Source organism: Kribbella sp. NPDC050820 (assembly GCF_040653975.1).
Taxonomy (GTDB): Bacteria; Actinomycetota; Actinomycetes; order Propionibacteriales; family Kribbellaceae; genus Kribbella.
Map to the genome: position 1 here is coordinate 57,011 of NZ_JBFAHB010000011.1, position 115,343 is coordinate 172,353.

A 115,343-nucleotide genomic window follows, 5' to 3' on the forward strand; every position below is an offset into this window, starting at 1 on the left:
AGACCCAGGAGTACATCCACAGCCTCGGCTTCACCGAGGTGAACAACGAGTCGCAGGACTTCGAGATCAACACCTACAACGGCGACAACTCGTTCTACGACCCGTCGAAGGACGTCATCACGATGGGCGAGGGGGGCGTCGACGACGGCGAGGACGCCGAGGTGATCTGGCACGAGTACGGTCACGCGATCCAGGACGACGTCGTTCCCGGGTACGGCGAGTCGCTGCAGGCCGGCGCGATCGGTGAGGGCTTCGGCGACTACTGGGCCGTCACGATGTCGGTGCCGGTGAGCCGGAACTTCGACCTGCCGTGCGTGATGGACTGGGACGCCACGTCGTACACGACCACCGAGCCGCACTGCCTGCGCCGTACCGACACCGGCAAGACCACCGACGACATCGTCGGCCAGGTGCACGACGACGGTGAGATCTGGTCGAACGCGCTGTGGGACATCCACAAGGCGCTCGGCCGGACCAAGGCCAACAAGGTGATCCTCGAGGGCACGTTCTTCTACGCGCCGGACACGTCGTTCGCCGACGCCGCCCGGGTCACCGTCCAGGCCGCTCGGCTGCTCTACGGCAAGGCCACGGCCGCCAAGGTGACCGAAGCCTTCCAGGCCCGCAAGATCCTCTGACCGACACCAGGTTGTGCGCCCACCGCTACTGTGGGCGCATGACCTGGAGTACGGCGGACATCCCTGACCTGACCGGACGGCGCGCACTCGTCACCGGCGCCACCAGCGGACTCGGCTACGAGACGGCGCTCGAGTTGCTCAGGCACGGCGCCGAGGTGCTGATCGCGGCGCGCAACCCGGAGAAGGCGGCCCGGAGCGCCGCCGACCTCAAGCAGGCGTCAGGCCGGGAGCCGATCGTCGTCGAGCTCGATCTCGCCGATCTGACGAGTGTGGAGAAGGCGGCCGACCAGGTCGCGAAGACCTACGACAAGCTCGACCTGCTGGTGAACAACGCCGGCGTGATGGCGACGCCGTACCGGCAGACAGCCGATGGGTTCGAGCTTCAGATCGGCACCAACCACCTGGGCCACTTCGCCCTGACCGGGCGGCTGCTCCCGTTGTTGCTCAAGGCCCCTTCCAGCCGGGTGGTGACCGTCAGCTCGTTCATGCACAAGACGGTGCGCGCCATCCACGAGGCCGACTTCCGGCGACCCGAGCAGGGCTACTCGAAGTGGGTCGCCTACGGGAAGTCCAAGCTCGCCAACGTGCTGTTCATGCTAGAGCTCGACCGCCGGGTGCGGGCGGCCGGGACCAACCTGCTCAGCGCCGGAGCGCACCCCGGCTACGCGTCCACGCATCTCCAGACGCATGGCCCGAAGCTGGCCGGGCGGTCCTTCGAGGCGAGGATCTGGACGGGCATCAACAAGCTCGTCGCGCAGCCCGCGGCCGCCGGCGCCTGGCCGAGCCTGTACGCCGCGACCAACCCGGATCTCCGGCCCGGGTCGTACGTCGGGCCCGGCTTCCTGGAGTACCGCGGGAAGCCGGCGATCGTGCTGCCGACCCGGACCGCACAGGATCCGGCGCTGGCCGAGCGGCTGTGGACCTGGTCTGTCGAGGCGACCGGAGTGGATCCGGTACTCACCGTGCTGAGGTAGTGACACAGCGGCAGATTTGTGGCTACTCTCCGGTAATCCCGAGCCGGAGGTCGTCCCGTGCGCAGAATCGCAGCCGCCCTTGCGGTCGTCCTGGCCTTTATCACGATCGGCCCGGCGGTCGGCGCCGAGGCGGATCAGGCCGGCTTCAGCACGTCGTACCAGCGCATCCCCGGCGCGGGTGGGATCGAGATCGGCGCGGTTGTGCTCACGCCGACCGGTCAGGGGGACGGCCCGTTCCCGCTGGTCGTGATGCCGTCCAGTTGGGGTGTCCCGAACGTCGAGTACGTCGGCCAGGGCGCCAAGCTGGCCAAGTCCGGCTTCCAGGTCATCTCGTACTCGAGCCGCGGATTCTGGGACACCGGCGGCGGCATCGACATCGCCGGTCCGCCGACCGTCGCCGACGTCAGCGAGGTGATCGACTGGGCGGACGAGCACACGCCGTCCGACACCAGCCGGGTCGCGGCCGTCGGGATCTCGTACGGCGCCGGCACCTCACTGCTCGCCAGCGCGCAGGACCCGCGGATCAAGGCGGTCGGCGCGATGAGCGGCTGGGCGGACCTGATCGCCTCACTCGACCCCAACGAGACCGTCGCGCTCCAGTCCGTCGCCGGCCTGCTTGCCTTGGGCAACGTGACCGGCCGGCCGGGACCGGAGATGGCGTCGCTGCAGGCGAAGTTCATCAGCGGGAACTTCGACGGCGCGATCGCCGAGGCCAAGCAACTCGCGCCGGTCCGGTCCGCGGCGACCATGGTCGACCGGATCAACGCCAACCGGCCGGCCGTGTTCCTGGCCAACGCGTTCGAGGACTCGATCTTCCCGCCGACGCAGTACACCGACTTCTTCACCCGGCTGACCGGGCCGAAGCGGCTGCTCCTGGCGCACGGGGACCATGCCACGCCCGAGGCGTCGGGTGCGAGCGGCCTGCCGAACGAGACCTGGGACAAGCTGGCCGCCTGGCTGCACCACTACCTGACCGGCGTCGACAACTGGGCCGACGACGAGGCTCCGGTTCAGCTGAAGTCGCAGCGCGGAGTCTGGCGCGGCTACTCGAGCTGGGCGGCCGTCGGGCAGGCGCGTACGTCGTACCTCACCAAGCCGATCGGGTTGTCGCGGACCGGCGCGCTGCAGACGCAGGCGTCGACAGGCTGGAGCAACGGAATCGGCGCGGGCGTGCCGACGATTGCCGACAGTGGCGTGGCGCTCGTTTCCGGCGCTCTGCAAGGGCTGCTGTCGATTCCGACTGGTGTGGTGACGCCGTTGGTGGATCGGTCGTTTGCGGGCGCGTGGTCCGGCCCGGTCTACACCAGTGACGCCGTCATCAACGGTGCGCCGAAGCTGCATCTGACGGTGCAGCCGTCTGGTGCTGACACGTCGCTGTTCGCCTATCTGTACGACGTTGACGCGCTCGGCATCGGCTCTTTGATCGCGCACAAACCGTTCACCTTGCGTGGAGCGACGCCCGGCAAGGCGGTGCCGATCGATCTTCGGCTGGAGGCGACGAGTTGGGAGGTGCCCGCCGGTCATCACCTCGTCCTGGTGGTCGACACGGTCGATCCGCGGTACCTCGGCCGGAGCGTGATCGGCAAGACCGTCACGTTCAGCTCTCCGGCCGGCGACCCGTCCTCGCTCACCATCCCGGTGGCATGACGACCCTCACCCGCCGGGGGTTCCTCGCCGGGCACACCCGGGCCGGACGGCATCCACTTCTACGCGCTCGACGGAACCACGGAAGATGCCGTCGGCAACAACGACGCCACCCTCTTAGGTGGAGCGATCTTTGCCCCAGGCAAGAACGGTCAAGGCGTGGCGCTGAACGGATCCGGTCAGTACGTCGACACCGGCGCCTCCCTGCTCGACACCAACGGCAACTACTCGGCCGCCGCCTGGGTGAAGCTGAACAAGGCCGACGGTTCGTTCCAGACCGTGGTCAGCCAGGACGGCGACCACGACAGCGCCTTCTTCCTGCAGTACTCCGGCCAGGATCAGCGGTTCGCGATGAGCTTCCCGGGCGTGCGCGCACTCTCCCCGACGAAGCCGAACCCGGATCAGTGGTACCACCTGACCGGCGTACGGGACGTCGTGAAGGGTGAGCTCAAGCTCTACGTGGACGGTCAGTTGGTGGCCACGAAGGCCGCGTGCAGCCTGGATGCGACGTCGACCGGGAACACTGTGATCGGGCGGGCCAAGTTCGGCGGGAACCAGGTCGACCACCTGGACGGCACGGTCGACCAGGTGCACGTCTACGACCGGGCGCTCACCGATGCGGAGGTGCGAACACTCTACGAGTCCGGCCGCTGACCAACTCCCCACGTTCGGGATGCGAACATCGCTCGCAACCCCGATGCTGGTAGTGGTCGTGGAGGGAGGTGACGGTGCGATGGCTGCTCCCAGTCACGCTCTCACGCCCCTTGCGATGAGCAAGTTCCGGCCACCCCGGTTCGGGCTCGGTGGTTCGCGACTCGGCGAGCCGCTGGGCCCGGACGGGGACGCGAAGGCGGTCGCCACCATCGACGCGGCGTACCAGGCCGGCATCCGGTTCTTCGACACCTCACCGGCGTACGGCGTCGCCGAGCAGCGACTCGGTACGGCGTTGCAGCGACGTCCCCGTGGTCAGTTCCTGGTCTCGACGAAGGTGGTCGGCGACGCCCGGGAGTCGGTGAAGGCGAGCATGGAGCGACTCGGGCTCGCGGTCGACCTGGCGTTCATCCAGGATCTGGCCACGGTCGGGACGACGTACCCGGAGCTGGACGAGTTGCGCCGCGACGGCGTGATCAAGGCGATCGGTGTCGCGTCGGGCGACTGGCGACAGCTCGACGAGATCGTTCGCGACGTCGAGCTGGACGCGGTCCTGCTGGCCGGGCAGTACTCCCTGCTCGACCAGTCCGCGCGGCCGCTGATCGATCGTTGCCTCGCGCGCCGGGTGTCGGTGATCGTGTCCGGCATCCTCACGCCGCAGATCCTGCAGACCGAGCAGTCGAGCGACCCGGCAACGATCCGCGCGCGCCGCATCTCCGCGGTCTGCGAACGGTACGGCGTCTCGCTGCCACAGGCCGCACTCGCCTATCCCACCAGGCATTCCGCCGTCACGTCGGTACTCATCGCGGCGGCCAGCGCGGCCGAGATCCGCGCCGACGCGGCCCTCGTCCGGCGCCCCGTGCCGGCCACCCTGTGGCGCGATCCCGACTTGGTGCGGTTGATATCCTGACCTGGAGGAGCCGCGATCTGCGGCTCCCCGGACGAGTGGCGTCGTACCCGGTCCACGACAAGACGGCGCCCGCCCCCGGGAGGGGGTACTCCGATGCATGCCATTGACATCGTCGAGATCGCCGGTGCGCTGACCATCCTGACCGCCTTCGCGGCTGCCCAGGCCGGATGGTTGCGGCAGCGCACCACGTCGTACCAACTGCTGAACCTGGTCGGCTCCGCCGTCCTCGCGGTGATCGCGGCGGTCGAGTCGTCCTGGGGCTTCCTGCTGCTGGAAGGCACCTGGGCCGTGATCAGCCTGATCGGCCTGCTGAGCCTGACCCGCACCCGGGAGTCGACGAGCTAGAACCTGTCGCCCGGGTCGCCGGTGCCGGGGCTGCCGCTCGTGCTGGGCAGCGTCGTCGGGATGCCGCTGGTCGGGCTCCCCGGCGTCGGGCTGGGACCAGTGGTCGGCGTCGGCCCGGTGGTCGGCGCCGGCGGCGGCGTGGTCGGGGTGACCGTGACCGTCGACGTGTTGGTCGGGGTCGGGATGACCGGCTCCGGCTCGAGCGGCTCGGCGTTCCGGAACAGCAGCCAGGCCAGCAGGACGGCCAGCGCCATCACGACCGCCATCGCGATCAGGGACAGGATGAGCGCCCACCGCGACGCCGCCCGCAACGCGCTCGGCCACGGCAATGGCCAGATCCGGAAAAGGCCCGGACGCCGGCGGCCTTCCCAGTAGTGCAGGAAGTCGGGTCCCCGGAACCGCCCGAGGTGCGGGATCCGGTCCATCAGTACGGCGGACAGCACTTCCTCACCGCGTCGCTCGGCGATCAGCCGCTCGTCCGAGGCCGCGCTGGACCCGTCGGCCACCCGGATCGGCCCGATCGCGACCCACAGCGCCAGGTCGTCGTCGTCACTGTCGTTGTGCGCCAGGACGGCCTCGCCCGGCAGGTCGTCGACCGCGGTGACGAACCGGTCCCGGGCCGCGGCGTCGTCGGCCGAGCCCTCGGTCATCATCGCAACGACCGCGTCCACGCCGGTCTCGTCGCTGGCGGCGTACAGGTAACCGGCTGCGTTCGCGCCGAGCCGCCCGCGCAGCCAGAACGCGCCCACCCGGGGCGGGTCCTCCGGCAGCAGCGGCAGCGCGTCCGGAATCGCCCGGGCAGGTGCCTGCTCCGGCGCATCCGCCGGCCGCACCTCGGTGGGGGATTCGGTCGCAGTCATCACCCCCAATCCCACCACATCCCTGGTAGCACTGTCGCCACACCCGGATTCCGGACGGACGGCCCCGCTGACCGCCGTGCTCACCCGGCGTGACGACAGGCCGCTCGGCGGGTACCGACTTGAGTGGGCGGGGAGGATAGGGATGGACCTGGTGGGCCCAGCGCCCGGGGGACCCGGGGATCTGATGGAATGGCCGGTGTTGTGAGTGCGCCGGGCGACGGCGCGGCGTTGACAAGGTCCGAGGCGGACCCCGGAAGGACAGGCATGACCGAAACCACTGTGCCGGCTGGATCGGTGGCCCAGCAGTCCCGGCTGATCGGCGAGGCGATCAGCGAGGTCAAGCGGGTGATCGTCGGCCAGGAGCACATGGTCGAGACGCTGATGGTCTCACTGCTCGCGAAGGGTCACTGCCTGCTCGAGGGTGTCCCCGGTGTCGCCAAGACGCTCGCGGTGCGGACCTTCGCCTCGGTGGTCGGCGGCACCTTCGCCCGGATCCAGTTCACCCCCGACCTGGTCCCGTCCGACATCGTCGGCACCCGGATCTACCGGCAGACCCGGGAGACGTTCGACATCGAGCTCGGCCCGACGTTCGTGAACTTCGTCCTCGCCGACGAGGTGAACCGGGCCCCGGCCAAGGTGCAGTCGGCGATGCTGGAGCTGATGGCCGAGCGGCAGGTGTCGATCGGCGGCCAGACCTTCCCGATGCCGAAGCCGTTCATCGTGATCGCCACCCAGAACCCGATCGAGTCCGAGGGCGTCTACCCGCTGCCGGAGGCGCAGCGGGACCGGTTCCTGGTCAAGATCGACGTGCCGCACCCGCGCGGGCACGAGGAGTTCGAGATCCTGCGCCGGATGAGCGTGGACCCGCCGGAGCCGCGGCAGGTGCTGAAGCCCGAGACGATCCTGGAGCTGCAGCGGTCGGCCGAGCAGGTCTTCGTGCACAACCTGGTCGCGGAGTACGCGGTCCGCCTGGTGATGGCGACCCGGACGCCGTCCGACTTCCACCTGCCCGACCTGGAGCCGATCATCGAGCTCGGCGTCAGCCCGCGGGCGACCCTCGGCCTGATCTCGGCCGGCCGGGCGCTGGCGCTGATCCACGGCCGCGACTACCTGCTGCCGAGTGACATCCAGACCGTCGCGCTGGACGTGATGGGTCACCGCCTCGGCCTGACCTTCGACGCGGTGGCCGACAACATCGACCCGCGCGCCGTGATCGAGCGGATCCTCGCCACCGTCCCGCCGCCGCAGCCGGTCTGGCGCGACGGCACCGACGGCTCCGGCCGCCCGGAGTTTGTGTAGTGCCCAACCGACCGGACCCGCGGGCTGCGATGACGATCTCGCAGCTCGCTCCCGAGCGCGCACTGCGGCGGCTCGAGCTGACCGTCGTACGGCGCCTTGAAGGGTATCTGCACGGTGAGCACCTGGGGCTGCTGCCCGGTCCCGGCACCGAGCTGGCCGAAGCGCGTGAGTACCAGGTCGGCGACGACGTACGGCGGATGGACTGGGCGGTGACCGCGCGGACGACGGTTCCGCACGTGCGGGACCTGATCGCGGACCGTGAGCTGGAGACGTGGGCCCTGGTCGACCTGTCGGCCTCGATGGACTTCGGTACGTCGCAACTCGAGAAGCGCGAGCTGGCGGTCGCAGCCGTGGCGACGGTCGGGTTCCTCACGCACCGTCTGGGTGACCGCTTCGGCGGGCTGATGTTGCGTGACTCGGCGCTGCGCCGGTGGCCGGCGCGGTCTGGGCGACTGGCCCTGTACGGGCTGCTCCGGGCGCTGCTGGCCGAGCAGGTGAACGGCGACCAGGAGGCGCACCGCAGCGACTTGACAGCGGCGCTGGAGTCGATGGCCCGCACCCAGCGCAAGCGTGGACTCCGGGTGATCGTGTCCGACTTCCTGACGCCGGAGGACAGCGAGATCGACGCCCGGATGGAGCCGTCCTGGGAGCGGGCGATGCGCAAGCTCACCGCGCAGCACCAGGTGCTCGCGGTCGAGATCGTGGACCCGCGCGAGCTGGAGATGCCGAACATCGGCGTCGTACTGGTCGGCGACCCCGAGACCGGTGCGGTGCGCGAAATCGACACCCGGCGGCGCAAGGTCCGCGAGGCGTTCGCGACCGCCGCGCTGGCGCAACGGGAACGAACCAGGACCGCTTTGCGTAGGGTAGGTGCGGGGCACTTGGTTCTCAGGACCGATCGGGACTGGGTCGCCGACACCGTGCGATTCGTGCTCGCCTACCGGCGGGTTGCGCCGCGCCTGCACCAACCGCCGAAGGGAGTGTCTCGCTGATGGAGTTCCTGTCTCCCGGGCGGCTGTGGTTCCTGCTGATCATCCCGGTCGTCGTCGCCGGCTACATCTTCCTGCAGCACCGCCGGGCGCAGTACGCGCTGCGGTTCACCAACATCGCGCTGCTCGACCGGGTCGCGCCGCGGCGTCCGCAGTGGCGCCGGCACCTGGCCGTCGTGCTCGCGCTGCTGGCGGCGCTCTCCTGCATCGTGGCGTTCGCGCAGCCCAAGGACGAGGTGAAGGTGCCGCGCGAGCGGGCCACCATCGTGGTCGCGATCGACGTGTCGCTGTCGATGATGGCCACCGACATCGAGCCGAACCGGCTGGAGGCGGCGAAGAAGTCGGCGAAGAACTTCATCAACCAACTGCCGGGCAAGTTCAACGTGGCCCTGGTCAACTTCGCCGGTACGGCGTCGATCATCGTGCCGCCGACCACCGACCGGGCCACCGTGCTGCGCTCCGTGGACGGGCTGGAGCTGGCCGAGTCGACCGCCACCGGCGAGGGCATCTTCACCTCGCTGCAGGCGCTCACCCAGGTCCCGCCGGACCCGGACCACCCGAACGACCCGGCTCCGGCGCGCGTCGTGCTGCTGTCGGACGGCAAGCGCACGGTCGGGCGGACCGCCCAGGAAGGCGCGCAGGCCGCGAAGGCGAAGAACACGCCGGTCTACACGATCTGCTTCGGCACCGACTCCGGCTTCATCGAGATGGACGGCATCCGGCAGCGGGTGCCACCGGACCGCGCCGAGCTGCGCAGCGTCGCCGAGATCAGCGGCGGCGAGGCGTACACGGCCGAGTCGGCCGGTGAGCTCGAGGACGTCTACAAGGACATCGGCTCCTCGGTCGGGTACGACGAGGTGGACAAGGAAGTCACCGCCCGCTTCGCCGGCATCGCGATGATCTTCACCCTGGCCGCCGCCGGCGCCTGCATCGCGCTGGCCTCCCGCTTCCCGTAGCACTTGACCGGCCACCCACGCTGGGACTGCCTGGGTGGCCGGAGGATGCTCTGCCGGGAAGACCTCTCGAGCGGTCCTCCCGTCGGCGGGTCAGGTGACCGGTACCGTGATGGTGTCGGAGACTGCGCCGTCTTCGAGCAGCGTGAGAGTGGCGTCCCCGAAGGTCACGTCAATGATCGTAGGTGTCCATTGGTCGTTCGGGCAGGTAGGCGTCGGAGGCAACGGGTCCGGACTCTCGCTCTCGAGACTGAACCTGAACTGGCCGTTGCGAGGCGTCGCCAGTGGGCCACTGGATCCGGAAACGTCGACTGCGGTGTCCTGGCCCGGAGCGACATTGCCGCCCGGGTTGGTGCACTCGACGGTGGCGATGCCGGTGGCGTCGACCGTGATTTCGAAGGTGGTGCCGCCGAGGCCGGCGACCTTACCCGAGCACTCGACCGTCAAGCCGGTGTCGGTGCAGGTCGGCGTACCGACGAAGTGTCCGCTCTGGGCGAAGGCTGGTGTTGCCGTCAGCCCGAAGATCGCGAGCACTGCTGCCAGCATGAGTACGACTGATCGCTTCATTTCTTCTCCCAGCGCTGCGCGGCGAGGCGCAGCGCAGATGCTGAAATGGACTAAGCGTTTGGTCTCCACGCGGAGACGTGTCAGGTCAACGTGCTACCACCGTGCGGTGGCGGCCCGCGTGCTCTCGGACGATCTGATACGCGCACGTCCATTCCCCGGAGATGGAACTCCGGTTCCCCCCTGGAACCGGGAGCCGTCCCGGCAGCGCTGCCCAGACCCGGACGTGGACACGACGAACTTCGCGCAAACTGACGGCCCCACCCGGTATCTGCTGCTCCCCCAGAGCTGTCGGCGATGCCGAGAACTCTTGCTCGCAACATACGCTCGGGGGTAGTGGTGTGCAATAACTAGACCGGGTGTTCTCGTAGTGTCAGCAAGTGGCGAACAGATCGTGATGGATCTCCGCCTCGAATAGCCCCAGAAAATCGCGGCGTAACTCGGGTGGTGACATTACCGTCGCGTAAGAGATGTAGCGGTGTGGGCCGAACCGGTTAATCACCGGAAACCGGCAGCTGTGGGTTCGTCCCGCACTGCGGGGATGGGGCGTTTCGCCTGCCAGGCATGGCCTGATGGCGGTCGGTCACCTACTGGTGGCGGCGGGTGTCTCGGGTGTCGGTTGCCGTCACATCGGTGAATTGGAAAGTGTTTTGTGTCCGGTGATTCGTGAAACGGTCGTTGGGTGTGATGATCGCTTTCTCGCCGACTTCTGCGGTGTTTCTTCGAGGTCAACGCGCCGGCCTATTACCGGCGGGTCGGTTCCTGACCCGGGTGTCGGCGTAGGCGGTGAGCCAGGCGAGGGCGGAGTTCCAGTTCAGGGCGACCTCGTTGGTGGAGTAGGAGCCGATCTCGTCGACGTAGCACTTGGCCGGGGCGCAGCCCTGGAGGTTGCGTTGGGCAACGGGATCCTGGAGGCCGGAGTTCGGTCCGCCGGCCAGCGAGCCCGCGTACGGCGACGGGAGCGCCGGGTTCAGCGAGTGCGCCCAGGAGCGGTGGTGCTGGTTGTGGCTCGATCGCTCGCCGTAGCCGGTGACGTACGACGTGCCGACCGGGTTCCGGCCGAGCAGGTAGTCGAGTGACTCCAGGGCCGCCGAGCGGTACGCCGTACGCCCGGTCAGGTCGGCGGCGAGTGCGAGGTCGGCCAGTCCACCGGTCTCCTGCCACGAGAACCCGTCCGCGGCCTCGAGCCCGGTCGTGATGAAACGCTTGTACGACGCCTTGCCGGTCGCGCCGAACAGCTCGGCGGCGGCCCAGGAGAACTCGTCCGCCACCTTGGTGTCCTCGTACGCGCCGCCACCTTCGCCACCGGGTGGGGCGTAGAGCGCGGGGTGCTGGCGGGCGGCGTTCCAGGCCTTCTCGGCCGCGGTCAGGCAGCGCTTGGCCAGTTGGCGATCCCAGCGGGCGTAGATGCGGGCGCACCGGGAGCCGACGGCGGCCAGGTTGAGGGTCGCCGCGGTCGACGGCGGGTACAGGTACCGCTGCTGCGGGTCGGCGGCCGCTTCGTCCAGGACGTCGGGAATCCCGTTGCGAGCCTCGGCAATCCGGAGCGCGGTCGTGCCGGACTGTTCGTACAGGTCCAGCAGTTGCCACGCCGCGAGGGCGCCGTTGACGACGTACTTGCCGTGGTCGCCGGCGTCGTACCAACCGCCGCTCACGTCGAGGCTGTAGTCGCAGGTGCCGGGGAAGCAGGGGACTGACTTGTCGCCCTTGTTCGGTGCGATCCCGATGTGTCCGGCGGCTCGCGAGTACTGCTCACCGACGTACTCGGCCTTGATCTCGATGCCGCTGCGGTTGTTGTAGAAGTACTCGAGCGCGTCCCGGCGGAGTGTCGTGTGGATTCCGTCGCCGATGTCGAACGGCTCGCTTACGTCGTCGCCGACCGCGAGCCGGAAGCCACTGCCCGTGTGGCGGAAGCGGCCGAAGTCGATCAGCTGGACCTCGTCGCCCGAGGCCGCGTCGGCGCCGTACGGCGTGGTCTTGCCGGTGGCAACGATCCGGTCGCCCGCATCGACCAGCCGCCAGTCGAGAGCGATCGTTGCCTTGGTCACGTACGTCGCCCGCTTCGGCCCACTGGTGAGGTAGCCGACCTGGTTGACGCGCACCGGTGAGCCGTAGTCCGGGATCCCACCGGGTGGCACCCGACCGTGCAGTTCTCGCTCAGCCAGCTCGCGACGCAGTACTACACCGACTACACGCTGATGTTCACCGGCACGCTGATCGCGACCGTTCCGCTGCTGGTGGTGTTCGTCCTGTTCGGCCGTCAGCTGATCAGCGGCATCATGGACGGCGCCGTCCGGTCGTGATGATCTACCCTCTACCCACTCAAACGTTAAGGACCAGCCGGTGACCGACCTCTCCAAACGGCAAGTGACGCTCGACGAAGTCGCCGAGCGGGCCGGCGTGTCCCGATCGGCGGCGTCCCGGGTGATCAACAACGCGCCGCACGTCAGCAGGGCCAAGCGCGAGGCCGTCCAGCGGGCCGTCGTGGACCTCGGGTACGTGCCGAACGCCACCGCCCGGGCGCTCGCCACCCAGCAGGTCGGCGCCGTCGTCCTCGCGATCTCGAGCGACAACCCGCAGGTGTTCGCCGACCCGTTCTTCGCCGAGGTGGTGGTCGGGGTCAACTCGGTGCTGGAGGAGACCGAGCTCGAGCTGATGCTGCTGCTGGCGACGTCGACCCGCGGGCAGACCCGGCTCGAGCAGCTGCTGCGGACCCGGCAGGCGGACGGCGTGATGCTGATGTCGATGCATGGCGACGACCCGCTGGCCGCGCTGGCCGACAAAGCCGACGTACCGGTCGTCTTCGGGGGATGCCCGGTCAACTTCGAGCCGCGGTACTACGTGGACGCGGACAACCGGGGTGGTGCGCGACTGGCGACCGAGCACCTGGTCGCGGCCGGGCGGAGGCGGATCGCGACCATCACCGGCCGGATGGACGAGGGCGCGGGCACCGCGCGGTACAAGGGCTACCAAGAGGCGCTCGCGGTCGCCGGTCTGGCGTCACACCGGGTGGTGCACGGCGATTTCAGCGAGGACGGCGGCAGCCGCGCGATGGAGGAGTTGCTGGCCGAGCATCCCGACCTGGACGCGGTCTTCATCGCCTCCGACCAGATGGCGATCGGCGCCCTGCGAGTGCTGAAGGATGCCGGCAAGGCGGTCCCGGGTGATGTAGCGATCGTTGGCTTCAACGACATCACCAGCGCCCGCCACACCGAGCCGCCGCTCACCACGATCCGCCAGCCGATCCAGTCACTGGGCCGCGAGATGGCCCGGATGCTGCTGAATCTGATCTCCGGCGAGCAGCCCACGCCGCTGATCCTGCCGACCCGCTTGATCCCCAGGTCCTCTACCTAGCACGCACGAAGGGCGCGAACCCTGAGGTTCGCGCCCTTCACGTGGTGCGGCCGCTGTTTGCGACAACCGGGGGTGTCCCGACACCCGGTGGCCCAGCGGCCACGGCCCCTCCCACCCTGGTGAGATGTCTGATGCTCAGTCTTGGCGAAAAGTTCGGGGAAGTCCTTACCTTTCACGGCTTTCTTCTGAAGTTCTCAGGTTCCCCTCAGCCAGGAGAGGTCAGACGACCTGGTGCAGCCAGCGCACCGGCGCGCCGTCGCCGGCGTACCGGAACGGCTCGAGCTCGTCGTCCCACGGACGGCCCAGCAAGCGTTCGACCTCCTCGGCGAGATCCGCCTCGCCAGTGGCCGCCTTCAGCATGGCAGCCTTCAGCCGCTCCTCCGGCACCATGATGTCGCCGTGCACCCCGGTGGTCGCGTGGAAGACGCCGAGCGTGGGCGTGAACGAGTACCGCTCGCCCTCGACCCCGTTGCTCGGCTCCTCGGTCACCTCGAACCGGAGCTTCTGCCACCCGCGCAGCGCGGAGGCCAGCTTCGCCGCGGTCCCGGCCTCGGCCTGCCACGACAGCTCGGCGCGATAGGTGCCCTGCGCCGCGGGCTGGGGCGTCCAGTCCAGTTTCACGGGCACGCCAAGTACGCCGCCCGCGGCCCACTCGACATGCGGGCACAACGCTGACGGCACCGTGTGGACGTAAAGAACGCCACGAGTCGTCGCCACCGGGACCTCCTGTGCTCGAGGGGCGCCTTCCCCAGCGTTCTCGAACACCCGCTCGTCGATCCCGGCGGACTACTCGTACATCTTGCACCACGGCCCCCACCAACACCAGTAACCTCGCCGTGTCAACCACATCACTGTCGTGTCGCGAGCCAGATCCGGCCATCGGACACGTCAGAGCGGGATGTTGCCGTGGGAGCCCCGGGTTCCGGTGTCGGCGGTGGCGATCGCGGCGGCCAGGGTGGAGCGGGTCCTGGCGGGGTCGACGACCTCGTCGACGACGCCGATCTCGCGGGCGCGTTCGATGCCACCGGCAATTTTCTCGTGCTCGGCGGCCAGTTCGGCCTCGACCTTGGGGCGGAGCTCGGGGTCGACCTCGGCGAGCTTGCGCCGGTGCAGCACCCGGATCGCCGCGACCGCGCCCATCACCGCGACCTCGGCCCGCGGCCAGGCGAACACCCGGGTCGCCCCGAGCGAGCGCGCGTTCATCGCGATGTAGGCGCCGCCGTACGTCTTTCGGGTGACCAGCGTGACCCGCGGTACGACGCTCTCCGCGAAGGCGTGCAGCAGTTTGGCGCCGCGCCGTACGACGCCGTCCCACTCCTGGCCGACACCGGGCAGGTACCCGGGGACGTCGACCAGCACGACGAGCGGGACCCCGAAGGAGTCGCACATCCGGACGAACCGAGACGCCTTCTCGGCGGACAGGGCGTCGAGGCAACCACCCAGCCGGAGCGGGTTGTTCGCGATCACGCCGACGGTCCGCCCACCGAGCCGGCCGAGCGTGGTGACGATGTTCGGCGCCCACCGCTGGTGCAGTTCGACGGAGGTGTTCTCGTCGAGCACCCCTCCTACCAGCGGATGGACGTCGTACGCACGCTTGGCCGACTCCGGCAGGAAACCGGACAGATCGGTGTCCGGTACGTCGGTCGCGACCGACCCCTGGTTCGCGAGCAGATCCGCGAGCCGGCGCGCCTCGTGCAGCGCGGCCGCCTCGGAGTCGGTGGTGATGTGGACGACCCCGGACCGCCGTCCGTGCGGCTCGGGTCCGCCGAGTCGCAGCATGTCGACGTCCTCACCGGTGACCGAGCGGACCACGTCCGGACCGGTGACGAAGATCCGGCCTTCGGGGCCGAGGATCACGATGTCGGTCAGCGCCGGACCGTACGCCGCGCCACCCGCAGCCGGGCCGAGGACGACGGAGATCTGCGGGATCTTCCCCGAGGCCTGCGTCATCGCGTAGAAGATCTTGCCGACCGCATGCAGGCTCAGCACGCCCTCGGCCAGCCGGGCGCCGCCGGAGTGCCACAGCCCGATGATCGGCAGCCCTTCGCGGCGGGCCACCTCGTAGGCCTTGACCACGACCTCGCAGCCCTCGTCGCCCATCGCGCCACCCATCACGGTGGCGTCGGAGCAGAACGCGATGACCGCCGCGCCCTCGATGGTCCCGCGCGCCGCGAGCATCCCGCACAGGTTGTCCGGCGTGATCAACTCCAGGCTGCCCTCATCGAGCAGCTGAGTCAGCCGGGTGACCGGGTTCCGCGGATCGTCCTCACGCGGGAGCTTCGCAGGTTTGGGTGGGGCAGCGCTGGTCATGGGGCCTCCCGGCCTGGACTGAGGAGCGGAGGGAGCGCAGCGACTGGAGGGACGAGGGAAGGCCGGGAGTTCCAGCCCCATGACCCGCCGCGCCGGAGGCGTGGCATCAATGCAGTCATGCGTCCTCCGGGGATGGGGAAGGAATTACACCGTCTTGAAGGCGATGGCGGCGTTGTGGCCGCCGAAGCCGAAGGAGTTGTTCAGTGCCGCGATATCCCCGTCGGCCAGCTTGCGCTGCTCCGTCGCGACGTCCAACTCGATCTGGTCGTCGAGCTTGTCCACGTTGATGGTCGGCGGCGACACCCGGTGGTGCAGCGCGAGCACGGTCGCGATCGACTCGACCGCGCCGGCCGCGCCGAGCAGGTGCCCGATCATCGACTTCGGCGCGGTGGCGACCGCGTGGTCGGCCTCCTTGCCGAGCGCCTGCCGGATCGCCAGCGACTCCGCGATGTCGCCCTGCGGGGTCGAGGTGGCGTGCGCGTTGATGTGGAAGATGTCGGCCGGGGTCAGGTCGCCCTCGGACAGCGCCCGCTCCATCGCCCGGCGGGCGCCGGAACCGGTCGGGTCGGGCTGCGCGATGTCGTGACCGTCGGCGGAGATGCCGGCGCCGGCCAGCTCGGCGTAGATCTTCGCGCCGCGCGCCTTGGCGTGCTCGTAGGACTCCAGCACCAGGATCCCGGCGCCCTCACCCAGCAGGAAGCCGTCCCGGTCCACGTCCCACGGCCGCGACGCCTTCTCCGGGTCGTCGTTGCGCTTGCTCAGCGCCTGCATCATGCCGAAGGCGGCCAGCGGCAGCGCCATGATCGCGCCTTCGGTGCCACCGGCCAGTACGACGTCCGCACGGCCGAGCCGGATCTGGTCGAGGCCGAGCGCGATCGCCTCGTTGCCGGAGGCACAGGCCGAGACCGGGGTGTGCACACCGGCCTTGGCGCCGAACTCGAGGCTGACGTATGCGGCGGAGGAGTTCGGCATCAGCATCGGGATCGCCAGCGGCGACACCCGGCGCGGGTTGTTCTTCAGCGCGTCGTAGTTCGCCAGGGTGGTGTGCAGGCCGCCGATGCCGGAGGCGCAGGCGACGCCCAGGCGCTCCTTGTCCAGCCCGGAGTCCTCCAGGCCGGCGTCGGCCCAGGCCTCGCGGGCCGCCACGACCGCGAGCTGCGCGTTGCGGTCGAGCCGGCGGGCCTTCACCCGCTCGATCACCTCGGTCGGCTCGACCGCGGCCGGGGCCGCGATCTGGACCGCCAGGTTCTGCACCCACTCGTCGGTCAGCCGCCGCGCGCCGGAGCGTCCGGCCAGCAACCCTTCCCAGGTGCTGGACACGTCGCCACCCAGCGGGGTCGTGGCTCCGAGCCCGGTGATCACGACTCGGGTCTTCGACATGGTTACCTCATCCTTCAGAGTTCGGGGATCCGGTCAGCGAGGGGTGTGTTGCTGGTGCTCGCCGGACCAGGTCCGGCGAGCATTGGCCAGCACAGTGCGGGTTTGTCAGCCGTTCTGGGCGCGCTCGATGAACGCGACCGCGTCGCCGACGGTCTTCAGGTTCTTCACCTCGTCGTCGGGGATCTTCACGTCGAACTTCTCCTCGGCGGCCACCACGACCTCCACCATGGAGAGCGAGTCGACGTCGAGGTCGTCGGTGAAGGACTTGTCCAGCTGGACGTCCTCGACCGGGATGCCGGCGATCTCGTTCACGATCTCGGCGAGGCTGGAACGGATCTCTTCGGTGCTGGCCATCTGTTGGTTTCCCTTTCGGATTCTCTTGCTTGCCACGACCGGGCCGGCCACCTGAGCCGCCCCGGACAACTTTGGGGGTACTACGGGACCCGGATCACCTGGGCGGCGTACACGAGCCCGGCGCCGAACCCGATGATCAGGGCCAGGTCGCCGCTCTTCGCCTCGCCGCTGTCGCGCATCGCGGTGATCGCGAGCGGGATCGATGCGGCCGAGGTGTTGCCCTGCCGCTCGATGTCACGGGCCACCTTGACGTGCTCGGGCAGCTTGAGCGCCCGCCGCATCGCGTCGGTGATCCGCATGTTGGCCTGGTGCGGCACGAACAGGTCGAGGTCATCGGCCTTCACGCCGGCCACGTCCAGCGCCTGCTGCGCGGTCTTCGCCATCTCGAACGACGCCCACCGGAACACCGGGTTGCCGTCCATCCGCAGGTGCGGCCAGTTGTAGCTGCCGGCCGCCTCCTGCCAGGACTCCTTCTGGCTGATGACCTGGTACTGCGTGCCGTCGGAGCCCCACACCACCGGGCCGATACCGGGCTCCTCGGCCGGTCCGACCACCGCGGCGCCGGCGCCGTCGGCGAAGATGAACGCCGTACTGCGGTCGGTCCGGTCGGTGAGGTCGCTGAGCCGCTCGACGCCGATCGCCAGCACGTACTTGGCGCTGCCGCCGCGGACCATGTCGTTGGCCAGCGCGATGCCGTAGCAGAAGCCTGCACAGGCGGCGGAGACGTCGAACGCGGCCGCGGTCGGGGCGCCCACCTCGACGGCGATCCGGGTCGCGATCGCCGGGGTCTGGTACAGGTGCGTGACGGTGGAGACGATGACGCAGCCGATCTGGGCCGGGTCGACCCCGGAGTCCGCCAGCGCGTCCTTGGCGGCGTTCACCGACATCATCAGGACGGTCTCGTCGTCGCTGGCCCAGCGCCGCTCCTTGATCCCGGAACGGGTCTGGATCCACTCGTCACTGGAGTCGATGTGCTCCAGGATCTCCGAGTTCGGCACCACCCGGCGCGGCCGGTACGACCCGATCCCGAGGACCCCGGCGTACGTCGTACCCGTCGCGGGAGTGATCGTGCCACTCATCAGTTGCCTCCGTTGGGGTGCAGGCGGACCAGCGGCTGCCCGGGGGAGACCGGGTCGCCTTCCTCGACCAGCCACTCGACCACGATGCCGCCGTGCGGCGCCTGGACGTCGAGCTCGTCGCGCAGGCTCTGCACCTTCGCGACCACCTCGCCGGCCTCGACCGTGTCACCGGCCTCGCGCGGGGTCTGCCCGGCGCGGGTGAAGGTGCCCTTCATCGGGGCGACCAGCAGCCGCCAGGTCGGCGACGCGTCGATCTCGGACGGGCTGCCGTGCTTGTCGACGAATGCGCGGGCGTCGTCCAGCTGGTCCGGCGTCTTGAGCGCGAAGGTCTCGACGCCCTTGAGGGCGCGCTTCGCGATCCCGGTCAGCGTGCCCGCCGGCGGCAGCTCCAGGATGCCGGTCACCTGCAGGTCGGCCATGGTCTGCATGCACAGGTCCCAGCGGACCGGGGAGTTGACCTGGGTGACGAGCCGGTTCAGCGCCTCGCGACCGTCGTGCACGACCTGGCCGTCGCGGTTCGAGATCAGCCGGGTCCGCGGGTCGTGGGTGCTGATCGCGGTCGCGTACTTCGCCAGCGTCTGGACGGCCGGCTCCATGTGCTTGGTGTGGAACGCGCCGGCCACCGACAGCGGGATCAGCCGGGCCTTGGCCGGCGGGTCCTCGGCGAACGCGGCCAGCTCCTCGACGGTGCCGGCGGCGACGATCTGGCCGGGGCCGTTGTCGTTCGCGGCGGTCAGGCCGTGCTCGGCGAGCTTGGCCAGGATCTCGTCCCGGTCGCCACCGAGGACGGCGGTCATCGAGGTGGCGGTCAGCGCCGACGCGGCGGCCATCGCCTTGCCGCGCTCGCGGACCAGCACCATCGCCTGCTCGGCGCTGAGCACGCCGGTGCCCGCGGCGGCTGCGATCTCACCGACGCTGTGCCCGGCGACGGCGCCCACCTTGGTGAACGCGTCGGACGGGTGCGGGAAGACGGCGAGCGCGGCCAGCATGCTGGACGCCACCAGTAGCGGCTGCGCGACCGCGGTGTCCCGGATGGTGTCCGCGTCGGCCTTGGTGCCGTGGTGGGCGAGGTCGAGACCGGCCACGGCGGAGAGCCAGTTCAGCCGGCTCTCGAACGCGGGATCCGCCAGCCACGGCTCGAGGAAACCTGGGGTCTGGGCACCCTGACCGGGCGCGACGATGACGAGCACGTGACAACTCTCCCTGAGCCGGGCCGTCCGTGGGCCGGAATGCAGCACGAATTCTACCGGCCCGTCTTTGGAGGAATCCTACAAAATGGTGCTTCCGGGCTCCGGGTTGAGCAGGCGGCCGAGGGCCAGTGCGACACGCAACGTGAAAGCGTCGCGGGGACTGAGCGGCGAGTAGCCCGTGATCTCGCCCACACGCTTCAGCCGGTACCGGACGGTATTCGGGTGGATGAACAGCGTGCGAGCGGTCGCCTCGATGGAACCACCCGAGTCCAGGTATGCCGACACTGTGTCGAGCAGCACGCCATCGCCTATTGTGAGCGGGCCGTAGACGTCGGAAGCTAGTTGCCGGCGGGCGTGGCCGTCTCCGGAGAGTGATCGCTCCGGGAGCAGCTCGTCGGCGTGCACGGGCCGTGGGGCCTCCGGCCAGGCCGGTGCCGCGCGGAGACCGGCGACGGCCGCCCGGGCGGACGTGACCGCCGCCATCAGGTCCTTCACCACGGGTCCGACGACGATCGGGCCGGGTCCGAACCACTGGACCAGGTTTTGTACGATCTCGACAGGTTTACTCGTACCACCGAGTACTACCACGAGCCGGTCGCCCTGCATCGCGCACAGAGCGTCAGCGCCGGCCTCCCGGGCCGCGTGCCGGACCAGGTCGGCGACGTTGGCGCTGCCCGGCTCCGACTCCAGCGCCCGGCCGACGACCACGGTGACCTCCGAGGATCCCGTCGTACCGGCTCCGGTCCAGCCGAGGGCGGAGGCGCGGGAGCGGACCGACTCGTCGGCCTCGCCGCGGATCACCGAGTCGACGACGAGGGCTTCGAGGCGGGCGTCCCAGGCGCCGCGCATCTCGGCGGCCTGGGCGTAGACGGTGGCGGCGGCGAACGCGACCTCGCGGGCGTAGCGCTGCATCGCCTCGCGGACCACCGGCACGTCCTCGGCCGGGAGCAGGTCGCCGATGGTGTTCTCGATCATCTCGATCGTGGTGCGCAGCAGCTCGACGGTCTGGTGCAGCGAGATCACCCGGGTGAACTCCCGCGGCGCCGAGCCGAACATCCGGGTCGGCATCGACGAGTGCGCCTCGGGGTCGCGGAACCAGTCGACGAACGCGGTGATACCGGACTGGGCGACCAGGCCGATCCAGGACCGGTCCTGCGCCGACAACTTGCCGAACCAGGGCAGCTGCTCGTCCATCGCGGCCATCGCGGCGGTCGCCAGCGCACCGGTCGCGCCCTGCAGCCGCTCGGCGCGCTCGAGATGTCCCTTCTTCGCCACGCCCCGACCATAACCGGCGGACCGCCACGCCATCACAACTGCAGCTTCCGCGTGACGCGCCGCCTGAGCGGCGCCGGGGCGTTGGATTGCGATGGCCTGGGGGTCCGCACTGCCATCATTGGGGGATGACGGACAAAGCGGGCGTGGCGGATGCGATCGCGGCGCTGCGGGCGATCGGGTACTACCTGGAGCGCGACCGGCAGCCGACCCACCGGGTGAAGGCGTACCGGCGGGCGGCCGACACGATCGCGGCGCTGCCGGCGACCGAGGTGCGGGCGCGGCGCCGGGCCGGGACGCTGACCGAGCTGCCGGGGATCGGGCCGAAGACCGAGGCCGTCATCGTCGAGGCGATGGACGGCAGCACTCCGGCGTACCTGGTCAAGCTGGAGGAGGCGGCGGGTGAGCTGACCACGGCCGGCAAGCGGATGCGTCAGGCGTTGCAGGCCGACCTGCACCTGCACTCGGAGTGGTCCGACGGCGGCAGCCCGATCGAGGAGATGGCCCGTACGGCGCACCGCCTGGGGCACAAGTACATCGCCCTGACCGACCACTCGGCCCGGCTCCAGGTCGCCAACGGACTGTCCCGCGAACGCCGCCTGCAGCAGCTCGAGGTGGTCGCCGAGCTGAACAAGAAGCTGGCCGACGAGCTCGACGGGTTCGTGATCCTGAACGGTATCGAGGTCGACATCCTCGAGGACGGCTCGCTCGACTGCGACAGCGAGATCCTGGCCCGGCTCGACCTCGTCGTCGCCAGCGTGCACTCGAAGCTGCGGATGGCGGCCGGGCCGATGACCGAGCGGATGGTCCGGGCGATCGCGAACCCGCACGTCGACATCCTCGGCCACTGCACCGGCCGGCTGATCACCGGCGGCCGGGGGACGCGCCCGGAGTCCGAGTTCGAGGCCGAGGTGGTGTTCGAGGCCTGCCGTCAGTTCGGTACGGCGGTCGAGATCAACTCCCGCCCCGAGCGGCTGGACCCGCCCAAGCGGCTGCTGTCCCTCGCGGTCGAGATGGACTGCGTCTTCTCGATCGACACCGACGCGCACGCGCCGGGCCAGCTCGACTGGCAGGTCTACGGCTGCGAACGCGCCGAGGACTGCGGCGTCACGCCCGACCGCGTCATCAACACCTGGGACCAGCAGAAGCTGCTCGCCTGGGCCAGCTAGCCGTATCGTGCAGGGATGGCGAGCGGTGGCTACTCTCTGCCTGAGCTTGCGATCTCCGCGGACTGCCAGGTCACCCCGCTCATCGACGGCGCGGAGTACGGCGCCGCGCTGCAGGAGGCCCTGGACGGAGTCGGAGCGGGTGGATTCGTCTACCTGACCGGCTGGTGGCTCGGGCTGGCGCGTGGACGGTTCGAGTTGCGCGCCGGTGGGCGGGACATGGAGTTGTACGACGCACCGCCGTACTGCCTGAATCCGTGGCCGGAGTCGGTGCCGTTCGTGGATCCGCCCGACGAGTCGTCGGCCCTGCTGGGAGTGCTGGCGGGGAAAGTTCGTGCCGGCGCCGACGTGCGTGCCCTGGGGTGGGTTTCGCCGTTCGCCCTGCGGCATCCGAGCGTCGCTGCGCGCGGGGGTGCGGCGTATGCGGTGGCGATCAACACGCTGACCATGCGGTCGCTCGAGGCGTTGCGGGAGGCCGGGGCGCTCGCGCTGCCGAGCACGGTCGGCCATGTCGCCGGATCGACGCACAGCAAGCTGGTGATTGTCTCCGATGGTGAGAACACGGTCGGGTTCACCGGCGGTCTGGATCTCGAGCTGAGCCGGTGGTCGCGGCCGGATCACAGCGGCCGGCAGATCTGGCACGACGTGGTGGCGAAGGTGGAGGGCCCTGCTGTCCAAGGGTTCTACGACCATTTCCGCACCTTGTGGGAGGCGAACGGCGGACCGGAGCTGCCGGCCACCGAGGTCCCGGTCGAAGGGCGCGGTGCCCAGCGAGTGCAGAACCTGCGGACGTTGCCCGCGGCCCGCTTCCCCTGGTACCTGCCGGTCCGGTCGAAGCCTTTGCCCGAGGCAACCGACGGACTCTTCACCTACCGCGACGCACTGCGCCACGCGATCGGGCAGGCCCGCCGCTACATCTACCTCGAGGACCCCCTGATGTGGTCGGTCGAGCTGATGACCTGGGTCCGCGACGCGGTACGGCGGACTCCCGAGCTGACCGTGATCCTGCTGACCGGCGGGCTGGACGACCCGAACGACCCGCCGTTGCCGCATGCGGAGTACTTCTGCCAGTCGGTCAACCACGGGCTGCTTGCCGGACTGGACGACGGACAGCGCAGGCGGGTGCGCGTGTTCCGTCGTACTGGGGTCGTCGTGCATGCGAAGACCGTGCTGGTGGATGACGAATGGGCCTGCATCGGGTCGTGCAATCTGGCCAGGCGATCGCTCTACACCGACATCGAGCACGGGGTCGCGTTCGCCGATGGTGTGACGGTGTATCGGGAGAAGCTGTGGAGCCATCACCTCGGGACCGCACCGGCCGGCGACCTGGACGCGTGGCTGGCAGCCTGGCGAGCATCCGGACAGGTCGAGGAGGTCGCGCTACCGGTCCCTGAGGTCGCGTTCAGCCCCCGGCAACGGCGGCGCTATCAGGCCCTCCATGACCCGGACTCGCGCTGGTGGACCCCACGGCCGTCCTGACTCTGGGTTACGGGACTAGATTTTCTCTATGAGCGATCTGGAAAAAGACCCGGCAGAGATCGTGAGTGTCTGTGGCGACGGTGGACCCGTGCTGGAGTTCCTCGAGCCGCGTGAGGTGATCCTCGGCCGGACGACGAAGGTACGGCGGTTGCTGCCGAACAAGAACCGCCGGATGGTCGGCGCCTGGTGCTTCGTCGACCACTACGGTCCGGACGACGTCAGCCACCGCCTCGACTCGTACGACGTGCCGGGGGACCGGGGCATGCAGGTCCCGCCGCACCCGCACACCAGCCTGCAGACGGTGAGCTGGCTGTTCGAGGGGGAGATCGAGCACCGCGACAGTGTCGGGTCGCACGCGATGGTCCGGCCGGGCGAGCTCAACATCATGACCGCCGGCAACGGCATCGCGCACTCCGAGGTGTCCACGCCGGACGCGCCGCCGATGCTGCACGGCGCGCAACTGTGGGTCGCGCTGCCGGACTCCGTGCGTACGACGACCCCACCCGCCTTCAACGCGTACGCCGACCTGCCGTCGGTCGACTTCGACGGCGGCCGCGCCACCGTGATGGTCGGCACCGTGGCCGGCGTGACCTCACCGGCGCCGGCGTACACCCCGCTCGTCGGCGCGGACGTCACCGTCGACCCGGGTCGCACTTTGACCCTCCCGCTGACGCCCTCGAACGAGTACGCCGTACTGGTCGTCGACGGATCGCTCACGGTCGGCGAGCTGGCGCCGTCGTTCGGGGAGATGGCCTACCTCGGCTCCGAGCGGGAGTCCGTCGACCTGGTTGCCTCCGACGACGGTGTCCGGTTCCTGCTGCTCGGCGGCGAGCCCTTCGAGGAGCAGTTGGTGATGTGGTGGAACTTCATCGGCCGCACCCACGAGGAGATCGTCGCCGCCCGCGACGCCTGGCAGGAGGCGATCGCCGCCGGCGGCACCGATCGCTTCCCGACGGTCCCCGGGTACGACGGCGCCGCACTGCCGGCCCCGGCGTTGCCGGCTACCGTGCTGAAACCACGGCCGCGGGCGCGCTGACCCGGCGGCGGTAGTACGCCCAGGTGAGGACGAGGAGGGACGGACCCCAGAGCTGGAGCGGGGCGTAGCAGGCGATCATCAGCGTGGCCCAGGCCGGGCTGGCGAACGGGATGAACTCGTTGCTGAAGACGTCCCGGAAGCCGTACGTCCAGATCGCGATCAGGGCCAGAGATCCCAGGACGGCCGGGACGATCGCGGCCCACGGGTTCACCCGGCGGCCGCCGATGAACGGGATCCAGCGCGGCGCGACCTCACCCCACGGCTTGACCAGGCCGAAGGCGATCAGCGCGACCGCCTCGGAGAAGATCGACAGGAAGACGATGTAGACCTTCTCGGCGGTGTCGACCACGTACATCGGGTGGCCGGCGTCGTCGAGGACGCCCATCGACGACCCGGCGACCAGCCCCAGCCGCCACAGGCCGGACGGCAACGTCATCAGCGGGATCGCGTGGGCGAGCCGGTAGGCCCACCGGGGGACGGGGCGCTCAGTCGTGTTCACTCTGCCGAGCATCCACCGCGCGCCGCGCGCGGACCTCACCCGTGAGAGTGAATCGATTCCCTCCGGAGAGCGTTTCAGAGCAGGTCGTGGTCGCGGGCGTAGGCCGCCGCCGCGGTCCGCGACGGTACGTCGAGCTTGGTGAAGATGTTGGTCAGGTGCCGGGCGACGGTCTTGTCGCTGAGCACCAGCCGCTGCGCGATCTCGGTGTTGCTGTTGCCCGAAGCAACCAGGCGGAGGACTTCGAGCTCGCGCCCGGTCAGCCCGCCGGCCGTCTCGCGGTGCAGCAGCTTCTCGACCTCCTGCCGGGCCGGCGCGGTGCCGAGTTCCTCGAAGGACCGCATCGCCGAGGCCAACTCCGCCGACGCCGAGTCCTCGTCGCCGAGCAGCCGGAACGCCCGACCGACCAGTACCTTCGACCGCGCGACGTCGTACGGCGCCTGCAGGCCGCTCCACAGTTGCGTCGCCGACCGCGCATGCGGCAACGCCCGCTCGGACTCGTCGGCGGCGAGCGCCACCAGGCTCTCGCAGTACGCCGCCATCGCGCGCAGTCCCGAACATCCGAAGCGGCTCGCGACGTCGCTCAACTCGGCTGTGGTCGACACGGCCTCCTCGAGGTGCCCGCCGACCAGGAACACCTCCACCGCAGCCGGCAGCAGCCGCGCTCGGTGGACCGGATCGCCGGCCTCGGACAGCAGCCGCCGTACGGTGGCAACGGCTCCCGGCGTACGGCCGCGGGCGAGCAGCAACAGCGCCCGCCCCGGCTGAGGCTCATACCCGTAGCTCGCTGCCTTCTCGTAGGCCGTCTCGGCCGCGGTGTAGTCGCCCCGGATCCGCAGCACGTCGCCGGCCTCGCTCAGCGCGAGACCTGCGGCCGCGACTGCTCCGGTGTCCGCGTAGCGCTTGCAGGCCCGGTCGAACTCGTCCAGCGCCGGTCCGAAGGCCCCGCGCAGCCGCAGGATCTGACCACGGTGTACGGCGCACTGCCCGGTGTACGGGACGAGATCCGGCTGACTGTCGCACCACCGTGTCAGCGCGGTCGTCCACGCGGACGCGCGGTCGAAGTCCAGCACCTCCTGGCAGCCCTCGATCATCGCGCAGTACACGTTGCCGGAGACGATCGGTGACACCTCTCCGGCGGCGACGCCGACCATGGCCTCGTCCATCTGCGCCAGCCCTTCCGGCACCCGGCCCGAGTACAGCAGCAGTCGGCCCTGCGCGATCAGGCCCAGCGCCAGCAGATCCGGTTCCGCGAACCGGCGCGCCGCTTCGGTGACCTCGTTGGCTGCGCGATCCGCCTCGGCGAAGTCACCCTGAGCCACACTCCGGAAGAACGCCGTCACCCGCAAGTAGCCACGCTCCACCACATCCTCGGGGTAGTCCGCCAGCAGCCGCTCGGCCCGGGCGGCCCAACCGCCGGCGACCGCCATCTCACCGCGAAGGTTGAGCACCATCGACAGCCAGAAGGCGAACCGGACCGCGCCCGGGATCTCACCGCGGTCGATCTGCAGCCGGAAGCCGCGCTGCAGGGCCCGGACACAGGCGTCGTTGTCGCCGACCAGGTACGCCGCGGTGCCGAGCGCCATCAGGTCGTCCGGGCCCAGAGCGGCGTCGCCGCCGGCCGACAGCCGGTCGTAGGCCACCGCCCAGTCGCGTCGTTCGAACGCCGCCCGGGCTCTCTCGAGATCGTCGACAATCCCCATCACACGGCCCCCACTCGCGAGCATGCGCGCCCAATCAGGCCACGGCAAGACTCCGCCCGGATCGGGCCGCGATCCGCTTGGCGACGTACGCCGCGTCCCGCCCGACACCCGGCAGCACCATCGAGCTGAAGGCGAACTGGAAGGACAACCCGCAGAAGAACAGACCCGGCGCGTCCGTGACCACGCCACGCTCCTCGAGCGGCCAGCCGTCCGGGCCGAAGATCGGCAGCCGGATCCAGTCGAAGACCTGCTGGAACCCGGTCGCCCAGACCACGTTCGCCACGTCCAGCACCCGGTCGTCGCCGAGCACCGGCAGTCCGTCCCGGACTCCGGTGACCCGATCGTGCACCCGCTCGACCCCCCGCGCGAGCAGGTCCGACCGCTTCACCCGGAGCATCGGGCCGCCGTGGAAGCGGATGTCGTCCTTGGCCTTCCGGCCGATCGGGGTCCGCCGTGTGACCACGTGCTTGCCGAAGAACAGGAAGACCGGGAAGAACACGTGGGCGCCGGGGCTGTCCAGCCGGACCGGGATCTGGCCCGGGTCGCGGCCGCACAGGACGGTCGGGTGGCTGGTCGCGACCTCGTAGGCGATGTCCGTGCCCGAGTGCGAGCCGCCGACGACCAGCACCGGGCCGTCCTTCAGTTGCTCGGCCCGGCGGTACTCGCTGGAGTGCAGCTGCCGGATCCCCGGGTCCAGGTCGACGGCGAAGTCCGGCAGGTACGGCGTCCTGCCGAAGGTGCCGGTGGCAACGACCACGTTGTCGGCGTGGATGGTGCCGGAGCTCGTGGTCACGGCGTACCGGTCGCCGTACGCCTCGAGCCTCTCGACCCGGGTGCTGCCGCGGACCGGGAGGTCGAAGCGGGCTGCGTACGACGCCAGGTAGTCGGCGACCTCGTCCTTGGTCGGGTACGACCACGGCGTGCCCGGGAACGGCATCCCGGCCAGCCCGTCGTACTTGCGCGGGGTGTAGAGCCGCAGCGTGTCCCACTGCGCCCGCCACTGGTCGCCGACCCGGGCGTTGCCGTCCAGGATCAGGAACTGCCGCTCCCGCTTGCGCAGGTGGTAGCCGGTGGACAGCCCGGCCTGGCCGCCGCCGATGATGACGGTCTCGACACTTTCGGTGTTCATCACGCGAGCCTCCGCTCGTCTCGTGCGACGCCGCGGTGCCCGGTGAGGCTGTGGTAGCGCAGCCACCACAGCAGCATCACGGCGGACGTCACGACGTAGAAGCCGTGCAGGGCCCAGATCGGTCCCGGCGGCAGGTGCACCACGTAGATGCAGTGGACGGCGTTGCCGACGTTGGCGAGGACCAGGTTGGCCGGGCTGTACGACTTCAGGTCGCGGGTCCGGACCGCCTTGATCACCATCGGCATGGCACTCGACGCGAAGAGGATGGTGGACACCGTCCCCGCGAGAAGAGCAACGCTGACGCCAGTCATGTCACTGACGGTAGGGAGCGGGGGCATCCCGCCGCGTCGGACGGAATGCGCAACCCGCGCAGGCGGCCGGCTACGAGGTTTGTCGTACACCGGCATCCCGCCGGCCCGCTGCCAGGTGACCGTAAGAGGTTCCGGAAATAGGAAAGCCGCCCACCCGAAGGTGAGCGGCTTCCCGGGTTTCCAGGGTGCGGGCGTCAGGCGCCGGCGCCCTCCTGCTTCACGCCGGCGACCGCGGTCGGGTCGTCGATGCGGTACTTGCGGGCCGCCTCGGCGGCGACCTCCGGCTTCACGTCACCGCGCTTGGCCAGGATCTCCAGCGTGGCCACCACGACCGACTCGGCGTCCACGTGGAAGTGCCGCCGGGCCGCGGCCCGGGTGTCGGCCAGGCCCCAGCCGTCGGTCCCGAGCGAGGTGTAGTCGTTCGGCACCCAGCGGGAGATCTGGTCCTGCACCGAGCGCATGAAGTCGCTGACCGCGACGACCGGGCCCTTGGTGTCCTTCAGTTGCTCGGTGACGAACGGCACCTGCTCCGGCTCGTCGGGGTGCAGCAGGTTGTGCTCCTCGGCCGCGACCGCGTCGCGGCGCAGCTCGTTCCACGAGGTCACCGACCAGATGTCGGCGGCCACCGAGTACTCCTCGGCGAGGATCTGCTGGGCCTTGCGGACCCACGGCAGCGCGACCCCGGACGCGAGCAGTTGCACCCGCGGCACGTCGTCGCCCTCGGCCGTCTCGTACTCGTTGAACCGGTACATGCCCTTCAGCAGTGCCTCGACGTCGAGGTTCTCCGGCTCGGCCGGCTGCGGAACGGGCTCGTTGTACACGGTCAGGTAGTAGAAGACGTCCTCGCCGTACGGCGCGTCCTTGTCCAGGCCGTACCCGTACATCCGGCGCAGGCCTTCCTTCACGATGTACGCGACCTCGTAGGCGAAGCCCGGGTCGTAGTGCACCGCGGCCGGGTTGCTCGAGGCAAGCAGCGGCGAGTGGCCGTCGGCGTGCTGCAGTCCCTCACCGGTCAGCGTCGTACGGCCCGCGGTCGCGCCGATCAGGAAGCCCCGGCCGAGCTGGTCGCCGAACGCCCAGAGCGAGTCACCGGTCCGCTGGAACCCGAACATCGAGTAGAAGATGTAGAACGGGATCATCGGCTCGCCGTGCGTCGCGTACGCCGTGCCGGCCGCGATCATCGAGCCCATCGCGCCGGCCTCGCTGATGCCCTCGTGCAGCAGCTGGCCCTGCTCGGACTCCTTGTACGACAGCAGCAGGTTGCGGTCGACCGCCTCGTACTGCTGGCCGTGCGGCGAGTAGATCTTCGCCGTCGGGAACATCGAGTCCATACCGAACGTGCGGTACTCGTCCGGGGCGATCGGGACGATCCGGGGACCGACCTCCGGGTCCTTCATCAGGTCCCGGAACAGCCGGACCAGCGCCATCGTGGTCGCCACCGGCGCGTTACTGCCCTTGGAGAGCGGCTTGTAGACGTCGTCACCAGGAAGCTTGAGCGAGGTCTTCGGCGTCACCCGGCGCTCCGGCAGCGAACCGCCGAGCTGCTTGCGCCGCTCCATCATGTACTGGTACTCCGGCGAGTCCGTGCCGGGGTGGAAGTACGGCGGGTTGTAGGCGTCCTCGAGGTCCTTGTCCTCGATCGGCAGGTAGAGCCGGTCCCGGAACGCCTTCAGGTCGTCCGAGGTCAGCTTCTTCATCTGGTGGGTCGCGTTGCGGCCCTCCAGCGCCTCGATCGTCCAGCCCTTGATGGTCTGGGCCAGGATCACCGTCGGCTGCCCGACGTGCTCGGTCGCGCTCTTGAACGCCGCGTACACCTTGCGGTAGTCGTGACCGCCGCGCGGCAGCTTGCGCAGGTCCTCGTCGGACAGGTTCCGGACCATCGCCTGCAGCCGCTGGTCGCCGCCGAAGAAGTTGTTCCGGATGTACTCGCCGGACTCGACCGAGTAGGTCTGGAACTGGCCGTCCGGCGTGGTGTTCATTTTGTGCACCAGCACGCCGTCGTGGTCCTGCGCCAGCAGGTTGTCCCACTCCCGGCCCCAGATCACCTTGATGACGTTCCAGCCGGCGCCGCGGAAGTAGGCCTCCAGCTCCTGGATCACCTTGCCGTTGCCGCGGACCGGGCCGTCCAGCTGCTGCAGGTTGCAGTTGATCACGAAGGTGAGGTTGTCCAGCTCCTCGCGGGCGGCCAGGCCGATCGCGCCGAGCGACTCCGGCTCACCCATCTCACCGTCGCCGAGGAACGCCCAGACGTGCTGCTGGCTGGTGTCCTTGATGCCGCGGTGGTGCAGGTACCGGTTGAACCGGGCCTGGTAGATCGAGTTCAGCGCGGCCAGTCCCATCGAGACGGTCGGGAACTCCCAGAAGTCCGGCATCAACCGCGGGTGCGGGTACGACGACAGCCCGTTGTGCGGGCCGCGGGAGACCTCCTGGCGGAAGCCGTCCAGCTGGTCCGCGGACAGCCGTCCCTCCAGGAAGGCGCGCGCGTACATGCCGGGGGAGGCGTGGCCCTGGATGAAGACCTGGTCGCCGCCGCCGGGGTGGTCCTTGCCGCGGAAGAAGTGGTTGAAACCGACCTCGTACAGGCTGGCCGCGGACTGGTAGGTGGCGATGTGGCCGCCGACCTCCAGGCCCTTGCGGTTGGCCTTGCTCACCATCACCGCGGCGTTCCACCGGATGAAGGCGCGGATCCGCCGCTCGATGTGCTCGTCGCCGGGGAACCACGGCTCCCGCTCGGGCGGGATCGAGTTGATGTAGTCGGTGCTCCGCAGCGCGGGCACCCCGACCTGTCGCTCCCGGGCTCGCTCGATCAGCTTGAGCATCAGGTAGCGCGCTCGCGCCTTGCCCCGTTCGTCCAGGACCGCGTCGAGCGATTCGACCCACTCCCGTGTCTCGTCGGGGTCGATGTCGGGGAGCTGGGTGGGCATCCCCTCGGTGATGATGGCTGGTGGTTCGTGTCCGGAAGCCACGGTGTCCTGCCGTTCTCTCTGGTTGCTCTTCACCGCAATCCTGTCACCTGTTCGGAATGCGTTCTACTTCGCCTTCCACAGGGGCCCGATTCTGGTCGTCCCGGCGTGTTCCCACCGGACACGCGCCGTACCCACCACGCGGATACCGGACACGTCACGGAACCCTCGTGCATACTTGCGCGACGCGGTAGGCCACGATGGACTATCGCTACTGACGCCTACCCCCGGGCAAGCGGGGACCACGGAGGAGGACACGTGAGCGCGACCGCGGACCACGCGGACGGCAAGAGCGGCGGGCCGAACATGGCCTCCCGGCTCGGCCTGGAGACCGGCTGGATCGTGCAGGAGATCGGGTACGACGACGACTGCGACGACGAGTTCCGCGACGCGATCCGGGAGATCACCGGAGAGGAGTTCGTCGACGAGGACACCGACGAGGTCGTGGACGCAGTCCTGCTCTGGTTCCGGGAGGACGACGGCGACCTGGTCGACGCGTTCTTCGACATCCTGACCGACCTGAAGGCCGGCGGCGTGGTGTGGCTGCTGACCCCGAAGGTGGGCCGCGACGGGTACGTCGACGCCAGCGACATCGCCGAGGCCGCCCCGACGGCCGGACTCGCCACCACGAGCAGCCTGACCGTCACCGACGACTGGTCGGCGACCAAGCTGGTGGTGCCCAAGTCGGCCCGCGGCAGCCGGTGACCGTCCGGTGACCCCTGCCGTCGGCAGCCGGGCACCGGACTTCACCGCCCGGAACCAGTACGGCGAACAGGTCCGGCTGGCCGACTTCCGCGGCCGGCGCGACGTCGTGCTGGTGTTCTACCCCTATGCGTTCAGCGGGGTGTGCACGAGTGAGCTGACCACGCTGCGGGACCGCCCCGGCCTGCTCGCGGCAGCCGAGTTCCTGGCCATCTCCTGCGACCCGATGTTCACGTTGCGGGCCTACTCGGACGCCCAGAAACTCGAGTTCGGCCTGCTCACCGACTTCTGGCCGCACGGGGCGATCGCGACGTCGTACGGCGTCTTCGACTCCGACCGCGGCTGCGCCCTGCGCGGCACGTTCGTGGTGGACCGGAGCGGGGTAGTCCGGTGGTCCGTCGTGAACCCGATCCCCGAGGCCCGCGACCCGGACGACTACGCAGCGGCCCTGGCAAGCCTGGGCCTCGACCTCGGGTAGACTGCGCCGGTCGCTGAAACGGGCGAATAGCTCAGCGGTAGAGCGCTTCCCTTACAAGGAAGATGTCGGGGGTTCGATCCCCTCTTCGCCCACGATCGGAATTTCGAAGTGGACGGCCGGGCTGTACCGGGGGTCTGTGCGGCCATCGTGGACTTCGGTGGCGATGGCGTGCCAGAACGGCTCGGCGCCCTCGACGGCCGCGTTGGTGTGCAGGTAGATGACGTCGTAACCGGGTGTGTCGGCGATGAAACGGCAGGCCAGGTCGACGAGCGCGCGGGCGAGGCCGTGGCGACGGTGATCGGGGCGGACGTAGACCCGGAAGATCTGGGCGGTCGTCCCGGACGGGTACCGTTGCGCGATCCAGGGGGCGTGCGGTGGGCTCTTTGGGCCGTCGGCGCGTACGGCGGCTGTCCCGACCACCTCGTCGTCCCGTACGGCGACGAACAGCCGCTGCCGTGGATCGTCGAAGTACGCCCGGCCCGGGTCGACGACGTCGGCGTGCCAGCGTGGCACGTACCCGTGCCCGAACACGTGGTAGAAGGTGTCGAGCATCACAGACCGCGCTCCGTCGATGTCCTCACGACGCGCGGTCCGGACGACGTACGGGCCGATGTGGTGTTCAGCCGGCCGGGTCAAGAGCGTCCTCCAGTGTTGAGGCGGCCACCAACGCGCGGGTGACCGGATGAGCGGGTTCGGCGAGGACTGTGGCCGTGGCCCCTCGCTCGACGATCCGGCCGGCGGCCAGCACCGCGACCTGACGGGCGAGTGCGGCGACGACCGTGAAGTCGTGGGTGATCACCACGAGGGCGCAGCCGGTCCTGTCCTGCAGCTTCCGCAGTACGGCGATCGACTCGGCCTGGGCCACTGTGTCGAGTCCGGAGGTGATCTCGTCGCAGACCAGCAGGTCCGGCTCAGCCATGAGAGCGCGCACGAGCGCCGCCCGCTGCAGCTCCCCACCGGACAGTGCAGCCGGCAGGCGGCTCGCAGTGGCTTCCGGGACGCCCAGCTGGGCCAGTGCGTCGAGCGCACGGCGCCGTGCGTCGGTCCGGCCGCGGAGGCGCTCGGCTGTCCGGGCCACCTGGTCGACCACGGCGACGTACTCGTTGAACGATGCGCGGGCGTCCTGGTGGACGTACTGGATCCGCGCCAACTGCTCGCGGGTGCGTCGACGCACCAACGGCGACAGGCGTGTGGTGCTGAGCAGGAGCTCCCCTCCGCGGTGCGGGTGCAGTCCGGCGATGCAGCGAGCCAGCGTGGTCTTGCCGCTGCCCGAGGGGCCGACGACTGCCAGCGACTCGCCGGCGTGGATCGTCAGCGAGACCTCGTGCAGGGTCTCGACCCGTCGGTGGCCGGCGGTCAGCCGCCGGACGTCGAGAACCGTCGGCCCGGCGGCTTCGTAGGTCGCCGGCTGATGGGGCGGCGGGCTCGGTAGCTCGGTGCCGACGATCCGGCCGTTGTCCATCACCAGGACCTGGTCGGCGAGGCGGCCGGCCAGCTCGAGGTCGTGGGTGAGGAGCAGGATCGCGATGCCCTGGTCCGCGACCGCCCGCAGTTCGTCGATGAGACCGGCGCGAATCAGCGCGTCCTGGCCGGTGGTGGGTTCGTCCGCGATCAGGACCTTGGGACGGCCGATGAGCTCATGAGCGAGCACGACACGCTGCTGCTGCCCGCCGGAGAGCTGGTGTGGGTATCGGCGCAGGAGCTGGTCACCGTCCGGGAGCTGGGCCTGCCGCAGCGCTTCGAGCACGCGGTGCCGCACCTGGTTGCGTGGCACGTGCAGGCGGGCGATCTCCCGCAGGACGCCGCCGATCCGCCGTACCGGATTCAGCGCGGCCGAAGGTTGCTGTGGCAGGTAGCCGACCGGCCCGTCGACCCGCACCTCGCCGGAGACGATCCCGCCGGGTGGCTGCTCGCCCAGCAACGCGAGGGCGGTCGTGGTCTTGCCACTGCCGGACGCACCGACGAGGGCTGTGATGCTGCCCGCGGCCAGCGCGAACGAGACATTGTCGACAATCGAACGATCACTCAATCGAACGATGAGATTGTGAACCTCGACGACGCTCACCGGGTCTCCGTCCGCAGCAATCGGTCGAAGGTGAGGTTGACGCCGATCGCCAGCATCACGATCAGCACCGCGGGGACGGCGACCGCCCACGGCTGCACGAACAGGCCGCCACGATTCCGGTCGACCATCGCCGCCCAGTCACTGGCCTGCGGTGAGATGCCGACACCGAGGAAGCTGGCCGAGGCGACCAGGTAGGTCGCGCCGGTGAACCGAATGCCGAGGTCGGCGGCGAGCGTACGGCGCATCGATCGCGCGACGTACCCGAGTCCGATCCGGATCCGGCTCTCGCCCTGCAGTCGCATCGCCTCGACGGCCGGCCGCGCGGAGAGCGCGAGCGCGGCGGCGCGACTGATCCGAACCACGTCCGGGAGATTGATCAAGGCAACGACCGCGACCAGCAACCATGGCGAGTGCGGCGCGATCGAGACGAGCAACAGCAACAGCACCATCGACGGCACCGCGAGCAGCAGGTCGAGCGGCCGCATCAGCAACTCGTCGAGCACCCGGCTCCGGGTCATCCCGGCGACCAGCCCGAGCGGTACTGCGACCAGGTAGGTGCACGCGGTCGCGGCAGCAGCCACCAGGATCAGCGACCGTCCACCGAGCAGCACCTCGTTCCACACGTCCCGCCCGACGAAGTCCGTCCCGAACCAGCCGCTTCCGAGACTGAACGGCACCGCCTTGGCCGTGTCGGCCGACGCGAACAGCGGCCCGGCCAGCGCCAGCAGCACCGGTACCGCCACCAGGATCCCGGGCACGAGGAATCCACCCGGCCCGGTTCGTCCTGGCGAAGTCCGGCATTCCCGCCTGCCGCCCGTCTCGCCGACCAGCTGTCGCTTCGTCGATGCCTTGCCGCCCATCGACGTCTTCATCGGCCTGCCTCGGCCGCCGGCGCCAGTGCCCGCGCCGCCACGTCGGCGAGCAGGTTGACCAGGACCGTGGTGGTGGCGAGCACAACGGCCAGGCCCTGGACCACCGGCAGGTCCCGGGCGGCCACGGCCTCGGCCAGCGTCGTGCCCAGACCGGGGATGACGAAGATGGCCTCGATGACGATCACGCCGCCGACCAGCCAGTCTGTGGTTCTCGCGAGTTGCTGGACGGACGGCGCCACCGCGTTGGGCAGCGCATGCAGGAGCCGGATGCGGATTGTCGACAATCCGATCCTCTGCACGTGCCGCACGTAGTCCGACCGTTGGGCGTCGATCATCCCGGCCCGGATCAGCCGGCTCAGCGAGCAGACCGGGCGCAGCAACAGGACGAACACCGGCAGCACGAGGACGGCGGGATTGCTGCCGAGCGCGGTACCGACGGCTGTCGGTGGAAACCAGCCGAGCTGAACCGCGAACACTGTGACGACCAGGATTCCCATCGCGAACTCGGGCGCCGAGTACAACCCGAGCGTGCTGCCGGTGATGACCCGATCCAGCCGCCCACCCTCGCGATGTGCCGCGAACACCCCGAGCGCAACCGACAACGGGATCAGCAAGACCAAGGTCAACCCGGCAAGCAGGACGGTCGGTCCGGCCGCGGTGGCGATGATGTCCAGCACCGGACGTGGGCCCACCAGGGACTGACCGAAGTCGCCGTGCAGCGCGGCGGCCGACCAGTCGCCCAGCCGATGCCATGCCGTCTCGTTGAGGCCCAGCCGCTCGCGCAGCGACGCGATGATCGCCGGATCCGGGTTGTCTCCGGCAATCGTCACGGCTGCGTCGCCGGGCAGCGCCTCGGTCAGGAAGAAGGTCCCGCCCATCACCGCCAGCACCTGTACGACACCGAGCAGCAAACGGCCGGTGACGTACCGGATCACGCGAGCCAGACCTTGTCGAAACGCGCCCAGTTCAGGGTGTTGGCCGGAGCCCTGTCGTCGAGGCCACGAAGATTCGGGGCCGAGGCAACGATCCAGTCCGAGACGCCCCACCAGACGAAGCCGCCCTCGTCGAACAGTTGCTGCTGCATGCGCAGGTACAGCTCGGCGCGCTTCGTCTCGTCGGTCGTCGACTGCGCGTCGTAGTACAGCTTGTCGAACTCCGGCCGCCGCCACTGCGTGTTGTTGGTCGTCGAGGTCGTCAGCAGTCGCTGCGAGATGTGCGACTCGAGCGGCATCGCGCCGGATCGATAGCCGGCCAGTACGCCGTTCTTGGCGATGTCGGCCCAGTAGGTGTCCTTGTTGCCGAGCCTGACGTTCAGGTTCAGGCCGATCGCCTTGGCCTGGTCGCTGATCGCCAGCGCTGCCTCCTTCAGCCCGGTCGACGCGTCCGAGGTGTCGAAGTCGATCGTCAAGCCCTCGGCACCGGCCTGCTTCAGCAGAGACCTGGCCCGATCCGGATCCGGACCCCGCTGCGCCAGGCCGGCCGCGTAGTACTGGTAGTTCTTGCCGTAGAGGTCGTTGCCGAGCTCACCCGATCCGTGCAGCACGGACCTGATCAGTTCCTCCCGGTCGACGAGGTGGAACATCGCCTGCCGAAGTTCCGGCCGGTTGAACGGCGGGCGGTCGATCTTCATCGCCAGCCCATGGAAGTTGCTCAGCGGCAGCCGGTGGACCTGGACGGTCCGCTCGTGCGTCCGGGCGCTCGTCGGCGTCAGATCGTGGGCGTACTCGACCTGCCTGCCGAGCAGCGCGTTCACCCGGGCGGCCTCGTCGTTGCTGATCAGGAGGTGCAACTCGTCGAGGTACGGCGCTCCGTCCCAGTAGTCGGGGTTGCGTTCGGCCACGAAACTCCGCCCGGGCTCGAACGAACGGAACCGGAACGGCCCCGACCCGATCGGTTTCGCCAGGTCCGGCATACCGGCCGGGACGATGTAGGCGCCGAGCGTCGCGAGCGCGTTCGGGAACTCGCCGTACGGTCGCTGCAGCCGGAACTCGATCGTCCGATTGTCGACAACCCGGCTGGCGGCCAGGTCGATGACCGACAAGGCCGACTTCGCGCGCCGCGTGGATCCGGGCTCGACGATCCGCGCGAAGCTGGCCAGCACGTCGGCGGGCCGTACCGGGCGGCCGTCGTGGAAGGTGGCCTGGCGCAGCGTGATCCGCCAGGTCCGCAGGTCCGCACTCGGCTCCCACTTCTCCGCGAGCCGGGGCTGCGGCGACATGTCCGATCCGTAGTCGGCGAGCTTGTCGTACATCGCCTTGGCGCGCGCGATCTCGACGTACAGATTGCTCTGGTGCGGATCCAGCACCTCCGCGGCGCCGCCACCGGAGAACGCGGCGCGCAGCCGACCGCCCGAGCGCGGCGAGCCGCCTGCCGACGCGGTGCCGGGCGATTCGGCGCAGCCGGGCAGTACGGCGACCGCCGCACCGGCCGACGCGAGACCGAGGAAGCCGCGGCGGCTCAACGACGAACTGGACATACGAGGACCTCACTCCCTCGGCGGATGGCGAACAGTCGAAAACGATAATGGTTTTCAGTTCCGAGAGCCAACCCAGTTCGGATCTCGATTCCGGTCATCGGACGGTGTCGGCGGGCGCCGTACCCGGTGGCCGTGCCGCTCGTTGTGCTGGTGTCGGCGGCTGCGCGATTTCTTAACCTTCGGCTGCTGGGATCGGACTCCTCCAGGGCGGGTCGCGGCTGGTAGGGTTCACGGCTGTCGGTCGGCGCGATGACGCACCGGGTCCACCCGGTCACGGCATCGTTCCGGCAGGCGGAAAACGGGGCTTCTGTCGGTGAGAGCGAGGCGGGTCTGCCCTGAGCCCGGCTCCGTCCAGTTGGGGAGGCGCGTGTCCGTGGGTCGCCAACTGGCTGGCGCCACCGTCCCGGTGACGATCCGGCCCGCGTTCCCGCGTGACGCCGTACCGGTCCTGCTCTCGGTGGTGGCATCGGCGTGGTGAGGAGCAGTGTGGACCGGCCGGCGATCAGCACCGGACCGGCCCTGATGATCCCGGCCGGGTACCCGCGCGATCTCCCGAGCGCCCTGCTGCGCGCCGCCCGCGACTTCGGCGGCGCCGGCGTGGTCGAGATCGGGCCGGACGGCCGCGAGACCAAACTCGACTTCCCGACCCTGCTCGAGCTCGCCGCGCGCATCCTGGCCGGGCTGCGGGCGAACGGCGTCCGCGCCGGCGACCCGGCCGTCGTACACGTCACCGAGCCGGTCGGCTTCTTCGCCGCGTTCTGGGCCTGCACCCTCGGCGGCATCCGGCCGTTGCTGATGGCCCCGAGCGCCGGCGGCGACCGCACCGAGGAGGGCCGCGAGCGGCTCCGCAAGGTCACCGACCTGCTCGGCTGGACGGTGCTGATCGGCCGCCCGTCCGACCTGCCGAACGACCTCGGCCTGCCCGTCCTCGACCCGGATGCGCTGGCCGGCCACGAGCCGACCTCGGAGTTCCACCGGCCGGCTGCCGACGACGTCGCCGTACTGATGACGTCGTCGGGGACCAGCACGGGTGCGCCGAAGATCGTCCAGCTGACGCACCGCGGTCTGGTCGAGTTCGCCGCCGGTACGCCGGCCATGCTGCCGGTGCGGCCTGGACAGACCACGCTCAACTGGCTGCCGCTGGACCGCAGCGGCGCGTTCCTGCTGTACCACCTGCTGCCCGTGTTCAGCGGGTGCACGAACATCCACGTCAACACCGACTGGGTGCTCGCCAACCCGCTGCGCTGGCTCGACCTGATGGACCAGCACCGGGTCAACCACTCCTGGTCGCCGAACTTCGGCTACCGGCTCGCCACGCGGGCGATCGCCGGTGAGCCGGACCGGCACTGGGACCTGTCCGCGCTGCGCAGCCTGGTCAGCGGTGGCGAGCAGATCACCGTGCCGGTGATGAGCGAGTTCCTCCGGCTGACGAACCGCTTCGGCGTCGTACCGGAGACCTTCGTCGCGGCGTGGGGGATGACCGAGACCGTCACCGGGATCACGTTCGGGCGACCGGGGCTGACGCCGAACGTGCACCGCGTCCGGATCCCACCGACCGGAGTCGTCGAGTGGGTCGACCAGCGGCCGTCGAGCGGCAAGGTCGCGGTGGCACGGCCGGGCAAGACGCGGGCCGAGGCGCCGGGCGTGCTCAGCCTGGTGTCGGTCGGCGCACCCGCGCCGGGGACGACCGTGCGGATCGTTGCGCCGAACGGCGCGGTGCTGCCGGAGGGCCGGATCGGGCAGTTGCAGGTCGCGTCCGCGCGGGTGACGCCCGGGTACCTGGGCAACCTGGAGGCCGACCGGGACGCGTTCCCGATCGGCAACTGGCCGGCGCGCAAGTGGCTCGCGACCGGCGACCAGGGCTTCATCACCGGCGGGCAGGTCGTCATCACCGGCCGGGACAGCGAACGCATCATCATGTCCGGCAAGCTGTACTACGCGCACGACATCGAGACGGTCGCGTCCTCGGTGGTCGGCGCGGAGCACGGCCTGATCGCGGCCTGCGGAGTTGCCGACCCCGAGCGCGGGACCGACCGCCTGGTCGTCTTCTACGCGCTCACACCGGAGTCGATCCCCGGCATGGACCAGGCGATCCGCAGCCTGATCCAGGGCCGCCTCGGCCTGGAGGCGGAGGTCGTCGGCGTACCCCGCCGCGACTTCCCGACCACGCCGGGCGGCAAGATCCTCCGTCCCCTCCTGCGCCAGCGCTGGCTCGACGGCACCCTGGAAACCCCCGCCCACCCGTACGTCGAACCCGCCGGCGCCAACGCCCACTCCGGCCCCACCGGCGAAGGCCCGCACGCCACCACCCCCGGCACCCCCATCTCCCTCGAGGAAGACCCCGCCGAACGCACCCAAGAACTCCCGGTAGTCCGCCTGGCCTGGAAACGAACCCTCCAGCAATCCATCCCCACCCCACCCCAACGCCCCACCCTCGGCGCCAACCGCACCCCCACACCGGCCCCGGAAACCCCCTCCGCCCCAGCCGAGCCAACCGCAACAGCAGCCGAGCCAGGCCCGACCGCAGCCGAGCCGACTCCTGCCGCCGTACACGAGCGCAGCCCTTCCGCCGGGGGCGAGCCGACTCCCGCCGCCGTACACGAGCCGGGCCCTGCCGCCGAGAGTGAGTCAGCTCGAGCCGCAGACGAGCCAACTCCTGCCGCCGCACACGAGTCGGCTCCCGCCACAAGCCAGGCAGGTCCCACCGCCGTACACGAGCCCGGCTCTGCCGCCGAGCGTGAGTCAGCTCCCACCGCCGCAGGAGAGCCAACTCCCGCCGCGAGCGAGGCTGACCACGACCACGCTCCCCAGCCCGCGTCTGCCGCCTTCGAGGCCAGCTCCACCTCCGGTCCAACGGTCGCCACCGACCCCGGCACCAACAGCACCCCCGACGCGGATACCACCCGTCAGCCCGACGCGGACGCCAACGGCAACGACGAGTCCGACGCCTACTTCGACAGCACAGCCTTCTCCCGCAAGCCCTCCACAGACCCCGAAGCCACCACAGAACTCCGCCGCATAGAAGCCCCCATCCTCGGCACAGACCCCACCGCCGATGTCCAGCCCACCGCCGAGGCCCAACCCAGCTCCGAGGGGGACACCGCCACCGAGCCCAACTCCGTGGATGGCCCCGCCACGGAGCCCAGCGCCGAGGTTGGCCCCGCCACGGAGCCCAGCGCCGAGGTTGGCCCCGCCACGGAGCCCAGCGCCGACGTCGACCTCACCGCCGACGTCCAGCCCGGCGGCCAACCACAGGCCGATCCCGCACCTGAGGCCGGCTTCGGACCCGAGGCTGTATCGCTGACGGCCGGCGGTCCTCCGACGATTGCAACGAGCGCCGAGGCCACGCCGCAACCCGCCCAGCCGACCGCGAAGGCTGACAATCCCGCGGTACCCGCCGAAACAGAACTCACCTCCGACCAGGAGCCTGCAGCCGACCCGACGACCACCGAGCTGGCACCCGAACCAAGCAGTGAACTCGCGGAGCCCACCCCCGACCCGACCGCTGAGCCCGCCGAGGCGAGCGATCGGCCCGAGCAGCCGAGCGACCCGGACGCGGACCAGACCTCGCACGCAGCCGAGATCGAGTCGCCCGCCGACGCGGACCTCAGCGCCAGGCCCGAGGCCGAAACCAACCAGCCCACCGCCCAGGCCGAGGCTGAGCCGACCGACGAGTCCGCCGCCCAGGCCGAGGCTGAGCCTACCGACGAGTCCGCCGCCCAGGCCGAGGCTGAGCCGATCGACAAGTCCGCCGAGCAGGCTGAGGCTGAGCCGACCGACCAGCCCGCCGAGGCTGATACTGAGCCGACCGACGAGTCCGGCGAGCAGGCTGATGCTGAGCCGACCGACGAGTCCGCCGGGCAGGTCGCAGTACAGCCCGCCGAGTTCGAGCAGCCTGCCGCGCCGGAGGTCGCTCCCGAGGCCGACGCGGAGGACGCTCACGCTGCGGCCGGCGAGGCCACCGCGGCAGCTGAGTTGCCTGTCAGCGAGCAGAGCACCGAGCCGAGTCACCAGCCCGCGGAGCAGATCGCATCAACCGCCGAGAGCGAGTCGCCCACGGAGACCGATCTCAGCGTCGAGCGTGAGGCCGAAACCGACCAGCCCGCCGCCCAGGCTGAGCCGACCGACGAGCCCGCCGACCCGGTCGCAGTACAGGCGGCCGAGGTCGAGCCTGCTGAGCCGGAGCTTGTCGCAGAGCCCGCAACGGGGGACGACCAGGCTGCTGCCGGCGAGGTGCCCGCGGAGCTGGTCGCAGGACCGGCGGCCGAGGTCGAGCCTGCTGAGCGGGAGCTTGTCGCGGAGCCTGCAACGGAGGATGTCCAGGCTGCTGCCAGTGAGGGCACCGCGAACGCTGAGTCGGTCACCGCCGCACAAGGCGCCGAGCCGAGTGATCAGGCCGCGGAGCAGGTCGAGCAAGCCGCTGGGGTCGAGTCGCCCGTGGTGGACGCCAGCGCTGAGCCTGAGGCCGGGGCCGATTCGGCGGCCGTCGAGGGCTCGGCTGAGTCCGCCGAGCGGGTCGCAGTACAGGCGGGCGAGGTGGAGCCTGTTGAGGCGGAGCTTGTCGGCGAGTCTGCAACCGACGATGACGAGACCGCTGCCGGTGGGGTCACTGGGGACGCCGAGTCGGTCGCTGCCGCGCACGGCGCCGAGCAGAGTGATCAGGCCGCCGAACAGGTCGCAGAAGCTGCTGAGGTCGAGGCGCCCGCCGGCGTGGAGCTTGGCGCCGAGCCTGAGGCCGGGGCTGATTCAGCGGCCGTCGAGGGCTCGGCTGACGCGGGTGATGAGTCTGCTGAGCGGGTCGCACTACAGGCGGGCGAGGCGGGCGATGAGTCTGCCGAGCAGGTCGCAGTACAGGGTGCCGAGGTTGCGTCGTCTGAGCCGGAGGTCGTTTCCGGGCACGATGCGGCGGATGCCGGCGCTGCGGCTGGTGAGGTTGCCTCGGAGGCTGAGGCGGTCATCGCTGGGCAGGGCGCTGAGGCGGGCGAGGAGGCCGGCGAACAGGTCGCAGTACTGGCCGCGGGGGGCGAGGCGGCCGCCGAGGGGGACCTCGGTGCTGAGTCCGAGGCGGACGGCGATGGGGCCGTCGTACCGGCGTTGGCTCAGTCGGGTGAGTCCGCCAAGCGGGTCGCAGCAGAGCCAGTCGCTGAGCCTTCGGAGCAGGTTGCGGGTGCTGCGGGGGCTGGCGGCGTCGAGCTCGGGACTGAGGCCGGTGAAGAGGCTGCCGGGCAGGCTGTAGGGGCGGCTGGCGTTGTTGGGGATGCCGCGTCGGACGAAGGTGTCTCGGCCGCGGGGTCGGTTGGTGGGCAGAAGAAGAAGGCGGCTGTTGTTGGGCCGGTGGCTGTGGTGGGGCTGGCGGGGCGGTTTCCGGGGGCTGAGGGGTTGGAGCAGTTCTGGGACAACCTGGTGGGTGGGGTTGGGAGCGTTCGGCGGTTCACGCCGGATGAGGTGCGGCTGGCGGGTGGGCATCCGGATGACGGGATGGTCGCGGTCAGTGGGGTGCTGGACCATGTGGAGTCGTTCGATGCGCGGTTCTTCGGGTTGGGGGATCGCGAAGCGGAGCTGATGGATCCGGCGCTGCGGTTGTTCCTCGAGGTTTGTTACCAGGCGCTCGAGCACGGCGGGTACGCCGGAACCTCCGGCCGCGTCGGCGTTTTCGCCGGTTCCGGCATGAACCTCTACGCCAAGCAGAACCAGTCCCGCGACTCCCTGGCTGCCCGCGTTGCCTACCGTCTCGGCCTCACCGGCCCGGCGATCGGGGTCCAGTCCGCGTGGTCGTCGTCGCTGGTCGCCGTACATCTGGCCTGCCAGGCGCTGAGGTCCGGTGACGCGGATCTCGCGCTCGCCGGCGCGGCCGCCGTACAGGTGCCGCAGGCAACGGGTTATCGCCCGTCCCCGGAGTCGATCCTGTCGCCGAGTGGTCAGGTCCGCGCGTTCGACGCGACCGCCGACGGGACGGTCGCAGGCAACGGCGTCGCCGCGGTCCTCCTCAAGCGGCTCGACCAGGCGGTCGCCGACGGCGACACGGTGTACGCCGTCATCCGCGGTACGGCGGTCAGCAGCGAGGACGCGCCCGCCGGCAACCAGGTCGACCTCATCGAGCGCGCGCTCGAGCGGGCCGGTTTCGCGGCGGACTCGCTGAGCTACATCGAGGCGAACGCGATCGGCAGTACGGCGGCGGACTCGGCCGAGGTGAAGGCGCTGACGACCGCGCTGCGCCGGCACACCGACAAGGTCGGCTTCTGCACGCTCGGCTCGGTGAAGCCGAACATCGGCCACCTCGACAGCGCTGCGGGCATGGCCGGCCTGATCAAGACCATCCTGATGCTGCAGCACCGGATGCTGGTCCCGACGATCAACTACACCGAGCCGAACCCGCAGCTCGACCTCGACGGCAGCCCGTTCGTGATCGGCACCGAGGCCCGCGATTGGGAGGCCGGTACGACGTTGCGCGCCGGCGTCAGCGCACTCGATGCCGGCGGCACCAATGCGCACGTGATCCTGGAGGAGGCGCCGCGGCAGATCCGCCGTGGCGACGACGGACCGGTCGTGCTGCCGCTGTCCGCCCCCGACCTGGACGCACTGGCCGACCTGGTCGAGCTGTACCGCACCGACCTCGGCCACGGCACCGGTCACCGCCTCATCGACCTCGCTGGCACGGCGGCACTCGGCCGACCGGCGTACCGGCACCGCATCGCCGTCGCCGGCTCGTCAGAGGCCGAGCTGGTCGACGCGCTCGCCACAGCTCAAGCAGCCGAAGTGCCGCGCGGCGGACCGGGTCCACTGGGCTACGCCTTCACCGGACAGGGTGCTGCACGCCGCGGCATGGCTGCTGGCCTTGCAGCACGCTTCCCGGTGTTCCGGTCGGTGCTGGACGAGTGCGACCGCGTGTACGCCGAGGAGTTCGGCGGCAGCCTGCTCGACCTGTTGCTGACCCCAGCCGGCTCGTCGGAGGGCGTGTGGCCGACGGAGACCGCGCAGCCGGCGCTGTTCGCGTTCGAGCTGGCATTGGCGCGCTTGTGGCAGTCGTTCGGTGTGCAGCCGGCGCTTGTGGTCGGCCATAGCGTCGGTGAGTACGCCGCTCTGTGCGTGGCCGGTGCGTTGTCGTTGGCTGACGGAGTACGGCTGACGGCCAAGCGTGGCGAGCTCATGCAGCGTGGCACGGTCCCTGGCGCGATGGTCGCCGTACGGGCGGATGCGGACCGGGTTCGCGAGCTGGCGCAGACGCCCGGTGTGGAGATTGCCGCAGGCAACGGTCCGCAGTCGTTCGTGCTGACCGGGTCCGAGGTGATCGTCGGACAGTTGGCAGCGCAGCTGGACCAGTTGCAGGTCGCGTGGCAGCGGCTGGACGTGGACCGGGCGTTCCACAGCTCGCTGGTGGACCCGATCCTCAAGGACTTCGCGGCGATCGTCCGCGAGATCACGCTGAAGCCGTTGCGTACGCCGATGGTGTCGAGCTGGTCCGGTGAGCTGCTGGAGTCGGGGACTGTGCTGGACGGCGACTATCTGGTCGGCCAGCTGCGTCAGCCGGTGCTGTTCGGTGACGCGGTCGAGGCGGTGACGGCGGCCGGGTGCCGGCGGTTCATCGAGCTGGGGCCGGACGCCGTACTGAGCCCGGCCGGTCGGCGGATCGCGCCGAACAGCACGTGGATCCCGGCGCAGCGGCTCGGCCAGGACCCGGTGCTCGCGACGATGAACGGGTTGGCCGAGCTGTACGAGCAGGGCACCGAGATCGCCTGGTCCAAGGTGTACGGCGATGGCGGGCGGGTGCCGTTGCCGACGTACCCCTTCCGTCGCGTGCACCACCCGATCGACAACTCCGCTGCCGTCGTCGAAGGTGCCGAGAGTGCTGCGCGGTTGAGTCCGTTCGAGCGGGCGGCGCGGGCGCAGACGGTGGTGTTCGAGCCGGCCAGCGGGACTGGTCCTGCGGTGAAGAAGATCCCGCTCGATCCGCCCGTCGAGCCGTCGGCGGCCGAAGCGGTCGAGGCCGATGAGAGCGAGTCCGAGACTGACGCGGCGGACGAGTCGGTGTTCGCGCTGCCGGCTGAGACGCATTCGGTGGACGCGGACTACTTGGCGCAGGCCGGCTCGTTGTCGGGCGACGAGGTGTCGGCCGAGGTCTACCGCGCGTCGCTCGATGTGGTGCTGGACCTGACCTGCGAGGAACTGTCGCTGGATCCCTACGACCTCACGGTCGATCACACCTTCGCCGAGTTGGGGGCGACTGCGGAGTCGATGGCACCGGTCGTCGAGGAGATCAACGCGCGGTTCGAGGTCAGTCTGACGGCGGAGGAGCTGTTCGGCAGCTTCAGTACGCCGCACAAGCTGGCGACTGCGGTGGCGATTCAGGCGCCGAAGCCGGAGCCTGTCGTCGTCGAAGAGGTGGTTGCCGAGGGCGACGAATCGCCTGAGACGCCTGCTGTGGTTGACAGTGTGGCGCCGGCAACGGACGCGCGGGCGGCGTTGGCAGTGCTGGGGACTGGGCTGGCGGAGCTGGCGGCGAAGGTGGACGAGGCCGCGGCTGCGACGAGCGAAGCCGAGCTGCCGGGGTCCGGGATGGCCGCGTTGATGTCGCAGCAGCTGCGCGTTGCCGGGCAGTTGGTCGACGGCGTCACCAAGCTGATGCGTGAGCAGCTTGCACTGCTCGAGCCCGCGCAGGAGTCGGCGAAGTCCGAGGCGCAGGAGCCCGACGAGTCAGCCGACGACGAGGACCCCGAGCCGGCCGCCGAAGCCCGCGATGAGACCCAAGCCGACCAGCAGGCCGGAGCCGGTGACCAGACCGAGGCCGCGAAGCAAGCTGGGGTTGCGGAGCTGGCTGCGGTTGGTGGGCCGGTGCCGGTTGCCGAGCTGTCGGAGGAGGAGCGGGAGGCTCGGCGGCGGGACTTGGCGTACTGGGATGTGGCCCTCGCGGGCGCGGAGCCCTTGGTGCTGGTGGGTGATCGGCCGGTAGGCGAGCAGGGCGTCGGGTCGGTCAAGAAGGAGCTGGCCGAGGACCTCGGCGACGCGATCTTCGTGTTCAGCCGGGAGCGCAAGGTCAGCCCGTTGATGGTGATGCTCGCGGCCGTCGGCACCGTGCTCGGCCGGTTCGCGGCGCAGGACGACGTGACCATCGGGACCGCGCCGCCCCGCCCGCAAGGCGACACCTCGACCACGCCTCAGCGAGCGCTGCCGATCCGCGTAGACCTGTCCGGTGAGCCCGACCTCGGCGTGCTGGCGCACCGGGTCCGCGACGTCACAACTGGCGCGTTCGACCACGCCGGCACCGACCTCGCCGTACTGGAACGTGACCCGCTCTTCCAGGTCCTGGTCGAGTTCGAGGACGGCGACACGGACCTGCCCAAGCACCTCGACCTGCGCCTCCGGCTGACGCACCACGAGGCGAGGATCACCTGCACGGCGGACTACCGCACCGGCATGTTCGATCAGACCACGATCGACCGCCTGCTCGCCTACCTGGAAGCGGTACTGCGTCGCGCGACCACGCAACCGCATCTCCGCCTGCCCGACCTGATGCAGCCGATCGAATCCGACCTGCAGACACTGCACGAGCTGGAAGGCGACATCGACCCGGCCGGCCCGATCGGCCGAGTACGGCGGAACGCCGTAGTCGCCGGCGAACTCAGTGGACTGCACACGCTGTTCGAGCAGCAGGTCGCCCGCACTCCCGACGCGATCGCGCTGATCCAGGGCAACCGCGAACTCACGTACGCCGAGCTGGACCGCCGCTCCAACGCGGTCGCCTGGCAACTGGTCGACCTCGGCGTGAAGCCCGGACAGTTGGTCGCCGTACGCGTTGCCCGAGGCACCGAGCTCGTGGTCGCGGTGCTCGCCGTACTCAAGTCCGGTGCGGCCTACCTGCCGCTGGACCCCGGCGTGCCGGAGTCGCGGTGGGCGTTCATGGTCGACGACTCGTCGGCGGTCGCGCTGGTCGGTGACGACGCCGCGCTGGCGGACCGGCTCGGGCTGCGGCTGGTTCCGGTCGCGGCGGTGGACGGCGACCCGCGGTCGCAGCAGGCGCCGCCAGTCCGGTCGGCGGCCGATGACGTTGCCTACTGCATCTACACGTCGGGCTCGAACGGCAACCCGAAGGGCGTGCTGGTTCCGCACCGCGGCCCGGTCAACCTGATCCGGCACTACCTGGCGACCCGGCGCTCGCTGCGGACATTGCAGTGGACGTCGTTCGGCTTCGACGTCCACGTGCAGGAGATGTTCACCGCGCTGGCCTCCGGTGCGCCGCTGGTGCTGATCGGCGAGGACGACCGGTACGACCCGGACGCGGTGATCGCGGCGCTGCGGGACCACCAGGTCGAGCGGTTGTTCATGGCCTTCAGCCCGTTGACGGCGCTGCTCGCGACAATGCGCCGGCTGCCGGAGCTGCCCGCGCTGCGCGAGATCGTCGCCGGTGGCGAGGCGATGGTGCTGACGCACAAGGTCCGGGACTTCCTGGACGCGCACCCGGACTGCCGGCTGTTCAACGAGTACGGCCCGGTCGAGGCGTCGATCGTGACCACGATCCACGAGGTCGACCCGGCCGAGGACCGCCCGTCGATCGGGCGGCCGGTCGAGGGCGTCGTCGTACGGCTGCTGGACCAGGCTTTGCGGCCGTTGCCGGTCGGCGCGGTCGGTGAGATCCACCTCGGCGGCGCGGCCGTTGCCCAGGGCTACATCGGGCGGCCGGACGAGACCGAGCGTGCGTTCGTGCCGGACCCGGGTCACCCGGGCGGCCGGCTGTACCGCAGCCGCGATCTCGGCCGCTGGCGGGCGGACGGCACGCTGGAGTACCTCGGCCGCGCGGACGACCAGGTGAAGATCCGCGGTCACCGGGTCGAGCCGGGGGAGACCGAGCACGTGCTCGCGGACCAGCCCGGCGTGGTCGACGCGGTCGTGGTCGCGTGCGCGGACCCGGCCGGTGACACCTGCCTGCTCGGGTACGTCGTTCTGGAGGACAGCGATCCCGCGGTCCTGGCCCGGTTGATGCTCGACCTGGGCAAGGAGCTGCCGATCTACCTGGTCCCGGCCGACCTGATCCCGATCGAGGAGCTCCCGCTCGACGACAACGGCCGCCTGGACCGCTCGCGCCTCCCCGAACCCGAGTGGCTCAAGCCGTAACAGCTTGTTCTGCACCGTGGGCGGGGGTTGGGCCGGTGGCCGCCCTCCCACAACCACCGCCGACCGTCCACGGTGCAGAACCCGCGATCGATCCTCATCCCTCCCGAGGACCCATCGCACTCCCTGGTGGCTCGGAGCGGAACAGCGATGAGGCGCTGATCACGCAGACGAGCAGGGAGTAGATCGCGAGCGCGAATCCAGCGCTCCCGTCGTCGGCCCGCTCACCGGAACCCGAGCCGGAGCCCGGGGGCGAGCCCGGGCGCAGACCAGTACCGGATTCCGGTGAGCAGACCGCGGCCGCGCCGGCGACGGTTGCGGCGGGATCCGAGCCGGCGAGGGCTCGTCCGCGCAGGCAACCGTGCAGGGCGGCAACGCCGCACGCTGCGGCGACGTTCAGCAACAACAGGCGGTCGGCGACCTCACCGACCTCGCGGCGCGAAACGGTGGTGACGACAGCAGTGGCGAGGACGGCGGCGAAGAGCAGGAGTACCGCGACGTCCATCCGGACTGATCCCTTGGGGTCGAGCGTTGCCTCGGACAACGCTGGCGGACGTTGCTACCTCACCTGATCCAATGCGACTGCCCTGTCACGCGATGGCGGCGGAGAGTCTCCTCTCCGCCGCACTCGCGTTCTGGCCGATCCAGGCCCCCCTGATCGGCCGGTTCGGTCGGTCCGAGCCCCCCTCGACCGACCCTGGATGACGTGCCCCCACCCCATCCACCCGTTGCATCGGAGACGACGGGGTGGTCGTTACACACTTCTGGGCAACTTCGTAAAAATTGCGCAAAGCTGCTCGCGACGCCCTTTTCCGGACGCGTTAGTTGTGCGCGGAGGTCCGCAGCGGCTCAGCGAACGGCGGACCAGGCCTGGTGAGCGGCTCCGAGGAGGCCGGCGTTGTCCAATTGGGCGGGCTCAACGCTCAGATCGGTGACGAAGGGCAGCTGGGCGAGCCGCTTGACCCAGGCCTGGACCGGGTCGAACAGGACCGAGCCGGCCTTCGAGACGCCGCCGCCGATGACGACGGTGGTGAGGTCCACGGTGACCGCGGTCGCGACGATGCCGGCAGCCAGCGCCTGCGCGCCGTCGTCGAAGGCCGCCAGCGCGAGCTCGTCCCCGGCGGCCGCGTCTGCGGCCAGTACGGCGGCGTCCACGGCCTCATCGGCTCGCCAGCCCCGGCGCTTGGCTCGGGCGACCATCCGCGGCCCGCTCGCGTACGCCTCGACGCACCCGAACGATCCGCACGCGCACGCCTCGCCGTCCAGGTCGACCACCACATGGCCGATGTGCGCGGCGTTGCCCGACTGGCCGATCATCGGCTTGCCGTCGACCACCAAGCCGCCGCCGACGCCGGTCGACACCACGATGCCGAGCAGCGTGTCCGCCTCCCGCCCGGCGCCGGTCCAGAACTCGCCGAGCGCGAAGCAGTGCCCGTCGACCCCGAGTGTCACCGGTACGTCGCCGACCAGTTCGCGCACCCGGTCAACGAGGGGAAAGTTCCGCCAGCCGGTGATGTTCACCGGCGACACCAGCCCGTGCTCCTGGTCCAGCGGACCGGCCGAACCGATGCCGACCGCCAGTGGCTCGGCGTCGCCGCGGACCCGGTCGATCAGCTCGGCCAGCGCGGCGAACACCTGGTCGGCGTCGCCGGGTGGGGTGCTGATCCGGTCGCCGGTCACGATCCGGCCGTCCGCGGACACGAGAGCGGCGGCCATCTTCGTGCCGCCGATGTCGATCCCGAGAACCGTGTCCTGCGCGGTCACCGCAACGTCACTCATCGTCCCCCCGGGTCAGTGGCGGTTGTCTGCTGGGCAAGCGGTCACGGTGTCGGGCTCCGTCGACAGCGGTCAGGTCGAGCGACAACGTTATCTGTAGTCGGGCCGGACAGCGAGGGGTAAGTCCCAGAAATCCGTCCGGAAACCGTCCTCGCACGCTCAAAATTGGTCTGACAATCATCTGACAACGATCGCCCTGATCTCGTCACGCGGCGCTAATTATTAGCTGTCCGTGACGGCGCACCCACAGCGGTTTCGGGTAGCGCCTTCCCCCACCGGGGCGAGAGGGTGTCTGGATGAGCGATCACCTGGAACGTGATGCCGCCGGCGCGCTGGTCGTCGGCTTCGACGGGACCACCGCCTCGGACGACCTGCGCCGCGCGGTCGCGGCCGGGCTCGGCGCGGTCATCCTGTCGACCCGCAACGTCTCCGACGCCGAGCAGGTCCAGGCGCTGACCGCCACGCTGCGGTCGGAGCGGCCGGACCTGATCGTCTCGATCGACCACGAGGGCGGCGAGTTCAGCCATCTCGCCCCGGCGAACCCGTGGCCGCTGGCCTCGCCGCGGATCCTCGGCGACCTCGACGACGTCGACCTGACCCGCGCCTCGGCCCGGGACGCCGCCGCCACGCTGGCGAGCCTCGGCATCGACCTGATGCTGGCCCCGTCGGTCGACGTGAACAGCAACCCGGCGAACCCGATCATCTCCACCCGCTCGTTCGGCACCACCGCCGACGTGGTCTCGCGGCACGGCGTCGCGTTCGTCGAGGGCGTGCACGAGGCCGGGATCGCCGCCTGCCCGAAGCACTTCCCCGGCCACGGCGACGTCACCGTGGACTCCCACCTCGACCTGCCCCGGGTGGACCGCTCGATCGCCGAGGTCACCGACGTCGAGCTCGCGCCGTTCAAGGCAACTATCGCGGCCGGCGCCGAGGTGATCATGAGCGCCCACATCGTCTTCTCCGCGTACGACGACCAGCCGGCCACCCTCTCGCACCGGATCCTCACCGGGCTGCTCCGCGAGGAGCTCGGCTTCACCGGCGTGATCACCACCGACGCCCTAGAGATGCAGGCGATCACCAAGACCCAGTCGATCGAGGACGCGACCGTCGCCTCCGTCCGGGCCGGCGCCGACCTCGCCATGGTCGCGCTCGCCACCGCCGATCCGCGGGCGCTCACCAAGGCTCTGGTCGATGCGGTAGGCAACGGCGTTCTCGACGCGGAGCGGCTCGCCGACGCCGCCGGCCGGGTCCGCGCGCTCGCCGCGAAGTTGCAGACCCGCACTCGCCAGCCAGGCCTCGACGGCGCCCCGGTCCGCGAGGTCGCCACCCGTGTCGTGGCCAGCCAGACCCTGCCCGCGCTCGGCACGCAGCCGTACATCGTCGACCTGACTCAAGGCCTGCACCCGGCCTGGAACCCCTATTTCAGTGGGCTTCCGGAGGTCTTCAGCCGCGTCGCGCCCGGTTCCGAAGGGGTGGTCCTGCGCGGCGAGCACCGGGTCCTCGACGGCGCCGGATCCAAGTCCGAGGGCGCCATCGCCCGCGCGGCGGCAGCGGCGGCCGGTCGTCCGCTCGTGATCGCGGTGCAGGACGCCGTACGCACGCCGTGGATGCGTGAAGCGCTGGCCGCGTTGCTCCAGGGCCGCGGCGAGAACACCGTCGTCCTGTGCACCGGCATCCCCGAGGACCGCGAACTCGTCCCCGAAGGAATCGCCGCCGGTACGACGTCCGGCCGCAACGTGATCGTGCTCGAGGCGATCGCCAGGGCCCTCACCCGGGACGGCAGCTGAGACTGAGATCCAGCGCGTTCTGCTCCACGTAGTTCAGGGCGTGCCGGACGGCGCCGACGGACACGATCGCGTCGCCGAGTGACGACACGGCGACGCGCGGCGGTGTCGAGGTGAAGCCGGCCAGCTGCTGCTCGATGTCCGGCAGCAGCGACTTGGCCGCCTCGGCGACCGCGCCGCCGATCACGACCAGCTCGGGGTTGAACAAAATGGCGAGCGTGGCGACCACCCGGGCGGTCCGGGCGGAGATGCGCTGCAGGATCTCCAGCGCTACCTGGTCGCCGGCGTCCGCGGCGGTGAAAACTAGCTCGGCGGTCACCGGCCGGTCGCCGGCCAGGGCTCGCAGCGCAGTCTTCACGGCCGGGTCGGCGACGGCTGCGGCGCCGTCCTCGCGAGCGATCCGCGCGATGCCGTGGGTGTCGCCGACGCCCTCGACGAGCTTGAGGTAGACCATCTCGCCGGCGCCGCCGCGAGAGCCGTGCAGCAGCCGGCCGGAGTCCATCAGGCCGGAGCCGAACCGCTCACTGGCCAGCAGTACGGCGAGGTCGTCGACGTTGCGGCCTTCGCCGCGCCAGTGCTCGCCGAGTGTGGCCAGGTTGGCGTCGTTCTCCAGGAGGACCGGCCAGCCGTGCAGCTCGGTCAGCCGCCGGCCGAGCCCGGCGTCGAAGCGCCGCCAGAACTCGTCGTCGGCCAGGAGGTTCCCGCTCCGGTCGACCGGAGCGGCGACACCGGCGCCGGCTGCCAGCACCTGCGCGTCCGGCACCTGTGCGGTCTCGAGCGCCTCGACGACCGTCTCGTGCACGATCTCGGTCCGCTCGGCCGCGGTCGAGTCGCCGGCCACCGAGCGCACCGCCTTGGCCAACGTCTCGCCGCGCAGGTCGGCGACCAGCACCGTGGTCTTGCCCGCGCCGATGTCGATCCCGAGCACGTACCCGGCCCGGCTGTTGAACTCGAACCGGCGCGACGGCCGCCCGACCGCGCTGTCGTCCCGGCCGGGGTCGTGCTCGACCACCCAGCCCATCGAGATCAGGTCGTTGCAGACCGCGTGCACGGTCGCCCGGGTCAGGCCGGTCGCCTCGATCAGGCCGGTTCCTGTCATCACCCCGGCGCGGGAGAGCACGCCGAGTAGCTTCCCGGCGTTGACCCGGCGCAGCATCGGCGGCGTCGCGGTCGGCGGAGTGGCCGATGGCTTCGCCATGAAACCCCCTTGACCTGTCGTGGACTGCGACGCAGAATACTGCAGAATCTAAATTTAGAGTATATATAAATGAGCGGGAAACGTCCCCGCAACCGCCTGGACATCCTGGACCCCGCGCCTTCCGACCCAAGTGAGGCTCTCTTGACCAGCACGCAGCCGCCGACCGACCGAGACTGGTGGCGCCAAGCCGTCGTCTACCAGATCTACCCGCGCAGCTTCGCCGACTCCAACGGCGACGGCATGGGTGACCTGCAGGGCATCATCAGCCGTGTTCCGTACCTCACGTCCCTGGGTATCGACGCGGTCTGGCTGAGCCCGTTCTACCCGTCCGCCCTGGCCGACGGCGGGTACGACGTCGACGACTACCGCAACGTGGACCCGCGACTCGGGACCCTCGAGGACTTCGACGTACTCGTCAGCGCGCTGCACGACGCGGGGATCAAGCTGATCGTCGACATCGTCCCGAACCACACCTCCGACCGGCACGAGTGGTTCACCGAGGCGCTGGCGGCGGACAAGGGCGCGCCGGCCCGGGACCGGTACATCTTCCGCGAGGGCGACGGCGAGGAGCCGCCGTCGGACTGGGACTCGGTGTTCGGCGGGTCCGCCTGGGCGCAGGTCGAGGACGGGCAGTGGTACCTGCACCTGTTCGCGGCCGAGCAGCCGGACCTGAACTGGGAGCACCCGGAGGTCCGGGCCGACTTCCTGCAGACGCTGAGGTTCTGGTCGGACCGCGGGGTCGACGGTTTCCGCGTCGACGTCGCGCACGCCCTGGTTAAGAACCTGAGCGAGCCGTTCCCGTCGAAGACCACGCTGCCCCGGCAGTCCGAGTCCAACGGGGCGCACCCGCTCTGGGACCAAGACGGCGTGCACGAGATCTACCGCGAGTGGCGCACGGTGCTGAACGAGTACGACCCGCCCCGGTCGGCCGTGGCCGAGGCGTTCGTGCCGGCCGCCCGCCGGGCCCGGTATGCGAGTGCCGACGGGCTCGGGCAGGCGTTCAACTTCGACCTGCTGCAGGCCGACTTCGAGTACGCGAAGTTCCGGCAGGTGATCGAGGACAACCTCGCGCTGGCCGAGCAGAACGGCTCGTCCTCGACCTGGGTGTTCTCCAACCACGACGTCGTCCGGCATGCGACCCGCTACGGGCTGCCGAAGGACCCGTCCGGCAGCTGGCAGGACGGCAAGGCGTGGCTGCTCAGCAACGGGACCGAGCCGACGGTCGACGTCGAGCTCGGCCTGCGGCGGGCGCGTGCGGCGACGCTGCTGATGCTGGCGCTGCCGGGCTCGGCGTACCTGTACCAGGGTGAGGAGCTGGGGCTGCAGGAGGTCGGCGAGCTGCCGGCGGCGAACCTGCAGGACCCGGCGTACTTCCGGTCGAAGGGCGCCGAGAAGGGCCGCGACGGCTGCCGGGTGCCGATCCCGTGGACGGTCGGCGGACTGTCGTTCGGCTTCGGCTCGGGTGGTTCGCACCTGGTCCAGCCGAAGTGGTTCGGCGGCTACTCGGTCGAGGCGCAGGAGGGCGACCCGGAGTCGACGCTCAGCCTCTACCGGAAGGCCCTCGCCGTACGGCGTGGGCTGCAGACGGGCAACTCGCTGACCTGGGTCGAGGGCGGCGACGACGTCCTGCACTTCATCCGTCCGGGCGGCTGGCAGTCCATCACCAACTTCGGCGCCGCTCCGATCGAGCTGCCCGAGGCTGCAGTCGTGCTGTCCAGCGGCCCGCTCGAGGGCGACAAGCTGCCGAGCGCCACGACCGCCTGGCTGATCTAGACACGTCCCGGTCATCCCGGTCGTCCCCCTGGCGGCTGTGGCTTGGCCGGGACGGACCGCCGGAACGGGTTGTGGTGGAGGCGGCGGGGCGGTCGCCACACCACACCGGCACCGGCGGGTGTGGTTGTGACGGGGGCACCGGGCGGTGGCCCCCGTCACAATCCCTATGGATGGAAGGATGGGCCTCGTGACGACGAGGCTTGCTGATGTGATTGCCGTGCTCGACCGGCTGTACGACCCGGCGTGGGCGGAGAGCTGGGACGCGGTCGGGCTGGTGACCGGGGATCCGGACCAGCCAGTACGGCGGATTCTGTTCGCTGTCGACCCGATGCGGCCGGTCGTGGACGAGGCGATCGCCGGTGACTTCGACCTGCTCGTCACGCATCACCCGCTGCTGCTGCGCGGGGTGAACAGCGTCGCCGCGACGACACCCAAGGGTCGCGTCGTCCACGACCTGATCAAGAGCAACACCGCCCTGCACGTCTGCCACACCAACGCCGACAACGCGAACCCGGGCGTGAGCGATGCGCTCGCCGCGGCGCTCGGCTTGCAGGACACCGGCCCGCTCAAGGCGATGCCTGCGGAGCCGACGGACAAGCTCGTCGTGTTCGTCCCGGTCGAGGAGACGCAGGGCATGCTGGACGCGCTGTCCAAGGCAGGCGCGGGCCGGATCGGGGACTACGACCGGGCCGCCTGGAGCGGGACCGGCGAGGGCACCTTCCGGCCGCTCGGAGGCGCCAACCCGACGATCGGGCAAGTCGGCGACATCGAGGTGGTCGCGGAGAACCGGCTGGAGATGCTCGTCCCGCGCCGGAACCGGCGGGCCGTGGTTGAGGCGCTCAAGGCCGCCCATTCCTACGAGGAGCCGGCCTTCGATATCTACGAACTCGCCGCCCTGCCGAGTGAGCGCGGCGGCGGGCGGGTCGGCGTACTGCGGGAGCCGTTGCCGCTGCGGGACTTCGCGCGACTGGTGGCGGACAACCTGCCGCGGACCGAGCACGGCGTACGGGTGTCGGGCGATCCCGACCGGATCATCGAGACCGTCGCGGTGGTCGGGGGAGCGGGTGACTCGGAGTTCGACCGCGTCCGTGCCTCCGGGGTCGACGCCTATGTCACCGCGGATCTCCGGCATCACCCGGCGACCGAGGCCCGGGCGTACGACGTGGGCCCGGCGCTGGTCGATGTCGCGCACTGGGCGAGCGAGTGGCCTTGGCTGCAGGACGCGGATCGCCTGCTGCGCGCGCAACTGGAGGGTGACGTCGAGACGCACATCTCCACCATCTGCACCGACGCATGGACCCTCCGCGTCGGCCAGGACCCACAGGCCTGAGCCACCTCGTCCCTAGGCTGAGCCGGTGATCTTCCGGCTCGGCCTGCTCTCCGTCCTGCTCATTGCGCTGACCGGTTGTGTCGGGCTCGGCGGGCCAGATCGCTCAGCGAGTCCGCCGCCGCTGCCGTCTCCGCTGCCGAAAGCGGTGCACCCGCCGGCGGCCAAGCCAGTCGATCGCGACCAGGCCCGGGTGCTGGCCGCGCTCGCGCAGGTGGACGCCTGTGCCTTGCTGGACCCGGCCAAGGCGAAGGCGCCCGGCTTCACGGTCGGCGCCACGATTCGCCGTACGGATCCACACGAGTGCCGGATCGAGCACAGCACCGCCTGGGTCCGGGCCGAGCTCGGCCTCGCTGACTCGTTCCGGTTCCACAGCGAGCTGCGCACGTTGGCCGGCGCCAAGGCGTACGTGAAGGGCGACGAGGACTCCTGTCAGGTGACCCTGCCGGTGACCTTCCAGCGCTCGGTCAGCTTCTACGGACACTGGCCGGACAAGGCGGCCCCGCTCGACTGCCGGACGGTCGAGGCGTTTGCGGCAGCCGCCGTACCGGTGCTGAATCGGCCGGCTCCGACCAAGGCGCCGCTCGCGAGCTGGAACGGCTGCACGGCGTTGGAGAAGCTCGTCGGCCGCGCCACCGGTCGCTTCGAAGTGGGCAGCTACCCGACGCTGACCGTGGACGGCTGCACCGATTGGGTCGACGGGCGGAAGGGCACCGAGGTCAGCCTCGGCTACGGGCCGGACCTGGTGCCCTCGAACCACCCCAAGACCGTGCGCCTTGCCGGCCGGACGGCTGGTGTCACGTACGGCGAGGGGCAGTGCTGGCTGACCTGGAACCAAGGACCGTCCGCGCAGCCGGATCCGCGCGAGAAGTGGGTGCAGATCGTGCTGCGGTCGCCGAACTGCGCGACCAGCAAGCGGCTGGCGGTGAAGCTGATCGCGATGCTCGCCGGCCCGCTCCCGGCCGCGGCCAAGCCGCAGGCACCGCTGCTGATGAAGCCCACCGACCACGACTCGAAGCAGCCGGGTGCGTGTATCGATCTGGAGGTCACCAAGGAGTTCCCGGTCTGCGAGCCGTACGTTCCGGTGCAGCCGCCGAAGGGTGCGGTCGAGGTGTACCGGCAGGGCAGCCAGGACGGCAACGTCGTGTGCTCGATCAGCCAGGACGCCGTACGGCGGGTGCTCGGGAGTGGATTCCGGCCGGTCGTCGAGGGTGCTGCCTGTGTGTTCGTCGAGCCGAGTCACGCGCTCGAGGTCAGGGTCGGGGTGACCGATCGGACGGTGGTTGCGGGCATCGCGCCGCGCAAGGTCGAGCTGGCCGGTCGCAAGGCTCTGGTCTCGACGTCGCAGTCGGACGAGGACAACAAGCTGGTCTACCTGCGGGCCGAGGACAGCACTGGTGTGGTGCTGTCAGTTCACTTCGCCTTCGAGCGGCCGCGCGGCGGTGGTGACCTGGACACCGGCCGTGAGGCCCAGCTCGAGCCGCTGGGCCGGCAGATCCTCGAACAGTCCTTCTGACCACCGTCCCGGCTTGTGGCGCGCAGGCAGTAGCGTGGAGACTCTCACAACTGAAAGCTGCTGGAGGCCGTGTCTGGTGGCTCCGCGCCTACTGCGCGGCACTCGGCACGGCACCTCGCGACGGCGCGGAACCACCAGACACGACCTTGAAGGAGCCGACCCTGAACGCCGAGCCCGCTGTCCAACGCCGGTTGCTGGACCTGCAGGAACTCGACCTGCAGCTGGATCAGGTCGCCCACAAACGCAAGTCGCTGCCGGAGCACCAGGCCCTGGCCGACCTGGTCGCGGAGAAGTCGGTGGTCGACCGCGACCTCGTCACCGCCGACACCGAGGTCAGCGACCTGCAGCGCGAACAGAAGAAGGCCGACAGCGACGTCGAGCAGGTGCGGCAGCGCAAGGCGCGCAACCAGCAGCGGCTCGATTCCGGCCAGGTCACCTCGCCGCGGGACCTGGAGAACCTGCAGCACGAGATCGGCTCGCTGGACCGGCGGATCTCCGACCTGGAGGACGCCGAGCTCGAGGTGATGGAGAAGCTGGAGGCCGCCGAGGCGGTGCAAGCCGACCTGCGCACCCGGGCCGAGGCGTTCGCCGGCCGGCAGGCCGAGCTGGAGACCATCCGGGACGCCGTGATCAAGGAGCTCGACGAGCAGCGCGCCCAGCTCGGCGACAAGCGGGCCACGGTCGCCGCCGAGCTCCCGGACGCGCTCGTCACGCAGTACCAGCGGCTCCGTGAGCACAACGGCGGCATCGGCGCCGCGCCGCTGGTCGGCAAGCGCTGCATGGGCTGCCGGATGGAGCTGGCGCCGTCCGACCTGAACCGCATCAAGGCTGCCGCGCCGGACGCCGTACTGCGCTGTGAGGAGTGCGGCCGGATCCTGGTGCGCACGTCGGAGAGCGCGGTATGAGGGAGCGAAGCGAGCTCATCATCAAGCACAGCGCCCCTCGTGCCTCATCCGCGCCCGGAGCGAAGCGAGGACGTGGATGAGCTTCGACCATGTCGTCGTCGAGGCCGATGGCGGATCACGGGGTAATCCAGGACCAGCGGCGTACGGCGCTCTGGTGCGCGATCCCGCGACCGGCGAGGTGATCGCGCAGGCCGGGAAGACGCTCGGGATCGCGACCAACAACGTCGCCGAGTACTCCGGGCTGGTCGCCGGGCTGGAGCTGGCCGCGGAGTACGCGCCGAACGCCTCGATCGAGGTGCGGATGGACTCCAAGCTGGTGATCGAGCAGATGGCCGGCCGCTGGAAGATCAAGCACCCGGACCTGCAGCCGCTCGCGATCAAGGCGCAGGGGCTGGCGCCGTTCGGCACCGAGTGGACCTGGGTGCCGCGGGCGCAGAACGCGGCCGCGGACGCGCTCGCGAACATGGCGCTGGACGGTGTGCCGATCCCGCTGACCCCCGAGGCGACCGCGGCCGGGCCGGCGGTGGCGAAGGAGCCGTCGGACCTGCAGAAGGCGTTGCAGGGCTGGGGTGCGCAGGCCGAGCCGCCGACGCAGCTGATCTTCCTGCGGCACGGCGAGACCCCGCACACCGTGGAGAAGAAGTTCTCCGGATCCGGCGGCGACAACCCCGGGCTGAGCGACACCGGCCGGGCCCAAGCGCACGCGGCCGCGGAGTACCTGTCCCGGATCGGCGGTGTGGACGCCCTCGTGACGTCGCCGATGCTGCGGACGCGGCAGACGGCCGAGATCGTCGGCGCAGGTCTCGGACTCGAGCCGATCATCGACGAGGGCTGGGTCGAGGTCTCGTTCGGCGACTGGGACGGGCACACGTTCGCCGAGATCCAGCAGAAGTGGCCGGACGCGCTGAACGCCTGGCTGGACTCGACGGCAGTCGCGCCGCCCGGTGGTGAGTCGTTCGACGTGTGCGCCCGGCGGGCCCGCTCGGCGCGGGACGGGCTGCTGGCCAGGTACCCGGGCAAGACGGTGGTCGTGGTCACCCACGTGACGCCGATCAAGCTGATGGTCCGGTCGGTGCTGCAGGCCCCGATGGCGTCGCTGTTCCGGATGGAGTTGCGTCCGGCAACGGTGACCGAGATCCACTGGTACGCCGACGGCCTCGCGTCACTGCGATCCTTCAACGTGCAACCCTCGCTAGGCCGTGTCTGACGGTCCCACGCCTACTGCGCGGCACTCGGCGTGGGACCGTCAGACACGGCTAGTCTGAGGTCCACGCACAGCTGAGAAGGACGGAGAGCGCCCGTGCCGTTGCAGAGGGTCCACTTTGCCGAGGACGTCCCCGAGGTGTTCCGGGCGTCGCTAAGGGACATCCGGCGCGAGCTCGACGTACCGGCCGAGTTCCCGCCCGAGGTGGTCGCGGCGGCGCTCGAAGCGGTGCAGAACCCCCGGCTGCCGGACCTGGACCGGACCGACATCGAGTTCGTCACGATCGACCCGCCGGACTCGATGGACCTCGACCAGGCGCTGCACATCGAGCGCAACGGCGACGGCTACACGGTGTACTACGCGATCGCCGACGTCGCCGCATTCGTGCAGCCCGGCGACCCGATCGATGTCGAGGCGCGTCGTCGCGGCGAGACGCTCTACGCGCCGGACAAGCGCACCCCGCTGCACCCGCCGGAGCTGTCCGAGGGCGCGGCCTCGCTGCTCGCCGACCAGGTCCGCCCCGCGCTGCTGTGGACGATTCAGGTCGACGCGTCCGGCGAGGGCACCGGCGTCACTTGCGAGCGGGCGCTGGTGAAGTCGCGCGCCAAGCTGAACTACGCCGGCGTCCAGAAGGACCTCGACGCAGGTACGGCGCGGGAGTCGCTGCAACTGCTCCGCGAGGTCGGCCAACTGCGTGAAAGGCTCGAGCTCGAGCGCGGCGGCGTCAACCTGCCGATCCCGGACCAGGAGGTCGTCACCTCCAACCACGGCTGGGGCCTGGAGTTCCGCGCGCCGCTCCCGGTCGAGGGCTGGAACGCGCAGATCTCGCTACTCACTGGCATCGCCGCGGCGGACCTGATGCTGGCCGGCAAGGTCGGCATCCTGCGCACGCTGCCGGAGTCGCCCGAGGACCTGCGGCGCAAGCTCGGGAACACTGCCAAGGCGCTCGGCATCTCCTGGCCGGACGGGACGTCGTACGCCGCGTTCATCCACGGACTGGATCCGAAGGTGCCGGCGCACGCGGCAATGCTGGCGGCGTGCACGGTGCTGTTCCGCGGCGCCGGGTACACGGCGTTCGCGGGCTCGACGCCAGATCGGCCGGAGCACGCGGCAATGAAGGCCGAGTACGCTCACGTCACCGCGCCGCTGCGCCGGCTGGTCGACCGCTGGACCGGCGAGATCTGCGTCGCGCTGTCCGCGGGGACCGACGTCCCCGAGTGGGCGCGCGAGTCGCTGGACGAGATCCCGAAGATCATGGACGACGCCGATCGCCGGGCGAACGCGTACGAGCGGTCGATCGTCAGTATGGTCGAGGCCGGGCTGGTCGCCGAGCAGGTCGGGTCCGAGTTCGACGGCGTGATCACCGAGGTCGACCAGCGCGAGAACACGCGCGGCATCGTCGTACTGTCCAAGCTGGCGATCGAGGGACGGGTGACGAGCGCGACGCCGCTGCCGCTCGGGCAGGCGGTGCGGGTCAAGCTCGTCGAGGCCGACATTGCCAAGCGGTCGGTCTCGTTCGAGCTAGCTGTCTAGGTAGTCCTCGACCGCCCTGGTCGTGCGCTCGAGGTCCCCGGTTGCGAGCAGGTCGAGCAGGGCGCCGCGGAGCATCGCGAGTACGGCGGTCCGGCGCGCCTCGGCCTCGGGGGTGCCGGGATCGGGCTGACTCGCCTTGAGCAGCTCAAGCCAGTCGTCGACCGTGGAGCGGCCGTAGTCCGCCCACGGGCCCTTCGGCGCCACCAGCGATCGGCCGTACGCCTCGACCCAGAACTTCATCAGCGGCCGCCGTTCGGGCGCGGCCAGCCAGGTCCACAGCTCCCGGGCGACCGCGGTCAGCCCGGGTGGTTCGTCGTACCGCTCGTCGATCTGCCGGAGCAACTCGAGCTCGTCGACGCGGGCGCGGGCGAGCAGGGCGCGGATCAGGCCGTCCTTGCTGTCGAACAGGAACAGCAGCACCCGCGGGCTGGAGCCGATCGCGGTCGCGAGCGGGCGCAGCGACAGGTCGGCCAGGCCGTGGCTGAGCGAGTACGCGTAGGCGCGCTCGAGCAGTTCCTGCTGGCGCGCGGACGGGGCTGGCTTCGTGGTCGGCACCCCGCTAGTATCTCTTACTGAAACAGTCGTGTCAGTGGATTGGGTAGGGTTGATGCCGAAGCTGATCAGGAAACTGGGGGAGCCGGGCGATCTCGGCTGGGTGGTGAAGTCACACGCCGAGATCTACGCGGCGGAGTACGGATGGGGGTTCGCCTACGAGGCGTTGATCACGCAGATCGTCTCGGCGTACGCGACCGAGCACGACGATGCACGCGAGGCCGCGTGGATCGCGGAGGTGGACGGTAAGCGGGCCGGGAGCATCTTCTGCGTGCGCGGTCCGGACGAGGCCACGGCGCAGCTGCGGCTGCTGCTGGTGACGCCGGACGCCCGCGGGCTGCGGCTCGGCGTCGAGTTGGTCGACACGTGCCTGGCCTTTGCTCGCGAGGCCGGCTACAAGCGGATGGTGTTGTGGACGAACGATCCGCTGGTCGCCGCGCGGCACATCTATCTGTCGCGGGGCTTCCGGTTGACCGGCTCCGAACCGCACAACATGTGGGGCGCTGAGCTGACCGCGCAGACGTACGAGATCGACCTCTAGCTGCTGCAGGCCGGAGCGCCCGGGGCCGGGGCGCTGTAGATGGCGTTGGCGAGGAAGGTGCTGATGTAGCCGTTCTGCACGCGGAGTGCGTGCCGCGGTCCGGCGCTGCCGAGAGGCAGGTACTTCCGTAGCGGCAGTGCGAGGTAGTAGGCGCCGTAGTCGGTGAAGTTGTAGTGCCGCGTCCCCGGGACCGTCGCGCACCACGACGTGCCAGTGCTTGCCTTGAGCAACGACAAGGCGCGGTCGCGGCCGTCGTCGCCCCGGGCGTCCGGTCCGCAGACGCCGGTGATGCAGGAGTCGTCGGCGCCGAGCAGCAGGATCGGCGCGTGCACACCCTTGCTGACGGCCTCGCCGTACGGGCTGCCGTCCAGGTTCACCGCGGCCGCGCACCGCTCGGTGGTCCGGCATGCCTCGAGCGCGGCCGCGCCGCCGAACGAGTGGCCGACGTACGCCGTCCCGACGCTCGGCTCGGCGCTGTTCGGCAGTTGCTTCGCCACCATCGAGCCGGCGAACCGGGCGTCGGCGGCCCAGGTGTTGACGAGGAGATCGCCCTGCTCGTCCAGGTCCTTCGGCTGGGCGTCCTCCTTGGCCTCGACCTTCTGGCCGTCCAGCACGGTGAGGTCGGCGCTGTACGTCGGCGTCACGCCGGCCACCAGGTAGCCGTGGCTCGCGATGTCCTCGGCCAGGCTGGCGTACATCGGCGCCGACAGGCCGAGGCCCGGCATGAGTACGACGACCGGGAACCGGCCGGGCGCGACCGCGACCCGGTCGAACGCCGGGTCCTGGAGCGTGTCGAACGGTCCCTGGAACACCGACGCCGGCGCCTTGAGGTGCAGGTCGCTCCACAGGCCGGGCGCGTACTGCACTTTGCGGCCCGTGACGTCCTTCGCGACCGGATGCCAGACCCACACCGAGAGCTTCCGCTGCCCGTCGCCGTACGGATCCTTGCGGGTCGTGTCGGTCCACTCGAACGTCCGCCGGCCGACCTGGAAGTTCCCGGTCGGGTCCGGCAACGCCACTGGCTCGGACCGCTTGACCGCGATCCACCCGACGTACCCACTCCCGGCGAGCAACGCGAACAGCACAGCGATCACCACCGCCGTGCGAACCCGCCGAACCCCTCTCCGCGCCATACCCCAAGCCTGCCACCCCACCGGCGCCGAACCCCGCAGAACAGCTCCGAACTCCCCGATATCAGCGCTGATCGGAGTTGCGGCCTGCGCGGTTGGGGCGCGCAGGCCGCCGGCTACGGGCCTTGGGTGAAGTTGGTGATCAGGCCTGGTACTGCGGTGTCGAAGCCGGAGATGTCCAGCATGCCGGGGTCGGTGGGGTCGGCGATCGTGCTGCCGGTGGCGGTCATCGCTACGACGATCAGGCGGGCGTCGATTCCCATCTTCCGGCGGTACTCCTGGAGCGCCTGGTGCGGGTGGATGTCGCCGTACCAAGTCTCGTTGTCGGTGAAGATGAGGAACGCGTCGACCGGGATCTTCCGCCGGAGCGCGTACTGCATCGGCAGGGAGCAGTCCGTGCCGCCGAAGGGCAGGTTGGAGACCGAGCTGATCGCGTCGTTCAGGCGCTGGCGCGGGCTGATCGAGAGCGGGATCAGCTCGGACTTCCGGTAGTCGCCCTTGCTGGTGAAGCCGACGATCTCGTACGACGACTCGGTCGCCGCCGTGACCAGCGCCAGCGCTGCACTCGCCTCCCGGCAGGTGATCGGCAGACCCGACACCGACGCCATCATCGACCCCGACACGTCGAGCGCCAGCATCAGCCGCTTCCCGGTCGGCGCCACCGCGTCGTACGCCGCGTAGAACGCCGCGTCGAGCGCGTCCACGATCGGCTGCGACGGCGTCCACGACTGACTGCCCCGCGCGCCGCGGCCCGACGCGTAGGTGCGCTGAGCAACGAGCACGTTGATCGGGTGCACGCGAGCCTTCTTCAGCCGTGCGGCGTCGGACAGCTGCTCGGCCACGATCGGAGCCCACGAACCGAGCGGCTCGAGCAGTCCCAGCCGGGTGAGGCGTGGGAGTTGCCGCAGCAGCGCGGTCTGCGGGAGCCCGTTCGCGAGCAGGATGTCCCAGACCTTCGGCTCATTGAGGAACCGGTCCGGGACCATCTCCCACGACACAGCGCGGTTGAGCGCGATGACGTCGGCCACCTCGGTGACGTCCGTCGCCGCCTGGATGCGCTCGAAGGCAACGAGCAGAGACAGCCCGGACAGGTCCGCCGGACGACCGTGGATCCAGTCGAACAGCTCCCGCCGTACCGGCTCGGTCGTCTTCGGGTGCGACAGCCGCAGCAGGTCCGCATGCGACCAGCCGTCCCGCTGGCGGTACTTCAGCACCTGGTACGCGACCGCGTCGACGTCGCGCTCCGGGTCGACGTACCAGTTGCCGATCGCCCGGCGCGTGCCGCGGCCCCAGCCGCCGAACTGCTGCAGGTAGCCCGCGAACAGGAACAGGTGCGTTCCGGTGCGTGCGACCAGCGGTACGGCGGCCAGCGCTGCCCGGCGCCCCTCGTCGTCACCGAGCTTCGCCGCCGCGGCAAGGGCGAACAGCGCAGGGTTCTGCTTCGGCGCACGGCCAGCCAGAGAGATGTCCAGTACGGCGGCCACGACGTCGGTCGCACGCTTCGTCGCCAGCTCGACGACCAGTCCGGCCGTCTCCCGGGTCAGCTCGCGCTCGGAGGCGTAGTACGTGCCTCCGGTGGTGCCGAGCGTGAGGAACCGGTGCAGCCGGGCGAGCTCGTCCCGTACGAACGCGTAGCCGCCGGCGCGGTTCTTCCGCTGCCGTGGGTCGGCCTGCTCGTGCTGACGCGTCTGCCGGGTGCTGATCAGAGCCAGCGGGTCGTTGGACATTCCCTTCTCCTGTCGTCTGGGCAAACAAAAGACAGGCCTGGGCGGACGTGGTGTGCCGACCGGCGTTTAGCTGCTCTAGCCGCCTGAGCTACGCCGGACCGAAGCCCGACGGCGGGACTCGAACCCGCGACCCGCCCATTAGGAGTGGTAACCGATTGACTCCGGCCCACCCAGGTCTGTCTTGCTCTAGACCATAGCCAGTTTCAGCCCGATCCCGCGAAGCATTTTGAGGGCTGTGGACAACGGAGACCGCCGGTCGGGGCGTGGGACTGTGGTGGGGGAACGGGTCGGTCTGTAAGCCGGATTCTGTGGTGGCGATCATCCATCTACGGTGACCGTTGCCGGGCACCTCCAGCGGCCTACCCGCGAGCTCGGGCGGGCAGCCCTCGGACGCTCGCGCGGGCGGTGGTTGCCCACCGCCCTTCTTGGCCTTGCTCCACGTGGGGTTTACCGAGCCTCCGCAGTCACCTGCGGAGCTGGTGGTCTCTTACACCACCCTTTCACCCTCACCCGCACTTCGGCGAACCACGGGGTTCACCGAAGCCGCTGGCGGTCTGCTCTCTGTGGCACTGTCCCGCGGGTTGCCCCGGGTGGGTGTTACCCACCACGCTGCCCTGTGGAGTCCGGACTTTCCTCGGCGCCCCTCAAGGGGACGACGCGATCGCCCGACCGACCCGTTCCAGCTCTCAGGATACGGCGTCCGCGGTCACCTCGGGCCATCGCCCGTCTGCGCCGCGCTCGTACCGCCGTACGTCGACCACCGCGTCGAGGTTCAGCGGTCCGTAGATATGCGGGAAGCTGATGCCGATCGCATCGAGGTCCTCGTCGCACAGCGCGGACACCAGCCGCTCGGTGTCGATCACCAGCAGGCTCAGCGGCTCCTGGACGTCGTCGTACACGAAGTTCGCGACCATGGCCACCTGCTCCGGCCGCGAGGCGTGGATGAACGTCGCCCCGTCGTCGAGGCTCTTGCCCCGCGTCGACCAGCGGTAGCAGCCCGCCTCCTTGGCGGCCTCCCACTGCTCCGGGAAAGCGATGTGCAGAATCGTCGCCATGGGCCGAGGCTATCCAGTTCGCCGGTCCGGGCCGCTGTTGCGACACTCGCAGGTCGTCTCGATGTCACCATTCGCCGCTACCGTGCCGCGCATGACACCGCCCAGAGCAGAGCTCGATCGTCGCAAGTTCCTCGGTGCCGTCGGAGGTGTCGCCGGGCTGGCGACGCTGGCGCAGTTGCCGGTGGGGCCGGCGAACGCCACCCCGCGGCCGGCCGGCGGGGACTACCCCTTCACGCTGGGCGTGGCCAGCGGCGACCCGACCCCGTCCGGAGTCGTGCTGTGGACCCGGCTCGTGCCCGACAAGTTCGTCCCCGGCGGCGGGATGCCGGCCACCAAGGTGCCGGTGGAGTGGCAGATCGCCCTCGACCAGAACTTCCGCCACATCGTGCGGACCGGTACGACGTGGGCGCTGCCCGAGCTCGCGCACTCGGTGCACGTCGAGGTGGAGGGGCTGGCGCCCGACCGCGAGTGGTTCTACCGATTCCGGTACCGCTCCGACGTGTCGCCGACCGGTCGGACCCGGACCGCGCCGGTGCGCACCGGGAGGAGCTCTCAGGTGAAGTTCGCCTTCGCCTCCTGCCAGGAGTGGTCGAGTGGTTACTACTCGGCCCTGCGGCACATGGCCGACGAGGACCTCGACCTGGTCCTGCACCTCGGCGACTACGTCTACGAGGGCGGGATCCCGGCCGACGGCGGCTACCGGAAGACCCCTGTGCCGGCTGTGCTGGGGACCGCTCCGCGCGACGTGGAGCGCTGGCGCATGCAGTACGCCCTGTACAAGAGCGACCCGGATCTTCAGTCCGCGCACGCCCGGTTCCCGTGGATGGTGACGTGGGACGACCACGAGGTCCAGAACGACTACGCCAACACGCAGTCGCAGTACGAGGGAGACATCTCCGCGCTGCGGGCAGCGGCGTACCAGGCCTGGTACGAGCACCAGCCGGTACGACGGCCTGCCCGGCCGACCGGTGAGGGTCCGCGGATCTACCGACGGCTGCAGTGGGGCGAGCTGGCCCAGTTCGACGTGATCGACGGCAGGCAGTACCGCAGCGTCCCACCGTGCGGCTGGGGCGAGGCTGACGCTTGCACGGGCGGCTACGACCCGTCGATCACCATGCTCGGCCAGACGCAGGAGAACTGGCTGTACGACGGTCTGAAGCGCTCGCGGGCGCAGTGGGACGTGCTGGCGAGCAACGTGATGCTCAGCCGGCTCGACCACGACGGCGCCGCGGGCGATCTGCTCTGGCACGACGCGTGGGACGGCTTCCCGGGTGCCCGGCAACGGCTGATCGCGGCGTGGGACCGGGCGAACACCCGCAACCCGGTGGTCGTCACGGGGGACTGGCACTCCAGCTTCGTCAACGACATCCACGCGGACTTCGACCGCGAGGGGACGCCGGTGGTGGCGACCGAGTTCGTCGGCACGTCGCTGACCAGCAACGGCGACGGTGAGGTCTACGGGCCGTACTACGGGCCGATGATCAAGTACAACCCGCACATCAAGTTCTTCGACGGCGACCGGCGCGGCTACGTCCGCTGCACGATCGACCGCGAGGAGTTCCGGACGGACCTGCAGATGGTCACCACGGTGAGCCGCGCCGACGCCCCGAAGTACACCTACGCGTCGTTCGTCGTCGAGGACGGTCGCCCCGGTGCCGTGAAGGCCTGATCACAGGCTTGCCGAGTTCCATTAGGGTGCTCGGCATGGCGAAGGATGAGAACACCGAGTCCACGTCCGAGGCGGCGGCCGAGGAGACCAAGGCGGCGCCGCCCACGGACGACCTGGTGTCGACGCAGCATGTGCTGCCGGTCGGCCGGAAGCGGCTGAAGTACACCGCGACGACCGGCCGGATCGTGCTGCGGCAGGAGGTGCTGACCGAGGGCAAGTTCGACGGGCACAAGCCCAAGGCCGAGGTGTTCCTGACCGCCTACACGCTGGACGACGCCGACGCGAAGGACCGGCCGGTGACCTTCGCGTTCAACGGCGGTCCGGGCTCGTCGAGCATCTGGCTGCACCTCGGCCTGTTGGGCCCGCGTCGGGTGGTGTCCGGTGACGCCGGTGAGCTGGCGCCCCCGCCGTACGGCCTGGTGGACAACGCCGAGTCGTTGCTGCAGCACAGTGACCTGGTCTTCATCGACCCGGTCTCGACGGGGTACTCGCGCGCGGTCGAGGGCGAGAAGCCGGGCGACTACCACGGGTTCACGCGCGACCTGGAGTCCGTCGGTGAGGTGATCCGGCTCTGGACGTCGCGCAACGGGCGGTGGATGTCGCCGAAGTTCCTGGCCGGTGAGTCGTACGGTACGACGCGCGCCGCCGGGCTGGCCGCGCATCTGCAGGAGCGCTACGGCATGTACCTCAACGGGGTGATGCTGATCTCGGCCGCGCTCGAGTTCGGCACGCTCGACTTCACCCCGGGCAACGACCTGCCGTACACGCTGTTCCTGCCGTCGTACGCCGCCATCGCGCACTACCACGGTCTCGTGCCGGACCGGACCCTCGACGAGGTGCTCGCCGACGCCGAGCGGTTCGCGGCCGGCCGCTACCCGAATGCGCTTGCCCAGGGCAACCGGATCCCGGCCGACTACCGGGCCGAGGTGGTCACCCGGCTGGCGTCGCTGACCGGGCTCAGCGAAGACTACCTGGACCGGGTGAACATGCGGATCGAGCACATGCGGTTCTTCGCCGAGCTGCTGCGGTCGCGCCGCCAGGTGATCGGCCGGCTGGACGGCCGCTTCACCGGCTGGGACGCGGACTATGCCGGCGAGACGCCGGGCAAGGACCCGTCGTTCAGCGCGATCATCGGGCCGTACACTGCCGCGCTGAACCACTACGTGCGGGTCGAGCTCGAGTACAAGAACGACCTGCCGTACGAGATCCTCAACGTGGACGCGGCCAAGAACTGGTCGTTCAAGGAGTTCGAGGGCCAGCAGATCACCGTGGCCGAGAAGCTCGCCGACGCGATGCGGGTCAACCCGCACCTCAAGGTGCATGTCGCGTCCGGGCACTACGACGGCGCGACGCCGTACTTCGCCACCGAGCACACGCTGGCGCGGTTGCAGATCCCGAGCGAGCTGGTCGGCAACATCGAGACGAAGTACTACCCGGCCGGCCACATGATGTACATCCACGAGGAGTCCCGGATCCAGCAGTCCGAGGACCTGGCCGCCTTCATCAGCACCGCCTCCAACCGATGACCGTCCCGGCCGAGGTCGCGGCGATCACCTCGCAGTACCTGGAGCTCATTGACAAGACGAGGCCGGGGCTGGTGCGCGGGTTCTACCTGACCGGGTCCATCCCGCTCGGCGACTACTCCCCGGGGCGCAGCGACATCGACGGTGTCGTCGTGGTCTCCGAGCCGGTGACGGACCCGGAGGTCGTCCGTGCGGTGCACGCGAAGCTGCCGGAGCGGCCGTACTTCGATGTCACCTATCTGACCGCGTCCGCGCTGGCTGCTGAGCCTGATCGCAGTACGCCGGTGGTGTACACGATCGACGGCCAGTTCCAGGACCCGGCCGCGGCCGGGTCGGTGACGCCGGTGTTGTGGTCGGAGCTGGCGCGCCAGTCAATCGCAGTTCGCGCGGTGGACGGCTTGGTGGTCCACGACGACCACGAGGCGCTCGTCGACCACACTCGCGACAACCTCACGTCGTACTGGGTGCCGATGCTCGACCGGCTTGACCGGGCCATGACTGACCGGCCGGTCGATCAGCCTCTCGACGGCCGGATCGTCTCCTGGGTCGTCCTCGGCATCTCCCGCCTCCACGCACTCCTTGCCACCGGCAACATCATCTCGAAGACCGCCGCCGGCGAACACGCCCGCGCCCGCTTCCCCGCCTACTCGGCCCTCTGCACCCAAGCCATAACCCACCGTGCCGGCCACGGCATCCCTCTCACCTCCACCGACGGCACCCAGACCGTGGCCTTCGGCCGAGCCGTGATCACCTCCGCACAACACCTCTGATGCTGACCCTCATCCGGCGAGCAGGCACCGCTGAGCCAGTCGCGTCGCCGGAGGGCGTCGTACTGCGCGCGCTGTCGCCGGACGACACCTTGGAGCTCGGTCGGTTGTACTTCGCGTCCTACGAGCCGGGCGCGGCGTCCGAGTCACCGTCGGCTCGGCGTGGCCAGTGCGTTGCTCACGCGCGCGGTGTCTGTCACCTCGAGTCCACTGGCCCTCAGAGTCGCGCCGACGAACACAGCTGCTCACACCTTGTACGAACGCCTCGGTTCTCAGGAAGGGTAGATGCGGAAGCCGGTGAACTTGCGGTGGGGGAGCGAGGCGTAGAAGTTGTTGGCGGTGTCGGTGACCAGGTCGATGCGTTGGGCGCCGGTGAGCGGGGCGGCGTACTCGAGCAGTGCGCGGCCGATCCCTTGGCGACGATGAGAGGCGCGCACTGCCATCTGGGACAAGTGCGCCTGGATGTGGCCGTCGCTCTGGAGGTACGCGAATCCGACGACCTCATCGCCGTCGAGAGCCACCACGGTAGTCACACCGGGGGCGGTGAAGACGGCGTGGGCGCGCTCCGGATCAGCCGGCAGACTGGGCCAGCCTTCGGCCTCGCACAGTGCGAGCACGCCGGGTAGGTGGGCGGGCTCGTACTGCGTGAGGATCACGGGAGGGTGAGGACTTCGGCGCCGGTGTCGGTGACGACCAGGGTGTGCTCGAACTGGGCGGTGATGGACTTGTCCTTGGTGGTGGCGGTCCAGCCGTCGTCCCAGAGGTCGTACTCGTAGGTGCCGAGGGTCAGCATCGGCTCGATGGTGAACGTCATCCCTGGCTCGATCACGTCGTCGAACCGCTCGTCGTCGTAGTGCGGGATGATCAGGCCGCTGTGGAACGCCGTCGCGATGCCGTGACCGGTGAAGTCGCGGACGACGCCGTACCCGAACCGCTTCGCGTAGGACTCGATCACCCGGCCGATGATGCTGACCCGGCGCCCCGGCCGGACCGCCTTGATGCCGCGGTTCAGGGCCTCCTGCGTGCGCTCGACGAGCAGCCGGACCTCCTCGTCGACGTCGCCGACCAGGAACGTCGCGTTGGTGTCACCGTGCACACCGTCCAGGTACGCCGTGATGTCGACGTTGACGATGTCGCCGTCCTCGAGCGGGCGGTCGTCGGGGATGCCGTGGCAGATCACCTCGTTGACCGACGTGCACAGCGACTTCGGGTAGCCGCGGTAGCCGAGCGTCGACGGGTACGCACCGCGCTCGACCAGGTACTCGTGGCCGACCGCGTCGAGCTCGTCGGTCGTGACACCGGGCTTCGCGGCCGCACCGACTGCCTGCAGCGCCTGCGCGGCCAGCTTGCTCGCGACCCGCATCCGGTCGACGATCTCCGGCGCCGTGACGTAGGAACCGTCGTACGGCGTCGGGCCCGGCTTCCCGACGTACTCGGGACGCGGGATGGACGCGGGGACTTCGCGGCGCGGCGAGATGATGCCGGGAGTGAGAGACGACATGGTGGGAACATTGTAGTGAGCTGCGACAAGACTCCCGGGAGGCGGTCATCCAGATGAGCGACGATCACAGCAACGAGTGGTACTACAACACCAAGACCGGCAAGGTCGAGCCTTACCAGGGCGGAAAAGCCGGCGACCGTCTCGGACCGTACAACTCCCCGGAAGAGGCCGCCCGCGCCCTGGAGAAGGTCCAGGAACGCAACGAGGAATGGGACAACGACCCCAAGTGGGACGACGACTGATCTTCACCCCGGATCGATCCCGCACAGCCTGACTCTGAACGCACCGAGGGGCACCACCGTCGACGGTGGTGCCCCTCGGGTTTGTTCAGCCGATGCAGACGGCCGGTTCAGCGAGCGACCCGGCGGGCGGCGGTCTTGCGGGCCGGCGCCTTGCGAGCCGCGGCCTTCGTGGCCGCGACCTTGCGGACCGGGGCCTTCTTCGCCGCGGTGCGCTTCGCCGCCGTGGTCTTCGTGGCGGCGGTCTTCCTCGCAGCAGTCGTCTTCTTGGCTGCGGTCTTCTTGGCGGGCGCCTTCTTCGCGACCGTCTTCTTCGCCGCGGTCGTCTTCTTCGCCACGGTCTTCTTGGCGGCCGTGGTCCGCTTCGCCGGGGCCTTCTTCGCGACGGTCTTCTTCGCTGCCGTCGTCTTCTTGGCCGGGGCCTTCTTCGCGACCGTCTTCTTCGCCGCCGTGGTCTTCGTGGCGGCGGTCTTCCTCGCAGCAGTCGTCTTCTTGGCTGCGGTCTTCTTGGCGGGCGCCTTCGAGACCGCCTTCTTTGCCGCACTCACCTTCTTCGTCACTGTCTTCTTCGCTGCGCTGACCTTGCGCGCGGACGTCGTCTTCGCGGCGCTGGTCTTCCTGGCGACAGTCTTCTTGGCGGGAGAAGCCTTTTTGGCTGTCGCCTTCCCTGCGGCTGCCTTCTTGGCTGGCACTCTGCCTCCTTGGTGCGGCTGAGGAAAACCACGGTGGATTCCTCGTCGTCATGATGATGACAACACTTGGTGCCTACGTAAAGCACCCGAAACGTCTGCAGGTTAAGGCGTCCTGGCCGCCGGCCGGCGCGAAAATGCCGAAAATCCTTGTGCAGAAGGGATTCCGCCGCGCTAAGAGGATGCCTGACGGCCCGAAGAATTTCTTGGCGACACGCGCACAAAGTTCGTGTCGAACGCCCGATTCGGCGAGTGTTGTCCTCGGCAACGGCCTGCGACCGGCACGTCGTCAGGACCGCTGAAGAGTGCTCGAGACGACCTCGAGGACACCTGAAGAGAGTGTTGCCGACGACGTCCAGGACGCATGATGAGAGTGCTTGCAGACGACCTCGGGAAGGTGTGATGACAGAGCTCGTGGACGACGTCGGGAACGTCGTCGTACTGCGTTCCGAAGTGACGCGCGTGGTCAGCATCGTGCCGTCGTTGACCGAGTCGATTGCGACGACGCACGAACACCTGCTGGTCGGCGCGACGGACTGGTGCACGCATCCACAACACCTCGACGTGGCCCGTGTGCGCGGCACGAAGAATCCCGATCTCGATCTCGTCCGCGCACTCCGGCCCGATGTCGTGGTTGCGAACGCGGAAGAGAATCGTGCTGTCGATCTCGACACGTTGCGCGCGAGTGGAATCGCGGTCTGGACCACCTCGCCGACCACAGTCGACGAATCACTCGACTCACTCGAACGCATGCTGTCCGCGATCACCGGCGATGTCCCGGAGTGGTTGCGGCAAGCACGTGAGGTGTGGAGCACGCCGTACGACGGAATGCGCCGGCGCGCTGTCGTACCGATCTGGCGGCGGCCGTGGATGGCATTGGGACGTGACACCTTCGCGGGTGATCTGTTGTCCCGGATCGGCGTCGACAACGTGCTGCGTGATTCCGGTGAACGCTATCCGCGGTTCGATCCGGATGCGTTACCCGATCACGATCTCGTCGTACTGCCGGATGAGCCTTATGCCTTTTCACCCGACGACGGTCCGGAGGCATTCACGCGACCGGCGAAGTGTGTGTCCGGGCGGCACCTCACCTGGTACGGACCGTCCCTTGTCGAGGCCCGCGAACTACTCAGCGCACAACTGCGAGCCTGACCGGACGGGCGCAGTGACGTGCGACACGATGGCTGCCCGGTCAGCTAGACGGTTAGGTATGCCTCACCTACACTCGCTGCGTGCCGCCGATGACCGCGAAGAAGAAGTGCTGCAAGGACAAGCCGAGGTGCAAGAAGTGCCCGGTGGTCCTCAAGCGGCTGGCTGACGCCGGCTGCGCGGAGCGGCTCGACCGGGTGCACTACGTCGTCGACAAGAAGATCAAGAAGAAGGTCCTCAAGGAGGCCCGCAGCCGCTGAGTGCGGACCGCCACGCCATCACAATTCACTGGCCGCAGCTGGTGTCAGGCGTGGGAGCGCAGGCGGGCGGTCGTTGTGATGGCCTGGCGGTCCGTGCTTCAGGAGGCTCGGCGGAGGGTGATGGCGTCGGCGGCCTGACGGAGGATGCCGGGGATGGTGACGTGTGCGGCCTGACCGGTCGCCTCGAGATCGTCGCCGTACCACCAGCCGTGCGCGCTGATCGTCTCCAGCTCCAACTGCTCCTGGTTGGCGAACGTGACGTCGACGCCGTCCACCGCCACCGCGAAGAACGTCTGGTGCTGGATGATCGGGCACCCGCCCCACTCGAACTCGATCGTGTTCGTCGCCACCGGTGTGCCGAGCGCATCGATCGGCAGCTGAATGCCGACCTCCTCGCGCAGTTCCCGGCGCGCCGCCTGCACAACCGTCTCACCGGCTTCGACGCCGCCGCCGATGGTGAACCAGTACGGCGCTTGCGGCTTCAGCGGATCCCAGCCGTGCAGCAGCAACACCTTGCCGTCCGGTCGGACCGGCAGGACGCGGGCCGTCGTACGCCGTACGACGGTGCCAGGTGGTGGCAGACGAGATTCGCTCACACAACAAAACGCTAGACGAGGAAGGGCATCCCGCGTCGGCCGATGCGGCGCGTCTCACAGTTGTTGCCGGGGACACCTAGGATCGAATGCATGACGGCGAGCATCGGTCTGGGCCTGGCGGCACTCGGTCGACCCGGGTACATCAACCTCGGACACGACGAGGATCTGCCGCCCGGGCGGGCGGTGGAGGATCTGAGAGAGCGCACACATCAACTGCTCGAGCAGGCTTGGCAGGCTGGTGTTCGCTACTTCGACGCTGCGCGTTCGTACGGTCTTGCCGAAATCTTCCTCGGCGAGTGGCTGACGCCTGAGCGACGTGAGCAACTCACTGTCGGGTCCAAGTGGGGCTATACGTACGTCGCCGATTGGCGGCATGACGCGGATACGCATGAGGTGAAAGATCACTCGCTCGGGACTTTCGAGCGGCAGTGGCCGGAGACCGTTCAAGCGCTTGGTGGGCCGCCGGATTTCTATCTGATCCACAGCCTGACGCCGGACAGCCCCGCGCTGGGTGACGCGAAGCTGCTGGATCGGTTGCGGGCTCTGGCGGATGACGGTGTGCGGGTCGGGTTGTCGACGAGCGGGCCGCATCAGGCTGATGCGTTGCGCGCGGCGTTGGCGCTGGGTGGGCCGTTCACTGCTGTGCAGGCGACTTGGAACGTGTTGGAGACTTCGGTCGGGCCGGCGCTGCAGGAGGCTCATGACGCGGGGTGGTTCGTGGTGGTGAAGGAAGCGGTTGCCAACGGGCGGTTGACGGCCAAGGCGGGCGAGACGCCATTCAACGCGTTTGCTCGGCAGCATGGGGTTGCACCGGATTCACTCGCGCTGGGGGCTGCGGTGGGGCAGGCGTGGGCTGACGTTGTGCTGAGTGGCGCGAGTACGGCGGAACAGTTGGAGAGCAACCTGGATTATCGGACGGCCGGCCCACTCGACGAGTTCGTCCAACAGCCCGACGAGTACTGGACGGAACGGTCAGCACTGCCCTGGATCTAGCGCACGTGGTACACCCCACGCGCCCTGCGCAGCCCCTCCTGCGTCGCGTCTGCTCCGCGCGCTCCCGCCCGCCCGGCTTGTGTGCGGGCTGCCGCCCACGGTTTACGCGCTCGTCGCGCGTGGTTGATTGCCGTGCTGGAGTTGTCCGTCGGACAGCTGCCGTCGCAGCTTCCGGGTGCTACGCAACCCGGATCGCACTCTGCTGACTTGCCGAAACAGGAACCTCGTACACCCTCTGGTTGGCGTGGACACGAGATGCCCTGTGCTGACTCCCGAGTACCTGTACGCGCCCCGGGTTTCGGCCCAGAGCATTCACATCTAAAACGCGACTCGCGACGACGCCGCCTGACTTGGCCGAAACCAGCGACCCGGCGATCCACCATGCGCGGGTTACACACGAGCCGCCTGGCACCGCCCCCTCGGCGGACAACGCCCACCTCCGGCACTCAATCACGCGTGATAAGCGCGTAGACCGCGGGTGGCAGCCCGCGGGGAGGTTCTGGGCGGGTGGGAGCGCGCGTAGCTGACGCGACGTAGGAGCGGCTGCATAGCACGCGTGGGATCGTCCACGGGCTGGGTAGTGCGGGGGTAGAAGTTAGAAGGTGTGTTCGTCGGTGGGGAAGGTGCCGGAGGCTACTTCGGCGGCGTAGGTGGTGGCTGCGGTGGTGAGGATGCCGCGGAGGTCGGCGTACTGCTTGACGAAGCGGGGCATGGTGCCGGAGCGCATGCCGGCCATGTCTTGCCAGACGAGGACCTGGGCGTCGGTGTCGCGGCCGGCGCCGATGCCGATGGTGGGGATGGTGACTCGTTTGGTGATTTCGGCGGCGACGTCGCCGGGGACCATCTCGAGGACGACGGAGAACGCGCCGGCTTCGGCGAGGGCGATGGCGTCGTCGATGAGGCCGGCGGCCTGGTCGCCGCGACCCTGGACCCGGTACCCGCCGATGCTGTGCTCACTTTGCGGCGTGAAGCCGATGTGCGCCATCACCGGGATTCCGGACTGGGTCAGTTTCTCGACCATCGGTACGACGGTGCGGCCGCCTTCGAGCTTGACCGCGTGCACGCCGGCTTCCTTCATGAAGCGTACGGCGGTGTGGAAGGCCTGCTCGGGGGACGCCTGGTACGAGCCGAACGGCAGGTCGGCGACGACGAGGGCCCGGTCGACCGCACCGGCGACGGCGCGGGCGAGCGGGATGAGTTCGTCGACGGTGACGCGCAGGGTCGTCTCGTAGCCGAAGACGTTGTTCGCGGCGGAGTCGCCGACCAGGAGGACGGGGATGCCGGCGTGGTCGAAGATCTCGGCGGTGTACTGGTCGTACGCCGTCAGCATCGCCCACTTCTCGCCACGGTTCTTCATGTCGCGGAGGTGGTGGACGCGGTACCGGCGCGGCCGCTTGCTCTGACCCGAGCCCTCAGCGGACCCAGGGGCCGGACCCGACCCCGGCGCCGCACCCGTCAACGGCCCGGCACCTGACAGCGGAGCCGAGCCGGACGACGAAACGGAGCCGGACGACGGAACGGAGCCGGATGACGAAACAGAGCCGGACGAAGGGGCTGAGCCTGATGGACCAGCTGGGGTCTGAGGCGCGCCGGCAGCCTCTGCCGGGTTCTGCGCGGCAGCCGGAGCGTTGCCGGCCGCGGCTTGGGCCCGACGGGCGCGGTGGGAACCGGTGTGCTCGTTCGCCACCTGGCTGGGGGCGTCCTGCTGGACGTCCGCACGCCGTCGCGCGCCGACTCGCTTGGGTTCTTCACTCATCGGTGTGTTGCTCTCGTACTCCGCGCTCGGGTCGGACGGGTAGCCGTTGTCGGACTGCCTTGCGGCCTCCACCATCTCCGGCAGGTACGCCGTGATGGTCGGGGCGTCCAGCGAGTTGTTGCCCTGCTGCGGGTTCGCCGGAGCCGGAGTCGGTGCGGGTCCCTGCGCCGGCGCCTGCTGTTGCTGGCTCTGGGGCTGCGCGGGAGCAGGCGGCGGTGTCGGCGCCTGGCTCGGCGGTTGCTGCTGAGTGACGCCGTTGTTGTGCGGTCCACCGTTCTGGGCGGGCGTCGGGGCGGGACCGCTCCAGATGCCGTTGGCCGTCCCGTTCGAGCTGTGCGGCGCGGGCGGGTGCGGGGTCACGCCGTTGCTGCCGGCCTGCGGGGGAGCGGGCGGGCGCTGCGGCAGTTGCTGCGGTGCACCGGGTGCCTGCCGGTTCGGCGGTACGCCGTTGCTCCCCGGACCGAATGGGCTCGGACGCCCCTGCTGCGGCGGCGGTCCGACAGGGTTCTGCTGCGGTTGCTGCCGCCGGAACGGGCTCTGCTCCTGGTAAGACGCCGGCCCGAAAGGCGACTCCTCACCACGACCAGGCTCACCACGACCCACGTCACCACGCGACGGCTCACCACGACCGGGCTCCCCACGCAGGGCCTCACCACGACCGGCCTCACCACGGAGGGCTTCACCACGACCTGGCTCACCACGCAGGGCTTCACCACGACCTGGCTCACCAGGCAGGGCCTCACCACGCAGGGCCTCACCACGACCGGCCTCACCACGCGAAGGCTCACCACGACCAACGTCGCCACGACCAACGTCGCCACGTCCCGCGTCACCGCGAGACGGCTCGCCCCGGCCCGTGTCGTAGTACTGCTGCTCCCCATACGGCCGGCCCTGCGGCTGCTCGCCGTACGGAGGCTGCTGTGGTCGCGGCTGCTCGCCGTACCCGCGCTGCTGCTGGGGTTGCCCGGCCGGTGGCGGCGGGGGACCCGGCAGGTACGGCGGCTTCGGCACGTAGGGCTGCTGGGGCACCGGCCCGCGTTCGTAGGCCCTGGGCGCGTTCGGCAACGACGGCGACGGGTCGAGACCGAGGCCGTTGCCCCGGTCCCGCCAAGCTTCGTCCCCGTAGTCCGAGCGGCGGTGCTCCTCGGTTGTCCGGTTCTTCGGTCCGGTCCCGTACGGCGACGGCAGTTCGTCGTCGTCCTGGGTACCGGCCGACAGGAAGTTGTCAACCATGCCTTCATCGTCCCACCGTTGCGGAGGGTGAGCGCTACCGGCTGCGGCTGAGCGATCGCTCACATCGTCCGCGGGCAGGTCGGAGCGGTCCGTGGGCTCCACAGGAGTCCCCCACGGGGTTTCGGAGGTCGGGCGGTACCGCCAGGAATCACTCAGTGCTCTCCGCCACCTTCCGTGCCTCCTCACCGGTCGCCGGCGCCTCAGGTCCGGCGTTGTCGGACTTCACGTGCGCGGCCTTGCGCGCGTCCTCGCGCCAGGTGTTCGTGATCGGCAGCCGGCGGTCCCGGCCGAATGCCTTGCGGGTGATCTTCGGGCCCGGCGGGTACTGCCGGCGCTTGTACTCCGCCTTGTCGACGAGTTGGATCACCTTGGACACCAGGTCGGTCTCGAAGCCGGCCGCGACCAGCTCGGCGCTGCCGCGGTCCTGCTCGACGTAGTCGTCCAGCATGTCGTCGAGGAGGTCGTACGGCGGCAGCGAGTCGGTGTCCACCTGGCCGGGCCGGAGCTCGGCCGACGGCGGCTTGACGATCGAGTTCTGCGGGATCGGCGGCTGCTGGCCGCGCGCCTTCGCGTCCTCGTTGCGCCACTTCGCCAGCCGCCAGACGACCGTCTTCGGAACGTCCTTGAGCGGTGCGTACCCGCCGACCGCGTCGCCGTAGATGGTGGAGTAGCCGACGGACAGCTCGGACTTGTTGCCACAGGCAAGGACCAGGTGGCCGTCGGCGTTCGACAGGCCCATCCAGACCACCGCCCGGACCCGCGCCTGCAGGTTCTCCTCGGCCAGGCCGGTCAGCCCGAGGGTGTCGATGAACGGCTGCACCATCGGCTGGATCGGGATCACCCGGTAGTTCAGGCCGGTCCGCGCGGCGAGCTCGGCGGCGTCGTCGCGGGAGTGCTCGCTGGAGTACACACTCGGGTTGGAGATGCCGAACACGTGCTCGGGCCCGACCGCGTCACACGCGATCGCGGCGACCAGCGACGAGTCGATGCCGCCGGACAGGCCGAGCAGGACCGACTTGAAGCCGTTCTTCTGCACGTAGTCGCGCAGTCCGGTGACGATGGCGCCGTACATCTCGGCCTCGTCGGCCAGCCGCGGCGCGACGGCGGAGGGGATCGGCTCGTACGCCTCGAGCGGCTCGTCGTGGAGCACGGTGTGGACGATGTCGATGCCCTCGTGCGTGCCGGACGGCGTCCCGGCCGGAGCGGGCAGGTCGAGGTCGACGACCATGCTGCCCTGCTCGAACTGCGGAGCGCGGGCGAACACCTTGCCCTCGGAGTCGACGATCAACGAGTCGCCGTCGAACACGAGCTCGTCCTGGCCGCCGACCAGGTTGACGTAGGCGAGCGAGCAGCCGGCCTCGCGGGCCCGGCGGCGGACGAGCGCACCGCGGACGTCGTCCTTGTTGGCCTCGTACGGCGAGCTGTTCACAACGAGCAGGAGTCCGGCGCCGGCGGCCTTGGTCACCGCGACCGGGCCGCCGTCCTGCCAGAGGTCCTCGCAGATGACGATGGCGACGTCGACCCCGTGGACCCGGACCACCTGGAGGGTGTTGCCGGGGACGAAGTGCCGGAACTCGTCGAAGACGCCGTAGTTCGGCAGGTGGTGCTTGACGGCGCTGGTGACGACGCGGCCCTGGTGGAGCACGGCGGCGCAGTTGGTGGGGGAGCCCTTCGGCCGGCCGAGCCGGTCGATGCCCATCGCCGTACCGGTGGCGCGGTCGAGGTAGCCGCAGACCACGACGATGTCGCCGAGGCCCTCGTCGGCGAGCCGGGTGGCGAGGTCGTGGATGCGGGCCTGAGATGCGTCTACGAACGACGCCCGCAGGGCCAGGTCCTCGACCGGGTAGCCGGTCAGCGCCAGCTCCGGGAAGGCCACGACATGGGCGCCGCGCTCGACGGCGTTACGGGTCCACGCGACGATCTTCTCGGCGTTTCCGTCGATGTCACCGACGGTCACATTGAGTTGAGCGAGGGCTACCCGAAGCTGAGGCACGGGAGCACATTACTGGTTCGTTGGCTCGAACCCACGCCCGATGTGCTCCTTGATCAAACCCGAGCTCGAACTCGCGCTCAAACCCGGGCCGCGACGAGGTCTAGCTCGTTGTTCTCCGAATCGGCCACCGTCGACCGGCCGGCGGCCTGCTGCACGACTCGCCCGCCGATGGCGGCAACCGCCTCGAGGCGCTCGTCGAGCCCGTCCGAAGGGACGACGAGCTCGAAGCAGATGCGGTTGCGTTGCCGGCGCCGAGCCTCGTCGGCCGCGTCCATCTGCTGGAAGAACAGCGGTGGATTGAGCCAACGCGGGTCGTAGATGTCGGAGACGTGCGCGCGAGTGTCGGCGTCGTACCCGAGCACGTGCTGCCAGAACGCCCGGACCGTCGGAACGTCGACCGCGTCGATGCCGAACTGCACGAACCGCAACCGGCTCGGCTCCGCGCTGAGGCCGAGGTCGTGCGCGGCAGCCTGAGTACGGCGGGCCAGGTCGGCGAACCGGTCGTCCTCCCACAGGTCCTTGCCGGTGTCGAGTGCGACGCCGTCCGGTCGTACATCGACCATGAGCGGCATCCCCGACTCGTCCACCAGACCGGCGACGGCGGTGACCAGGTCGATGGTCTGCGCGGGCGACGTGGTCGGGTAGAAGGTCATCCCACCGAACAGCAGCCGCCAGTCGGCGGCGTCGTCGAAGTCCTCGCCGCCGACGATGTCGACCTCGTTGCCTTCCGCATCAGCAACAGTGCTGTAGTAGTCGCCGGCGAACGCTTCCCGCCCGCCGGCCGCGTCCGCCGTCTCCCTCGCGCCCGCGAGCGTCCACGGCCGGACGACGTCGACGTGCACCCGGTTGCGCAGCGGCCGCGCTTCGTCCAGCCGTCCGAAAACGAAGCCCGGATCCCGCCGCAGCGGATCCACGAGACCGTCGGCGTCGCGCGCTTCGTACCCGAGTACGGCGCGCCAGAAAGGCACCACCGCATCGTCCTGAGCATCCACCCGCACCTGAAGCGCCTGGAGGCCGCTCGGGTCGGCAACGAGGCCGAGTTCCTGAGCCGCCACCGAGATCGCCGAAGTCGTTGCGTCCTCCACCGGATCCCGGAACCGCACCTGCACCCCGCGGTCCCGCAGGTTCACGTCCGGCAGCCCGCCGGTCAGCTCGTGGATTCGGCCGACCAAGGCGGCGCCGGCGCTCTGCGACGTCGCACCGAACCAGGCACTAGTCCCGAACGGGAGGTCCCACCAGTCGCGGCTCATGCCGACGACAGTAGCGACGAAGGTTCCACCCGTCGCTGACTTTGGGTGGATGTGAGGGGTCTCGGCGGCCGATTCACTGAGAGACATGACATCTCAGGGTGGGCCGACGGGGTTGAGCGAGCGGGCGCTGGGTCCGGATCTCGCTCGCGGCTTCATGCTGCTGTTCATCGCGCTGGCGAACTCGCACTACTTCGTCCACGGTGGCTCGATCTTCGGCGGCTTCCCGACCGACGGCTCGGCCGTGGACCGAGTGGTGGCGTTCCTGATCTCGACTGTGGTCGACGGCCGGGCGTTCCCGATGTTCGGCCTGCTGTTCGGGTACGGCGTCGCGCAGATCGTCCGCCGGCAGCGGGAGGCAGGCAAGGAGTGGAAGCCGATCCGCAAGCTGCTCCGGCGGCGCAGCCTGGTGCTCGTCGTACTCGGCTTCCTGCACGCGATGCTGCTGTACGTCGGCGACATCCTCGCGGCGTACGGCGTACTCCTCTTCCTCGGTGTCTGGGCGCTGCGCTGGAAGGACCGCTGGCTGTTCATCGTCGCCGCGTCAGTGCTGGTGATCTCGTCGCTGCCGAGTGACGACTCTCTCTCGACCGCGACCGACGCTGCCGACGGGTCGATGCTGCCGGTGAACCTGCTCGACCAGTTCGCCGAGCGGATCGTCGTACAGCCGTTCATCGCGCTGCTCGGCCCGATCGGGTTCATCGCGCCGTTCCTGATCGGCCTGTGGGCCGGCCGTCGGCGCATCCTCGAACGCCCGGCCGAGTGACGACACCCTCTCGATCGTCGGGCCGTTGCACGACACGTCCGGCGTACTGGGTGGGTTCGGGTACGCCGCCTTGATCGTCCTGATCGCGCTGCGGTTGGGCGATCGCCAGGGCCGATTCACCCTGGCGATCGCGGCGGTCGGGCAACGTTCACTGACGTGCTACCTGGCCCAGTCCGTGGTCTGGGCTGTCGTGTTCACGCCGTACTTGCTCGATCTGTCCCGGACGCTCAGCACGGCCACGACGGCGCTGCTCGCGATCGCGACCTGGCTGGCGACCGTTCTGCTGGCCGTGCGGATGCGGCAGTCCGGCTATCGCGGACCGTTCGAGATCCTCATCCGGCGGTTCACCTATCAGCCGTCCAGGACCGCGGCCACGCGGTCGCGCAGCTCCGGCAGCCGGGCGTAGAAGACGTTGCCGGGGCATTGGGTTGCGTTGTAGTCGCGGTGGCCGACGATCGCCGCGTGCGGGTCGAGGCTGTACTTCGTGCACAGCCAGGCACACGTCAGCACGGACATGTCGAACAGCGCGACCGGTACGTCGACGCTCGTGTAGAGACCCTCGTGCTCGATGCCGATGGTGTGGCTGTTGTGGTTGGCGGTCTGGGCGCCGAGGACGTTCTGGCCGTTGTTGATCGACGACAACGACTTGCTGCGGCCCTCCATCAGGTAGCCGCCGCGGCTGATCGTGAGCTGGTTGCCGATGTCGATCCAGCCGTTGTCGTCCATGTGCAGGTCCTGGATCCAGTGCTGCACCCGGTACGCCGCCGCGAGCGAGTAGTCGGTGACGTTCGCGCTGGCGGTGTGGTGGATGACGATGTGGTCGGGCTTGCCGATCACCTGGGTGGCGGACCGGGGTGGCCGGGCGGACCACTCGGTGCGGGTGTAGCAGCGCGGCGCGGGCGCCGCGTGGGCTGCGGTCGTCGGGAGGGCGACGCCACCGAGCAGCACGCCTCCGGCGGCGGCTCCGCGGAGGAGGGTGCGCCGGGACGTCCGGGCACGTTGGAAACTTTCTGGGGCGGTCATGTTGTAGAAAATTCCCTACATGGGAGTCGGTGAAACCGCGGCGGGCGGTCGGGAGTGGTGTGTAATGGCGGGCGTGACGAGTGGGCAGGAGCCGGCAGGGGACGTCCGGCTGGGACGGGTCGGCAAGGGGCTGCGAGTGCTCGTGGCCGTGGTCGGGATCGGATTGCTGATCAACGGATCGGTCCGGGCGACGGATGACGCGTGGCCGTTCGGGCCGATGTCGCAGTACGCGATGTCCGTGCCCGACGACGCGTCGATCACCTACACCCGGATCAGTGCCCGGACCGACGCCGGCACGACGGTCGACGTACCGCTCAACATCGAGGGCGCCGGCGTGGCCCGGGCCGAGATCGAGGCGCGGACCGGGGAGATCGTGAAGGACCCGTCGCTGCTCCAACAGGTCGCGGACGGGTGGGCGCGCAAGCACCCGGACGAGCCGAAGTACGTGAAGCTCGAGCTGATCCGGGACACCACCCAACTGGTCAAGGGCCGGGTCGAGGGCCCGCCGAAATCCGAGGTGCTGGCGACCTGGGAGGTACGGCGATGAGGGCGCTCAACTGGTTCACGCCTGCGATCGCGCTGGGGCGGATCGCCTGGTTGCGGACCGTCCTGTACCTGTTCGTCATCCTCGACATGCACGCGTTCGTCCGTGACACCAGGCTCAAGGGCGAGCACCCGGGCCTGTACCAGCCGTTGCTGCTGGCCCGGATCTTCGAGCTGCCCAGGCCGTCGGTCACCAACACCACGATCCTGTACGTCGTCCTGATCGTGTTCTGCCTGATCGGCGCGTCGAACCGGTTGCCCCGGATCTCCGGCTGGATCGTCGCGCCGGCGTTCACCTGGTGGGTGCTGATCGGGATGAGCGACGGGAAGGTCGACCACGACCACCTCGCCCTGGTGATCGCGCTCTGGGTGCTGCCGACGGTGGGTAAGGCGTCGTACGGCGACCAGACCCGGTCGGAGGCGGCCGGGTGGGCGGTCCGGTGCGTCCAGATCTGCGTGATCGCGACGTACTTCCTGTCCGCCGTGGCGAAGCTGCGCAGTGCCGGGTGGGCGCTGACGTGGCCGGGCAGCGCCGTACTGACGTGGGCGATCGTACGGCGGCCGCACCCGGTCGGAGAGTGGTTGCTGCACCACCCGTGGATGCTGCACGTGATGCAGTGGGTCGGGATCATCGCGGAGCTCCTGTCGCCGGTGATCCTGTGGCTGAAGGGGCGGTGGCAACTGCTCGGGGTGCTGTTCTTCCTCGGGTTCCACGCAGCGAACACGGCGATCCTGCTGATCCACTTCCTGCCGACCGTGGTCTGCTGGCTGGCGTTCGCGCCGATGGAGCGGATCGTGCCCTGGTTCCGGCGGCGGTGGGACCGGAATGCGTCAGACGGCGACGCCGGAGAGGCGCTGGACGCCGAGACCGGGCAGGCGTCAGACCGCGACGCCGGAGAGGCCGAAGACCAGGCCGAAGAGGGCCGGCAGGCCAAGGAGCAGGCCGGCGCGTAGCCGGAACCGGCGGCCGCCCGGGCCGGGTGTCCGGACCACGCGGGACAGCACGGCGCCGGCGTACCCGAAGACCAGTGCGGCGAGCAGGATCTGCTTCGTCGGCAGGTCGTCGGCCTCGTGGTGGGTCAGCCCGAGCGTGACCAGCCCGGTGCAGCAGAACGCGCACATGCCGAATCCGAGCTCCGGTACCGGGAGCCAGCGCCGGCCCAGCACGTCCCGCTCGGCGGGCCGCCGGCCGCGTAGCGACTGGGCGAACCGCGCCGTACCGAGGATCAGGTCGCTGGCACAGAGGATCGCGGCCACGATCAGCGCGGCGCGAAAGACTGTCTGCACCCGGGAAACGGTAGGCCCTGATCGGCGCAGTGTCCGCACCAGCACGTAACGTCTGCTTAACAGACGCGGGGCAGACTGTGTGAGGGGCCCTGAAGTATCCGGCGAGAGGTGGACTGATGGACAAGCAGCAGGAGTTCGTACTGCGCGCGCTCGAGGAGCGCGACGTACGCTTCGTGCGGCTCTGGTTCACCGACGTGCTCGGGTTCCTGAAGTCCGTGGCCGTGGCGCCGGCCGAGCTCGAGGGCGCGTTCGCCGAGGGCATCGGGTTCGACGGCTCCGCGATCGAGGGCTTCGCCCGCGTCACCGAGGCGGACATGCTGGCCAAGCCGGACCCGTCGACGTTCCAGATCCTGCCCTGGCGCGGCGAGACGATGGGCACCGCGCGGATGTTCTGCGACATCAACATGCCCGACGGCTCCGCGTCCTTCGCCGACCCGCGGTACGTGCTGAAGCGGACGCTGTCGAAGGCGGCCGACCTCGGGTTCACCTTCTACACCCACCCCGAGATCGAGTTCTACCTGTTCAAGTCGCTGACCGGCGAGCCCGGCACGAAGCTGGAGCCGGTGGACCAGTCCGGGTACTTCGACCACACCCCGCAAGGCATCGGCAACGACTTCCGCCGCGAGGCGATCACGATGCTGGAGTCGATGGGCATCTCGGTCGAGTTCAGCCACCACGAGGGCGGCCCCGGCCAGCAGGAGATCGACCTGCGGTACGCCGACGCCCTCACCACCGCCGACAACATCATGACCTTCCGGGTGGTCGTGAAGGAGGTGGCGCTGAGCCAGGGCATCTACGCGTCCTTCATGCCCAAGCCGCTGAGCGACCAGCCCGGGTCCGGCATGCACACCCACATGTCCCTGTTCGAGGGGGACCGGAACGCGTTCTTCGAAGGCGGGGCGCAGTACCAGCTGTCCAAGACCGGCCGGGCCTTCATCGCCGGCCTGCTGCACCACGCGGCCGAGATCACCGCGGTCACCAACCAGTGGGTCAACTCGTACAAGCGGCTCGCCGTCGGTGACGAGGCGCCGTCGTTCATCTCCTGGGGTCACAACAACCGGTCCGCGCTGGTCCGGGTCCCGATGTACAAGCCGCACAAGGGGCAGTCGTCGCGCGTCGAGTTCCGGTCGTTGGACTCGGCGACGAACCCTTATCTTGCTTTCGCGCTGATGCTGGCGGCGGGGCTGAAGGGGATCGAGGAAGGGTACGAGCTGCCGCGTGAGGTCGAGGACGACGTGTGGTCGCTGACGTCCCGCGAACGCAAGGCCCTCGGAATCAAGCCGCTACCCAGCAGCCTGGCCGAGGCGATCAGCGCAATGGAGGACAGCGAGCTCGTCGCGGAAACCCTCGGCGAACACGTCTTCGACTTCTTCCTCCGCAACAAGCGCGCCGAGTGGCAGGACTACCGCCGCCAGGTAACGCCTTTCGAACTCAACAAACTCCTGCCGGTCCTGTAGGCCCAGCCCACGCGCGCTACACAGCGTTCCTCGTCGCCCCGCTCCTCCTCGCGGCCGCTAGGCGCGCTCCCACCCACCCCCCGGGCTTATCGCCGGTGCACTTCTTGCCGGGCTGCCGCCGGCAGTTGCCGGGCTGTCGCCGGCGGTGTGCTGGCTTGTCGCCAGCAGCTCCCAGCTGCCGCCGGACCACCGGGCTGCCGCCGGGCCTCCGGGCTGTCGCCGGGCCTCCGGGCTGTCGCCGGGCCTCCGGCTGGCGCCCGCGGTGTGCGCTTATCGCGCGGGTGGTAGCCGGGTCGGTGCCCGTCGGTGGGCGGACGGTGGTGGTGGCGGATGTGGCTGACCCACGCGTGCTGCGCACTCCCACCCGCCTTCGGTCTGTGGGCCCACGCACGTTCGGCTATCGCCCACAGGCTGCCGCGATGGTTGCGGGTCTGTCGCCCGCGCTCCGCGTGCTGTCGGACAGCGTTCAGGCAATCGGCGTTGATCCGCTGCGGCTCGGGGCCGAGGACAGCTTCTGGTTGGCGCGGACAGGAAATACCAGGTGCCAGCCCACCAGTACCTGTCCAAGCCCCCGATCCAGCTCGCCCATCTGAACAGTCACCCTGGGAGGACACCCACCGGCTGCCGACAAGGCCCACTGTCCGTCTGCATCACCAAACCCAGCCGGCGGCACCCGGCAGCTCTTGCGCATCGCTTGAGTGGTTATCCGCCTGACTTGGAGGTTCTCCTCTCGTGTACCAGGGGAGAACCCTCATGTCGGATGGATATCCCTTCCAGCGGCGGGACCGTCGCGTCGCTTCCGTCGAGGAGCGACCGCGTCGCAGCCATCGGCGCGACCGTCGCGTCCCTTCGGTCGGCGCGACCGTCGCATTCCTTCCGTCGAGGAGCGACCGCGTCGCAGCCATCGGCGCGACCGTCGCATTCCTTCCGTCGGCGGGAGGGTCGCGTCCTTTCCGTCGGCGGGCTGTCACATTCCTTTCATCGGCGGGTCGCCGCGTCCCTCGCGTCGGCGGAGCTGTCGCGGTGGACAGGCTTGGGCTGGGAGCGGGGTGGGCGGAGGTGCGGGTGAGGAACCGGGGCTTGGCTGTGCCCGACCGGCCTGCTTGCCTAGCCCACTAGGACGCTGAGGATCTGCACAGGTTGTGGGGAAGTTACGTCCTGCATGCCGGTAGTTACGGTGCCGATGATCGTGGCGGGGGTTGGGAGGGTGGTCGCCTTGAGGACGAAGTAGAAAGTGCTGCTGTTTCCGGTGTCGTTGCTTAGGGCAATTACGCCGCGGGTGTAGGACTCCCTGCCGGTCAGCTCGAAGGGCTGAACGTGTAGCCAGGCCGGCGCGCGTCGCACTCGAGGATCGCCTGGGTGGGGCGTGGGCACGGGGTCTGGTTGTAGAAGCGGGTCAGCGCCAGGTGGGTGAAGCTGTGGACGGCGCAGGGGGCGTCACGCCGGTCAAGCTGCAGGACCAGCGTGCCGCGGTTCGTCTCCACGGTGACCTTGACGACGCCGACCAGTGGAGCCAGGGAGTACGGCGGCCGGACGGTGCCGTCCGGCGTACGGGTGTAGGTGCACTTCTTGAACAACGCCGGCGCGGCATGGGCGCTCGCGGCCCAGCCCTCCAGGATCAGGGCGACGGCGGCGACCAGCAGGACTGCGACAACCCGCTTCCAGCGACGCATAATGTAACACTGAGTAGGCAGAGTATGACAGAGTGTGTTCAGAGATCGACGAGTTGGTCCTCGGAGGCGTGCTTCGAGGTCCAGCGTGCGGCCGCGGTCGAGTGTCGGTACGGCGGGTCGATCGGGGGCGGCGGCGTGGGGACGGTGAAGTCCGCGAGGACCGAGACCGGAGCCGGGAGGATCGGCGAGCCGTCGGGCGCGAGAGCGTGCACCTCCTCGACCGTGAGCAGGCCGACCGGGCGGGTGCCTTCGGTGATCACCACCAGGCATCCGGGGATCACCTGCTGGGCGCGATTGCCCTTGGCCGGCACGAGAATCCCCTCGGCCGCGGTGCGCCAGGCACCGGGGACGAACTCGCGTAACGCGACCCCGGCCTGGCCGTCGTCCGCCGTCCGTGGTGGGAGGTAGGCGGTGGCTGTGTAGTCGTAGTCGTAGTCCGGCTCAGGCGGACCCGACACTCGCCCGCCCTGCTGGGGCGTCAACCAGACCACCGTGCCCCGAACAGCGAGCGACCCCGTCATCATGACCATGGACAGCCATCATGCCGACTACTGAGCGAATTCGCTACACGACGCCGAGTATTCATCGCAATCTCCTCGCGATCTGTCCGAGATCTTGAGTGTCGCACCTAGGCCCTGTCTGCTGATCCCCCGCCTACTGCGCGGCACTCGGCACGGCACCTCGCCGCACCGAGCACCTTCTCGCTACGGCGCGGGATCAGCAGACAGGACCGAGCCCGCAGACCGGGACATCGGGGGCTTGGATAGCCTGCGGGGGTGGCTGAGGCGCGCAGGGGCTCGTGGGAAGGCCGGCTCGTTCGGCTGGGGTTTGCGGATCCGCAGCGGGCCGGGTTGATGCTGGAGCAGTTGGACCAGCTGGAGTCGCACAGCCCGACGGCGACCGAGCCGCTGATCACCTCGCTGTCCGAGTCCGCCGACCCCGATCTCGCGCTGCACGGGTTGCTCGGACTGGCCGAGGCACTGCACCGCAACAAGTACGACGTCGCCGCGTTCGCCCGCACGTTGGAGATGGACGACGACTTCCGTCGCCGGCTCGTCTTCGTGCTCGGTGCGAGTGAGGCGCTCGGCCGGCACCTCGGCGTGCACCCACGGCACTGGTACGACCTGGCCGACCCGGCGCTGGCCGGCGTACGTCCGTCGGCCGAGGACGTCCGGGCCAAGCTCGCCAGCGCGGTCGACGCACCGAACCCGGTCGACGCGCTGCGGGTCGAATACCGCCGGCTGCTGCTGCGGCTCGCCGCGCGGGATCTCGCCGAAGGGCTGCTCGTCGACGAGGTGGCCGCCGTACTGGCCGATCTCGCCGGGGGAGCGCTGGAGACCGCGCTGCACATCGCGCGCAACGAGTACTTCGCCGCGCACCCGGCCGCCGCCGAGTGCCGGCTGGCGATCATTGCCATGGGCAAGTGCGGCGGCCGCGAGCTGAACTACGTCAGCGACGTCGACGTCCTGTTCGTCGCCGAGCCGCACGACGGTGAGCCCGAAGCGCCAGCGCTCAAGACCGCGACCCAGCTCGCTGCCGCCACGATGCGGATCTGCTCGGCGCACACCGCCGAGGGCACCCTCTGGCCGGTCGACGCGGCCTTGCGTCCGGAGGGCAAGTCCGGCCCGCTCGTCCGTACCCTCGAGAGCCACCTCGCGTACTACCAGCGCTGGGCCAAGACGTGGGAGTTCCAGGCCCTCCTCAAGGCCCGCCCAGTCGCGGGTGACGCGGAGCTCGGTCAGCGGTACGCCGAGAAGACAGCCGAGCTGGTGTGGTCGGCGGCGGATCGGCAGGGGTTCGTCGACGACGTGCAGGCGATGCGGCGGCGCGTGATCGACCACATTCCGGCCGCCGACGTCGATCGCCAACTCAAGCTCGGGCCTGGCGGTCTGCGGGACGTGGAGTTCGCCGTACAGCTGCTGCAACTCGTGCACGGCCGCAGCGACGAGTCGGTCCACAGCGGTACGACGCTCGTCGCGCTCGAGCAGCTCACCACGCACGGGTACGTCGGTCGCACCGACGGTGCCGTACTCGCGGATGCCTACCGCTTCCTGCGGTCGATGGAGCACCGCATCCAGCTGTACCGGCTTCGCCGTACCCATCAGGTCCCGGATGACGAAGCCGACCTGCGCAGGCTCGGGCGGTCGCTCGGCTTCACGAAGAACCCGGTCAAGGACCTGACCGCGGCCTGGAAGAAGCATGCGCTGGAGGTTCGGCGCCTGCACGAGAAGCTGTTCTACCGGCCACTGCTCGCGGCCGTCGCGCGGATCCCCGGCGGCGAGGTGCGGCTGACGCCGGAGGCGGCCAAGCAGCGGCTGACCGCGCTCGGGTACGCCGATCCGTCGTCGGCGCTGCGGCACATCGAGGCGCTGTCCGAAGGAGTGTCCCGCCGGTCGTCGATCCAGAAGGCGTTGCTGCCGGCGATGCTCGGCTGGTTCGCCGAGTCGCCGGATCCGGACGCCGGACTGCTCGCGTTCCGGACCATCTCGGACACGCTCGGGTCGACGCCGTGGTACCTGCGCCAGTTGCGTGACGAGGGCGCGTCCGCCGAGCGGCTCGCCCACCTGCTCGCGAGCGGCCGGTTCGCCGTCGACCTGTTGCAGCGGGCACCCGAAGCGACCGCGATGCTCGCCGACGAGCGGGAGCTCGTCCCGCGGTCACAGGACAGTCTCCTGTCCGAGATGTCCGCGGCCGCGGGCCGCCAGGACCAGCCCGAGGCGGCCGTGGCTGCGATTCGTGCGGTCCGGCGGCGTGAGCTGTTCCGGGTCGCCGCGGCCGATCTGTCCGGGCTGCTCGACGTCGAGACTGCCGGTGAGGCGCTGACCACGATCTCGGTCGGGACGCTGACCACTGCGCTCGACGTGGCCCGGCGGGCGATCGCGAAGGGGGAGCCCGAGCCGACCCGGATGTCGATCGTCGCGATGGGGCGCTTCGGCGGGCATGAGCTCAGCTACGGCAGCGATGCGGACGTGATGTTCGTCCACGATCCGGTGCCGGGTGCCGACGAGAAGGCCGCGACCGATTTCGCCACCCAGACCGCCACCGAGTTGCGGCGGTTGCTGGCTCTGCCCGGTGCCGATCCGGCCGTTCAGGTCGACGCGGATCTGCGGCCGGAGGGTCGGCAGGGACCGTTGGTCCGGACGTTGGCGTCGTACGCGTCGTACTACGCGCGCTGGTCGGCGGTGTGGGAGGCGCAGGCGTTGCTGCGAGCCGACCCGCTCTGTGGAGACGCCGACCTGTGTGAGTCGTTCCGTGCGCTGATCGACCCGCTGCGCTACCCGGAGGACGGTGTCAGCGAGCGCGACGTACTCGAGATCCGCCGGATCAAGGCGCGCGTGGACGCTGAACGCCTGCCGCGGGGTGCCGATCGGAGCACGCACACCAAGCTCGGCCGCGGCGGTCTGGCCGACATCGAGTGGACCGTCCAGCTGTTGCAGCTGCGCGAGGCCCACAACGTCCCCGCTCTGCGTACGACGCGCACCCTCGGCGCACTGCGGACCGCAGTCGAGGCCGGCCTGTTCCAGGCGACCGACGCCGAGACCCTGCGGATCGCGTGGGAAATGGCGACCCGGATCCGGAACGCGATCATGCTCGTCCGCGCCCGCCCCGGCGACTCGCTGCCCCGCGATCCCCGCGACCTCGCCGCGGTCGCCCAGATCTGCGGCTACCCGCCCGGCGAGACCAGCCGCTTCTCCGACGACTACCTGCGCATCACCCGCCGGGCCCACAACACCGTTGCCCACTTGTTCTGGGACGACTAATAGACTTCTGCTGGTGGAAGCGGTGGATCAGGTCAGGCAGGCGGGGGTTTTCAGCCACGTCCGGCGTAGCGTCCGGATGACGGTTGGGCAGCAGCGTGTCTGGGAGACGCACTGGCCGTCGCTGGGCCGCAAGCTCGAGGACCTGCCGCCGGGGCCGCTCGATCTGGACGAGTGGTTCGGGCGGGAAGCGCCTACCGTGCTCGAGATCGGCTCCGGGATGGGTGACGCGACCGCGCAGCTCGCGGTGGCGGCGCCGGAGGTGAACCATCTGGCCGCCGAGGTGTACCCGGCCGGCCTGGGCCAGCTGATGCTGTGGGTGGAGAAGTACGACCTCGACAACGTCCGGCTGCTGCAGGGTGACGCGCTGGACTTCCTCCGCGACCACGTCGAGCCTGGCGTGCTGGCCGGCGTACGGATCTACTTCCCGGACCCGTGGCCGAAGAAGCGGCACCACAAGCGCCGCCTGGTCACCCCGCCGTTCGTCGGGCTGGTCGCGTCCCGCCTGCAGTCCGGCGGAACGTTGCACCTGGCAACGGACTGGACGGACTACGCGGACCGCATGCGCGAGGTGTGCGACGCGGAGCCGCTGCTGCACAACCAGTACGACGGGTGGGCCCCGCGACCCGAGTGGCGCCCGATCACGAAGTTCGAGGCGCGCGCCCAGACCGAGGGCCGCGTGTGCCGGGACCTGCTCTACACCAAGGTCACGCCGACCGGCTCGTGAACGTCCACAGCCCGGCCGGCACCGTGTAGACGGTGTAGCCGTCCGCGTACGACGGCTCACCCACGAACGGAGCCGGTACGGCGCTGACGTCCGAAGCCGCCGCGGACGGTACATGGACCTCGGCCGTCGTACCCACCGGGACCTGCACATCCAGCGACAGCACCCGGCTGACCTGCTTCCACGCCACCGAGACCCGGCCGCGGATCGTCTCGGTGCGGATCGCCGCCGAGCCGACCTGGTCGCGCGCGTCCGGCCGGACCAGGATCCGCTCCCAGCCCGCGTCGAGGTTGCGCAGGCCGGCGACGTTCTCGTACACCCACTGCACGACCGTGCCCTGGAAGTAGTGGTTCCGCGACCGCGAGTCCTCCTCCCACTTCTCCCACATCGTGTCCGCGCCCAGATCGAACCAGTAACCCCAGCTCGGGTACGTCCGCTGCAACGCGACCTTCGTCGCCGCATCGGCGTACCCGTACGCCGTCAGCACCGGCAGCAGGACGCCGACACCGAGGCAGCCGGTGTTGAGGTGGAAGCCACGCGCCTCGACGTCCGCGGCGAGGTTGGCCGCGACTCGCTCGGCCAGGTCCTCAGGCACGATGCCGAACGCCAGCGGCACCGCGTTGGACGTCTGCCGGTAGTCCGGGTCCTCACCCGACTTGTAGACCGCCGCCTCGCGATCCAGGAACGCGCGGTTGAGCCCGTCCTGCAGGTCGGTCGCAGCCTTCCGGTAGTCGTGCGGCCTGCCGATCAGGTCGCCGATCTCCGCGGCCGCGATCACCGCCCGGTAGAGGTACGCCGTACCCGTGAGCCGCCGGTCCTCCGGGGCCGGGCCGCTGCCGAAGCCGGGTGGGAGCCAGTCGCCGAGGACGCTGACGGACAGGCCGTCCTCGACCCGGTCGATCTCCCAGGACAGGTAGCGGGTGAGCGAGTCCCAGTGCTCACGCAGCAGGCGCTCGTCGCCGTACGAGCGGTAGAGCTCGCGGAGCAGGAACGGGTAGACCGTCGGCCACTCGGTCGCGGGGGAGAGGTCGGTGAAACCCCAGCCGCTGGACGGGACGATCACCGGCAACTGGCCGGACTCGGCCTGGCTGTCGCGGATGTCGCCCAGCCACTTGGTGAAGAACCTTGCCAGGTCGAGGGACGCGAGCATCGTCGGCCCGCCCACCTGCGCGTCACCGGTCCACCCGTTCTTCTCCATGAACGGCGTGTCGGTCGGGATGCCGTGCAGGTTATTCAGGATCGTCCGCCGCATCGCCCGGTCGAACTGCTCGTACGACGCCTGTGCCGAGGTGAACCGGGTCACCGTCCGCACGTCGGAGTGCACCTCCCGCATCCGCACGTCGGGTCGTTCGGACACGCCCTCGATCTGGACGTAGCGGAAGCCCTTGTAGGAGAACCGCGGCTCCCACTCCTCGACACCGTTCCCGGCCGCGATGTACTCGTCGCGCTGGATCCGGTCGCTCTCGACGTGCACGTTGACGGCCACCACGTTGCCATCGGCAACCGTCTCGCCATGGGTCAGGGTGATCACGGTGCCGGCCTCGGCGGTCACGGCCAGCTTGGTCCATCCGGCCGTGGTTCGCCCGAAGTCGGCGATCCACACCCCGGGCCGGACCTCGGTGACGTCCATCGGCTCGACCGTCTCGATCACCCGGATCGGCTCGTGGGCCTGGGCGACGAGCTTGCCCTTCGGTGCGTCGACCACAGCGGCCGCTGCCCAGGTGGAGGCGTCGAAGGCTGCGGTGTCCCAGCCGGGGAGGGCGCGACGGGCGTCGTACGTCTCGCCGGTGTAGAGGTCGTCGGAGATGGTCGGACCGGCGGTGACGTGCCAGGACTCGTCCGACACGACCTCGACGCTGCGGCCGTCGTCGTACTCGATCACCAGACGGGCGAGGAGTTGCGGCTCGGCCGTCCAGGGCGTCTGGTGCCAGCGCCAGGCGTTGGGTGTGCTCAGGCCGAAGAATCCACGGCCGAGCTCGGCGCCGACCATGTTGTCGCCGGACTGGACCAGTTCGGTGACGTCGTGGGTGACGTAGAGGACGGTGTGGTCGTAGTTGGTGAAGCCGGGATCGAGTACGGCGTCGCTCACCGGCCGGCCGTTGAGTCGCAGGTCCGCATACCCGAGGCCGCTCGCGTACAGCCGGGCTCGCGTCACCGTGCCGTCGGCGGTGAACGACTTGCGGAGCAGGTTGGCGCCGCCGATCCAGCGCGCGGCGCCGAATCCCTCGTCGAGGAGCGCGGTCTCGAACCACTCGGGCTCGGCCCAGTCGCCCTCGCGGTCCTGGGAGTCCCAGAGGCGCACGGTCCAGTGATACCGAGTGCGAGGTGTCAGCGGCGAGCCGTCGTACTCGATGCCGAAGCTCCGGGACGACGGCTGCTTGCCGGAGTCCCAGACGTCGCCGAGCCCGGGCTCGGATCCGACCATGACCTGGTACGCCGACTGGGTCGCGCCGTACCCGGGAGCGGTCGCGATCCACCCGAACCGTGGCCGCCGGACATCGGTCCCCAGCGGGCGAACGGCGTACTCGGTCTTGAGCGTTCCAGCACTCAACGGACCACCAGGTGTCCATCCGTCCGGCAGCTCGTGCATCAGGCGGCTCCTCAGGCTCGTCGATACCCCGAGGACCGTAGGCAGGTGCCCGGCGCGCTTTCAACATCCTGACCAGAACCGGACGACTGTCTCACAGAGAGAATTCTTGTCTCGGATCGTGAAACCTGAGCATCTTGCTCGACTTTGTCCGCTTTCATGGAGGCATGCAGGTCACCACGAACGCACCCGGCGACGCCCTGACGCGGCGCCGGCATGTCGACCTGCTCCGCGTGAACTCCGCTTGCTGTTGACCTTCGGCGCACCAACTCGGTCCCGTCCACCCAGTCCTCGCCCGAAGGAACAGTCCCGTGCGTCGTCTCATCCTGATCGCCCTGCTCGGTTCCGTTGCCCAGCTCGTCGACGGCACGCTCGGCATGGCCTACGGCGTCACCGCCACCACGGCCCTGCTGATCACCGGCATCACGCCTGCCGTCGCTTCCGCCTCCGTCCACCTTGCCGAAGTCGGCACCACGCTGGCCTCCGGTGTCTCGCACTGGCGGTTCGGCAACGTCGACTGGCGCGTGGTCGCGCTGATCGGTGTGCCCGGTGGTGTCGGCGCGTTCGCCGGCGCGACCTTCCTGTCCAGCCTGTCGACCGAGTCGGCCTCGCTGTGGGTCGCCGCACTGCTGCTCCTGCTCGGCGTCTACCTCCTGGTCCGGTTCGCCACCGGCAAGGTGCGGGCCGTGCTCGAGGGCCGGCCGGCCGGTAAGTTCCTCGGCCCGCTGGGCCTGGTGGCCGGGTTCATCGACGCCACCGGTGGCGGCGGCTGGGGGCCGGTCGCGACCTCGACGCTGCTGAGCAGCGGCAAGCTGGAGCCGCGCCGCACGGTCGGCTCCGTGAGCGCGGCCGAGTTCATCGTCTCGGTCGCCGCCAGCGTCGGCTTCCTGATCGGGCTCGGCAAGGAGAACCTGCCGCTCGGCATCGTCGCCGCGCTGCTGATCGGTGGTGTCCTCGCCGCACCGCTGGCCGCTTGGCTGGTGTCCCGGCTGGCGACTCGCTGGCTCGGTGTCGGTGTCGCCCTGGTGCTGGTCCTGACCAACGCCCGCACGCTGCTCAAGGGCATCGGCGTCGCCGAGAACACCCGCTACCTCGCGTACGGCGTCCTGATCGCCGGCTGGGCCGCAGTCGTCGCCTACAGCGTGCTCACCACCGGCCGCCGCGCCGACGTCCGCGCCGAGCGCGAACGCGAACGCGAACTCGAAACCGTCTGACCCAGTCGGTCACCTCACACTTCCGCCTGCGGCCGCTCGAACGGCTGCCTGCACCACCGAAGGTGTTCACGCATGCCCAGATTTCGTCCTGCCCGCCTGCTCGCCGCCTCCGCCGCGGTCCTGACTCTGGTCGCCGCCGCGGCCGGCTGCTCCCGCACGGAGGGCAATGACGCTCCCGCCGCCGCGACGGACAAGGGGCCGGCCACCGAGCTGCGGCTCGGCTACTTCCCGAACGTCACCCACGCCGCCGCGCTGGTCGGCCTGGACAAGGGCCTGTTCACCAAGGAGCTCGGGAGCACCAAGCTGGTGCCGACCAAGTTCAACGCCGGCCCCGAAGCGGTCGGCGCGCTGCTCGGCGGCTCGCTCGACGCGTCGTTCATCGGCTCCGGCCCTGCGATCAACGCCTACGCGAAGTCCAACGGCGAGGCGGTCCGGCTGATCGCCGGCACGACCTCCGGCGGCGCCAAGCTGGTCGTGAAGCCGACGATCACCAAGGCCGAGGATCTGCTCGGCAAGACCGTCGTCACGCCGCAGCTCGGCAACACCCAGGACGTGTCGCTGAAGAAGTGGCTGGCCGAGCAGAACCTGACCGGCAAGGTCAAGGTCACCAACCTGGAGAACGCGCAGACGCTCGACGCCTTCAAGAAGGGTGACGTGGATGCGGCCTGGCTGCCCGAGCCCTGGTCGTCGCGCCTGGTCCTGGACGCCGGCGCCAAGGTGCTGCTGGACGAGAAGACCCTGTGGCCGGACGGCAGGTTCCCGACCACCGTGCTGATCGTGCGGACCCAGTTCCTGCAGGAGCACCCGGAGTCGGTGCGGGCGCTGCTGACCGGCCTGGTCGCGGCGATCGACTTCTCCACCAGTGACCAGGCGGCCGCGAAGACCGTGGTGAACGCGCAGCTGAAGGAGCTCACCGGCAAGGCGCTGAAGCCGGCCGTCATCGACCGCGCGTTCGCCAACATCGAGATCACCGCGGACCCGATCGCGTCGACGTTCCCGCAGTTGGCCAAGGACCAGGTCGCCGCAGGCATCGCCAAACAGGCCCCGGCCGTCGCCGGATTCGCCGACCTCGGCCCGTTGAACGACGTACTCGCCAAGGCAGGGAAGCCGGCTGTGGACGCGGCCGGTCTGGACACGAAGTAGCCGAGGAGCCGGGAGGCTGACCATGACCGCGACGATCGAGGTCGATCAAACCGAGTCCGATCCTGGGGTGCGACCCGTGCGGTTTCACCAGGTCGGTAAGGCGTTCGGGCACGGCCGTACCGCGGTCGTCGCCCTGGAGGGTGTCGACCTCGACGTCGCGGCCGGCGAGTTCGTTTGCCTGCTCGGCGCCTCCGGGTGCGGCAAGACGACGCTGCTGAACCTGGTGGCCGGTCTGGACCAGCCGACCACCGGGCGAATCGAGCTGAACTCGTCCCGCCCGGCGGTCGTCTTCCAGGAGCCCGCACTGATGCCGTGGCTGACAGCGGCCGGCAATGTCGAGCTGCCGCTGCGGCTGGCCGGCGTACCGAAGGCTGCGCGTCGTGCGAAGGCAGCAGAATTGCTGGAACTCGTCAGGCTGGCAGGACTCGGCGACAAGCGTCCGCACGAGCTGTCCGGCGGCATGCGGCAGCGGGTCGCTTTGGCGCGAGCGCTGGCGTCCACTGACGACAGCACGGGCGGCGACGCGGGTAAGCCGTCGCTGCTGTTGATGGACGAGCCGTTCTCCGCGCTGGACGCGATCACCCGCGATGTGCTGCAGGGTGAGCTGCTGCGGATCTGGCGTGCCACCGGTACGGCGATCCTCTTCGTCACGCACGACGTCCGCGAGGCCGTGCGGCTCGGGCAGCGCGTCGTACTGCTGTCGTCTCGGCCTGGCCGGGTCGTCCGGCAGTGGGATGTCGACGAGGTGGCCGAGGCCGACGCTGTCGACGAGATCAACGGCGCGCTGCGGAAGGTGATCAGCAGTCATGCCGCAGCCTGAGGTCCAGGAGGACCTGCACGCCGTCGAGGCCGGACTCGACGCGCTCGACACACCCGTCAACCCCAGTGAGGGATCGCTCGGCCGACGGATCGCCGGACGGGTGCTGCCGCCCGTTGCTGCGATCGCCCTGCTCGTCGCGGTGTGGCAGGCGCTCTGGGCGGCCGCGTTCTGGCCGGAGTTCAAGCTGCCCGCGCCGATCGACGTATGGGGCCAGATCTGGCAGCTGGTCACGACCGGCGAGATCCTCGAGCTGTTCTGGGTCTCGGTGCACCGGGCCGTCATCGGGTTCGCGATCTCGCTGCTGATCGCGGTCCCGCTCGGCCTGGCGATCGCGAACATCACCGTCGTACGGCGGGGGATCGGGCCGCTGGTGTCGGGCCTGCAGAGCCTGCCGTCGGTGGCCTGGGTGCCGGCCGCGATCCTGTGGTTCGGGCTGAACGACCGGGCCATCTACTGGGTCGTGCTGCTGGGCGCCGTGCCGTCGATCGCCAACGGGCTGGTGTCCGGTCTGGACCAGGTGCCGCCGATCCTGCCGCGGGTCGGCAAGGCGCTCGGCGCCGGCCGTTTCGGCGGGATCCGGTACATCCTGCTACCGGCGGCGCTGCCCGGGTTCCTCGGCGGGCTCAAGCAGGGCTGGGCGTTCTCCTGGCGGTCGCTGATGGCCGCCGAGCTGATCGCGACCTCGCCGGAGCTGGGGGAGGGGCTCGGCCAGTTCCTGCACAACGGCATGTCGCTGTCGGACATCTCGATGGTGTTCGCCGGCATCCTGCTGATCTTCGTCGTCGGCGTGGGCATCGAGCTGCTGGTGTTCCGGCCGCTGGAGAACTCCGTCCTACGGGCGCGTGGCCTGACCGTCACCGCCCGCTGACCGGCCGGTGCCGGCCGATATCGGTTACGGCTTGGCCACTGGCTGCCCCGTAGGTGGGTGCGTTCGGCGGCGCGCCGTACTGTTGGAGCGTGGTTCGATTCCTGCCGTTCCTGATCAGCCTGGCGCTCAGCGTGTACGCGCTGTTCTCCTGCATCCAGACGCCCGACGAGGACGTGCCGCACCTGCCCAAGCTGGTGTGGATCGTCCTGATCGTGTTCGTCCCGTTCGTCGGGCCGATCGTGTGGCTGCTGATGCTGCGCAACCAGCTCGGCCGTCGCGATCGGGCCGCGCGGCAGCCGAAGCCGCCCACCCGCCCGGTCGCGCCGGACGACGATCCGGACTTCCTCAAGTCGCTGGACCGCTTCCGCGACCCGCGCACGACCGTGAAGCCACCCGAACCACCCAAGGACCCGGAGCCGGAGTCCTCGTCCGAGCCGGACGACAAGCCCGAGCCCAAGAAGCCTCCGAAGCCTCCGAAGCCGCAGCCCAAGAAGCCGCAGGACGAGAACACCACGTCGGAGCCCGACGACGGTAAGGCCTGAACTCTCGCGCAGGCCCTACCGGTTCCGTCTGGGTTTCAGTGGTGAAGTAGCGACTCCGTCACGCCGACTTGCGGTGCTCGGGCAGGAGGCTGTTGTCGCGCTCGGACTCCGTGGTGCCGCCCCAGACGCCGTACGGTTCACCGACCGACAAGGCGTGCTGACGGCACTCGGGCCGGACCGGGCAGGTCCCGCAGAGCGACTTCGCCACCATCTCGCGGGCCCTCTTGCGAACGCCACGCTCCGATTCGGGCGAGAAGAACAACTCCGGGTTGACGTCGCGGCACGCGGCCTGTGACTGCCAATCCCACAGATCCATGAGCGGGCGGGGCAGGCGAGGCATCCCTCTCGACATGGCAACCTCCTTGACTCACCGTGAGCGCGGACGGGCGCTCCGTGAAAACTATGCTCAACTCACACCGAGTTCAACCCTTGTTGTCTCGAACTTCGGTCCATTTGTTATCGGCAGGTGGCCTCGCAGCCGGGAATCGGGCCCTGTTCACGCGGTGAGCGTGTTCACGTCATCACCTGGTGTGACATGAGTCACTCAGTTGCTGCAGGCCAGCAGAGCGCCGAGTACGGCGGCCACCAGGCCCACGCCGAGGTTGAGCACCACGTTCAGCAACGTTTTCCCGCGATGTCCGGAACCGGCCAGCGCGGTCGTCTCGGCGGCGAACGTGCTGTACGTCGTGAACGCCCCGCAGAACCCGACTCCGACGAGCAACGTCGTGGTCCGGGCGCTCACTCCGGTCAGCAGCCCGAGCACGAAGCTGCCGAGAATGTTGACGACGAAGGTTCCCCAGGGCAACGGTGGTTCGGTCTGCCGGCCGAGGAGCAACCGTCCGACCATGTGCTTGTCCACCAGGAAGCGCAGGGGCGCTCCGACCGCCGCGCCGAGCGCGACGAGCAGAACGTTCATCGCGGCCGCCCGACCCACTCGCCGAGGGTTGCCGCCAGCAACGCCGCAGCGAGTGTCCCGAAGAAGTAGGTCAGGGCAACGACCGCATGCCCGTGCAGCAACTTCTCGGTGTCCACCGCGAACGTCGAGAACGTCGTGAACCCGCCGAGGATCCCGGTGCCGAGGAACGGCCGGAGCAGCGGGTGCGATCGCGGCGTCAACCGCGCGAGCAGGATCCCGATCGCGAAACAGCCCAGCACGTTCGTCGCGAACGTTGCCCAGGGAAAGTCACCTGCACCGTGCGGAAATGCCTCAGCGAGGCCGTAGCGGGCCAGCGAGCCGATGATCCCGCCGATCGCTACGACGCCCAGGACGCGAGGCAACCCACTGTCAGACATCGTCCGCTGGATCGTAGCGGTAGTACTCGTGGCCGCCGTGGGCCGTCCCCGTCTCGCCGGTCAGCGCCCGGATCACCATCGCGTGCGTGACCGCGAGCACCGGTCCGTCGGTGATCGCGGCCAGCCGGCCGAGCGCGGCCCGCGCCCGTTCGCGGACCTTGGACAGCGGCTCCCAGCGACGCAGGATCCCGTCCGGCCACTCACCGCCGTACGTGTCCAACTCCGCCTGTGCGGCCCGTACGTCGGCCACGCCGCGCCACAACCCGGTGTGGTCCGGCAGCCAGTCCCGCAGGTCGTAGTCGACCCGGACACCGAGGGCCAGCCGGTGCCCGATGATCGCGGCGCTGTGCAGGGCGCGGGTGTACGGCGAGCTGGCGAGGCAGGTCGCTCCGATGCCGCTGAGCAGGTCCGCAAGCTCCTGCGCCTGCTTGGCGCCGAGTGCGGTGAGCGGGGCGGAGTCGGCCGCCGGCCCGGGCAGTCCGCAGGCGTCGACCGGTCCGTAGTCCGGCTCTCCGTGCCGGACCAGGTAGATCTGCGTCACGGGCATGTTCTACCTGAGATGACGAGCGCCTGCCCATCCCCGGGCGTGGCTGCCCGGGAGCGGATCGGCGATCGAGGTGGCCTGACCGGGGCGGTGGGGCGGGGACAGAGACTGCTCAGCTCGGACCTGGTGCAGGTCTTCGAACAGGCTGGACTTGGGCTGCTGCTGCTCGATCCAGCGCACCTCGGTTGCACCCTGGTGGCCGTGGACCGCGAGCACGGAATCGATGTCCGGCCAGACTGCCGTCGCCGGGTTGCTGCCGCACCACCGCAACGCCACCGAGCCATCGCTGAACACACACCCCTCAGCCACCACGCCGGTCCCGGACACACCACTGGGATCCCGATAACGAACCAACTCGAAGGTCCGCGGCCTCACCACCGTGATGCACTCCTCGCTGTCTCGACCCGTCTTGCAGCCCTCAACGAGCCCACACCACCCGCGGTTACTCGCGAGCAACGACCCGGCGCATGAAGACGCGCTCCGCCGGATCCAGCCCCAACGCCGCCTCCGCGGCCTGAAGCTCGATCAGACCCGGCGTCAGCTCCCCGAGCTCCACGAATCCGCGGCGGGCGTAGTACGGCGCGTTCCACGGCACACTCCGAAACGTGCTGAGTGTGACCGCCGGCAACCCCTGCCCGGCGGCCCACGACATCACCTGCTCGATCAGCGCGCTCCCGAGCCCCTGTCCCTGATGGTCCGGATGGACGCTGATCTGCTCGATGTGCGCAGCCCCGTCGACGAGCACCACGAAGACGAAGCCGGTCGGGCGGTCGTCGGCGTCGGCTGTCACCCAGAGCCGGCCGGCCTGCCGGGAGTGCTCGAAAACCTCCAGCGACGGTGGTGGATGCCCCGCGACGTCGGTCATGCCGATGTCGCGGAACAGGACGCCGGCGGCGACTTCGATGGTCTGGAGGGTTGGCAGCTCGTGCGGCTGGGCAGTGCGGATGGTCACGGGATGAGACAACCAGGTCCGGGTGGTGGTTGCCACTGCAATTCGGCCGGGTGCTATCGTCGTACTCGTGAAGCGCAGCTATTGGCGATTTTTTGAGTGGCCGGCCTCGGTGCCGGGCGACTCAGCCGCCTGCTGACGCCCAGACGAAGACACCAGAGCCGGCCCGAAGGCAAGGACATGAGTCCTTGCCTTTTCTCGTTCCCGCCGGCGCTGCTCAGGATCCTCCTGGCGAGGCCGGCCAGACCTAAGGATCCCAGCAGATGAACACCCTCCCGCAGCGAACCAGCCAAGCGGCCGTCGTCGACAGACGGATCGAGAAGACCGTCCCGTTGATCACGCCGCTCGCGCTGCATGACGAGCTGCCGCTGAGTGACGCCCTGGCCCAGCGCGTGATCGACGGTCGCCAGGCCGTGAGCGACGTGCTGAACGGCGTGGACGACCGCCTCCTGGTCGTCGTCGGCCCGTGCTCGGTGCACGACGCCAAGGCGGCGCTGGAGTACGCCGAACGCCTTCAGCCGGTCGCCGAGCGGCTGTCCGACGGCCTGCTCGTGGTGATGCGGGTGTACTTCGAGAAGCCGCGCTCGACCCTTGGCTGGAAGGGCCTGATCAACGACCCGGGCCTGGACGGCTCCGGTGACGTGAACCGCGGCCTGCGCACCGCCCGTCAGTTGCTGCTGCAGGTCCTCGAGCTCGGCCTGCCGGTAGGCTGCGAGTTCCTCGACCCGATCACCCCGCAGTACATCGCCGACACCGTCGGGTGGGGCGCGATCGGCGCGCGCACGGTCGAGAGCCAGGTGCACCGGCAGCTGTCGTCCGGCCTGTCGATGCCGATCGGCATGAAGAACCGCCCGGACGGCAGCATCGGTACGGCGGTCGACGCGATCAAGGCCGCCTCCGTGCCACACGTCTTCACCGGTATCGACCACGACGGCGCGCCTGCGATCCTGCACACCCGCGGCAACCCGGACTGCCACCTGGTACTGCGCGGATCCGACAGCGGACCGAACTACGACGCGGACTCCGTGGCCGGTGCGACGGAGCTGCTGCGCAAGGCCGGGCTGCAGGAGCGTGCGGTGATCGATGCGAGCCACGGCAACAGCCGCAAGGACCATCGTCGCCAGCCGGTGGTCGCGGAGGGGATCGGCCGACAGGTGGCGGCCGGAAACCACGCGATCACCGGCGTCATGCTGGAGTCCTTCCTGGTCGAGGGCCGCCAGGACCTGGACCCGACCCAGCAGCTGACCTACGGCCAGTCGATCACCGACGCCTGCATGGGCTGGGACACCACGGAGTCGGTGCTCGAGGGACTCCGGGCGGCCGCGCTGGAACGCCGTACTGCGCACTAGGCTCTCGGCATGGCTTCCGGACGGGATCGGCCGCTGCCGACCAGCAAGGACGTCGCCGCGCTCGCGGGTGTCTCGCAGAGCACGGTCTCGTACGTCCTCAGCGGCAAGCGGCCGATCTCGCCGGAGACCCGGCAGCGGGTCGAGGCGGCGATCGCGGAGCTGACCTACCAGCCCAACGCGGGCGCGCGGGCGCTGCGCGGACGCCGTACGAACGTCATCGCCTTGGTGGTCCGGCTGTCCGGGCACACCGACGTGCCGGACACCCTCCCGTACGTCGACACCGTCGTCGAGGAGGCCCGCAAGCGGGACTTCGACGTCATCCTGGTCACCTCCGGCGACGGCCCCGAGGAGCTGACCCGGCTGGCCCGCCGGTCGATCTGCGACGCCATCGTGCTGATGGACATCCGGCGCAAGGACGACCGGGTCGCGACGGTGGCGAACCTCGGGGTGCCCGTCGTGCTGATCGGGACCACGGACGACAGCCATGGGCTCGACTCGGTCGACTACGACGCGCGGCGCGCCGGCGAGTCGATGGTGGCGGAGCTCGTCGCCACCGGGCATCGCCGGGTGGTGCTGATCGGGGAGAAGCCGCAGAAGCAGCGGGAGTTCTTCTTCGCCGGCGAGTTCCAGCGCGGAGTGACCCGGGCCTCCAAGGCGGCCGGGCTCGACCTGCTGGAGCTGCATCGATCGGGTCCGGGATGGGGCGGCGTCAGCGACCTGGCCGACGAACTGTTCAGCGGTGAGCGGCTGGGCATCATCGCCCGCACTCCGAACGTGATCGGCTGGGTCCTGCAACTCGCCGCACTTCGCCGGCTCGTGCCCGGCCGGGACTTCTCGCTCGTCGGGCAGTGCACCGACGACACGGCGGTCGCCTACAGCACGCCGGTCAGCAACGTGTCGACCGAGCCGCGAGCCGTGTCCAGGCTGGCGATGTCGATCCTGTTCGACCGGTTGGACGGCGTACTCGCGGCCGGCGGCAAGCACCACGTGGTCGAGCCGCAGGCCCTCACCCGCCGGGCGAGCACCGCCGACTTCTCCTGATCGCCTCCTGGAGCTGTGTTACGGTCGACATCGATACGTATCGACAGGAGGCGGCGTGAGGCGAGCGTTCGAGTTCGGCGGCGGCCGCGTGCTGCTCGGGACGGACGGTTGTCCGGTGGCGTTCGAGCATCCGGCGGACCCCGGCCGGATCTACCTGCTCGACGAGACACGCGAAACCTGGCACGGCCCCGACCACTTCTGGGGCACCGGCTTCGTGATCACGCCGCAGGGATCCGGCCGCTGGCAGACTGCGGCCGGCATCGACTGGTCCGACGACAGCGTGACCGTCCGGCACGCACCACGCCCAGACCTCGACCTGACCGTCGTACGGCGAGTGGCCGGCAACCGCTTCACCGAGTCCTACACCTGGACCAATGTCGGCGCCGAGGCGATCGACCTCACCGGGCTGGCGATCAACGTGCCGATCCGGGACGTGTACGACGGAGCCGCGTCGGCGCTCGCGGAGAGCTGTCACGCGCACGTCTTCACCGGGGGAGCGTGGTCGTGGCTCCTGGCCGAGCCGATGTCGGCAACGCCACCGCTGCTCGGCGTGATCGTCCGCGAGGGCGGTCTGTGGGCGTACTCGATCGAGTCCCGGAACCGGAACACCTCGTCGGACGTGCGCGGTCACATCGTCGTCCACCCGACCGACCACGCGCGGAACCCGGAAGCGTTCGGCGGCCAGCCGATCCTCTCGCTGGCGCCGGGCGCAAGCTACACGCTGGCCTGGGAGATCGGCTGGTTCGACAGTCGCGAGGACTTCATCAGCGCGACGGACGCGCCGGCCGTGCTGCCGGAGTTGACTGCGCCGGTCGGCAGCGCCGTACCGGTGGAGCTTGCCGAGGGGACGAAGCTGCTGGCCGAGCCGACCGCCGACGTGCACGGCGTGCAGTACGTCGAGCTCGAGCGGGACGGGCGGCGGAGCCGGACGGCGGTGGCGTTGCTGGCGCCGGTTCGGGAGTTGGTCGAGGCTCGGGTCGAGCGGATCCTCGCTGATCATCGGCCGATCGAGCGTCCGGAGCCCGAGCGCTTCGCGTTCCTTCCGGTGGACACTCGGACCCGGTTGCGGCAGACCGAGAACGCCTGGCCGGACTGGACCGACGGCGCCGAACGGGTCGGCATGGCCGTGCTGCTGCAGCAGGCCCGGATGCGTGCCTGGGGTGACGCGGCCGCGATCGACGAGGCGTTGCACGGGTACGCGCGGCTCGCTCGGGAGCGGTTCATTCAGCCCGACGGGTCGATCCACCGGAGCAGCAAGCCTGGAAACGAGCCGCTGCGGCTCTACAACACTCCGTGGGTGGGGCACTTCTTCGCGGATCAGTTCGCGCTGTTCGGCGACGCCGCGGATCTCGACCTGGCCGCGTCGTTGCTGGAGTCGAGCTACGCGTTGGGTACTGCGGATCACCTCTCGATCGGGCATCCGGAGGCGGTCGTCGCGGTCGCGGCAGCGCTGGAGGACAAGGGAGATGCGAACCGGGCGAACGCGCTACGTGCGGCTCTGCTCGACCACGCGCACCGGTTCGTTGCCCTGGGCACTGACCTGCCGGCGCACGAGGTCAAGTACGAGCAGTCGATGGTCGCGCCGCTGGTCAGTCTGCTGGCGATCTCCTACGACCTGCAGCCCGACGACCGTGCGCTCGCCGCGCTGCGGACCGCGGTCGGCTGGCTCCGGGCCTTCGGTGGGCCGCAGCCGCACGTCCGGCTCCGCGACGTCGGCATCCGGCACTGGGACGGGTACTGGTTCGGCGTCGACCGGCAGTGGGGCGACACCTTCCCGCACTACTGGAGTGTGCTGACCGCGATCGCGCTGCGGCAGCTTCCCGCCGTACTCAGGACCGCGGAGAACCAGCGGGCCGCGGCCGGGATCTTCGCCGCCAACCTGGTCGACTTCACCACTGAGGGTGACGCGACCTGTGCGTTCCTGATGCCCAGTTGCGTCGACGGCCGCCCGGCGCACCGCCCCGACCCGCTCGCCAACGACCAGGACTGGGCACTGGCGCTGCTGCTGAGGTCGGACGGTTGTTCACCTGCTGGCAGTTCGGCGGCTACAGGGCGGTCCTAGTGTCCCGGGCATGACAGTATTGAATGCCGCGCCTCCGGCGCGGGGGTCATGGGGCTTTGACTCCCGGCCTTCCCTCGTCACTCCAGTCGCTTCGCTCCCTGCGCTCCTCAGTCCAGGCCGGGAGGCCCCATGACCGGGATTTCTCGGCGCCTGGTGCTCGGGTCGGCGGCCGGGGGCGTGGCGGCATCGCTGCTTCCCCCGTCGCTGCACACGGCGATGGCGCAACCGGTGAGGCGCGGTGGTCTGCGGGCGGTCGAGCACGTGATCGTGCTGATGCAGGAGAACCGTTCGTTCGACCACTACTACGGGACGCTGCGCGGCGTGCGCGGGTACGGCGACCGGCAGCCGCTGCGGCTGCGCAACGGCAGGACGGTGTTCCACCAGCCGAAGACCGGCGGTGGCGAGGTGCTGCCGTTCTCGATCCGGAAGGCCGCCGCGGACGCGGGCCGCGCGCCGGACGACATCCAGTACCTCGGCGACCTGCCGCACGGGTTCAACGACGCCACCCAGGCCTGGGGCAACGGCTGGAACGACGACTGGGTCCAGGCCAAGACGGCCGCCACGATGACCCACTACGAGCGCCGCGACATCCCGCTGCAGTACGAGCTCGCCGAGACGTTCACGATCTGCGACGCCTACCACTGCTCCGTCAACGGCTCCACCAACCCGAACCGCAACTACCTCGTGTCCGGCACCACCGGCTACGAGCCCGGTACGACGCAGCGCGCCGTGACGAACGCGGCCTACTCCTACGACCACAAGGGCTACGACTGGACGGCGTACCCGGAGCGGCTCGAGCAGGCCGGCGTCTCGTGGCAGATCTATCAGGAGTGGGACAACTTCACCGACAACGCGGTCGAGTACTTCAAGACCTTCAAGGAGCTCGGGCACCGCATCCTCGCCTCGGTCCCGGGCGGTTACCGGACCACCGAGGAGTTCTACGACAAGCTGTTCGCGAAGACGCCGGCCGAGCGGGCCGAGGCGCTGAAGCAGCTCGAGGCCGCGGTCGCCAAGCAGCCGGCCGCCGACCAGAAGCTGTTCTACAAGGCCATGTACCGCTCGGAGCCGGAGTCGCTGGTCCCGCGGCTGCGCGCCGACATCAAGGCCGGCAAGCTCCCGCAGGTCAGCTGGCTGGTGCCGTCCGCGGTCGACTCCGAGCACCCCGGCGCGTCCACGCCGGTCGGCAGCGCGAACCTGGTCTACGACCTGCTCGACGCGATCGCCTCGGACCCGGAGACCTGGTCCAAGACCGTGCTGCTGATCAACTTCGACGAGAACGACGGGTACTTCGACCACGTCCCGCCGCCGGTCGCGCCGCGACCCACCTCGGGCAGCGGCGACGACTGGTACAACGGCCGCCCGATCGGCCTCGGCCCGCGGGTCCCGATGACCGTCATCTCGCCGTGGTCGGTCGGCGGGCACGTCAACTCGCAGGTGTTCGACCACACCTCGGTGATCCGGTTCCTCGAGCGCTGGACCGGGGTGCAGGAGCCGAACATCAGCAGCTGGCGACGGGCCGCCTGCGGCGACCTCACCTCGGCGTTCGACTTCGGCCGCGACTACCGGCAGCCGTCGGTGGACACGCCCGGCCCGGTGCCGGCGCCGATCGCCCGCTGGCGGCCGACTCCGCCTGCCGACCAGGCCGTGCCGCTGCAGGAGCCTGGGCACCGGCCGGCCCGCGCGCTGCCTTACCGGCCGTCGGTTTCCGGGTTCGTTGCTGATGGCAAGTTGACGTTGGCCCTCGGCAACAAGGGTGCGGAGTCCGCGCACTTCGCGATCTACTCGTACGGCGGTGAGCTGCCGGCGCCCGCGCATGTCGACGTACGGCGGGATCGCGTCGAGTCGATCGCGGTCGACGGCCCGTACGAGTTCGCCGTACAGGGTCCGAACCGGTTCTGGGCCGAGCTGGCCGGAACGGCGGACGGCGTCGCGGCGGGTCTCGACGTCCGCGCGCAGCAGGACGGCAAGTCGCTCGAGCTCTTGCTGGTGAACACGACGCGGAAGCCGCTGACGTTGAAGGTGCGGGCGCGCGGCTACACCAACAAGACCGTCACCGTGGAGCTGCGCGGCAAGCAGACCCGCGAGCTGGACTGGCCGACCGACCACGGCTGGTACGACGTCGAGATCACGACGGCCGAGGACACGTCGTACCGGCGCCGGCTGACCGGTCACCTGGAGACGGGGAAGCCGAGCATCACCGGCTGAGGCAAACCTAGCGAGCGATGGCCGCCGTGCGGGCGTTGGTCACGGTGATCAGGTCCGCGGGGGACAGGCCGATGTCGAGGCCACGGCGGCCACCGGACACGTAGACCTTGGCGTGCTCGGTGGCCGTCGCGTCGATGACGGTGGGCAGGGGGCGCTTCTGGCCGATCGGGCTGATGCCGCCGACGACGTACCCGGTGGTGCGTTCGGCGGCGGCCGGGTCGGCCATCACCGCTTTCTTCCCGCCGGCGGCGGCCGCGATCGCCTTCAGGTCGAGTTGCCTGTCGACCGGTACGACGCCGACCGTCAGCTTCCCGTCCACCTCGACGAGCAGCGTCTTGAACACCTGCTCGGGCGCGAGCCCGAGCGCCTCGGCTGCCTCCAGGCCGAACGACTTCGCCGCCGGGTCGTGGTCGTAGGTGTGCGCGGTGAACTCGACCTTCGCCTTCGTCAGCGCCACCGTCGCCGGCGTGCCCTGACTCTGCTTGCTCTTAGCCACCCGCCGAGCTTAGGCCCTGCGGCACGAGCCGGACGCAGCAGTTGCCGGCCGTGGGCAGCAGGCGCGCCTCGTACGGGATGTCCAGGGTGCTGACCAGGCCGGCGAGGAGGTGCAGGTTCATCCCGCAGACCAGGTGCGGCTGGTCCTTGGCGATCCGCTGGAACGGGCAGTTGGCGAGCGCGATGCCGTCCTTGTCCGGCCGCGGCTCGAAGCCGTGCGCCTTGAGGATCTGGTCCACCGAGCCCGCGCCCGCGGTCCGGCCGAGGGATTCGCCGTACTCCCGGGCGCGGCGGTTCACGGCTTCGCGGGGTGAGCCGCCGGATGCCTCGGCGTCCTCGACGGCGGCGGCGAGCAGGCGGCCGGCAACGGCGTACTGACGCTCGGGCAGGGTGAGGTCGATCTCGCGTTCGGAGCGGTGGTACAGCTTCGCGGGCCTACCTGCGCCCGGTCCGGAGCGTCCGCTGCGGCGCTCGAAGCAGGTGGCGAGCAGGCCTTCCTCGGTGAGCTTGTCCAGGTGGAACGCCACGGTCGTCCGGGGAATGCCGAGCGCGGTCGCCGCCTCGTCGCGTCCGACGGGCTCCGGCTGGGCGACGACGTACTCGTAGAGCCGGCGCCGGGTCGGTTCCTCGAGTACGGCGACGGCCTGCACTTGCGCGTCCCAGGACGAGTCCACGACCCGATTCTATCGACAACATCGGTTGGCAGAACAGTATGATGGCCGTTCGTTGAGTTTTCAGGGAGTGTGTTGATGGCGATTTCGGCCGACCTCGAGTCCGTCCCTCTGCACATCGTCGCCGGTCGCGCGGAGATCGATCTGCCCGCCGCCCAGCGTGCGGTCGCCGACCTGCTGGCTGCGCTCGGGCGGGATCCGCACAGCGCGCACCTGGCGGACACCCCACGCCGGGTGGCGCACGCGTACGCCGAGATGCTCACCCCGCGCGAGTTCGAGCTCACCACGTTCCCGAACGACGAGGGGTACGACGAGCTCGTGCTGGCCAAGGACATCCCGGTGCAGTCGCTGTGCGAGCACCACCTGCTGCCGTTCACCGGGGTCGCGCACGTCGGCTACCTGCCGGGGGACCGGATCCTCGGGCTGTCCAAGCTGGCCCGCGTGGTAGAGCTTTTCGCGCGTGACTTCCAGGTGCAGGAGCGGCTGACCAAGCAGGTCGCCGACTGGCTGCAGGACCACCTGGCGCCGAAGGGCGTCGGTGTGGTGATCGAGGCCGAGCATCAGTGCATGTCGCTGCGCGGTGTCCGCGCTGCCGGCTCCCGCACGGTGACGTCGTCACTGCACGGCATCCTGCGCGAGAACCTGAGCTCCCGCCAGGAGTTCTTCGCCTTGACCGGCCTGACGCCGTAGCCCGTCAGGCCGAGGCCACCGCCGGCGGGTGCTGAGGGTGCCGTCCGGTGGCGAGGATGTGGGCGAGCTCGCCGGGGAGCAGGTCGGTGCCGGGGATCGGCTCCAGCTCGGACACGTCCAGCCAGCGCACGACAGTCGCGCCGCAGTGGCCGTGGACGGCGAGGATGGAGTCGAGATCCGGCCAGACCGCCGTGGACGGGTTCGCGCCGTGCCAGCGCAGCGCGACCGAGCCGTCGGTGAAGACGCACCCTTCCGCCACGACGCCGGTCCCGGAGACTCCGCTGATGTCTGTGTAGCGCACGAGTTCGAAAGTCTGCGGTTTCACCGGCTGACCTCGCCGGGACGACCTGATGGGTGGAAACTTCGTGGGCCTGAGGGTGCTGCCATGGTCCTTTCCCCGTGGTCGGCGTGGGTGGGCGCTCGCCACAAACCGGGGACAATACCGACTGTCAGCGGGGAAGGACGGTCTGTAGCGACTCTTCTTCTGCACATCAAGCTAGATCCATTCCGGGCAACACGCCAGACCCACGCCGCGTGTCTCACCGTTCGATCGCCGATACCCCTGCAACTCCTGACAAATCGGTGGGTTCCTGAACGCTCGGCGTGATCGAATACGGACGTGTTTCTCACCCTTGCCACCGACCTGGCCGGCGCCGGCGCGCCTGCCAGCGACTTCGGGTTCCTGCTGCACAAGAATCCGGCCCGGCCGCAGGGCATCGAGATCACCGGTGGCACCGCGCAGGTCTTCTATCCGGAAGCATCGAACGACCGTTGTACGGCGGCGGTGCTGCTCGAGATCGACCCGATCGCGCTGGTGCGTTCCCGGCGCGGCAAGGCGGCGGAGGGATTCACGCTCGGGCAGTACGTGAACGACCGGCCGTACGCCGCGTCCAGCCTGCTCGCGGTCGCGCTCGGCAAGCTCTTCCGGACGGCGATGAACGGCCGGTGTGATGCTCGGCCTGAGCTTGCCGCGCGTTCGATTCCGCTGGAGATTCACATTCCCGCGCTTCCGTGCAGCGGGGGTGCGGAGTTGGCCGAGCAGTTGTTCGCCCCGCTCGGCTGGACCGTCGATGCTCGACCGGTGCCTCTCGACCCGGAGATCCCGTCGTGGGGCCATTCCCGGTACGTCGATCTGCGGCTGACCGGCGTACTCCGGTTGGCCGACGCGCTCAACCATCTGTACGTGATGCTGCCGGTGCTGGACGACGCGAAGCACTACTGGGTTGGTCCGGACGAGGTCGACAAGCTCGTTCGCGCGGGCGAGGGGTGGCTTGCTGCGCATCCTTCGAAGGAGCTGATCTCGCGTCGGTATCTGGCGCACCGTCGCTATCTCGCCGACACCGCGCTCGAGCGTCTTGCCGAGGCCGACGGTGTGGCTGAGCCGGAGGTGGCGTCGGACGAGGGCGGGCCGGTGTCGCTCGCGGTTGAGCGCCGTACGACGGTTGCCGCCGTACTGAAGGAGCTTGGGGCGCGGCGGATCGCGGACCTCGGGTGTGGTGAGGGCGCGCTCGTCGGCGAACTGCTGAAGGACCCGATGGTCGGGGAGCTGATCGCGACCGACGTGTCGGCGCGTTCCTTGATCAGCGCGAAACGCCGCCTGCACTACGACGACCTCCCGGATCGCCAGCGCGAGCGTCTGCGCTTCCTGCAGTCCTCGGTCACGTACGCCGACCATCGCCTGACCGGCCTGGACGCCGCTGTCCTCATGGAAGTTGTCGAACACATCGACCCACCCCGCCTGCCAGCGATGGCCAAGTCGATCTTCCAGTCAGCCCGCCCTGGAGCCGTCATCGTCACCACCCCCAACCGCGAGTACAACCCCCTCTTCCCCTCCCTCCCCGCAGGCCAGTTCCGCCACCCAGACCACCGCTTCGAGTGGACCCGACGCGAGTTCCACACCTGGGCAACAGCCGTCGCCGAGCTGTACGGCTACACCGTGAAGTTCCGCCCGGTCGGCCCGGAGAACCCCGAGCTCGGCCCGCCAACCCAGCTAGCCCTCTTCCAGCACCGGGAGAAGGTGAGCGGCTGATGGGAGCGATTCAGATCCCCGCGCTGAGCCTGGTGGTGCTTGTCGGGGCTAGTGGGTCGGGGAAGTCGACGTTTGCGCGGACGCACTTCAAAGGCACCGAGGTGCTGTCGAGTGACTTCTGCCGGGGGTTGGTTTCGGATGACGAGAATGATCAGGCGGCTTCCAAGTATGCGTTCGAGGTGTTGCACTTCATCGCGGGGAAGCGGCTGGCGGCCGGTCGCCTGACGGTGATCGACGCGACCAACGTGCAGCCCGAGGCGCGCAAGGAGCTGGTCGCGCTGGCGCGGGAGTTCGACGTGCTGCCGGTGGCGATCGTGCTGGATCCGCCGGAGCGCGTCTGCGTCGAGCGCAACGAGCAGCGTCCGGACCGGCAGTTCGGCGCCAAGGTGATCACCCGGCAACGGTCCCAGCTGAGGCGCGGCCTGCGCAGCCTGAAGCGTGAGGGCTTCCGCACCGTGCACATCCTGGACAGCGTCGAGCAGATCGATGCCGTCAGCATCGAACGCACGCGGCTGTTCAACGACCTGACCGACCAGACCGGCCCGTTCGACATCGTCGGCGACATCCACGGCTGCCGCGCAGAGCTCGAGCAGCTGCTCACGAACCTCGGCTACCACCTCGTCCGGGACGACGCCGGCCGGCCGATCGACGCCGTCCACCCGGAGCGCCGCGCGGTCTTCGTCGGCGACCTGGTCGACCGCGGTCCGGACAGCCCCGGCGTACTGCGGCTCGTCATGGGAATGGTTGCCAACAGCCACGCCTACTGCGTGCCCGGCAACCACGAGGAGAAGTTGCTCAAGGCACTCAGAGGCCGCAACGTCAAGATCAGCCACGGTCTCGAGACCACGCTGGAGCAGCTCGTCACGGAGCCGCCGGAGTTCCGCGACAGCGTCGAGACGTTCATCGACGGCCTGATCTCGCACTACGTCCTCGACGGCGGTCGGCTGGTCGTCTCGCACGCCGGCCTGGTCGAGCGGATGCACGGCCGTGCATCCGGCCGGGTCCGCTCGTTCTGCCTGTACGGCGAGACCACCGGCGAGACCGACGAGTTCGGCCTGCCGGTCCGCTACCCGTGGGCGAACGAGTACCGCGGTCGCGCGATGGTCGTCTACGGGCACACCCCGACCCCCGAGCCGGAGTGGATCAACAACACGATCTGCCTCGACACCGGCTGCGTGTTCGGCGGATCGCTGACCGCCCTGCGCTACCCGGAACGCGAGCTGGTCGCGGTC

101 protein-coding genes, 1 tRNA gene, 1 other RNA gene and 1 riboswitch (2 of these 104 running past the window's edge) are annotated in these 115,343 nt (G+C 69.8%); of the genes, 54 read left to right on the forward strand and 49 right to left on the reverse strand.

Features of this window, described 5'->3' with window-relative positions; translation table 11 throughout:
* The 6 genes from AB0H36_RS12765 to AB0H36_RS12790 all read left to right on the forward strand — a co-directional run.
* Positions 1-635, forward strand: partial view of a M36 family metallopeptidase gene (locus tag AB0H36_RS12765; RefSeq protein ID WP_360520789.1) — the 3' end only. The gene continues 820 nt to the left of window position 1, outside the view; only the last 635 of its 1,455 coding nucleotides appear in the window; the start codon falls outside the window, past its left edge; its stop codon occupies positions 633-635.
* 38 nt (positions 636-673) lie between these two features.
* A complete protein-coding gene (locus AB0H36_RS12770; protein ID WP_360520792.1) occupies positions 674-1,609 on the forward strand; it encodes an oxidoreductase in 936 nt (311 codons plus the stop codon).
* Positions 1,610-1,666: 57 nt separating this feature from the next.
* A complete protein-coding gene (locus AB0H36_RS12775; protein WP_360520795.1) occupies positions 1,667-3,256 on the forward strand; it encodes an alpha/beta fold hydrolase in 1,590 nt (529 codons plus the stop codon).
* 156 nt (positions 3,257-3,412) lie between these two features.
* On the forward strand, positions 3,413-3,907 hold the full coding sequence (locus AB0H36_RS12780) for a LamG domain-containing protein (protein WP_360520798.1): 495 nt from the start codon (positions 3,413-3,415) through the stop codon (positions 3,905-3,907).
* 115 nt (positions 3,908-4,022) lie between these two features.
* Positions 4,023-4,814: an aldo/keto reductase gene (locus AB0H36_RS12785; protein ID WP_360520801.1), complete on the forward strand. Its 792-nt coding sequence runs from the start codon at positions 4,023-4,025 to the stop codon at positions 4,812-4,814.
* Between the two features lie 4 nt (positions 4,815-4,818).
* Positions 4,819-4,886: riboswitch (guanidine-III (ykkC-III) riboswitch) on the forward strand.
* Between the two features lie 21 nt (positions 4,887-4,907).
* Positions 4,908-5,159: a hypothetical protein gene (locus AB0H36_RS12790; RefSeq protein ID WP_360520804.1), complete on the forward strand. Its 252-nt coding sequence runs from the start codon at positions 4,908-4,910 to the stop codon at positions 5,157-5,159.
* Here the strand turns inward: AB0H36_RS12790 and AB0H36_RS12795 are convergent.
* On the reverse strand, positions 5,156-6,019 hold the full coding sequence (locus AB0H36_RS12795; RefSeq protein WP_360520807.1) for a hypothetical protein: 864 nt from the start codon (positions 6,017-6,019) through the stop codon (positions 5,156-5,158). The genes AB0H36_RS12790 and AB0H36_RS12795 overlap by 4 nt on opposite strands.
* Positions 6,020-6,283: 264 nt before the next feature.
* Here AB0H36_RS12795 and AB0H36_RS12800 point away from each other — a divergent pair, with 264 nt between their 5' ends.
* From AB0H36_RS12800 to AB0H36_RS12810, 3 genes are read left to right on the forward strand one after another with little or no spacing between them, the layout of a single operon-like run.
* Complete coding sequence (locus AB0H36_RS12800; RefSeq protein WP_360520810.1) at positions 6,284-7,318, forward strand: MoxR family ATPase; 1,035 nt, start codon at positions 6,284-6,286, stop codon at positions 7,316-7,318.
* Positions 7,319-7,347: 29 nt separating this feature from the next.
* Positions 7,348-8,310 (forward strand): DUF58 domain-containing protein, encoded by a 963-nt coding sequence (locus AB0H36_RS12805; RefSeq protein WP_360521105.1) that lies wholly within the window; start codon positions 7,348-7,350, stop codon positions 8,308-8,310.
* Positions 8,310-9,263: a VWA domain-containing protein gene (locus AB0H36_RS12810; RefSeq protein WP_360520813.1), complete on the forward strand. Its 954-nt coding sequence runs from the start codon at positions 8,310-8,312 to the stop codon at positions 9,261-9,263. The genes AB0H36_RS12805 and AB0H36_RS12810 overlap by 1 nt, the downstream gene beginning before the upstream one ends.
* Positions 9,264-9,353: 90 nt before the next feature.
* Here AB0H36_RS12810 and AB0H36_RS12815 read toward each other — a convergent pair whose 3' ends face one another.
* Both AB0H36_RS12815 and AB0H36_RS12820 read right to left on the reverse strand, forming a co-directional pair.
* On the reverse strand, positions 9,354-9,827 hold the full coding sequence (locus AB0H36_RS12815; RefSeq protein ID WP_360520816.1) for a hypothetical protein: 474 nt from the start codon (positions 9,825-9,827) through the stop codon (positions 9,354-9,356).
* A gap of 725 nt (positions 9,828-10,552) precedes the next feature.
* A complete protein-coding gene (locus tag AB0H36_RS12820; RefSeq protein WP_360520819.1) occupies positions 10,553-11,926 on the reverse strand; it encodes a glycoside hydrolase family 9 protein in 1,374 nt (457 codons plus the stop codon).
* A gap of 42 nt (positions 11,927-11,968) precedes the next feature.
* Here AB0H36_RS12820 and AB0H36_RS12825 point away from each other — a divergent pair, with 42 nt between their 5' ends.
* Together AB0H36_RS12825 and AB0H36_RS12830 are read left to right on the forward strand one after the other, a co-directional pair.
* Positions 11,969-12,127: a hypothetical protein gene (locus tag AB0H36_RS12825; protein WP_360520822.1), complete on the forward strand. Its 159-nt coding sequence runs from the start codon at positions 11,969-11,971 to the stop codon at positions 12,125-12,127.
* Positions 12,128-12,167: 40 nt separating this feature from the next.
* The gene (locus AB0H36_RS12830; RefSeq protein WP_360520825.1) at positions 12,168-13,178 is read left to right on the forward strand and encodes a LacI family DNA-binding transcriptional regulator; all 1,011 of its coding nucleotides are present in this window, start codon (positions 12,168-12,170) and stop codon (positions 13,176-13,178) included.
* A gap of 219 nt (positions 13,179-13,397) precedes the next feature.
* Here the strand turns inward: AB0H36_RS12830 and AB0H36_RS12835 are convergent, their stop codons facing one another.
* From AB0H36_RS12835 to AB0H36_RS12865, 7 genes are all read right to left on the reverse strand, one after another.
* On the reverse strand, positions 13,398-13,895 hold the full coding sequence (locus AB0H36_RS12835) for a DUF3145 domain-containing protein (protein ID WP_360520828.1): 498 nt from the start codon (positions 13,893-13,895) through the stop codon (positions 13,398-13,400).
* Positions 13,896-14,066: 171 nt separating this feature from the next.
* Positions 14,067-15,488, reverse strand: a complete 1,422-nt coding sequence (locus AB0H36_RS12840) for a carboxyl transferase domain-containing protein (RefSeq protein ID WP_360520831.1) — start codon at positions 15,486-15,488, stop codon at positions 14,067-14,069.
* Between the two features lie 144 nt (positions 15,489-15,632).
* Positions 15,633-16,868, reverse strand: coding sequence for a beta-ketoacyl-ACP synthase II (gene fabF / locus AB0H36_RS12845; protein WP_360520834.1), 1,236 nt, complete (start codon positions 16,866-16,868; stop codon positions 15,633-15,635).
* Between the two features lie 105 nt (positions 16,869-16,973).
* Positions 16,974-17,222 carry an acyl carrier protein gene (locus AB0H36_RS12850; protein WP_130380551.1) on the reverse strand — a complete coding sequence of 83 codons (249 nt, stop codon included), beginning with the start codon at positions 17,220-17,222 and terminating at the stop codon, positions 16,974-16,976.
* 80 nt (positions 17,223-17,302) lie between these two features.
* Positions 17,303-18,301, reverse strand: coding sequence for a beta-ketoacyl-ACP synthase III (locus AB0H36_RS12855; protein WP_360520837.1), 999 nt, complete (start codon positions 18,299-18,301; stop codon positions 17,303-17,305).
* Positions 18,301-19,491 (reverse strand): acyltransferase domain-containing protein, encoded by a 1,191-nt coding sequence (locus AB0H36_RS12860; protein WP_360520840.1) that lies wholly within the window; start codon positions 19,489-19,491, stop codon positions 18,301-18,303. The genes AB0H36_RS12855 and AB0H36_RS12860 overlap by 1 nt, the downstream gene beginning before the upstream one ends.
* 78 nt (positions 19,492-19,569) lie before the next feature.
* Complete coding sequence (locus AB0H36_RS12865) at positions 19,570-20,766, reverse strand: helix-turn-helix domain-containing protein (protein WP_360520843.1); 1,197 nt, start codon at positions 20,764-20,766, stop codon at positions 19,570-19,572.
* Positions 20,767-20,891: 125 nt separating this feature from the next.
* Between AB0H36_RS12865 and AB0H36_RS12870 the strand changes: the two genes are divergently transcribed.
* The 3 genes from AB0H36_RS12870 to AB0H36_RS12880 are packed head-to-tail and all read left to right on the forward strand — an operon-like array spanning position 20,892 to position 24,444.
* Complete coding sequence (locus tag AB0H36_RS12870) at positions 20,892-21,932, forward strand: PHP domain-containing protein (protein ID WP_360520846.1); 1,041 nt, start codon at positions 20,892-20,894, stop codon at positions 21,930-21,932.
* A gap of 15 nt (positions 21,933-21,947) precedes the next feature.
* On the forward strand, positions 21,948-23,408 hold the full coding sequence (locus tag AB0H36_RS12875) for a phospholipase D-like domain-containing protein (RefSeq protein ID WP_360520849.1): 1,461 nt from the start codon (positions 21,948-21,950) through the stop codon (positions 23,406-23,408).
* A gap of 28 nt (positions 23,409-23,436) precedes the next feature.
* Positions 23,437-24,444 (forward strand): pirin family protein, encoded by a 1,008-nt coding sequence (locus tag AB0H36_RS12880; protein ID WP_360520852.1) that lies wholly within the window; start codon positions 23,437-23,439, stop codon positions 24,442-24,444.
* On the opposite strand, the gene AB0H36_RS12885 is transcribed toward AB0H36_RS12880, so the two are convergent.
* The 5 genes from AB0H36_RS12885 to aceE all read right to left on the reverse strand — a co-directional run bounded on the left by AB0H36_RS12885 (position 24,410) and on the right by aceE (position 31,007).
* A complete protein-coding gene (locus AB0H36_RS12885; RefSeq protein WP_360520855.1) occupies positions 24,410-24,943 on the reverse strand; it encodes a hypothetical protein in 534 nt (177 codons plus the stop codon). The genes AB0H36_RS12880 and AB0H36_RS12885 overlap by 35 nt on opposite strands.
* Positions 24,944-25,017: 74 nt before the next feature.
* Positions 25,018-26,643, reverse strand: coding sequence for a LuxR C-terminal-related transcriptional regulator (locus AB0H36_RS12890; protein WP_360520858.1), 1,626 nt, complete (start codon positions 26,641-26,643; stop codon positions 25,018-25,020).
* A 34-nt stretch (positions 26,644-26,677) separates the two neighbouring features.
* Entirely contained in the window at positions 26,678-27,772 is a 1,095-nt protein-coding gene (locus AB0H36_RS12895) for an NAD(P)/FAD-dependent oxidoreductase (protein ID WP_360520861.1), read from the reverse strand.
* Positions 27,772-28,083 carry a hypothetical protein gene (locus AB0H36_RS12900; protein ID WP_360520864.1) on the reverse strand — a complete coding sequence of 104 codons (312 nt, stop codon included), beginning with the start codon at positions 28,081-28,083 and terminating at the stop codon, positions 27,772-27,774. Before AB0H36_RS12900 ends, AB0H36_RS12895 begins: the two co-directional genes overlap by 1 nt.
* Before the next feature lie 194 nt (positions 28,084-28,277).
* Positions 28,278-31,007 (reverse strand): pyruvate dehydrogenase (acetyl-transferring), homodimeric type, encoded by a 2,730-nt coding sequence (aceE, locus tag AB0H36_RS12905; RefSeq protein WP_360521108.1) that lies wholly within the window; start codon positions 31,005-31,007, stop codon positions 28,278-28,280.
* Between the two features lie 297 nt (positions 31,008-31,304).
* Between aceE and AB0H36_RS12910 the strand changes: the two genes are divergently transcribed.
* From AB0H36_RS12910 to AB0H36_RS12920, 3 genes are all read left to right on the forward strand, one after another.
* Positions 31,305-31,751: a DUF3052 domain-containing protein gene (locus tag AB0H36_RS12910; protein WP_360520867.1), complete on the forward strand. Its 447-nt coding sequence runs from the start codon at positions 31,305-31,307 to the stop codon at positions 31,749-31,751.
* A gap of 7 nt (positions 31,752-31,758) precedes the next feature.
* Positions 31,759-32,226: a peroxiredoxin gene (locus AB0H36_RS12915; protein ID WP_360520870.1), complete on the forward strand. Its 468-nt coding sequence runs from the start codon at positions 31,759-31,761 to the stop codon at positions 32,224-32,226.
* 20 nt (positions 32,227-32,246) lie between these two features.
* Positions 32,247-32,318 (forward strand) — tRNA-Val (locus tag AB0H36_RS12920).
* On the opposite strand, the gene AB0H36_RS12925 is transcribed toward AB0H36_RS12920, so the two are convergent.
* From AB0H36_RS12925 to AB0H36_RS12945, 5 genes are all read right to left on the reverse strand, one after another.
* Positions 32,278-32,778, reverse strand: coding sequence for a GNAT family N-acetyltransferase (locus AB0H36_RS12925; RefSeq protein ID WP_360521111.1), 501 nt, complete (start codon positions 32,776-32,778; stop codon positions 32,278-32,280). The genes AB0H36_RS12920 and AB0H36_RS12925 overlap by 41 nt on opposite strands.
* A 67-nt stretch (positions 32,779-32,845) precedes the next feature.
* Positions 32,846-34,255, reverse strand: a complete 1,410-nt coding sequence (locus AB0H36_RS12930; protein ID WP_360520873.1) for an ATP-binding cassette domain-containing protein — start codon at positions 34,253-34,255, stop codon at positions 32,846-32,848.
* A gap of 32 nt (positions 34,256-34,287) precedes the next feature.
* Positions 34,288-35,049 (reverse strand): ABC transporter permease subunit, encoded by a 762-nt coding sequence (locus AB0H36_RS12935; protein ID WP_360520876.1) that lies wholly within the window; start codon positions 35,047-35,049, stop codon positions 34,288-34,290.
* A gap of 110 nt (positions 35,050-35,159) precedes the next feature.
* The gene (locus AB0H36_RS12940) at positions 35,160-36,098 is read right to left on the reverse strand and encodes an ABC transporter permease (protein ID WP_360520879.1); all 939 of its coding nucleotides are present in this window, start codon (positions 36,096-36,098) and stop codon (positions 35,160-35,162) included.
* On the reverse strand, positions 36,095-37,639 hold the full coding sequence (locus AB0H36_RS12945) for an ABC transporter substrate-binding protein (protein WP_360520882.1): 1,545 nt from the start codon (positions 37,637-37,639) through the stop codon (positions 36,095-36,097). Before AB0H36_RS12945 ends, AB0H36_RS12940 begins: the two co-directional genes overlap by 4 nt.
* 474 nt (positions 37,640-38,113) lie before the next feature.
* Between AB0H36_RS12945 and AB0H36_RS12950 the strand changes: the two genes are divergently transcribed.
* A complete protein-coding gene (locus AB0H36_RS12950; protein ID WP_360520885.1) occupies positions 38,114-48,745 on the forward strand; it encodes an amino acid adenylation domain-containing protein in 10,632 nt (3,543 codons plus the stop codon).
* Positions 48,746-48,839: 94 nt separating this feature from the next.
* Here AB0H36_RS12950 and AB0H36_RS12955 read toward each other — a convergent pair whose 3' ends face one another.
* Complete coding sequence (locus AB0H36_RS12955) at positions 48,840-49,247, reverse strand: hypothetical protein (protein WP_360520888.1); 408 nt, start codon at positions 49,245-49,247, stop codon at positions 48,840-48,842.
* Positions 49,248-49,591: 344 nt separating this feature from the next.
* A complete protein-coding gene (locus AB0H36_RS12960) occupies positions 49,592-50,521 on the reverse strand; it encodes an ROK family protein (RefSeq protein WP_360520891.1) in 930 nt (309 codons plus the stop codon).
* A gap of 293 nt (positions 50,522-50,814) precedes the next feature.
* Between AB0H36_RS12960 and nagZ the strand changes: the two genes are divergently transcribed.
* On the forward strand, positions 50,815-52,305 hold the full coding sequence (gene nagZ / locus AB0H36_RS12965; RefSeq protein WP_360520894.1) for a beta-N-acetylhexosaminidase: 1,491 nt from the start codon (positions 50,815-50,817) through the stop codon (positions 52,303-52,305).
* Here the strand turns inward: nagZ and AB0H36_RS12970 are convergent.
* Positions 52,286-53,500: an ROK family transcriptional regulator gene (locus tag AB0H36_RS12970; protein WP_360520896.1), complete on the reverse strand. Its 1,215-nt coding sequence runs from the start codon at positions 53,498-53,500 to the stop codon at positions 52,286-52,288. The two genes, nagZ and AB0H36_RS12970, sit on opposite strands and share 20 nt — an antisense overlap.
* Before the next feature lie 69 nt (positions 53,501-53,569).
* Here AB0H36_RS12970 and AB0H36_RS12975 point away from each other — a divergent pair, with 69 nt between their 5' ends.
* The 6 genes from AB0H36_RS12975 (at position 53,570) to AB0H36_RS13000 (ending at position 61,758) form a co-directional block, all read left to right on the forward strand.
* Positions 53,570-55,273, forward strand: coding sequence for a glycoside hydrolase family 13 protein (locus AB0H36_RS12975; protein WP_360520899.1), 1,704 nt, complete (start codon positions 53,570-53,572; stop codon positions 55,271-55,273).
* A 178-nt stretch (positions 55,274-55,451) separates the two neighbouring features.
* Entirely contained in the window at positions 55,452-56,603 is a 1,152-nt protein-coding gene (locus tag AB0H36_RS12980; RefSeq protein WP_360520902.1) for a Nif3-like dinuclear metal center hexameric protein, read from the forward strand.
* Positions 56,604-56,628: 25 nt separating this feature from the next.
* The gene (locus AB0H36_RS12985; protein WP_360520905.1) at positions 56,629-58,116 is read left to right on the forward strand and encodes a hypothetical protein; all 1,488 of its coding nucleotides are present in this window, start codon (positions 56,629-56,631) and stop codon (positions 58,114-58,116) included.
* A gap of 146 nt (positions 58,117-58,262) precedes the next feature.
* Positions 58,263-59,021 carry a C4-type zinc ribbon domain-containing protein gene (locus AB0H36_RS12990; protein WP_360520908.1) on the forward strand — a complete coding sequence of 253 codons (759 nt, stop codon included), beginning with the start codon at positions 58,263-58,265 and terminating at the stop codon, positions 59,019-59,021.
* Positions 59,022-59,097: 76 nt separating this feature from the next.
* Positions 59,098-60,228, forward strand: coding sequence for a bifunctional RNase H/acid phosphatase (locus tag AB0H36_RS12995; protein ID WP_360520910.1), 1,131 nt, complete (start codon positions 59,098-59,100; stop codon positions 60,226-60,228).
* Positions 60,229-60,321: 93 nt separating this feature from the next.
* Positions 60,322-61,758 (forward strand): RNB domain-containing ribonuclease, encoded by a 1,437-nt coding sequence (locus tag AB0H36_RS13000; protein WP_360520913.1) that lies wholly within the window; start codon positions 60,322-60,324, stop codon positions 61,756-61,758.
* Here the strand turns inward: AB0H36_RS13000 and AB0H36_RS13005 are convergent.
* On the reverse strand, positions 61,747-62,313 hold the full coding sequence (locus tag AB0H36_RS13005) for a TetR/AcrR family transcriptional regulator (protein WP_360520916.1): 567 nt from the start codon (positions 62,311-62,313) through the stop codon (positions 61,747-61,749). The two genes, AB0H36_RS13000 and AB0H36_RS13005, sit on opposite strands and share 12 nt — an antisense overlap.
* Before the next feature lie 52 nt (positions 62,314-62,365).
* Here AB0H36_RS13005 and AB0H36_RS13010 point away from each other — a divergent pair, with 52 nt between their 5' ends.
* Positions 62,366-62,851: a GNAT family N-acetyltransferase gene (locus AB0H36_RS13010; protein WP_360520919.1), complete on the forward strand. Its 486-nt coding sequence runs from the start codon at positions 62,366-62,368 to the stop codon at positions 62,849-62,851.
* Here the strand turns inward: AB0H36_RS13010 and AB0H36_RS13015 are convergent.
* The 4 genes from AB0H36_RS13015 to AB0H36_RS13030 all read right to left on the reverse strand — a co-directional run bounded on the left by AB0H36_RS13015 (position 62,848) and on the right by AB0H36_RS13030 (position 66,763).
* Positions 62,848-63,984 (reverse strand): hypothetical protein, encoded by a 1,137-nt coding sequence (locus AB0H36_RS13015; RefSeq protein WP_360520922.1) that lies wholly within the window; start codon positions 63,982-63,984, stop codon positions 62,848-62,850. The two genes, AB0H36_RS13010 and AB0H36_RS13015, sit on opposite strands and share 4 nt — an antisense overlap.
* 113 nt (positions 63,985-64,097) lie before the next feature.
* Entirely contained in the window at positions 64,098-65,708 is a 1,611-nt protein-coding gene (locus AB0H36_RS13020) for a TROVE domain-containing protein (RefSeq protein ID WP_360520925.1), read from the reverse strand.
* 279 nt (positions 65,709-65,987) lie between these two features.
* Positions 65,988-66,385: RNase P RNA component class A (gene rnpB, locus AB0H36_RS13025), an RNA gene on the reverse strand.
* 9 nt (positions 66,386-66,394) lie between these two features.
* Positions 66,395-66,763 (reverse strand): DUF952 domain-containing protein, encoded by a 369-nt coding sequence (locus tag AB0H36_RS13030; protein WP_360520928.1) that lies wholly within the window; start codon positions 66,761-66,763, stop codon positions 66,395-66,397.
* Positions 66,764-66,854: 91 nt separating this feature from the next.
* Here AB0H36_RS13030 and AB0H36_RS13035 point away from each other — a divergent pair, with 91 nt between their 5' ends.
* Genes AB0H36_RS13035 through AB0H36_RS13050 form a run of 4 tightly spaced genes read left to right on the forward strand, consistent with a single transcriptional unit; the run spans position 66,855 to position 71,007 of the window.
* Positions 66,855-68,432, forward strand: coding sequence for an alkaline phosphatase D family protein (locus tag AB0H36_RS13035; protein ID WP_360520930.1), 1,578 nt, complete (start codon positions 66,855-66,857; stop codon positions 68,430-68,432).
* A gap of 35 nt (positions 68,433-68,467) precedes the next feature.
* Positions 68,468-69,958: a peptidase S10 gene (locus AB0H36_RS13040; protein WP_360520933.1), complete on the forward strand. Its 1,491-nt coding sequence runs from the start codon at positions 68,468-68,470 to the stop codon at positions 69,956-69,958.
* Positions 69,955-70,725, forward strand: coding sequence for a nucleotidyltransferase domain-containing protein (locus AB0H36_RS13045; protein ID WP_360520936.1), 771 nt, complete (start codon positions 69,955-69,957; stop codon positions 70,723-70,725). The genes AB0H36_RS13040 and AB0H36_RS13045 overlap by 4 nt, the downstream gene beginning before the upstream one ends.
* Before the next feature lie 30 nt (positions 70,726-70,755).
* The gene (locus tag AB0H36_RS13050) at positions 70,756-71,007 is read left to right on the forward strand and encodes a GNAT family N-acetyltransferase (protein WP_360521114.1); all 252 of its coding nucleotides are present in this window, start codon (positions 70,756-70,758) and stop codon (positions 71,005-71,007) included.
* Here the strand turns inward: AB0H36_RS13050 and AB0H36_RS13055 are convergent.
* Both AB0H36_RS13055 and map read right to left on the reverse strand, forming a co-directional pair.
* Positions 70,995-71,378, reverse strand: coding sequence for a GNAT family N-acetyltransferase (locus AB0H36_RS13055; RefSeq protein ID WP_360520939.1), 384 nt, complete (start codon positions 71,376-71,378; stop codon positions 70,995-70,997). The genes AB0H36_RS13050 and AB0H36_RS13055 overlap by 13 nt on opposite strands.
* The gene (gene map / locus AB0H36_RS13060) at positions 71,375-72,223 is read right to left on the reverse strand and encodes a type I methionyl aminopeptidase (protein ID WP_360520942.1); all 849 of its coding nucleotides are present in this window, start codon (positions 72,221-72,223) and stop codon (positions 71,375-71,377) included. Before map ends, AB0H36_RS13055 begins: the two co-directional genes overlap by 4 nt.
* A 53-nt stretch (positions 72,224-72,276) precedes the next feature.
* On the opposite strand from map, the gene AB0H36_RS13065 reads away from it, so the two are divergent.
* The gene (locus tag AB0H36_RS13065; protein WP_360520945.1) at positions 72,277-72,465 is read left to right on the forward strand and encodes a hypothetical protein; all 189 of its coding nucleotides are present in this window, start codon (positions 72,277-72,279) and stop codon (positions 72,463-72,465) included.
* A 107-nt stretch (positions 72,466-72,572) separates the two neighbouring features.
* Here the strand turns inward: AB0H36_RS13065 and AB0H36_RS13070 are convergent, their stop codons facing one another.
* Positions 72,573-73,154, reverse strand: a complete 582-nt coding sequence (locus AB0H36_RS13070; RefSeq protein ID WP_360520948.1) for a histone H1-like repetitive region-containing protein — start codon at positions 73,152-73,154, stop codon at positions 72,573-72,575.
* 399 nt (positions 73,155-73,553) lie between these two features.
* Between AB0H36_RS13070 and AB0H36_RS13075 the strand changes: the two genes are divergently transcribed.
* Positions 73,554-74,303, forward strand: a complete 750-nt coding sequence (locus AB0H36_RS13075) for a helical backbone metal receptor (RefSeq protein WP_360520951.1) — start codon at positions 73,554-73,556, stop codon at positions 74,301-74,303.
* Positions 74,304-74,383: 80 nt separating this feature from the next.
* Positions 74,384-74,560, forward strand: coding sequence for a hypothetical protein (locus AB0H36_RS13080; protein ID WP_360521125.1), 177 nt, complete (start codon positions 74,384-74,386; stop codon positions 74,558-74,560).
* A 98-nt stretch (positions 74,561-74,658) separates the two neighbouring features.
* Here the strand turns inward: AB0H36_RS13080 and AB0H36_RS13085 are convergent, their stop codons facing one another.
* The gene (locus AB0H36_RS13085) at positions 74,659-75,156 is read right to left on the reverse strand and encodes an NUDIX domain-containing protein (protein ID WP_360520954.1); all 498 of its coding nucleotides are present in this window, start codon (positions 75,154-75,156) and stop codon (positions 74,659-74,661) included.
* A 90-nt stretch (positions 75,157-75,246) separates the two neighbouring features.
* On the opposite strand from AB0H36_RS13085, the gene AB0H36_RS13090 reads away from it, so the two are divergent.
* The gene (locus AB0H36_RS13090) at positions 75,247-76,149 is read left to right on the forward strand and encodes an aldo/keto reductase (protein WP_360520957.1); all 903 of its coding nucleotides are present in this window, start codon (positions 75,247-75,249) and stop codon (positions 76,147-76,149) included.
* Between the two features lie 595 nt (positions 76,150-76,744).
* Here the strand turns inward: AB0H36_RS13090 and panB are convergent.
* The 3 genes from panB to AB0H36_RS13105 all read right to left on the reverse strand — a co-directional run bounded on the left by panB (position 76,745) and on the right by AB0H36_RS13105 (position 82,381).
* Positions 76,745-79,138, reverse strand: coding sequence for a 3-methyl-2-oxobutanoate hydroxymethyltransferase (panB, locus tag AB0H36_RS13095; protein ID WP_360520960.1), 2,394 nt, complete (start codon positions 79,136-79,138; stop codon positions 76,745-76,747).
* 148 nt (positions 79,139-79,286) lie between these two features.
* On the reverse strand, positions 79,287-81,131 hold the full coding sequence (locus AB0H36_RS13100) for an NAD+ synthase (protein ID WP_360520963.1): 1,845 nt from the start codon (positions 81,129-81,131) through the stop codon (positions 79,287-79,289).
* A gap of 77 nt (positions 81,132-81,208) precedes the next feature.
* Complete coding sequence (locus AB0H36_RS13105) at positions 81,209-82,381, reverse strand: VOC family protein (RefSeq protein WP_360520966.1); 1,173 nt, start codon at positions 82,379-82,381, stop codon at positions 81,209-81,211.
* A gap of 85 nt (positions 82,382-82,466) precedes the next feature.
* On the opposite strand from AB0H36_RS13105, the gene AB0H36_RS13110 reads away from it, so the two are divergent.
* Together AB0H36_RS13110 and AB0H36_RS13115 are read left to right on the forward strand one after the other, a co-directional pair.
* Positions 82,467-83,144, forward strand: coding sequence for a hypothetical protein (locus AB0H36_RS13110; protein ID WP_360520969.1), 678 nt, complete (start codon positions 82,467-82,469; stop codon positions 83,142-83,144).
* Positions 83,145-83,169: 25 nt separating this feature from the next.
* Entirely contained in the window at positions 83,170-83,550 is a 381-nt protein-coding gene (locus AB0H36_RS13115) for a DUF418 domain-containing protein (RefSeq protein ID WP_360520972.1), read from the forward strand.
* On the opposite strand, the gene AB0H36_RS13120 is transcribed toward AB0H36_RS13115, so the two are convergent.
* Positions 83,496-84,167 carry a peptidoglycan recognition family protein gene (locus tag AB0H36_RS13120; protein ID WP_360520975.1) on the reverse strand — a complete coding sequence of 224 codons (672 nt, stop codon included), beginning with the start codon at positions 84,165-84,167 and terminating at the stop codon, positions 83,496-83,498. The genes AB0H36_RS13115 and AB0H36_RS13120 overlap by 55 nt on opposite strands.
* Positions 84,168-84,231: 64 nt before the next feature.
* Here AB0H36_RS13120 and AB0H36_RS13125 point away from each other — a divergent pair, with 64 nt between their 5' ends.
* Complete coding sequence (locus AB0H36_RS13125) at positions 84,232-84,714, forward strand: hypothetical protein (RefSeq protein ID WP_360521119.1); 483 nt, start codon at positions 84,232-84,234, stop codon at positions 84,712-84,714.
* Positions 84,711-85,664, forward strand: a complete 954-nt coding sequence (locus AB0H36_RS13130; RefSeq protein ID WP_360520978.1) for an HTTM domain-containing protein — start codon at positions 84,711-84,713, stop codon at positions 85,662-85,664. The genes AB0H36_RS13125 and AB0H36_RS13130 overlap by 4 nt, the downstream gene beginning before the upstream one ends.
* Here the strand turns inward: AB0H36_RS13130 and AB0H36_RS13135 are convergent.
* Positions 85,590-85,997 carry a hypothetical protein gene (locus tag AB0H36_RS13135; RefSeq protein ID WP_360520981.1) on the reverse strand — a complete coding sequence of 136 codons (408 nt, stop codon included), beginning with the start codon at positions 85,995-85,997 and terminating at the stop codon, positions 85,590-85,592. The two genes, AB0H36_RS13130 and AB0H36_RS13135, sit on opposite strands and share 75 nt — an antisense overlap.
* Positions 85,998-86,113: 116 nt before the next feature.
* Here AB0H36_RS13135 and glnA point away from each other — a divergent pair, with 116 nt between their 5' ends.
* On the forward strand, positions 86,114-87,454 hold the full coding sequence (glnA, locus tag AB0H36_RS13140; protein ID WP_360520984.1) for a type I glutamate--ammonia ligase: 1,341 nt from the start codon (positions 86,114-86,116) through the stop codon (positions 87,452-87,454).
* A gap of 1,298 nt (positions 87,455-88,752) precedes the next feature.
* Here glnA and AB0H36_RS13145 read toward each other — a convergent pair.
* Positions 88,753-89,127 (reverse strand): peptidylprolyl isomerase, encoded by a 375-nt coding sequence (locus tag AB0H36_RS13145; RefSeq protein ID WP_360520987.1) that lies wholly within the window; start codon positions 89,125-89,127, stop codon positions 88,753-88,755.
* Positions 89,128-89,165: 38 nt separating this feature from the next.
* Positions 89,166-89,657, reverse strand: coding sequence for a hypothetical protein (locus AB0H36_RS13150; RefSeq protein WP_360520990.1), 492 nt, complete (start codon positions 89,655-89,657; stop codon positions 89,166-89,168).
* A 246-nt stretch (positions 89,658-89,903) separates the two neighbouring features.
* Here AB0H36_RS13150 and AB0H36_RS13155 point away from each other — a divergent pair, with 246 nt between their 5' ends.
* Together AB0H36_RS13155 and trmB are read left to right on the forward strand one after the other, a co-directional pair.
* Positions 89,904-92,888: a bifunctional [glutamine synthetase] adenylyltransferase/[glutamine synthetase]-adenylyl-L-tyrosine phosphorylase gene (locus AB0H36_RS13155; RefSeq protein WP_360520993.1), complete on the forward strand. Its 2,985-nt coding sequence runs from the start codon at positions 89,904-89,906 to the stop codon at positions 92,886-92,888.
* A gap of 13 nt (positions 92,889-92,901) precedes the next feature.
* On the forward strand, positions 92,902-93,612 hold the full coding sequence (trmB, locus tag AB0H36_RS13160) for a tRNA (guanosine(46)-N7)-methyltransferase TrmB (RefSeq protein WP_360520996.1): 711 nt from the start codon (positions 92,902-92,904) through the stop codon (positions 93,610-93,612).
* Here the strand turns inward: trmB and AB0H36_RS13165 are convergent.
* Positions 93,593-96,199, reverse strand: coding sequence for a family 78 glycoside hydrolase catalytic domain (locus tag AB0H36_RS13165; protein WP_360520999.1), 2,607 nt, complete (start codon positions 96,197-96,199; stop codon positions 93,593-93,595). The genes trmB and AB0H36_RS13165 overlap by 20 nt on opposite strands.
* Positions 96,200-96,363: 164 nt before the next feature.
* Here AB0H36_RS13165 and AB0H36_RS13170 point away from each other — a divergent pair, with 164 nt between their 5' ends.
* The 6 genes from AB0H36_RS13170 (at position 96,364) to AB0H36_RS13195 (ending at position 100,783) form a co-directional block, all read left to right on the forward strand.
* Entirely contained in the window at positions 96,364-96,450 is an 87-nt protein-coding gene (locus AB0H36_RS13170; protein ID WP_360521122.1) for a putative leader peptide, read from the forward strand.
* A gap of 57 nt (positions 96,451-96,507) precedes the next feature.
* On the forward strand, positions 96,508-97,410 hold the full coding sequence (locus AB0H36_RS13175) for a sulfite exporter TauE/SafE family protein (RefSeq protein ID WP_360521002.1): 903 nt from the start codon (positions 96,508-96,510) through the stop codon (positions 97,408-97,410).
* A 72-nt stretch (positions 97,411-97,482) separates the two neighbouring features.
* Positions 97,483-98,553 (forward strand): ABC transporter substrate-binding protein, encoded by a 1,071-nt coding sequence (locus AB0H36_RS13180; RefSeq protein ID WP_360521005.1) that lies wholly within the window; start codon positions 97,483-97,485, stop codon positions 98,551-98,553.
* A gap of 22 nt (positions 98,554-98,575) precedes the next feature.
* Complete coding sequence (locus tag AB0H36_RS13185; protein WP_360521008.1) at positions 98,576-99,373, forward strand: ABC transporter ATP-binding protein; 798 nt, start codon at positions 98,576-98,578, stop codon at positions 99,371-99,373.
* Positions 99,360-100,241 (forward strand): ABC transporter permease, encoded by an 882-nt coding sequence (locus AB0H36_RS13190; RefSeq protein ID WP_360521011.1) that lies wholly within the window; start codon positions 99,360-99,362, stop codon positions 100,239-100,241. The genes AB0H36_RS13185 and AB0H36_RS13190 overlap by 14 nt, the downstream gene beginning before the upstream one ends.
* A gap of 89 nt (positions 100,242-100,330) precedes the next feature.
* Positions 100,331-100,783, forward strand: coding sequence for a PLD nuclease N-terminal domain-containing protein (locus AB0H36_RS13195; RefSeq protein WP_360521014.1), 453 nt, complete (start codon positions 100,331-100,333; stop codon positions 100,781-100,783).
* A gap of 58 nt (positions 100,784-100,841) precedes the next feature.
* On the opposite strand, the gene AB0H36_RS13200 is transcribed toward AB0H36_RS13195, so the two are convergent.
* The 6 genes from AB0H36_RS13200 to AB0H36_RS13225 all read right to left on the reverse strand — a co-directional run bounded on the left by AB0H36_RS13200 (position 100,842) and on the right by AB0H36_RS13225 (position 103,572).
* Positions 100,842-101,135, reverse strand: a complete 294-nt coding sequence (locus AB0H36_RS13200) for a WhiB family transcriptional regulator (protein WP_360521017.1) — start codon at positions 101,133-101,135, stop codon at positions 100,842-100,844.
* A gap of 192 nt (positions 101,136-101,327) precedes the next feature.
* Positions 101,328-101,699 carry a fluoride efflux transporter CrcB gene (gene crcB / locus AB0H36_RS13205; RefSeq protein WP_360521020.1) on the reverse strand — a complete coding sequence of 124 codons (372 nt, stop codon included), beginning with the start codon at positions 101,697-101,699 and terminating at the stop codon, positions 101,328-101,330.
* A complete protein-coding gene (crcB, locus tag AB0H36_RS13210) occupies positions 101,696-102,076 on the reverse strand; it encodes a fluoride efflux transporter CrcB (RefSeq protein WP_360521023.1) in 381 nt (126 codons plus the stop codon). Before crcB (AB0H36_RS13210) ends, crcB (AB0H36_RS13205) begins: the two co-directional genes overlap by 4 nt.
* Complete coding sequence (locus AB0H36_RS13215; RefSeq protein WP_360521026.1) at positions 102,069-102,617, reverse strand: histidine phosphatase family protein; 549 nt, start codon at positions 102,615-102,617, stop codon at positions 102,069-102,071. The genes crcB (AB0H36_RS13210) and AB0H36_RS13215 overlap by 8 nt, the downstream gene beginning before the upstream one ends.
* Before the next feature lie 9 nt (positions 102,618-102,626).
* Positions 102,627-102,998 carry a hypothetical protein gene (locus AB0H36_RS13220; RefSeq protein WP_360521029.1) on the reverse strand — a complete coding sequence of 124 codons (372 nt, stop codon included), beginning with the start codon at positions 102,996-102,998 and terminating at the stop codon, positions 102,627-102,629.
* Positions 102,999-103,062: 64 nt separating this feature from the next.
* Entirely contained in the window at positions 103,063-103,572 is a 510-nt protein-coding gene (locus tag AB0H36_RS13225; protein WP_360521032.1) for a GNAT family N-acetyltransferase, read from the reverse strand.
* Between the two features lie 260 nt (positions 103,573-103,832).
* Here AB0H36_RS13225 and AB0H36_RS13230 point away from each other — a divergent pair, with 260 nt between their 5' ends.
* The 4 genes from AB0H36_RS13230 to AB0H36_RS13245 all read left to right on the forward strand — a co-directional run bounded on the left by AB0H36_RS13230 (position 103,833) and on the right by AB0H36_RS13245 (position 110,226).
* A complete protein-coding gene (locus AB0H36_RS13230; protein ID WP_360521035.1) occupies positions 103,833-104,918 on the forward strand; it encodes a 3-deoxy-7-phosphoheptulonate synthase in 1,086 nt (361 codons plus the stop codon).
* A 9-nt stretch (positions 104,919-104,927) separates the two neighbouring features.
* On the forward strand, positions 104,928-105,959 hold the full coding sequence (locus AB0H36_RS13235; RefSeq protein ID WP_360521038.1) for a LacI family DNA-binding transcriptional regulator: 1,032 nt from the start codon (positions 104,928-104,930) through the stop codon (positions 105,957-105,959).
* A 55-nt stretch (positions 105,960-106,014) separates the two neighbouring features.
* A complete protein-coding gene (locus AB0H36_RS13240) occupies positions 106,015-108,021 on the forward strand; it encodes a hypothetical protein (RefSeq protein WP_360521041.1) in 2,007 nt (668 codons plus the stop codon).
* A gap of 129 nt (positions 108,022-108,150) precedes the next feature.
* The gene (locus AB0H36_RS13245) at positions 108,151-110,226 is read left to right on the forward strand and encodes a phosphocholine-specific phospholipase C (RefSeq protein WP_360521044.1); all 2,076 of its coding nucleotides are present in this window, start codon (positions 108,151-108,153) and stop codon (positions 110,224-110,226) included.
* A 7-nt stretch (positions 110,227-110,233) separates the two neighbouring features.
* Here the strand turns inward: AB0H36_RS13245 and ybaK are convergent, their stop codons facing one another.
* Together ybaK and AB0H36_RS13255 are read right to left on the reverse strand one after the other, a co-directional pair.
* Positions 110,234-110,722: a Cys-tRNA(Pro) deacylase gene (ybaK, locus tag AB0H36_RS13250; protein ID WP_360521047.1), complete on the reverse strand. Its 489-nt coding sequence runs from the start codon at positions 110,720-110,722 to the stop codon at positions 110,234-110,236.
* Entirely contained in the window at positions 110,715-111,395 is a 681-nt protein-coding gene (locus AB0H36_RS13255) for a helix-turn-helix domain-containing protein (protein WP_360521050.1), read from the reverse strand. Before AB0H36_RS13255 ends, ybaK begins: the two co-directional genes overlap by 8 nt.
* 75 nt (positions 111,396-111,470) lie before the next feature.
* Between AB0H36_RS13255 and folE the strand changes: the two genes are divergently transcribed.
* Positions 111,471-112,082 (forward strand): GTP cyclohydrolase I FolE, encoded by a 612-nt coding sequence (folE, locus tag AB0H36_RS13260; RefSeq protein WP_360521053.1) that lies wholly within the window; start codon positions 111,471-111,473, stop codon positions 112,080-112,082.
* 4 nt (positions 112,083-112,086) lie between these two features.
* Here the strand turns inward: folE and AB0H36_RS13265 are convergent, their stop codons facing one another.
* On the reverse strand, positions 112,087-112,407 hold the full coding sequence (locus AB0H36_RS13265) for a hypothetical protein (RefSeq protein WP_360521056.1): 321 nt from the start codon (positions 112,405-112,407) through the stop codon (positions 112,087-112,089).
* Positions 112,408-112,701: 294 nt separating this feature from the next.
* Here AB0H36_RS13265 and AB0H36_RS13270 point away from each other — a divergent pair, with 294 nt between their 5' ends.
* Positions 112,702-114,111, forward strand: a complete 1,410-nt coding sequence (locus tag AB0H36_RS13270) for a 3' terminal RNA ribose 2'-O-methyltransferase Hen1 (RefSeq protein ID WP_360521059.1) — start codon at positions 112,702-112,704, stop codon at positions 114,109-114,111.
* On the forward strand, positions 114,111-115,343 hold the start of the coding sequence (locus AB0H36_RS13275) for a polynucleotide kinase-phosphatase (protein ID WP_360521062.1). 1,293 nt of this gene lie beyond the right edge of the window; only the first 1,233 of its 2,526 coding nucleotides appear in the window; its start codon is at positions 114,111-114,113; its stop codon lies off the right edge, out of view. The genes AB0H36_RS13270 and AB0H36_RS13275 overlap by 1 nt, the downstream gene beginning before the upstream one ends.

Coding starts and splice junctions, on each gene's coding strand:
- AB0H36_RS12770 (WP_360520792.1), top strand. CDS start 674: ATGACCTGGAGTACGGCGGACATCCCTGACCTGACCGGACGGCGCGCA.
- AB0H36_RS12785 (WP_360520801.1), top strand. CDS start 4,023: ATGAGCAAGTTCCGGCCACCCCGGTTCGGGCTCGGTGGTTCGCGACTC.
- AB0H36_RS12790 (WP_360520804.1), top strand. CDS start 4,908: ATGCATGCCATTGACATCGTCGAGATCGCCGGTGCGCTGACCATCCTG.
- AB0H36_RS12795 (WP_360520807.1), bottom strand. CDS start 6,019: ATGACTGCGACCGAATCCCCCACCGAGGTGCGGCCGGCGGATGCGCCG.
- AB0H36_RS12800 (WP_360520810.1), top strand. CDS start 6,284: ATGACCGAAACCACTGTGCCGGCTGGATCGGTGGCCCAGCAGTCCCGG.
- AB0H36_RS12805 (WP_360521105.1), top strand. CDS start 7,348: ATGACGATCTCGCAGCTCGCTCCCGAGCGCGCACTGCGGCGGCTCGAG.
- AB0H36_RS12810 (WP_360520813.1), top strand. CDS start 8,310: ATGGAGTTCCTGTCTCCCGGGCGGCTGTGGTTCCTGCTGATCATCCCG.
- AB0H36_RS12815 (WP_360520816.1), bottom strand. CDS start 9,827: ATGAAGCGATCAGTCGTACTCATGCTGGCAGCAGTGCTCGCGATCTTC.
- AB0H36_RS12840 (WP_360520831.1), bottom strand. CDS start 15,488: ATGACCAGCGCTGCCCCACCCAAACCTGCGAAGCTCCCGCGTGAGGAC.
- fabF (WP_360520834.1), bottom strand. CDS start 16,868: ATGTCGAAGACCCGAGTCGTGATCACCGGGCTCGGAGCCACGACCCCG.
- AB0H36_RS12850 (WP_130380551.1), bottom strand. CDS start 17,222: ATGGCCAGCACCGAAGAGATCCGTTCCAGCCTCGCCGAGATCGTGAAC.
- AB0H36_RS12855 (WP_360520837.1), bottom strand. CDS start 18,301: ATGAGTGGCACGATCACTCCCGCGACGGGTACGACGTACGCCGGGGTC.
- AB0H36_RS12870 (WP_360520846.1), top strand. CDS start 20,892: ATGACGGACAAAGCGGGCGTGGCGGATGCGATCGCGGCGCTGCGGGCG.
- AB0H36_RS12875 (WP_360520849.1), top strand. CDS start 21,948: ATGGCGAGCGGTGGCTACTCTCTGCCTGAGCTTGCGATCTCCGCGGAC.
- AB0H36_RS12880 (WP_360520852.1), top strand. CDS start 23,437: ATGAGCGATCTGGAAAAAGACCCGGCAGAGATCGTGAGTGTCTGTGGC.
- AB0H36_RS12890 (WP_360520858.1), bottom strand. CDS start 26,643: ATGGGGATTGTCGACGATCTCGAGAGAGCCCGGGCGGCGTTCGAACGA.
- AB0H36_RS12895 (WP_360520861.1), bottom strand. CDS start 27,772: ATGAACACCGAAAGTGTCGAGACCGTCATCATCGGCGGCGGCCAGGCC.
- AB0H36_RS12900 (WP_360520864.1), bottom strand. CDS start 28,083: ATGACTGGCGTCAGCGTTGCTCTTCTCGCGGGGACGGTGTCCACCATC.
- aceE (WP_360521108.1), bottom strand. CDS start 31,007: ATGCCCACCCAGCTCCCCGACATCGACCCCGACGAGACACGGGAGTGG.
- AB0H36_RS12925 (WP_360521111.1), bottom strand. CDS start 32,778: ATGCTCGACACCTTCTACCACGTGTTCGGGCACGGGTACGTGCCACGC.
- AB0H36_RS12945 (WP_360520882.1), bottom strand. CDS start 37,639: ATGTCCAGTTCGTCGTTGAGCCGCCGCGGCTTCCTCGGTCTCGCGTCG.
- AB0H36_RS12955 (WP_360520888.1), bottom strand. CDS start 49,247: ATGGACGTCGCGGTACTCCTGCTCTTCGCCGCCGTCCTCGCCACTGCT.
- AB0H36_RS12960 (WP_360520891.1), bottom strand. CDS start 50,521: ATGAGTGACGTTGCGGTGACCGCGCAGGACACGGTTCTCGGGATCGAC.
- nagZ (WP_360520894.1), top strand. CDS start 50,815: ATGAGCGATCACCTGGAACGTGATGCCGCCGGCGCGCTGGTCGTCGGC.
- AB0H36_RS12970 (WP_360520896.1), bottom strand. CDS start 53,500: ATGGCGAAGCCATCGGCCACTCCGCCGACCGCGACGCCGCCGATGCTG.
- AB0H36_RS12975 (WP_360520899.1), top strand. CDS start 53,570: ATGAGCGGGAAACGTCCCCGCAACCGCCTGGACATCCTGGACCCCGCG.
- AB0H36_RS12980 (WP_360520902.1), top strand. CDS start 55,452: ATGGGCCTCGTGACGACGAGGCTTGCTGATGTGATTGCCGTGCTCGAC.
- AB0H36_RS12995 (WP_360520910.1), top strand. CDS start 59,098: ATGAGCTTCGACCATGTCGTCGTCGAGGCCGATGGCGGATCACGGGGT.
- AB0H36_RS13010 (WP_360520919.1), top strand. CDS start 62,366: ATGCCGAAGCTGATCAGGAAACTGGGGGAGCCGGGCGATCTCGGCTGG.
- AB0H36_RS13015 (WP_360520922.1), bottom strand. CDS start 63,984: ATGGCGCGGAGAGGGGTTCGGCGGGTTCGCACGGCGGTGGTGATCGCT.
- AB0H36_RS13020 (WP_360520925.1), bottom strand. CDS start 65,708: ATGTCCAACGACCCGCTGGCTCTGATCAGCACCCGGCAGACGCGTCAG.
- AB0H36_RS13030 (WP_360520928.1), bottom strand. CDS start 66,763: ATGGCGACGATTCTGCACATCGCTTTCCCGGAGCAGTGGGAGGCCGCC.
- AB0H36_RS13035 (WP_360520930.1), top strand. CDS start 66,855: ATGACACCGCCCAGAGCAGAGCTCGATCGTCGCAAGTTCCTCGGTGCC.
- AB0H36_RS13040 (WP_360520933.1), top strand. CDS start 68,468: ATGGCGAAGGATGAGAACACCGAGTCCACGTCCGAGGCGGCGGCCGAG.
- AB0H36_RS13045 (WP_360520936.1), top strand. CDS start 69,955: ATGACCGTCCCGGCCGAGGTCGCGGCGATCACCTCGCAGTACCTGGAG.
- map (WP_360520942.1), bottom strand. CDS start 72,223: ATGTCGTCTCTCACTCCCGGCATCATCTCGCCGCGCCGCGAAGTCCCC.
- AB0H36_RS13065 (WP_360520945.1), top strand. CDS start 72,277: ATGAGCGACGATCACAGCAACGAGTGGTACTACAACACCAAGACCGGC.
- AB0H36_RS13075 (WP_360520951.1), top strand. CDS start 73,554: ATGACAGAGCTCGTGGACGACGTCGGGAACGTCGTCGTACTGCGTTCC.
- AB0H36_RS13090 (WP_360520957.1), top strand. CDS start 75,247: ATGACGGCGAGCATCGGTCTGGGCCTGGCGGCACTCGGTCGACCCGGG.
- panB (WP_360520960.1), bottom strand. CDS start 79,138: ATGGTTGACAACTTCCTGTCGGCCGGTACCCAGGACGACGACGAACTG.
- AB0H36_RS13105 (WP_360520966.1), bottom strand. CDS start 82,381: ATGAGCCGCGACTGGTGGGACCTCCCGTTCGGGACTAGTGCCTGGTTC.
- AB0H36_RS13110 (WP_360520969.1), top strand. CDS start 82,467: ATGACATCTCAGGGTGGGCCGACGGGGTTGAGCGAGCGGGCGCTGGGT.
- AB0H36_RS13120 (WP_360520975.1), bottom strand. CDS start 84,167: ATGACCGCCCCAGAAAGTTTCCAACGTGCCCGGACGTCCCGGCGCACC.
- AB0H36_RS13125 (WP_360521119.1), top strand. CDS start 84,232: ATGGCGGGCGTGACGAGTGGGCAGGAGCCGGCAGGGGACGTCCGGCTG.
- AB0H36_RS13130 (WP_360520978.1), top strand. CDS start 84,711: ATGAGGGCGCTCAACTGGTTCACGCCTGCGATCGCGCTGGGGCGGATC.
- glnA (WP_360520984.1), top strand. CDS start 86,114: ATGGACAAGCAGCAGGAGTTCGTACTGCGCGCGCTCGAGGAGCGCGAC.
- AB0H36_RS13145 (WP_360520987.1), bottom strand. CDS start 89,127: ATGCGTCGCTGGAAGCGGGTTGTCGCAGTCCTGCTGGTCGCCGCCGTC.
- AB0H36_RS13150 (WP_360520990.1), bottom strand. CDS start 89,657: ATGGTCATGATGACGGGGTCGCTCGCTGTTCGGGGCACGGTGGTCTGG.
- AB0H36_RS13165 (WP_360520999.1), bottom strand. CDS start 96,199: ATGCACGAGCTGCCGGACGGATGGACACCTGGTGGTCCGTTGAGTGCT.
- AB0H36_RS13170 (WP_360521122.1), top strand. CDS start 96,364: ATGCAGGTCACCACGAACGCACCCGGCGACGCCCTGACGCGGCGCCGG.
- AB0H36_RS13180 (WP_360521005.1), top strand. CDS start 97,483: ATGCCCAGATTTCGTCCTGCCCGCCTGCTCGCCGCCTCCGCCGCGGTC.
- AB0H36_RS13185 (WP_360521008.1), top strand. CDS start 98,576: ATGACCGCGACGATCGAGGTCGATCAAACCGAGTCCGATCCTGGGGTG.
- AB0H36_RS13190 (WP_360521011.1), top strand. CDS start 99,360: ATGCCGCAGCCTGAGGTCCAGGAGGACCTGCACGCCGTCGAGGCCGGA.
- AB0H36_RS13200 (WP_360521017.1), bottom strand. CDS start 101,135: ATGTCGAGAGGGATGCCTCGCCTGCCCCGCCCGCTCATGGATCTGTGG.
- crcB (WP_360521020.1), bottom strand. CDS start 101,699: ATGAACGTTCTGCTCGTCGCGCTCGGCGCGGCGGTCGGAGCGCCCCTG.
- crcB (WP_360521023.1), bottom strand. CDS start 102,076: ATGTCTGACAGTGGGTTGCCTCGCGTCCTGGGCGTCGTAGCGATCGGC.
- AB0H36_RS13230 (WP_360521035.1), top strand. CDS start 103,833: ATGAACACCCTCCCGCAGCGAACCAGCCAAGCGGCCGTCGTCGACAGA.
- AB0H36_RS13235 (WP_360521038.1), top strand. CDS start 104,928: ATGGCTTCCGGACGGGATCGGCCGCTGCCGACCAGCAAGGACGTCGCC.
- AB0H36_RS13245 (WP_360521044.1), top strand. CDS start 108,151: ATGACCGGGATTTCTCGGCGCCTGGTGCTCGGGTCGGCGGCCGGGGGC.
- folE (WP_360521053.1), top strand. CDS start 111,471: ATGGCGATTTCGGCCGACCTCGAGTCCGTCCCTCTGCACATCGTCGCC.